Source organism: Bacillus yapensis (assembly GCF_005280205.1).
GTDB lineage: Bacteria > Bacillota > Bacilli > Bacillales > Cytobacillaceae > Robertmurraya > Robertmurraya yapensis.
In genome coordinates, this window is sequence record NZ_SUND01000002.1 from 230,687 (window position 1) to 343,960 (window position 113,274).

Sequence of the window (113,274 nt, forward strand, 5' to 3'; positions counted from 1 at the left end):
ATGCACAAAATGGTTATTTCTATGTTAAAATCGGCCGCTGGCCAACGGTAGTAGGATTTTAACACAGAATATCCGAAAACAGTAAATGGGTAACATCAAAGGAAGTGTCGGTAAAGGATGAAAAGATATTTTACAATTGGAATGGCCGGTCATATTGATCATGGAAAGACTACGTTAACAAAAGCGTTAACCAATGTAGATACAGACCGATTAAAGGAAGAGAAAGAACGGCAAATCTCGATAGAATTAGGATTTGCTCCATTATATGAGGATGAAGAGATACAAATATCAGTTGTTGATGTACCAGGTCATGAACGCTTTATTCGGCAAATGATCGCTGGGGTGGCGGGAATAGATCTAGTCGTTCTAGTTGTAGCTGCAGACGAAGGTGTGATGCCACAGACGAGAGAGCATCTAGATATTCTCGGATTCCTTGGAATTAAGAGTGGAATCGTCGCCATCTCTAAAATCGATCGGGTTGAGGAAGAATTCATGGGTCTTGTAAAGGAAGATATACGTGAGGAACTTACAGGAACTGTATTTGAAGATGCTCCACTTGTCGTAGTGGATAGTCTTTCTCACAAAGGGATCGAAGACCTGAAGGAATTGATCATACATACATTAAAAGAACAGGAAACGCGTGATGTGAAAGGTGCTTTTCGACTTCCGATTGACCAAGTGTTTACGGTAAAAGGACAAGGAACGGTAGTGAGAGGGACAGTATATGAAGGCAGGGTTGAAGAGGGACAAACTTTAACAATTATGCCTAAGGGACTTGAAGTAAAAGCAAGACAGATCCAAGTTCACCACAAGCCTGCAAAAGAAGCCTTTGCTGGACAGAGAGCAGCAATCAACTTAGCTGGAATTGCAAAAGAAGAGCTTGAGCGCGGGGATGTGCTTGTGTCCTCAGAGCATTTCAATGTAACAAATACAATTGATGTAGCCATTCGCGTTGTTGAAGATTTGGATTATATGGTAAAACAACGGATGCCGATTAAGTGCCATCTCGGAACGGCTGAAGTAATGGGGAGAATTGTTTTCTTCGATCGGAATGAATTAAAGGAAGAAAACGGAGAAATTCTTTGTCAAATTCGCTTAGATGAGGAAATTGTAGCAAAGCGAGGAGACCGATTCATTTTAAGAAGACCAAGTCCGCAGGAGACAATAGGTGGCGGCTGGGTGATTGATCCAAAAGGGCAAAAGTATCGTTTTGGTGATAAAACGATTGCGGAGTTGGAAATGAAGAAGGTCGGAACGCCAGGGGAACAAATTGTAGCGGCATTAATGGAAGCAAAAAGTTTGTCATTGGATGACTTGATTACTCGAACTTCACTCGATAGAGATGTTTTGATAGAGGAGTTAAACAGTGAAGACTTCGTTTTAATTAATGGGAAGGAATACACATTAAGAGCACTTATTGAGATGAATGAAGAGGATTTGTATAACCGTTTACGTGATTACCATACGGAATTTCCGATGAAGCAAGGATTAAATAAAGGTGAACTCATTCAAGAACAAGCAAAGCTTTATCCTAAATTGCTTCTTGATTTCGTGATAGAGGAAGCAATTCAGAAGGGGACATTCAAAAGAAAAGCACAATTTATCACAATTGGAGAATTCGAACCTCATGTTCCGAAAAATTGGAAAACCCGGACTGAGAATATGCTGGAAAAATTAAAGTCTGATGAGATGATGGTCCAGTATTTTCAAGATTATTTAGCTGCATCAGGAATTCCTGACGCTGTTGTCATCGATTTGAAGAAGTTTTTAGAAGAAGATGGCCAGATTGTATCTCTCGATTCTCAATATTATTGGCACGGGGATATTTTCCGAGGGGCAGTGGCAAAACTGCAAGCTGGTACAGGAACGGAGTTTGAAGTAGGAGATGCCAAGGAAATTCTCGGTCTTTCCCGAAAACTCATGATTCCATTCTTAGAGACGCTTGATGCTAAAGGATATACAACTAGAGTTGAAAATAAGAGAGTTTGGAAATAGAGTTTGTAGAGAGAGTAGCCGTAATGGCTGCTCTTTTCTAGTTATATCGGACCATAACCAATAAGAAAGGAAGTCATTTTTTCGAAAGATAATTAACAATATTTATGAAAAAAGTCTTTCGCTATGTTCTAAAAATTTTCATTAAAGTGTTGCAATGTGAGAATGATTTGCATATAATTTAGTTAAACGTTTACACATCTTGATAAATCTGAATATCCTTTTATTTTTTGTTTAAACAGTAAACGTTTACACAAGTTGAGGCATTTTATTTTTTTTATAACAAGTAAACGTATACACAAAAGTGAATATCCTAAAAGTAAATTTCTGAGCATTAGTTAAGCGTTTTCAGTAACGATTTAAGGTATAATTTGTATAAGTTGAAAAAAGTACTTTAGGATGTGATTTTTTGTCTAACGCAACAATTAAGGATATTGCTAGGGAAACCGGACTTTCTATAGCAACTGTATCAAGGGTTATTAATAATAGTGGCTATGCAAGTCAAGAGGTAAAGGAAAAAGTTTTAAGAGTAGCTAAGCAATTAAACTATCAACCGAATGCGGTAGCCAGAAGCTTGAAAATTCATCGAACAAATACCATTGGTGTAATCATACCCGATATATCGAACTCATATTTTATGAAGATATGTAGAGGTATTGAAGATACAATTCATGAAAGTGGATACAATCTGATATTTGTAAGCAGTGATGAAAAGGTTAGCAAAGAAAAGGAAATGCTTCAGGTTTTATTTGAAAAGAGAGTAGATGCGATTGTATTAGCAACTACAGAAGAGAATGAGGAGATGATAAAGAAGATAAGTGAAGCGGGAATACCTATTATTCTCATTGACAGAAAGCTGAGAAATTCTGCTATTGAGCTTGATCTTGTGGATGAAGATAATACTTGTGCTGCTTATCAACTTACAAAACATTTAATCGAACAGGGTCACACAAAAATAGGTGTTATCAATGGTTCTATTAAAGTAAGTACAGGTATTGAGAGATATGAGGGCTTTAAGCTTGCGATGGAAGAGCATTGCATAGAAGAAAACCCAGAATATATTTATTATGGTAACTTTACTGAAGAAGATGGGATAAAGGCAGTTAACCATTTTATGAAGTTAGAGGATCGACCAACTGCAATCATATCTTTTAATAACATGATGACTTTTGGAGCAATACTGCAATTGATCAAGAATGGTTTTAAAATTCCGGATGATGTCGTGATAGCATCGTACGGTGAAGTAGAAGCAGCGCAATTCTTAAGATCCTCTGGAATCATAAGTGTTTTCCAATCTCCTTATGAAATGGGAGTTAAAACTGGTGAAATTATACTTGGACGCTTACAAAATAACATTAAGGCCCCAGTACATGAACAATTTAAACCACAATTGTTCACAGGTAATAAGAAATAATTTTTAGAGTGTTAAAAAGCTGATTCATTCAAAAGTTATTTAACGAATGAATCAGCAAGTTCTAGGTGGAAAATAGAGGCGCAGCTATAAGAAAAATCAAAATAGAAGGAAGTAGATGTCAGTGGATATTTTAGTAATTGGCAGTTTTATGATGGATTTAGTAGTACGCACACCTCGAGCACCGGAAAATGGGGAAACAATTATCGGAAATAGCTTTTCAAGATTTCCTGGTGGTAAGGGAGCCAATCAGGCAGTTGCCGCAGCAAGACTTGGTGGGAAGGTCACGATGGTTGGAAAAGTTGGTTCGGACAACTTTGGAGATGAATTCCTCCATACATTAAAAAAAGAGAATATTGATACAAAGCATATTGAACGTGATTTAACGCATCCAACAGGGGTAGGTTCAATTACATTAGAAGAAAATGGGAACAATCGCATCGTTGTAGTTCCTGGTGCAAATAGACAATATCTTGTCAATGATTTAGATAGAATTCAAGATTTGATTAAACAGTCTAGTATTTTAGTAGTTCAGTTGGAAATGGATTTTGGTATGACAAAGCAGGCTGTAGCTTATGCTGACATGTATGATGTGCCAGTCATTTTAAATCCTGCACCAGCTCAAAAGCTAGATGATGAATTACTTGAAAAGGTTACTTATTTAACACCAAATGAAACTGAGGCAGAAATCTTAACAGGTATTAAGGTAGATTCATTAGAATCTGCAGAAGCTGCTGCAAAGGTGCTTTTGGCAAAAGGTGTAAAAAATGTAATCGTCACGTTAGCTGATAAAGGGGCACTCATTGTCAATGCAACTGGAACACAGCATATTCCTGGATATACTGTAAAACCAATTGATACTGTTGCTGCAGGTGATTCTTTTAATGGAGCACTCGCTGTTGGAGTAACAATCGGAAAACCACTTGATGAAGTCGTTCAATTTGCCAATGCTGTTGGAGCAATCGCGGTAACTCGAGAAGGTGCGATTCCATCATTGCCTTATATTAATGAAGTGTTGGAATTTATGAATAACCAACTATCACATACAAATAGCTGAAAACTGTAGAAATGGTTCATATTCAACAGTTGATGTAAACGTTTCCCTAAATAAGCTCCTAAAACGTGTGCCAACACTGACACCTAAAGGGGCTTTTTTCTATCCAAATTTCCTTCAAGAAAGGAGAACATTTTCATGCAAGTAGGAATTATTCATTTTGGCTATCTTTCATTTGGTAGCAAAGTTATCATGCAAAAATTAGTTGCAAACTGTATAAGAAGAGACATTAAGATCGCAAACGTTCATTTTGACCAAGAATCAAAAAAGTATGGTGTATCTGAGTTTAAAAAAGACGCAATAGGAGAATGGGAACATATTAGAATTGGGATTTTACCTGATGCTTTGAATGAAGACATTCATGCGACTTTGCAACAGTTTGATTCCATCATCGTTTTAGGTGGTAGTAGACAACAAGTAAATTATTTGGAGGAACACTCGAAGGGTAGTGTTCTGTCAGTTCCCATTTCGATCTTAAATGATTTTGAAGGATCTCATTACACACTGGGCTATGACACTGCTTTAAACGTAGTTGTAAATAATATACTTAAAATCAGAGATACAATTGATTCCTTAAAGTATGGGAAATTAAGAGTATTTTGTGCCCAAATTCCAGGAAACACTTCGAATTCCTTATTAAAGGATGTAGCGACGGCGATAGATGGAGATTCAATCTATCAACCAGATGAGAAGTTTTGGGATGAACTTACCAATCGTCTAGATGAAAAATATAAGGCTGGCACAACCTATTCCATTTTGGTCATAAATGAAGCACTTGATCCAGAGGAAGTTCAGGAGAAGCTAGCGCAAAAACTCGATATCGATTTTAAATGGAACCATTTTGATGAATCACAATGCTTAGGTCCTTATCCGACAGCTTTAGACAGAGTATTAGCGATGAAGCTGGCTCAACAAGTGATTCGTTGGATGGAAGAAGAGAGACAATCGGCTTGCTTAGTAGTTAAAGATCATCAAGTTGAGATTGAAAATATCTGAAGTTAAGAGAAGGAGAATGATTATGAATCCAACAGAAATAAGAACTGCAATTGAACAACTATCAATTAATACCATTCGCACACTGTCCATTGATGCTATTGAAAAGGCTAATTCAGGTCATCCAGGCATGCCGATGGGTGCTGCGCCAATGGCTTACACATTATGGAGTCAATTTATGAATCATAATCCAGCAAATCCAAAATGGGCGAACCGTGACCGTTTTGTGCTATCAGCAGGACATGGTTCGATGCTATTGTACAGCCTACTGCATCTTTTCGGATACGATGTAAAAATAGAAGATTTGAAGAATTTCCGTCAGTGGGGAAGTAGAACACCAGGTCATCCAGAGTTCGGGCATACACCGGGTGTTGAAGCAACTACAGGTCCTCTTGGTCAAGGTGTAGCAATGGCAGTAGGAATGGCGATGGCAGAGCGTCACTTAGCTGCTACTTATAATCGTGACAAGTATGATGTAGTGGATCATTTTACCTACAGTATTTGTGGTGATGGGGACTTAATGGAGGGTGTATCTGCTGAAGCAGCTTCATTAGCAGGACACTTGAATTTAGGTAGATTAATCGTGTTATATGATTCAAATGATATTTCATTAGATGGAGAACTAAATCTATCATTCTCTGAAAGTGTAGAAAATCGCTATAAGGCGTACGGCTGGGAAGTCATTCGTGTAGAGAATGGGAACGATATTGTAGAGTTAGCAAATGCTTTAGAAAAAGCAAAACAAAATCTCGAGCAGCCTACTCTGATTGAGGTGAAGACAACAATTGGCTTTGGTTCTCCAAATAAGAGCGGGAAATCGGCATCTCACGGAGCTCCACTTGGTAAAAGTGAAGCAGAGCAAACGAAAGCAAATTATGGTTGGAACTATGAAGAGGAGTTTTATGTTCCTGGAGAAGTTGCTAATCATTTTAGTCAGTTAAAAGCAGAAGGTGCAGAAAAGGAACAAGAATGGAATGCACTTTTTGCCGAATACAAAAAGTCATATCCAGATTTAGCCGAGCAATTTGAAAAGGGATTGAATGGAGAATTACCAAGCGATTGGAAGAAGGCTATCCCGGTTTACGCTGGTGATGCAAAAATCGCTACACGTTCAGCTTCTGGGGAAGTATTAAATACTATTGTCAACAATCTTCCTACCGTCTTTGGAGGGTCTGCTGACCTAGCTTCATCAAATAAGACTTATATGAAGGACCAAGGCGATTTTTCTGCAAGCAATTATTCTGGTAAAAATATCTGGTTTGGTGTTCGGGAATTCGCGATGGGTGCGGCAATGAACGGGATAGCACTTCATGGCGGACTACAAGTATTTGGAGCAACCTTCTTTGTATTCTCTGATTATGTTCGACCAGCTATTCGTTTAGCTGCTCTGATGAAGCTTCCTGTAACGTACGTATTTACCCATGATAGCATTGCGGTTGGAGAAGATGGCCCAACTCATGAACCAATTGAACAATTGGCTTCCCTTCGCACAATGCCTAATCTTTCTGTTATTCGTCCAGCAGACGCGAACGAAACAGCAGCAGCATGGCGACTTTCGATTGAAAGCAAAGACGAGCCAACAGCACTTGTTTTAACACGTCAAGACTTACCGATTATTAATCTGGATTCGGAAACGATCTATGATGGTGTTAAAAAAGGTGCCTATGTCGTCTCTGAAGCTAGCAATGATGCAGAATGCTTGATTCTCGCATCTGGTTCTGAAGTTTCTCTAGCAATTGAGGCGCAAAAAGAATTAGAAAAAGAAAATATCTTTGTTAATGTCGTATCTATGCCTAGCTGGAATCTCTTTGAAAAACAATCCAGAGAATATAAGGAAGCAGTTCTCCCACCTTCTCTTACAAAGAGATTAGCAGTTGAAATGGGCTCTTCTACCGGATGGCATAAGTATACTGGTCTTGAAGGGGATATCATTGCCATTGATCAATTTGGAGCTTCTGCACCAGGGGACCAACTAATGAAGGAATATGGATTCACAGTAGAAAATGTCGTTTCGACAATGAAGACTATATTAAATAAATAATACATTGATGAAAAGCATTAATCCTTTGGTTAAGGATTAGTGCTTTATTTTTTGTGAAAAATTAACTAAAAGTTTAAAAAATAAAAGTATTCAAAATATTTGATAGATATAATAAAATAAGGGTAGATTTAGTAAACGTTTTCACCAATAGAAAGAGAGGAACTGAGGATGAAGCATCTATATTTGCAGGATGAGCATGAAATTTTTCGAAAAGCATTAAGGAAGTTCCTTGAAAAAGAAGCATACCCTTATTATGAAAAGTGGGAAGAAGACCGAATTATTCCTCGAGCATTCTGGGAAAAGATGGGGGCACAAGGTTATTTATGTCCGGATGTGGATGAGCAATATGGTGGTAGTGGTGTTGATTGGGGCTTCTCAGTGGTTATTAACGAGGAGCTTGAACGGGTTGGTTCCGGACTTGTTGGAATTGGTCTTCACAGCGACATCGTAATTCCGTATATTACTGCATTTGGGACAGAGGAGCAAAAGAATCGCTGGCTTCCGAAATGTGTTACGGGAGAAACGATTACTGCCATTGCAATGACTGAACCAGGTGCAGGATCTGACCTTGCCAACATTCAGACGACAGCGATTCTAGATGGGGATCATTATGTGCTGAATGGGCAGAAAACATTTATCACCAATGGCATTCATGCAGACCTAGTGATTGTTGCTTGTAAAACAGACCCAAAAGCGACACCGAAGCATAAAGGTGTAAGCCTTCTAGTTGTCGAGAGGGAGACAGCTGGCTTTACTCGTGGGCGAAAATTAAACAAGGTAGGTCTCCATTGCCAGGATACCGCTGAGCTCATTTTTGAAGATGCAAAGGTTCCAAAGGAAAATTTACTCGGAGAAGAGGGCAAAGGATTCCAGTATTTAATGGAAAAGCTTCAACAAGAACGATTGCTCGTCGCGATTGCGGCTCAAGCTGCTGCTGAAAAAATGTTCGAAATGACTATGAGCTATGTGAAAAGCAGGGAAGCGTTTGGGAACCCGATTAGTAAATTCCAAAATACACAATTTAAGATGGCTGAAATGGCAACGGAAATCGAGATGGGACGGGCATTTCTTGACCAATTGATTGCTGAACATATGAATAAAGAAGAGGTCGTAACAAAGGTTTCGATGGCAAAGTGGAAGCTTACAGAAACTGCTAGAAAAATCGCAACAGAATGCATGCAGCTTCATGGGGGCTACGGTTACATGGAAGAGTATGAGATTGCAAGACGTTATCGAGATATACCTGTGGCCAGTATATATGCAGGAACGAATGAAATCATGAAGACGATTATTGCGAAAAATCTCGGATTATAGTAGGAAACACAACTATTTATACTGCCGGTCAGTCAGAGGAACTTCTAATTGAGGAGGAAATGAAATGACGACGACGCTTGGGAAAATTTTTGATTTAACTGTGGCAAAGTATCCGAATAAAGAAGCTCTTTATGATGTTCGAAAAAATCTTCGTTATACGTATAAGGAGTGGAGTATTGAAGTTGAGAAGCTGGCCAATGCTCTTTTGCAAGAAGGGGTCCAAAAAGGAGACCGAGTGTCTACGTATTTGTTTAATACAGAAGAGCTCGCAACAACCTTTTTTGCTTGTGCAAAAATCGGAGCCGTTTTTAATCCAATTAACTTTCGTTTGATGTCAGAAGAGGTCGCCTTTATTTTAGCAGATGCGGAGCCAAAGGTCGTACTCTTTGAAAATCTTCTATCCTCAGCGATTGAGCCTCTTCATAATCGCTTTGAGGGAACGGCTTTCTGGTGTATCGATGACAAGACGCCAGCCTATGCAGCTAGCTATAAAGAAAAGGTAGCCGCAGCACCCAATGCTGAAATTAATGCTGAAATTGACGAAAATGATACTTATGCCATTATGTACACAAGCGGGACAACAGGTAGGCCGAAAGGGGTCATCCACCGTCATCGAGATATGGCTGAGCAAAGCTTAATTGTCGTTGCGGCAACAAAGGTTGAACCAGAAGAAGTGGGACTTGTCATGGCGCCAATGTTCCACTGCGCAGAATTGCATTGTGCCTTTTTACCAAGGGTTCATGTTGGAGCTAAAAGTGTTATTCTTCATCACTTTGATCCAAAAGAAGTATTACGTTTAATTGAGCAAGAAAAAATCACAAAGTTTTTTGGTGCACCGACAATGTGGAACATGATTTTACAAGAGGACTTAAGTGCCTATAATATTGAAAGCCTGAAATATGGTCTCTATGGGGCAGCGCCGATGGCACCAGCATTAGTCTTTTCCTGCCAAAATAAGCTCGGGGTACAACTTGTGCAAGCCTACGGCATGACTGAGATGGGTCCAGCAATAACATTCTTATCTGAAAATGATCAAATCCGTAAAGCTGGCTCAGTTGGGCAACCATGCTTGAATCATGAAATACGTGTTGTTCGACCAAATGAAAATGGTCCGTCTGATCCAGATGATATCGTTCCTATAGGAGAAACAGGGGAGATCATCGTTAAAGGACCGTGTATGATGAGTGGCTATTTCAACCGTGAGGAAGCGACAGCAAATGCGATGTATAAAGGCTGGTACCATTCTGGAGATATTGGCAGTCTTGATGATGAGGGCTATCTGTGGGTGAAGGACCGTGTCGACGATATGATTATTTCTGGTGGTGAAAACATCTATCCTCGTGAGGTAGAGGATGTACTATATGCTCATGGCGGGGTGTTAGATGTTGCTGTCATTGGCCAGCCAGATGATAAATGGGGCGAAACGGTTACAGCCTTTGTTGTGAAGAAGGATCCAGCTGTTACCGCTGAAGAGCTTGATGAGTACTGCAAAAACAGCGACGAACTAGCAAATTATAAACGGCCAAGAAATTATATTTTTTGTGATGTCCTTCCAAGAAACGCAAGCGGGAAACTACAAAAATTCATACTCCGTCAGCAACTTGAGGATACTCTTGCATAGTTCTATTCTACTGTAGGTACCTGGTACCGTCCGTGGACATATCGCTTGTTTTGTCCATGTGGAGTGAACATTACAAGGGCCTAAACGATCAATTCGTTTAGGCCCTCATGTTTATAATTTGAATGAACTTTTTAATGATACGATTAGGTTAAACACTGGTTTTTCAGGTGTTGTGTATTTTGGATCAACGTTGAAATAGCCATGGCGGAAGAATTGGAACTTTTCCTGTGGCTTAACATCTTTCATGTTTGGCTCCACAAAACCTTGAACAATCTCTAAAGAATTAGGATTGATGTTATCAAGGAATGTTTTTTCTTCACCGTCTGCCGCTTCTTCTTCATTATCTAAAATAAGAGGTTCATATAAACGGAACTCTGCAGGTACAGCGTGTTTCGCATCTACCCAGTGAAGTGTACCTTTTACTTTACGGCCAGTAAAACCAGTGCCGCTCTTTGTCTCAGGGTCATACGTGCAATGGATCTCAACTACGTTTCCGTTCTCGTCCTTGATGACGTCCTCACACTTAATAAAATAAGCATGTTTCAAACGAACCTCATTACCAGGGAATAAGCGGAAATATTTCTTCGGAGGATCCTCCATGAAGTCATCCTGCTCAATATAGATTTCACGAGAGAATGGAATTTGACGAACACCCATCTCTTCATTTTCGGGATTGTTTTCAGCATCAAGCATTTCCACTTGATCTTCAGGATAGTTCGTGATAACAACCTTTAAAGGACGTAAAATTCCCATCGTACGAGGTGCCTTTAGCTTTAAATCTTCACGAACGAAATGTTCTACCATTGCTGAATCTACTACACCAGAGCCTTTTGATACACCAGTTGCTTTAACAAATTCACGAATTGCTTCAGGTGTAAATCCTCTACGGCGTAGTCCGGAAATTGTTGGCATGCGTGGGTCGTCCCAGCCATCAACGAACTTCTCATCGACTAGTTGCTTTAATTTACGCTTACTTGTGACGGCGTTTTCCACATTTAAACGACCAAATTCAATTTGGCGTGGCTTGCTTTCAGTTTCACATTCTGCAATTACCCAGTCGTAAAATGGACGTTGATCTTCAAATTCGACTGTACATAGTGAATGGGTTACATCCTCAATTGCATCCTCTAATGGGTGAGCGAATGCGTACATTGGGTAGATACACCATTTGTCACCTGTATTATGATGAGTTGCGTGTGAAATTCGATAAATTACAGGATCACGCAAGTTAATGTTAGGGGAGGACATATCTATTTTTGCACGAAGAACTTTCTCTCCGTTAGCAAATTCCCCATTACGCATACGCTCAAATAATTCGAGATTCTCTTCAACAGAACGGTTACGGTATGGACTTTCTTTTCCTGGCTCAGTCAAAGTTCCACGGTATTCGCGAATTTGCTCGGCTGTAAGATCGTCAACATAGGCTTTTCCCTTTTTAATTAATAGAACTGCCTTTTCGTACATAACTTCGAAATAATCGGAGGCAAAACGAAGCTCGTCCCAATCATATCCAAGCCACTTAACGTCTTCTTTAATTGCGTCAACATATTCTTGGTCTTCTTTTAAAGGGTTTGTATCATCAAAACGTAAATTTGTTAATCCGTTAAAGTCATCTGCTAAACCAAAGTTGATTACAATTGATTTGGCGTGACCAATATGTAAATAGCCATTTGGCTCTGGAGGGAATCGAGTAACGATTTTATCGTGTTTACCAGCTTCTAAATCCTCCTTCATAATACTTCTAATGAAATTTGAAGAATTTTCCAATCTTTATCAGCCTTTCCACTTATCTATAGTTATTGTCCTATTATACAATAGGAAAAGGAAATTTCACAATCATTGATAAGTACCTGGAGAAGAGACTTATCAACATTCTCTTTTTGGTTTAAGATACAAACTTTTTCGAAAATAGGAACGTATAATGAGATGGAAATAATATTTCTTTTCTAGGAAACTAAAATGCACGAAGAAAGTGTCAATCTGTGATATGATGTTGTTGATATTTCTGTAGTTTTAGCATTTATTTTTTGTGATGAAGGAGTATACGTATGAAATATAGATCGGCTTTTGATATTATTGGTCCGGTAATGATTGGACCATCTAGTTCTCATACTGCTGGAGCAGCTAGAATCGGCCGCGTAGCAAGAACATTATTTGGACATCAGCCAAAAAAGGCGATAGTACACTTATATGGATCTTTCGCAGAAACCTATAAAGGGCATGGCACTGACTTAGCCATTGCAGGGGGACTGCTTGATTTTGATACATTTGATCAACGAATTCCGCAAGCCTTACAATTAGCAAAAGAGGCTAATATGGAAGTGGAGTTTGTGATTGAGAGCACTGTAACAGAGCATCCAAATACAGTCCGTCTTCAGTTATTAGATGATGAGAAGGAGCTTGAGGTCGTAGGGGTTTCAATTGGGGGAGGAACCATTGAAATTACAGAGCTTAACTCATTTAAATTGAAGCTATCTGGTGAGAATGCAGCAATCTTAGTTGTTCACAATGATCAATTTGGTGTTGTGTCAGCTGTAACAACCGTAATGGCAAATAATGAGATAAATATTAGTCATATGGAAGTTTCTCGTAAAGAAAAAGGGAAAATGGCGATGATGGTCATCGAAGTTGATCAAAAATTAGACGATGCTGTTTTAAAAGAAATCGAAGGACTTCCAAATGTGACGCAAATTATCAAGATGGTGGAATAAGGTTTGAAGGGATTGAAGATAGATGGTATTTCGTAGTGTAGCTGAACTTGTTGAGCTTGCTGAAAGCAAACAGGTGAAGATTGCAGAAGTTATGATCCAACAGGAGATCGAAGTAACAGGTTTAACACGAGAAGAAATTATTGCTAAAATGGATCGCAATTTAACAGTCATGGAGCAAGCGGTAGAACGTGGCTTAAAGGGAGTTGTCTCCGTATCTGGTCTAACAGGTGGAGATGCTGTCCTGTTGCAAAATTATATAAAAAGCGGAAAATCTCTTGGGGGAAATTTACTGCTTGATGCTGTTAGTAAAGCGATGGCGACAAATGAAGTAAATGCTGCAATGGGAATAATTTGTGCAACACCAACGGCTGGTTCTGCCGGTGTAGTACCAGGGACGTTATTTGCAGTAAAAGAGAAACTGAATCCAACACGTATGGAAATGATTGAATTCTTATTTACGTCAGCAGCGTTTGGCTTTGTAGTCGCTAATAATGCTTCTATTTCAGGAGCAGCTGGTGGATGTCAGGCAGAGGTTGGCTCTGCTAGTGGGATGGCTGCAGCTGCAATTGTCGAGTTGGCAGGTGGGACTCCAAGTCAATGTGCGGAAGCAATGGCCATCACATTAAAGAACATGCTAGGGCTAGTATGTGACCCAGTTGCTGGTCTTGTTGAGGTACCTTGTGTAAAGAGAAATGCAATGGGGGCATCGAATGCGATTACAGCGGCAGATATGGCACTTGCTGGAATTAAGAGCCGAATTCCATGTGATGAAGTCATTCATTCGATGTATTTGATCGGACAAACAATGCCAACAGCACTGCGCGAAACCGCGAAGGGTGGCTTAGCGGCAACTCCAACTGGGAAAAGATTAGAAGCTGAAATTTTCGGTCGTCAAAAACAAACACAAAATTAACAGATTCAAAGCTTGGGAGAAGACTCTCAGGCTTTTTTCTTTTGTCTCTGTTATTGTTAATTGTTGTTTTTTGATTTTCGCTGGGTTGTACCCACTTAACCGGAGAAAATTCGTTTATTATGGAAAATTAATGGATATTAAGTGAAATAGGCGGAGATGATCCGCTAAATGAACTAATATAGCCTTAAAATAATGGAACTATATAGCTTAACCGGACAAATTCCTCTTATTTATAGGGATATAGGTGAATTTCTTTATATAGCCGGAAATTTTCCTCCTACTTGTCAATTTAATAAAAATAAATACAACACCCACCTTTATCAGACCTTTCGCATTAATTAGTTGTCGACGACGGTTATCGTGTTACACTGTTTTTATCAGAACTTTCTGGAGGTGGTATCAAATGGATTCTAAACTGAACTACGCCATCGAATTACGCGACCAAGGTAAAAATGAGGAATGGAATCAGTTAATGGTCGAACTGGTGAAGGAGTTTCCGCATGAGCCCCAAATTCAATACCTATGTGCATGGAGCTTTGATCGATTAGGAAAAGAGTTAGAAGCAGTTCCTTACTATGAATCTGCTATTGCTCAAGGGTTGACTGGGGAAGATTTAGAGGGGGCATATTTAGGTCTAGGGAGCACTTATCGTACTATTGGGAAATATCTGGATTCTAAAGCGGTATTTGAGAAAGGGATGGAAGTGTTCCCTGGCAATCATGCATTAAAAGTCTTTTATGCTATGACATTGTATAATCTAAATGAACATGAGAAGGCAATGGAATTACTTTTAACAAGTTTAGTAGAAACGACGAACAATGAAGATGTATTACTTTATAAAAGGGCAATTCAATTTTATTCAGACAAGCTCAATCAAACTTGGAGTTGACAGTATAAAGGATAAACAACATGACGGGCTCAAAAGGCGAAAAATTAGCACAACACGAATAAATAAGCAGAAGCATTTTTAAAGAGATTCAGCGCGGTAGAGAGATGGAGTGCAAAAAGGGTTTTACCGTGAAAGTCAGCAAATCAAAAACCAAATAAAAGCTTGAAAGGGGAATTTAGGATGAAGGATATCATTACTACGGAAGAGGAACTACATGAATTAATGGGTTATCCTAGTGAGTTGGTAAAAAGAAAGGTCATTTCAGCCTTAGATGAACATTGCCAAAAATTTATTGCTAAATCTCCATTTCTCGTAATCTCTTCTTCGGATGATTTCGGAAATTGTGACGTCTCACCGAGAGGTGATGAGCCTGGATTTATTTATATTGAAAATGAACACCGTTTAGTCATACCTGAAAGACCAGGGAACAAAAGAATGGACACACTACGGAATATCCTTAAAAATCCAAGGGTTGGACTTATATTTTTCATACCGGGGCTTGGTGAAACTTTAAGGGTCAATGGGAAAGCTTCTATTACTAAAAATGCGAATATTCTAGAAAAGATGGCAGCTAGAGGAAAAGCTCCAATCGTTGGAATTCGTGTAGAAGTAGAGGAGTGTTTCATTCATTGTGCGAAAGCATTTAAACGCTCGAAGCTTTGGGAGCCGCAAATGTGGTTGGAAAAAGATGATTTACCAACAGCTTCCGAAATTCTTTTTGCCCATTCAAAGTTCACATCAGCTACAGAGATTGAGGAACGTCTTCAGGAGAGCTACACAAAGAGACTCTAATAGGAAATCTGTTTTATGTAGTGATTCAAAACTCGAATTTGCGAAGCAGTAGTACTACATAGACTTGTGTATAGCACTTGCTGCTAGATTCTCCATCTCTTTTTTAACATAAATATCATATTGCATTTTATCAAGATTGCGGTCCATGCGACTATCAAACCCGCGAAAAGGGGTTTCAACTTTGAATTTGACTCCCTGACTTTTTAAACGAGAAAGGATTTGGAAATATTCTTCGGCACCAAAGGCTGTATGAATCAACACCCAGTTCCTTTTGAAATACATACGGAATAATTCTCTTGCTATCAATATGGAAACAATAATAATGACAAAAGGTATCATAAGAGAACTCCTTTCATTTTTAATGATCCGATACTTATATATACGATATGCAATCGGAAAATACCTGTTTTATTCCTGAACGGAAACAAATCTCTCATATAATTAATGGTAGATGGAAATATAAAGAAGATTGGAAATAGAAGAAAGGTGCTATTTTATGATTAATATCATCGGGATTACGAAGGACGATAAGATCGAAAAAGATCTTTCCATCCAAAACGTAAATTTTTCAAATTACAAATGGTTTTGGGTTGATTTTAATCAGCCGACTGAAGAAGAAATAAAACATTTGGATGAAACATTTCATTTTCATCCTCTTGCAATTGAAGATTGCATTCATCGCCTACAACGGCCAAAACTGGATTATTATGAGGACCACACTTTTTTTGTCACACATATCGTACGTGAAGAAGAAAGGGAATTGATTAAGGAAGAGTTGAATTTTTTCGTAGGGGAAAATTATATTGTTACTTTTCATCTGCTCCCAGCACTAGAAGTCCATCAAGTTTGGGAAAAGTTAAGTGCTCAAACAAAGGGGGGCAAATGGGATCCAAGCTATGTCTTTCATCAGCTCTTAGATAATGTCGTGGATAATTACTTCCCGGTTATTTATAAAATTGAAGATCAGCTTGATAAAATTGAAGATAATCCAGGTAACGAATCAATGAATAAGCTGATGGATGAGCTATTTTACATTCGTCATTTATTACTTCAGTTTGGACATACGGTTAATCCAATGCGGGATTTGCTATATCGCATGTTAAGTTCCCGCCATTTGCAGGGGATTACAAAAAGAAGTGCGTATTTTTCCGATATTTATGATCATCTATTGAAACTCTCAGATATGGTCTCGTCCAATCGAGAAGTGACCGCTGATATAAGAGATAATTATTTATCGCTTAACGCATATCAAACGAATAATGTAATGAAGGTATTAACGATTATGACGTCCATCTTTGCTCCACTTACGTTTATCGCTGGTATCTATGGAATGAACTTTGAATATATGCCTGAACTGGGCTGGAAGTATGGTTATTTCTTTGCGACTGGCTTGATGGCGGTAATCGGCGTCTCCATGTTCCTTTGGATTAAAAGCAAGGGCTGGTTTCGATAAATAACACAAACTTTCAAAATGGTCTCATTTTTCTATGGATGTTTTTGGCGAAAAAGCGTATTTTAGTACTATACGAAAATTACAAAAAGGGGCTGTGAAGAAATGGGATTGGGATATGTAAATGGGAAATTTGTAAGCTTAGATGAGCTTGTGATTCCAATAGAGGAAAGAGGGCATCAGTTCGGAGATGGGGTATACGAAGTCATACATTGCTATAACGGAAAGCCCTTTATGCTCGATGAGCACATTGAAAGATTGATTCGTAGCTGTGAGGCTATTAAATTACCAATCACACAAACATTTACAGATTTTCAAGAGCTGATTCTAACAGGTGTTGAAAAAGCTCAATTGGTTTTTGGAAAAGTGTATTTGCAAATTACGAGAGGAATCGCACCAAGAAATCATCCATTTCCTAATGTGCCTGTGTCGATTACGATGACATTAAATGAATCGGAGCCAACGCCTGTGGAAATTCGAGAACAAGGGGTCTCAGCGATCACGCATGAGGATGAAAGATGGGCGAAATGCTACATAAAGTCACTTAACCTTTTACCCAATATCTTGGCGAAACAAGTGGCTCAGGATCAAGGGTCCTTTGAAGCGATTCTCGTGAGGGATGGATATATTACTGAAGGAACGAGTTCGAATGTGTATATCGTGAAAAATGGTGAGATTATCACAACACCTCTAAGTAATCATATCCTTGCAGGGATCACGAGAATTGCAGTGAAACAAGCTGCTGAGGAACTGAATATCCCGTTTGTCGAAAAAAATTATTCGCCTGAGGAACTTTTACAGGCAGACGAAGTATTTATGTCGAATACTTCAATTGAGATTCTCCCGATCGTTAAAGTAGACAGTCAAAAGATTGGCAATGGAGTACCTGGAGAAATTACGAACAAGCTCTATTCTCAATACCAGGTATATAAGCAAAATCAAGCGTAGTATTGGAGTGAGCCTGTGAATATTATTGATATGCACTGTGACGCCTTATTGAAGCTATGGGAGTCTAAGGGAAAGGCATCATTTGTAGATGCGCCAGTAATTGATACAAACAAGGTTCGAATGAAAAAGGGGAAGGTGAAAGTACAGGCTTTCGCCGTCTGGGTCGATCCATCCATCAACACATTACATCAATTTGATGTCGCTCTTGAGCATGTGAAGCTCTTTCACGAAGAGATTGTACAAAAAAACGAAGAGATCAAGCATATTAAGGATTGGTCTGAACTCGATAAGTTAAAAGAAGATGAGATTGGAGCGATTCTCACATTAGAAGGAGTCGAGCCAATCGGCAATGACATTTCTAAACTTCATATTTTATATGAATTAGGCGTTCGGTTGGTGGGATTAACGTGGAATAGTGCGAATCTTGCTGCTGATGGGGCACTAGAGGCAAGAGGTGCAGGTTTGACGAGTTTTGGAAAAGAAATCGTCCGTTTCAATAATGACAGGCAAATTATAACAGATGTGTCTCATTTGAGTGAAAGGGCCTTCTGGGATGTGATGGAGCTAGCTCGCTATCCAATGGCTAGTCATTCTAATACAAAACATCATTGTGACCATCCGCGTAATCTATCAGACTCTCAGGCAAGAGCGATGTTTGAACGTGGAGGTATGGTTCATGTTGTCTATCATCCACCTTTTGTGAAAAAGGATGGGAATGCAACAATCCAGGATCTTATAAGGCATATCGATCATCTATGTGCATTAGGTGGAGTTAAGCAGATTGGTCTCGGTTCAGACTTTGATGGGATTGATGCAAAAATTCCTGGTCTTGCCCATGCAGGGGAAACACAAAACCTAATCAATGAGTTGCTTAAACACTTTAGCGAGGAAGAGGTTCGCGGGTTTGCTTCTGAAAACTTCTTGCGTCATCGTCCGAAATGATTTAAAAAAAATGGCGTGCAAACGAGTAAATGTTTGCGCGCCATTTCTATTTTAATTATAAAAACATTTCCGAAAGTACATAATGATGTAAAAGCTTCGCTGTATTTGTAATTGAAGATTCATGCGTCCGTTCGAAAGCATGAGAAGAATCGATACCAGGTCCGATTAGTCCGTGAACGATATCATGTCCAGAGCGAATAGCAGCCGATGCATCAGAACCGTAGTACGGATAAATATCGAGCTTATACTCAATTCCATTTTCCTCAGCTAACTGGACAAGATGTTTTCTTAGCCCGTAATGATATGGGCCGCTCGCATCCTTCACGCAAATGGAAACTGTGTATTCATCGGTAGATTGACCATCTCCCATTGCGCCCATATCGACAGCTAAATATTCGATCGTTTCAGGTGTGATATTGGAATTTCCACCGTAGCCGATTTCTTCATTATTTGAAATCAAGAAATGAGTTGTGTAAGGCAAAGTAATGTTTTCTGTCTTCAGTTGCTTAATCAATTGAAGCAGGATCGCAACACTTGCTTTGTCATCAAGATGTCTAGATTTAATAAAACCGCTTGGCGTGATTTCCACTCGTGGTGCAAAGGAGACAAAATCGCCCACTTCGATACCGAGTGTACGTACATCTTCAGCATTTTTAACAACCTCATCCAAACGAACTTCCATATTATCCTGGTTTCGTTCTGCTTTTCCAGCATCCTTATAGACATGGACAGACGTTTGGTGCATTAAGATGGTTCCGGTGTATTTATTGCCTGAACTTGTTTCAATCTGGCAGTATTCCCCTTCAATGGAGTTAAATTTGAAACCACCTATAAGATCCAGTTTTAGACGTCCGCTTGGTTTAATTTCTTTGACGATTGCACCTAATGTATCGACGTGAGCTGTAAGCATCCGGTGCTTAGAAGTATCAGTACCTTGAAGTGTAGCAATGAGACCACCTTTTCGGTTCCGATAGGTATCCACCTGTAATTCTTTTAAAAAGTTCTCAACGTATGTAATGACTTCATTGGTGTTTCCTGTAGGGCTTGGAATCGATACAAGCTCTTTTAACAGGTCCATCGTTTGCTTTGTATTTGGGTATGTCATGGGTTGACTCCTTTCATATCTGTATGTTCCTATATATAATACCACTTCATTAGGGCGAATTTTAAGAAAAAACGTATAATTGCTTCATCTTTTGCAAATCGCTAAAATGAGAGTAAGGAGGTTTTGTTCATGAGCGAATGTAAGATTGACCACACCATCGAAGATGTGAAAAATAAATATGAGTCTCAAGCGGACTTTTTACCGGAAGATGTGAAGGCATCGTTCTCCGATTTTTTCGATGCGGAACATACGCAAGAAATTCTGAATGATGTCTTTCACTTATTGAAAAAATATGATTTAGCAACGGAAGATGAAAGAGAAACTCGAAATAAACGCTTAACTCTGGTCCTGAATAATTTATAAGGTATAAAAAAAGGAAGAAAACAATATCTTCCTTTTTAATTTGTCCTTATCATTTTAAAAAAATTTGCCGAATACTCTTTATTACGGGGAAGATCTTCTAAAAGAGGAGAGGGTATAGTTGGCAAAGTTATACAGCATGATTATTGATGCACCGATTAATTGGGTTTGGGATTTCTTACAGGATTTCAGCCATTGGGCGCCAATTGTGCCTGGTTATGTAAGCCATGAAGTGATTAGTAGTAAAAAATCAAACTGGGTATATACGACCGATTTAGGAATTATAAAGAAGAAGTTTGAATTTGAATTGGAGATTCTGAGTTTGACCCCGCCAAGAAGCATGACCTTTCAAGTCAATGGGTTAAATGAAGGTTTTACGGGTCATGGAAGTATAGAAGCGAAAAAATTGAAAAGCGATCGAACCTTTGTTAACGCTACGCTTGATCTTCAGCCGACAGGAAATCTGGCAAAAATAATCAAGCCTCTGATTAAATCCAATCCTCCAAAAATCACTCAAGAGTTTAAGGAAGCGGTAACAGCTAGAATTTATGAATATAAACAAGGTTAACGAACACAAGCCCCTCGAGATAATTGTGTAAAAAGAGAAATCTCTCCTGAAACAATGAAAAAACCATCTTGCATTTCTAGCTACAGGGTGCTAGAATGAAAGATGGTCTGAAAGTTTAAGTTTAGTTAAATATAAATATCCTATAATAACATTAACATAAATAAATAATTATGTCAAGGGAATAGGATTTAAAAAAATGATTTTTCGGACCATAAATAAAAAGGGGTGTGATTTCATGAGTGAGGAACAATTAGAAAAGAATCTCGAACAAGAACGGGTACAGGATATAGCTCAAGAAATTCAAATAACGATCGATAAACTTTCCCAACAAGCAGTTAAAGTTAGTTCAGATGCTCATGAAATACGAAAAACATTTTGGAATGATGTGACGGTGAACATCGACGAGCCAGATGACTTCGAAGAAACATTTTGGAGCATTAGACAGCAAGTTGAACTTTTATCGGAAAGAGAAAGAAATGAAAAACAACTCGATAAGCAAATCCGCACACTTTTTAGATTGAAAGGTTCTCCCTACTTTGGTCGTGTTGATTTTACTGAAGAAGGAGAAATGAATGAATCGATATACATTGGAATCGCCTCTTTCATGGACCAAAATGAAGAAAATTTTCTAATCTATGATTGGCGTGCGCCGATATCTAGTCTTTATTATGATTATCCACCTGGTCCTGCTAAATATGAAACACCGAGCGGAATGATCGATGGGGAAATGACGCTTAAACGTCAATTTATTATTCGTAATGGTACAATCGAGGGTATGTTTGATACAGGTGTGACGATTGGTGACGAGCTCTTGCAGAAAGTACTCGGAAAAAATGCCGATGCACAAATGAAAACCATTGTGGCGACGATTCAAAAAGAGCAAAACCAAATCATTCGAAATGAGAAAAGCAAATATTTAATCGTTCAAGGTGTTGCAGGTAGTGGCAAAACTTCGGCTGCCCTACAGCGCGTGGCGTATTTACTGTACAGACACCGGAAAACTCTATCTTCGCAAAATATTATGCTGTTCTCGCCGAATCCATTGTTCAATAGTTATGTTTCTACCGTACTTCCTGAACTGGGCGAAGAAAATATGGCACAAACCACTTTTCTTGAGTACTTAAGTAATCGGATAGGTCGGGGACTGGAACTTGAGGATTCCTTTACACAGCTTGAGTATTTATTGAATAGCCAAGATACTGAGGAATATAAAACAAGAGTGGACAGTATTCGCTTAAAATCGAGCCTGGATTTTAAAAAGATTATGGACCAATATATTGAGGATTTAGGTCATGATGGGCTTGAGTTTAAGAGCATTACATTGAGAAGTGAAATCCTTCTTTCATCTGAGACCATTAAGGAACAATTTTATTCCTTTGATAAGGACATCTCTATTCGTAATCGAATTGAGGATTTAAAGGATTGGGTCGTTAAGGAATTAAGAAAAAAGAAGAAGATGGAGCGGAGAAAAGATTGGGTTAAAGAAGAAGCACAGTTTTTAGACAAAGAAGATTTCTTAGAAGCTTTCCAAAAGCTCGAGTCTAAGCGTAAAGGTGATGAAGAATCCTTTGATGATTTTGTCTATGAGGAAAAGCTTTTAGCAGAAATCGTCGTTAGCCGCTATTTTAAACCGATTATGAAACAAGTGAAGAGGTTAGCGTTTATTGATTATCCAACTATCTATAAAAATCTGTTTCATACGCTTGGGACCGAATGGTCTAGTGTGGGTGAACATACAATAAGCAGAATTGAGAACGAAGAAATCTCATATGAGGATGCAACTCCGTTTGTTTATTTAAAGGATAAGATTGAAGGATCTATTACTCGTTCCTCTATACGACATTTGTTTATCGATGAGGCGCAGGATTACACACCTTTTCAAATTACCTATTTGCAGGAGCTTTTTCCTTATAGCAAAATGACCCTATTGGGGGATATTAATCAAGGAATCTACTCTCATTCTGATGAAGCTGAATCATTTTTACCAGCGGAAATGCAGGATGACGAGGAGCGGATTATCCTTACAAGAAGTTATCGTTCAACAAAACCGATAGTGGAATTCACAAAGTCTATTTTGAAGGATGGAGGTATGATCGAAGCGTTTAATCGTGACGGACAAATGCCGACCATTACCACGATTTCTTCTGGTCGAGAGGCCTTATTACGAAAAATTGTTGAAACGATTAAAGAACAATCATCCACTTACCAAACGGTGGCAATTATTTGTAAGACTGCAAAAGAAAGTGCAGAAGTATATGCGCACTTGAAATCAGAGGTTCCCGTTCGATTAATCGAAAAAGGGACGATAGCTTTTGAGACTGGCATTTTAGTGATACCCAGCTATCTCGCAAAGGGAATCGAATTTGATTCAGTGCTATTGTATAATGTCGATAAGTATCAAAGAGAAAGTGAAAGAAGACTTTTATATACGGCTTGTACCAGAGCGATGCATGAGCTCCATCTCTTTTCGATGGGAGAGGGAAGTCTGTTATTGAAGGATAGCCTGGATTATATTGAAACTAAATAGATTTTATGGATGGAATCCTTTGTGGTTTCATCCTTTTTTTGGAGGGGGAAGAAGTATTAGTGGTTTCGGTTTATAATGCCGGTGCGCTGTTGATAATCATGGTGGCGGTAACTATGAAGGCTTCATAATGCCTGATCGTTGATGATTTTCAGTGTGAGGGTAACTATGAAGCGTTCATAATGCCCATAAGTAGTCCATTTTCGGAAGGATGGTAATTATAAAGCGTTTATAGTGACCAAGTGGTTTGAGTTTTCATTTCAGCGGGAACTATGAATCTTTTACACCACTCGACCTTAGTCCTATTGGTATCAGAGAAATAAAATAGACTTCGTTAAAAGAAAATTTTCCCAAAATATATTGAAATTTCTCCTTAATGGTGTAAAATTACACTAAAAATACAAAGAGAAGGTAGGGGGATTTCTTGCAGCCGCTATCAAGAGATGAGAGAAAACGCATTGTTCAACAAGAATTAGTACAACTTGAAAGAGCAAACTATATTACCTCAAGTGTGTACGAAGGGGTTACAAAAGCACACCATCAGTACTATGATGACTTAGAAGAAAAGGAACAACAAAATCGGGCGACGGCTGAACTAGTACAGGCACCAACAGAAAAGAAGCTGAAACCACAGCTTAAAATACCTGAAAAAGTCAAAAAAACGGAAGAACAAATCAGAGAGAGAAACATTACTTGGCTCCTAAACCTAGGGGTTATTCTCCTGTTAATTGGTGGACTCTATGTGGCCACGAGCAATTGGGCGACAATGTCGAGTCTGACGAAGGCTGGTGCAATAGGATTAATCTCCATTTTGTTTTACGGCATTGCCTTTGTATCGAAAAGAATCCTCAAAATTGATAAGACAGCTTTTGCTTTTATCGTTCTGGCAAGCTTGTTTTTACCTATTTTCTTATTGTCAATTGGCTGGTTCGAACTAGCTGGGACTTACTTGTCCATTTATGGAGAAGGACGTTATCTCTTTGGGTTCATTAGCAGCATTTTGATCCTACCGGTCTATGCTCTTTTGGCGAACAAATTAAAGTCCAGATTATTCGTCTGGTTTTCTTACATAACACTTACAATCGCAATGGGATTTCTGCTTGCGTCATTCAAATTAGGAGAGGATAGCTTCTTTCTTGGAATGATGCTGTTCCAAGCGGTTTTAATTTTCTTGTATCACCGCGTAAAAGGATTTGAGAAACAGAGGATTTTCACAAATGAATTTGTTTATTATGCTCAGTTTAATTTAATCCTAACAACTTTACTCATGCTTGTTCTTTTCAATTCTCATGCGTACTTAGGATTCAATATGATATTAACGGCTGTTATCTATTTATCGATGGTTTATGTAAGTGGAAGAAAAGAATTTCACTTTGTTTTCAGCGCTATGCTTGTGTATGGTGCCTACCAGCTTATTGAAAATACGGTACCCAATGATTTAAGTCCTTTGTTATTCGCGTGCATTGGATTCATTTTTCTCATTGTACCGAGGGCACTTGATGACGATTATCCGTGGAAAAAGATTTTCACCTATACAAGCAGTGTCGTCTCTGGATGTGCTTTTCTTTTTATTACACTTCAGGCCATCACGATAAATTGGGGAGAAGCATCTATTGTTTTAATGATCGCCTATGTTGTGATTGCGGGGAACTTTTTATATTTGAGCAATACGACGAAAAAAATTCTATTTCGTTATCTAACTGCTGTCTTTTTATCAGTAGCTTTATTTGAAGGGATGCTTCTCATCAATCAAGAAATAGAACTACGGCCAATTGTGCTATATGTGTTCTTGATCGGGTTCATTCTTTTTGCTGGAATTGGTGTATACGCGAAGGGGAGACTCCTTGAGGGCATTAAGCAGCCTGCGAGAGACGTTGGTTGGGCCTATATGTTCTTATCGATATTTATTGCTTTCACCATGTACGATTGGTGGGAACTTGCTGTTATGCTGCTACTTATCAGTGTTTGTGCGTATTTGAGTCTTGAAAAAGAAACACGTGCTGATTTTATACCGTTCGCAGAATGGCTTCTCCCTATATCACTTGGTTTGGCAGTTACTTCGTTTGCTGAGGAGTTGAGAGGGCTCTGGCCCTTTTACGAGAATGAGCTAGGAGTTGCGACTCATTGTATTCTAGCGAGTATTGCTCTGATTGTTGCGTATGTTGCTTTTAAAAAACAACAATTAAAAAGAAACAGCTTTTATGTTGCTCAAGGACTCTATACTTTAGGACTAATAGCTGCCATATTCCTCTCGATCAATGGGGAGTGGGTACGTCCACTGATCTTCATCGGAGGCATCCTAATATATAGTTGGCTTTATCGGATTATAAAAATAAAGTACGTAACGTATGTAGTAAGCGGCATATCCTTGATGGCTTATTTTACGATTTTAAGCTCAGGAGGGGAGCTTGGTCGACTGCATCTTATCGGCGGAGCTATTATACTATTGGCAGTAGCGTTCTTTATGAGAAATCGTGAAAAGCATTATTATCAGGCGTTTGCTTTTGTTGGCCATGTCTACATGCCGATTGCTTTATTGCTAACACTGTTTATTTTCGGAAAGGAATCAGTATGGAGCTTTCTTATCGGTCTAATTCTCTATTCCTTAAGTACGAAGCTGGTCGAAAAAGAATGGATACGAAAGGTATTCCTCTATAGTGCCTTTACGATGGTTTTTGCCATATTTGCAACGGCGATTGAATATGTCGAAAATCTTGATGGAGAGTATGCATTTCTTTTAACAAGTGTTGTTATAACAGGATTTTGGCTGTTTGCAAATGCTTCTTATAAAAAGCGAACTATTTACTACCTTGTGGCATTTTCTTTATTAGGGATGCTTGCCTTTTTAAATATGTATCCATACAAAATAATCCCGTTCGTAGTAACTGTGGTGTATTCAATCGGATTATTGCTGATTCTACACCGAAGTAAGTGGGATTTCCTAGCGATACTACCAAACCTATTTATTTATATGGGTGCCATACAATATTTAATCTATGAGCCATTTTCATCAATTCATGAACTATGGATTCTAGCGGGACTAGGAATTGCCTTTCTCATTGCAGGAAAATGGTGTTACCGTCAGTTGTTCGAGCAACATGAAGGAGAAGTGTCGTTCTCGGTTGATTCCTATACGTTGATAGCCGTTTTCTTCTTTGGGACGATGTATGGGTTCGATCAACCAACGATATGGTCAAAGTTACTTCCAGGCTTGTTAATTGTACTAACATTATGGCTCCAAAGAAGAAGAGTATCTGTGGAACTCCAATGGATACCGACATTTTTAGCAGGTGCGTACTTACTGCAGCCTTATTACGCTTTGCTTGGCGAGCTTTCAATACATCCACTTTTAGTAAAAGAGGCTTATGTTTTACCATTTATCATGCTTTTGATTTATTTACAATTTTGTCTAAAAGGAAAATACGAAGAGATTATAACTTATTTGCAGTGGGGCATTTTGCTTGTGGTATCAGGAGTGCTCGTTTTTGATGGCCTGGAAACGTCAACCATTTACGATGCATTAATTGTCGGAGGCTTGTCCTTAGTTTCTTTACTTGCAGGTGTTTTCCTAAAAATAAAATCGTATTTCTTCGTCGGTTCAGCGGTCCTATTGCTAAATGTATTCCTGCAAACCAGACCATACTGGGGAAACCTTCCATGGTGGGCATACTTACTCATTGCCGGTTCAATCTTGATAGGAGTAGCCAGTTCTAACGAATGGAATAAACAAAAAGCAGCAAGAGGAGAAAAAACACTCATATCCACATTAAAAGATAACGCCATAAAAATGTGGAAGCAGTGGAGATGAAATTATAATTAAGGAAGCTAGAAACAGTAGTAATAAATGCCTTGTTGTTTGCTTTTTCAATTAAGGGGGTAGAAAATATGTGGGAGACTCTTCCTGATTGGTTTTGGGCATTATATTATTTGTTTTTCTTGTCCACGTTAGGAACTGCAATAATCAGTGTTGTAAAAAATAGGCATAGGAGATTGTCCGTTTTAGCCATTGTTTTTACTTTTACGGTTCCAATAATTAGCCTGATAAACAGCATTGGTAGAGTAGAAGGAATGAATGAATTAGAACACTTATTTAGTCAACTGCAACGTGGTGCAGTTTGGTCTATCTTTACTGTTATGGGTTATTTGTTCTTATTAGTATGGTGGGTATTAACCCTGTTCAAAAGTAAGTCCAAAAACCAAGTGATAGAATCGAATTAAAATAACGGAGACCTCAATATTTGGGGTCTTTTTATTCAATAAACGATTATTATGAAAAACAAAACTGCTTAAGTTGAGCCGAACTAGTTGATTGGAGCGGAGGGTGCTTGACTCCTGGGGGAGTAGCGTGATAGGCGAGACTTACTGGCGCTAGCGCCTTACAGCTCGGCTCACGCCCCCCGGAAAGCAGGTGCCCGGAACGTAAAGCAACGGAATCTATACGCAATTCCATCCAAAAATCACAAAAGGCACCGAGAGGAGTGAACTCTCAATACCTTTTGTCAACATAGGGCTATCCAGGCCGTTTTTGAGTGTAAATTGATTCTGAAATCAATTAATATTAGTAAAGTGATGTTTGATGTTTTCTCCAAGGTAAGTTACCTTTTTACTATTACTGACAACTTTATTCGTTTCTTATGAGAAAAAGAATATCCCCATTAAAGAATAAATAATCACCGTTGAAAATAAAACGGTCATGTGGACAAGAGAATAAATAAACATCGACTTTGCCCATTTACTTGGCTCCATTTTTTTCGAGCCGTATATATTTAAAACAAGCCAACCGATGCTCAAAATCAGAGCCACTAGCATAAGGCCGATACTCAATGTCCCGAACAGAAAGCTCATCAAAATCATGATGACAAGATAGACGTTCGTCTGGATATATGTTCTTTTGACCCCTTTAACGACGGGAAGCATTGGAACTTTAGCAGCTTCATAGTCTTCGTGACTGCGAATCGCAATCGCATAAAAGTGAGGCATTTGCCAAATAACTGTGACAAAAAATAATCCAATAATTGCAGGGTGAGTAATATCCGGTTGAATGGCAGCCCAACCGATTAGTGGTGGCATAGCTCCAGAAATACTGCCTATTTCAGTATTCCAAATGGTTCTTCGTTTTGACCACATTGTATAAGGTACGACATAAAAAAACACGCCGAGAAAACCTAGTAAGCCAGCAAGAGGAGTGGCTAAGGCGAGAATTCCAACTCCAACAACCGTCATAAGAATGCTTAAAATAAGTACGGTCTTCGCTGAAATTTCTCCCGTTACGGTTGGGCGATTCTTCGTTCTCTTCATAACCGAGTCAATATCCCGATCGTATAGATTATTAAAGGCTCCTGCAGCAGCAATCACTAGCGTCGAACCAAGTAGAGCATAGACGATATTGGGGTAACTTTCCACTAAATCTTTTTGATAGGTGTATAGAGCGAGAGTTAATCCAGCAAACATCGGGATTAAGTTAGATTTAATGATACCTGTTTTAACCGTTGCTCCAATAATTTTGGATAACGGACGTTTGGGAAGTTCGTTTGAACTTAAATTTTCATTCATGACGTTGAAAGGTCCTTTTCGTTAAAATTTCTCTGCAGTCTGCATTTATAGCACTAATATAACATTCGATAGCGTTACTTATTGTGATTAAAATCACCAATACTATTTTACCATCATTCTTTCAAGAAATTAAGTAGTAGGTTAAAATTGAGAATATATTTCATTCTAAAGAAGAGGGGTAAAATGGAGTTAGGGTGAAAACACAATTCCACTTGGCAGATATGGAGAGCCAGTGGAGTTTGCCAAAACCATGGTGTTCCTGGCATCAGAAGCCTATACTTACAAAACAGGTCAGTCTATTCTTGTCGATGGCGGTTCGACTGGATCGATTTAAATGGGCTAAATTTTAGACATTTTTCATCATGATTTTACAATAATATAATTATGTAAACTAATAATAATCGAAAGCTTGGAGAGAATCCTCCAAGCTTTTTTTAGATCATATTGGTATGGAATGATTTAAATTATGTGAAAAAAATCTAGTAAAGATATTTGAGTAGGAAATAGAAGTAATCAGTGAAACCCGAATGTTGAATGATTAGAATCTCATTATCATCTCTGTCTGAGTCTTTCGTACATTCCAAATAAGCTTCGGTTTCTTGAAATAAATCACAATGCGAGCAGTGTTTAGATTGGGGAGGGGATTCATTTGCAGCAACTACGTGACTTGAAACATGGCTTGTACTGACTATCATAATAGTCAAAAAGACGATGCACAAAGATAAGAAATATCGAAACAACAGGACTCCTCCTTCCATGTCGTTTCAATATTTTATGAAATATTGGAAGGAGGGGAATAGACAATTGGTGTGGAAAAATTTAACAAGATTAATCTTTAATTGTGAGGCCAAGCATCATCGCAAATCCAATTGCTTGTTCAGAGTTCACAATGCAGCCAGGTAGATCGTTTAATTCAACTTGAATGGTTTGAAAAGTAGAACTACTAATGTCAGTTCCTTTTAATGCAGTGCGAGAGAAATTCGCATCATTCAAATCACATTCCTGAAAGTCTATTTTATTGAATTTACATTCATAGAAGTCTGCATTTCTGAGAATGCTGTTATTGAAAACCCCTTGTTTGAAGCTGCTATAGCCAAACGAACTTAGATTCAAATTACAATTTTCGAATAAGACATTCGCGAAGGTTGCCTCCGCTAAATTCACTCCTAATAATTTGCAGTTCTTAAATTCTGTCCGGTGAATTACTGCCTCCATGAGGTCAGCGTTTGATAAATCACAATGGTCAAAAATAACATCAGTTAAATCGATTTTTCTAGAAGAGACGTTGTTAAAGGTTACGTTTTGAAAGATGACTTGCGAAAACCTAATCTTATCCAAATTTTCTAGTTCAATTGTACAATTCGAGATAAGACAGTCTTCAATATATGGATCATCTGGATTGAAAATTTCCTCAAAGTTTACTGGAGCTAAATGAGCAGGGATTTTTGGTACATCGATTTTTTTGGCCATATGTATCATCCTTATTTTAAAATAAATTCTTCAATAACATTATAACTGAACGCAATGGAATTTGAATTTATTATGTTGATATATTTTAAGGAACGGAAATATGTTATGAAAATGTTAGGAAATTACAGCTATATTACAGTTTTATTAAAAAGAACATAAAGAGAATACAACCTCTCGAAAGTTATAGACGTATAGAAATGGGGTATGGTAGTCTATAAAAGTTGTTGGGAGGTTGAATCATGGAAAAACGAGAAGCTTACTATGATAACGCGAAATTTTTTCTGATTTTTTTCGTTGTATTTGGCCATTTAATCCAATCGTACATTCAAGAGGATAAATTTATCTACACCATATACACAACAATTTATACATTTCATATGCCTGCATTTATCTTAATCTCAGGATTTTTTGCAAAAGGCATTCACAAAAAAGGGTATGTCAAGAAGATCACGAAGAAATTAATCATTCCGTATTTAATTTTTCAAGGGATATACGCAGTTTACTACAATTTTATCCAGGAAAATGATGGGATTGTATTAGACCCATTTGTACCGCAATGGTCCCTATGGTTCCTGATAAGCTTATTTTGTTGGAATCTCATGCTGTTTGTTTTCACGAAATGGAAAGCTGGCATTTCACTGATCATCACTGTAGCCTTAGGTGTCATTGTTGGGTATTTTGATGAGATTAACAGTTTCTTAAGCTTATCACGTACGTTCGTCTTCTTTCCTTTCTTCTTAATCGGATACTACTTGAAGAAGGAACATTTTGAAAAAGTGAAGGCAGTAAAGTTTAAGTATTTGTCGTTGTTCGCATTGTTATCAATATTTGCTGCTGTTTATCTACTTCCGGACTTCGAATACAAATGGCTGTTTGGTTCAAAGCCATATGGGGAATTGGATGAAGCCGGACTTAATGCTGGAACAATTCGTTTAGGCGTTTACGCCGTTACATCCCTTGCGACGCTTAGTTTCTTAGCATTAGTTCCGAGAAAACACTATTTCTTTACAAAATGGGGTACAAGTTCGCTTTACGTCTATCTTCTACACGGTTTCTTTGTAAAATACTTTAGAAACAGTGGATTAGAAAATGTTCTAAGTGAATCAGAACAAATCATTGTGCTGCTACTCTTATCAATCTTACTGATTGCGTTTTTATCGAGTAAATTTATTCGAAAAATTGCCCAGCCGTTGATTGAATTAAGGCTCTCTTTACCGAAAAAGTATGTGGCGAATTTCGGACAAAAGGAATAAAACATACATTGAATTAGTTACAAATGGGAACACTCCTAACTAGCAAAGGTTAGGAGTTTTTTCTATGAAAAATTATTTCTTTTTTATCATTCTTATAACAATTGTGTTTGGGACATATTCATGGTCTATGTCAGCTTCTCGAGAGATCAATGTAGTCGCTTTAGGGGATTCGATTACATACGGGACGGGCGATTCAAAGAAAATGGGCTATGTTGAAAGAGTGAAAAACCAGCTTGAGGAAAAAGAGGGCTTGCCTGTATTTGTGAAAAACTATGGAGTGCCACGGCTGACAAGTGAAAATATATTAGAAAAGCTTGAGGATACGAAAATACAAGACGATGTTAGGAAGGCTAATTATATTTTTCTCTATATCGGAACAAATGATTTTAGAAAATGGATAAAGCCTGCGGGAGATAAGCTTCTTACTAACAATATGATGAAAGGGAAAACGATCTTTTTCGATAATTTACAGAAAATACTAGGTGAGCTGCGAAGTGAAAATTCGCTTGCGCAAATTTATGTTTTTGGGTTGTATCATCCATACACAGAATTTGAGAACCAACATGAAATATTGGATATTATTGAACTGTGGAATCATGAGATGGTCAATGCGACGAACTTATTTAAAGATACTTACTTCGTACCAACATTAGATTTGTTTCAAAATAAGCCGAAGATGGAATATTTCCAAGATAAGCTCCATCTGAATGCAGATGGCTACAAAGCGATTGCGGATCGCGCGATGGAGAGGATTATTGAGATAGAAAAGAATAAACATTCTAGTTAAGAAAGCTGTCCTGGTGGCAGCTTTTTTTCGTATTGTCAAACAATGGTTTAATTGAATGGAAAATTCTAATATAATCGGACTGTAAGCGTTAAAAGGAAGTGTTAGCTAATATGGAAAAAAATCTATTAGAGTCTGATTGTGAAAAGTGTTTTGGGTTATGCTGTGTAGCACTTCCCTTTGGAAAATCAGCTGATTTTGCTATGGAAAAAGAGGGAGGAACACCCTGTCACCACTTACAGTCAAATTATAGCTGTAGCATCCATAAAGAATTACGGAACAATGGTTTTAAAGGGTGCACCGTCTTCGAATGTTTTGGTGCGGGGCAAAAGGTTTCACAGATAACATATCGTGGTCAAGATTGGAGAGAGGATCCAACAGTAGCAAAGGAAATGTTTGCTGTCTTTCCGATAATGCAACAGTTGCATGAAATGCTTTTGTATTTAGATGAAGCCCGTAATCATGGGGCAACCAAATCGATACATAAAGACTTACAAAAAGCATTGGATGAGACAGAGCTAATGTCGAATTTAAGTCCAAAATCGCTTCTAGATTTAGATATACATATTCATAGAACAAGAATAAACGAATTATTATTACAAGTAAGTGGTCTAGTTCGTGATAAAGTTAAAAACAAAAATTCCAAAAAGGATCTAATAGGTGCAAAATTAAGAGGAGCAAATCTTAAAGGTACTGATTTTAGAGGTGCATGGTTAATTGCAGCCGATCTTCGGGAAGCTGACATGTCTATGTGTGATTTCATTGGTGCTGATTTGAGAGATGCTGATTTAAGAGGAGCTAATCTTACAGGGAGTATTTTTCTAACACAAGTGCAAGTTAACTCCGCTATCGGGGACATCCATACGAAACTACCGGACTCATTAAAATTACCGCCACATTGGCTCGAATAAATTGAACGTTTAGCTCTATTGTTACGCCGAATTTATCGTTACGCCAATAAAGCTAAACTCAATAGAGAGTAAAAGTTCCTCTCCAAGATTAGGATAAAATATGAAACGCGTTTCAGAGCAAGAGTTTTTTTCAAAAAGGTGAGTACATGACGAATATTAAAGACTTAGCGAAACTAGCTGGTGTATCGGTAACCACAGTCTCCCGCGTTTTAAATGAGCATCCCTATGTGAGTGAAACGAAAAGGGTTGCTGTATTAGAAGCGATTAAAGCTACAAATTATCATAAAAACATAAATGCAGTTCACCTAAGCAAGGGAAAGACTTTGCTAATGGGGGTGGTACTCCCTTTCACAAGTCATCCTTATTTTGCTTCATTATTAAAGGGAATTGCTAGAAAAGCATTAGAGCATAATTATAAATTGGTGTTGTTTCAAACGGATTATTTAGAAAGTCGAGAGCTCGATGCACTGAAGATGTTGAATGAAAAGCAGATTGATAGCTTAATCATATGTTCAAGAGCATGTAGTATCGCAACGATCGAAGAGCATCTACAATTTGGACCAATTGTGTTATGTGAGAATTTAAAGAGAGGACAAGTGTCTACCACATTTGTTAACCACTATTCTGTCTTTTTTGAGGCGCTTGAATACTTGTATCGAAAAGGTCATCAAAAAATTGGTTATTGTGTTGGCAGACGGTCAGGGAGTAGCAGTGCGAAAAGAGAGCAAGCTTACAAGGATTTTCTTGAGAAATACGATTTACCTTTTAAATCGGAATATATTATGGATAACTGTCTCTATGTTGAGGACGGAGAAAAGGTCATCAAGCATATGAAGCAAATGGAGGAACCTCCGACGGCATTATTAGTAACGAATGATCAAATAGCAGCAGGTATTGTGACGTGTGCTCATAATGAAGGGATTACGATTCCTGATGATCTAGCCATTATTGGTTTTGATAACCAACCGATTGCAAAGATGATGAATATTACTACGATTGATATTCCACACGAACAAATGGGAGAGAATCTTTTTTTACAAGCGATCGGAGAAGAAATTACTCATAAAGAAAATAGGAGTGAAGCTAATCGAACGCGGGACTGTTTGAGGGGAGGAATGAAAATGTCAGTTATAACAACTGAAAGATTGAATTTACGGAAGATGGAGAAAGAGGATGCAAACTTTTTGCAGGAAATCTTCTCAGACCCTGTAGCAATGAAGTATTATCCTTCTACAAAAGACGAAAAGCAGACGATGGATTGGATTGAATGGACGTTAAAGAATTATGAGGACTATGGTGTTGGGCTTTGGATTGTGGAGGATAAAGAAACAGGAGAATTTCTTGGTCAATGTGGAATCGTACCTCAAGAAGTGGATAACGAGATTGTGATGGAAATTGGGTATCTTTTTGCCAGAAGAGCTTGGGGCAATGGCTATGCCACTGAAGCGGCTTCTGCATGTAAACACTATGGTTTTGAACAATTGAATTTAAGCAAGATCGTTTCCTTGCCTGATGTAAACAATATTCCATCAACAAGAGTGGCAGAACGTATTGGCATGAAAGTTGAAAAGACAATTTATAAGTGGGGAAAAGATGTTTTTGTGTATTCTGTCTCTAGGGAAGGAGAAATCAAATGAAACCAAGGATTACAGTAATCACACTCGGAGTAGATGATTTAGAAAGAGCTGTAGCTTTCTATCGTGACGGACTTGGGTTTCCAACAGAAGGAATCATTGGTCAAGAATTCGAACATGGGGCTGTGGCATTCTTCGACCTCCAAGCAGGTTTAAAATTGGCGATTTGGAATCGCAAGGATATCGCCCATGAGGCTAAAGTAAAACTTGGAACAAGGAGTTCTACTGAATTGACAATTGGTCACAATGTTGGGAGCAAAGAAGAAGTGGATAGGGTAATGGAACAAGCGTTAATGGCTGGTGCAGTCATTTCTGACCCTGCTCACGAAACCTTTTGGGGTGGATACTCTGGTCATTTTCAGGACCCTGATGGACATTTGTGGGAAGTCGTCTGGAATCCACAGTGGGATTTACAGGATTAGGAGGTATTCATGATATGAAACTTGATCGGGACACTCAATATATCAGGGAAGTTCGTTTGAAAAGGGAACAGATTTTTTCCTATGATCATTTTCCACTAAATCTTCCAGTCATTCGCTATTTAGATGAAATTGTCTTTCATCCAAATATCACGTACATAGTAGGAGAAAATGGAACCGGAAAGTCCACTTTACTTGAAGGAATTGCGCTTAGTCTCGGATTTAATGCGGAAGGCGGTACTTTGAATTTTAATTTTTCAAGCTATGATTCTCACTCTGATTTGGACGAATATCTTCGAGTGGTAAAAGGGGTTGAAAGAGCAAGTGACGGCTTTTTCTTTCGAGCAGAAACCTTTTATAATGTTGCAACGAATATTGAGGAAATGGATAGGGAGCCAGGAGGAAGGAAGATTATTGATTCCTTTGGCGGAAAATCTCTCCACGAACAATCTCATGGAGAATCATTCTTTGCTGCCTTTATGGAGCGGTTTGGAGAAAATGGACTGTACATATTAGATGAACCAGAAGCTGCTTTGTCGCCTTTAAGACAACTGTCGATGCTAGCTAGAATCCATGAATTGATCAACGCAGGTTCCCAATTTATAATTTCAACCCACTCTCCAATCATCATGGCATATCCTCATGCGAAAATCATCCAATTAACAGGGGAAGGGATCCAAGAAATAAGATTAGAAGAGACATCCCATTATTCAATCATGAAGCAATTTTTTGAAGACCGAGAGCGTTTGTTACACCATTTGTTTCAATAGGCAGATGGATTAAATTGTATTCATTTCTCAAAAAAAATTACATAAAACTGGACTAGCACCTTACCACTTTTCTATTTTTGCCATATAGATATGGTAGATAGAAGGAAAGGAGGCTAATCAGATGATATTAACAATCATTAGAAATTTTGTTGACAGTAACATTCAAACAGCAGATCAATTATTAACAAATCTTTTAGAACTGTTTAGATCACTATTAGAGCCAGGCAGCGGTGACTAGTAACCTGCGTAGAGGAATCGGCAATGTTTATAACAATTTTAAGAGTTGGATTCCTAAAAATCGAACCTAATATTAACAATGGTGATTTACAGTCATCATTGTTGTCTTTTACATTCCAAATACTCCTAATAATGTAACTAAGAATAAGCTAACCTACCTTTTGTCTCTCATAGACCATGCGCGTGCATGGTCTATTTTAACGAAAGATAGTAAAATAGTCTGATTATTTAAAAATAGACAACTTTCACCTCATGTAATAAAATGGAAATACAGAAGCTATTTTTATATAAGGAGTCCTTGAAATGCTAAATGTAATATGCGTTTTACTATGGCTATTCGCATTATGGAAATGGGGAGATTGGAAGAATTGGGAGAAATATTACGGGACCATTCTTTTCTTTATGCTAGGTGACTTCCTATATTTATACTTATTGTCAGATCATTATCCAATGTGGAAATATACTCCACCCGATTTATTTGGGAAATATGATTTAACAAACACACATATTGCATTAGCTATTATTCTAGTCAAATATCCTGCCACGATACTCATCTTTTTATCGAAATTTCCCACACAAAACATTTTCAAACAGATTCTTTATTTCGCTTTTTGGATAGCCCTTTATGGTGTAAATGAATTAGTAGATTTACAATTCAATAATATTACATATGACAATGGGTGGACTTTTTGGTGGTCCGTATTCTTTAACGGGGTTATGTTTTTCATTTTATGGGTTCATTCTAAAAAACCATTAGTTGCATGGTTTTTATCGATTATTTTTATCGTGTATTTATGGCAAACTTTCGATGTTCCAGGAATTGTTTTTCGTTAACTTGTAGTCGACGCAAATTTTTGTGTCATTTTTTTTTGAAAAAATTTGATGGAGGTCTAAGATGATCATAATGGTTAATGGAGCCTTTGGCGTTGGAAAAACAACAGTTGCAAAGGAGCTGCATAAAACGATAAAAGAATCGATGCTGTATGATCCAGAAGAAGTTGGCTTTATGCTGAGAAGCATCATAACAGAAGATATCAAACTCCCGGAAGAACGAACAGATAATTTTCAGGATTTGAAACTTTGGAAGGTACTTGTCGTCCAAGTAGCTGAACAATTAAGAAGGCAATATAACAAGAATTTAATTGTTCCGATGACGATTTCTGACAAAGAATATTTTCACTATATTTATAAAGGATTTAAAGGTATAGATAAAGAAACCTATCATTTTTGCTTGATAGCAGAAGAACCAACCATTCATGAACGACTTAGGCTCCGGGGAGAAACGGAAGGGAACTGGTGTTATCAGCAAACAAGTAAATGTGTTGCAGCATTTCAAGCTGAAGAGTTCGCTCAGCAGATTAAAACAGATGGAAAGAGTATTGATGACATCGTTAAGGAAATGAAGAGAGAAATTGATGGGTTATAAGATTCGTATTATAAAAAAATTGGGGTGCTAAATGAAAGATATCATTAGAAAAGCATATAAAGAATTAACCGATGATTATGAGCATAATGTAGACACTCAAAGTGCCTATAACATATTTTACGAGAGGCCTGCTATGACAAACCTTTTCCCTAATGATTTGAACAATAAGAAGGTACTCGATGCTGGGTGTGCAGCTGGTTGGTATACAGAACAGTTCATCAAGTTAGGGGCTGATGTTGTGGCGGTTGATATGAGTCCAGAAATGGTCGAAGCTACCATTAGGCGGGTAGGAGATAAAGCCGAGGTCTTGTGCTGTGACTTAGATGGGAAATTACCTTTTGCTGATGAATCCTTTGATTTGATCATAAGCTCTTTAGTTCTCCATTATGTGCAGGATTGGAAGCAGACTTTTGCTGAATTTCAAAGAATACTAAAACCAAAAGGCTCTTTTATTTACTCTATACACCATCCTATGATGGATATTAACCTATCTAAAGAAAAAGAGTATTTTACTACCGAACTAATTATAGATACGTGGAAAAGACAAGGGAAATTGATAAAAGTACCATTTTATAGACGTCCGTTACAGACGATTTTGAATGAAACCCTTTCTAATTTTTCCATTGAGAAAATATTAGAACCACAGCCTACAGAAGAATGTAAGGAAAAAGCTCCAGAAAGTTATGAAAAACTAATGAAGAATCCTCATTTTCTAATCATAAAAGCGGAAAAACGAAAATAACTGTGATAAAAATGGGAGGAAGATAGATGAATTTTAAACTGAGTGAAGCAATTGAACTTTTGGAGCGTACACCTAGAACACTAGAATATTTTCTAACTGGATTATCTGATAGTTGGTTGCAAAATAATGAAGGAGAAGGGACATGGAATATTACCGAGGTTATCGACCATTTAATTGAAGGGGAGAAAGTAAACTGGATTCCAAGGTTAGAATTCGTTCTTCAGAACGGAGAAAGTAAACCGTTTCCCCCATTTAATCGTTATGCCCACTTAAATCAAGAATTTCCACTTTCTTCGGAACAGAAAATGATTGATTTTAAGATAATTCGAATGGAAAATATAGCTAAACTTAAGAGCCTGATAGAATCTGATTCACATCTGGAACAAACTGGGATTCATCCTGAATTCGGTGTCGTAAAGATAAGAGAATTACTTTCGACTTGGGCCGTTCATGATTTAACTCATATTCGACAAATCGTTCGAATCATGGCTGAAAGATATAGGGCGGATGTTGGACCATGGATAGAATATCTAGGAATCTTAAAAAAGCCATAAAAAATGCCATTCCAACTATCATCAAGGGAGGACAAAAAATTGCTAATAGAAGACAAAGAATATAACATCAAACATTTACATTATATTATAAGGTCAGCAAAAAAGAAGGATGCAAAGTACCTCTCTAAAATCAGGCTTCAAATCGATGGTGAAACAGAAAACCTTGATCGAGAGCAAGGGGAGGCATTTATTGACGAGTCGGGATTTAAGCAGATTATTCAGCGAGATACAGAAAGTACTAGAAACCTATTTTTAGTTGCTGAAGTTGACGGTAGAATTGTTGGATTTTCTAGATGTGAAGGTAATGAATTAAAGAGGACGATACATAAGGTAGAGTTTGGTGTTTGTGTTTTAAAGGAATTTTGGGGCTATGGAATTGGAAGGAATCTTCTAGAAGAATCGATTCAATGGGCTGATTCAAATGGCATTAAGAAAATAGCCCTTAATGTTTTAGAAACAAATGAAAAAGCCATTGAACTTTATCAACAATTTGGTTTTGAAGTAGAAGGAATTTTAAAGAAGGACAAATTCTTATCAGACGGGAAATACTATAATACGATTGTGATGGGACGTTTTAATGATTAAGCATTAGGGGGAAGTAGATGACAGCCATTGGTTTCATTAGACATGGAATTACCGAGTGGAATGTGATTGGAAGAGCACAAGGACGGACAGATATCCCATTAAATGAACAGGGTAGAGAGCAAGCTATGAAAATTGCTGAGAGGCTAACCGACGAAGATTGGAATATGCTCGTCTCTAGTAATTTAAAAAGAGCTGTTGAAACAGCATCAATAATAAGTGAGAAAATGAATCTGCCTATTAGTTTTCTAGATGAAAGAATTCAAGAAATTAGCTGCGGTAAAATTGAAGGAACAACAGAAGAGGACAGGTTAATTAAATGGGGGAGCAGCTGGCGTGACCTAGATCTTGGAATGGAATCAACAGAGGAAGTGGCAAGAAGAGGTAGTGAATTTATCGATGAACTAGTTTACCTTCATAAAGGGAAAAGGATTTTAGTTGTTAGCCACGGGGCGATGATTGGGATCCTCTTACAAACGTTATTGCCAGAAAAATTTAAGACCACCTATATGGATAATACATCTCTTACGATTTTACAAAATATTGATGGAGTTTGGGATTGCCAACTTTATAACTGTACGAATCATTTAAAAACATCTGTTTTAGATTAGTAGAGATTCGCTGCAATGTAATATATCTAGTAGTATATATTTTTTATAGGATCATAATTAAGTTGAAAAGTATAGCATTAAAAGAACATATGGAGTTTTATGATTGAGAGATAAGAATATTACTATAAAGAAACAGCTTAGGTGAATTTCACCCAAGCTGTTTTTTCAATTAGCTCCAATTTCCACATGTTCAAAGCTTGACACTTTAAACAGACCTGTATCGGTAAGCTTCAATTCCGGAATTACTGGTAGTGTTAAAAAAGATAATGTTAAGAACGGGTTGAATTCAGAACCAGCACCGATGGCTTTTAATGCCTCATTTAACTCATTTAATTTAAAATTCACCTTTTGATAAGGTTGGTCAGACATCAATCCAGCGATCGAAAGCGAAAGGGAAGCAATTACTTTTTGGTCTTTCACAACTATGAGTCCACCTTGCATATCCCTAATCATATTTGCAGCAAAAGCCATATCTGTATCATTGGTCCCTGCGACTACAACGTTGTGAGAGTCATGAGCGATAGTTGTTGCAATGGCACCAGAATGGAAGCCGAAGCCTTTGACAATCCCTAGTCCTATAAGCCCGGTCATATGATGGCGTTCAATCACAGCTAGCTTCAATTGGTCCTTTACTGTAGATGGCTGGAAAAAGCCTGTTTCACACACATCTGTCTTTTCGATTAGATGTTTCGTGACAAGGCTGTTTGGAATAATTTCGATGATATTCGATTGATTTAAAGGGTGGACAATTTGAAAATCACTTGGCAGTATTTCATGAAAATGAACGGTATTCGTCAACTCTCTTGTATCCTTCATGTTGTCTTCTTTTGAAAAAGGGAGTACCTGGCCATCTTCTACCACTAGGTAACCATCTTTATAGACCCTCGATATTTTTATCGTCTCTAAATCATCTAAAAGGATAAAATCAGCTTGATATCCGGGAGCGATTGCTCCTTTAGTACTTAGTCCAAAGCATTCAGCTGCGTTAATTGTTACCATTTGTATCGCTGTAATGGGGGCGACTCCTAACTTTATCGCCATTCTCACAATATGATCGACACTACCTTCGTCTATTAAGTCATCCAAATGTTTATCATCAGTGACTAATAAACAGCGTCTTGAATTTCGTTCATTAACAGCTGGGAGAAGCTGCTTCAAATCCTTGGCCACTGTACCTTCTCGTATCATCAGATACATTCCTCTTCTTAGGCGTTCCTTTGCCTCTTCAGCAGTTGTACTTTCATGATCCGTTCTAATGTGAGCTGACGTGTATACATTAAGGTCATGAGGTGAAAGTCCGGCACCATGCCCATCAACTCTTTTTCCATGCTTTAGTGCATCTGAAATTTTTGTAAGCATATCCGTGTCCGCTGCTAAAACTGCAGGGTAATTCATGACTTCTGCAAGCCCTAGTACTCGAGGATGTTGATAGAACGGCTGTAAATCTGAAGCTTCTAAAGTTGCTCCTGAATGTTCAAACTGAGTAGCTGGTACGCAGGATGGAAGCATAAAATAAAAATCAAATGGCAGATTTTCGGAATCATCAAGCATATATTGAATACCATTTTCACCTGAAACATTGGCGATTTCATGCGGGTCAGCTATAACCGTGGAAACACCATGGGAAAGAAGGACTTTTGCAAATTCGGTTGGAGTTAACATCGAAGACTCAATATGAACGTGTCCATCAATAAAAGTAGGGGAGATGTATCGACCAGCAGCATCGATCACATTTCTACCTTCGTATTCACCAATTCCAACAAATACTCCATCAACGATAGCGATGTCTCCCGTACTAATTTCTCCATTAAATACATCTATAATTTTCCCATTTTTGATCACTGTGTCTGCTGGTTCTTTACCAGAGGCAACCGCAATTCTTTTACTCAAATTTTCCTTCAACTGAATCACCAGTCCCTTTTCAATAAGTCTCTTTACCCATCATATCATTTCCAGAATTGAAAAAAAGAAAAATGAAATCTTTAAGAGTAATTAATAATCTAGCATTGAACTACCCCCACCTAAAATCCCAATGGATTTTTGAGGAAGGGGATTCCTAAAAAAGGCTACTAAAGTAAAGAGTTTAGTAGACCATTGCCTGTTCAACTAGGCAATGGGTTTTCTACTTTTCACCTTTGACAAACCTTTTTCCTCCAAGTCTGAAAGAGCCCCTTGAGGAAAGAGTTGATTCATTGAGTCAATCTTGTCGCAGGCGAAAAGTTCTATCTGATAGAACGTGTGTTTACGAACATCGGATAGGCATGATGAAACCCACTTCCACTGCGCCCAGTGATGTAGACCTGCTATCTTCTCTGGTAACAGGGAATGCAACACTGGTGGAAGCGTTTCTTTGAAACCCATTGCACGTCGTGCAATCACATAAGAAGCAGCTTGATGAATCGAAATTCCCAATCGCTTCATGTATTTGATTTTACCAATTTGGGAGGTGTACGCTGGATTTACATCAAACACGGCTACCCCAATTTTCTCTGCTCGGTTTTTAATAGCAGAAATCATTTTATTGTACGCAAATTGACTCATCACTTTATTGGCTTTTCTATTGCCGTATGGATGAGATACTTTTGATTGGTTGGTATTTAATTTTTCCAAAGCAATAGGTTGATTTAACTTCATCGCTAAATCAACAATAACTACTGCTTTGTTTTCAATCACTTTTGTAATTTGTTCAGACGTTTTCGTTTCCAAATTGAAAGAAAACACACCTGATTTTATCAGTTGCCCTTTTGCATTGATATTGGACCATGCGATGTGGTCTACATTTAAATCCAGACCTAATAAGCCGTCTGCACGACTATGATTCTTATGAGGATTCTCTGGCACATCAACTACACATTTGAAAATATAGTAGTCCCCATGATCTTCAATAGACCATGCAATGGGTTTTCCGTATTTCTTTTTGTTTTTGCAGTTCATCTGTGTTTCAATTGCGTGGTCAACCTGTTCTTGACCATATGGAAATACAAGGTTTTCAATCTTTATCTTAGTCCCATCCGGGGTTGTGAAATGAAGTTCTCGCGTCTCTGGAATATAACAAAACACGAAATTGCCGACTTTGGCATCTTTTCGTCCACTAATCGTCATTTGATGATAGCGAGCTTGTTCCCAATCTTTTCGCCATTGTTGATGGTCGTTTTGATAATTTTCTATTGTGTGTTGAGCCTTGAATAACTTCTTCGTGCCAAAAACTACACTTTTAGTGTTATGTTTTAAGCCTTCTAGCTCCTTTTGCAATCTATCTAATCTGAATTTCAATCGACCTAATTTATTTCTAAAATGAGCGATTTGGACATCTAAATAGTCATGTTCAAATTGATAAGCGTGATAGTAAATGTCAGATCTAAGTTTAAATTTCACCACAAAAAAATGGCCAAATTGTTGTTCTCTGGAGGTTTGATTGAATTTTGGATTTCCGTTTACAAAGGATTGTTTGATTATTAAAAGAGTCGTTAAATGGCGTTTGGTTGATTTCATTTTCTTTTTAACCGAAGTCATTTGAACTTCTTTGTTTTCGATATACATTTTTTGAAGTTCCTTTTGAGATTTGAACAAGGCGTTTGCTTCTTGAACAGCACTACCTGCATAATGATCATTCAATTGAAAACGTTCTTTTACAGTAAGATGCAGAGATTTTTTTCTCCTCGATTCATTCGAACGTTTTTCTAATACTTGTGTTTGAAATGCAAAGTGTTTAGAACGATTAAACAAAAGAAGGGTATGAGAAATAGAGTCGTTATATTTTTCAGGTAACGTATTTTTGTATACACGAGTAGAAAAATAGGTTTTCCTCATTTCTCAACCACACCACCCAAAAGAACATTTGTTCTTAATTTTATTTTACCAAAAATTCATAACCTTGTCCCTTTGTTTTCATTTAATTCCGAAATTAGACACAAAAAGCGATTCATCTCCTCCCTACGTAGTTGAGGAAGGAGTCTTCTCGCTAGTGTTGATAAGTTCAGTTTCGAGATAGGCGAAAACGTAAATTCCTACTGTTAATAATGAGTTTTAGCGGTAGATTCTTCCCACAATGCAAAAGGAAGATTGTATTGATCCAATTGAATTTGTTTCATCAATATTCTTCTTTTCTCTATCGGAAGGGCAAGCTCCTCATATATAAACTGGTCATCAAATCCAATCTTCGCAGCGTCTTCTTTCGTACTCGCATAGTATACGGCTTTCGGGCGTGCCCAATAAATGGCACCAATACACATTGGACAAGGCTCACAGCTAGTGTATATTTCACAATCATCTAGCTGGAACGAATTTAAATACTGACATGCGGCCCTGATGGCTTGAATCTCAGCGTGAGCAGTTGGATCATTTGTAGCGGTAACTTCATTTCTTCCAACCGCAATGATTTTTCCATTTTGGACAACTATTGCACCAAATGGGCCGCCATGTAAGGATGTAACATTTTCGAGCGCGACATTTATCGCTTTTTGCATTAGCTCAGTCTCACACATGTCGATTCCCCTTTCGCTGTATCGTTTTAAAAAGGTATTTCAGCTATTATTCTATATGGTGTAAGAATTTTCTATCTATTTGTTAGATAATTTAACATATTTTCTACACAAGAAGACGGGAGGTAGAATTCGATGTAAGAAAATCTTAAACATGTAATTAGGAAAAAATGTTCCGAATAATAGAATGAATATTAGAAAAAATACCAGCTATTTTGTGAAATTATGAAACAATTTCCATTTTCAATCGTCTGTATAGAATGAGGTTATATACTTATGTCCTTTGTACCATTTTTTAGGGGTGAGGAAACATGAAGCAGAGAACATATATGATGTTGTTAGTATGGATTGCGATAGTGATGGTACTGCAAGGATGCGGCACTACAAAGGCAGAAACTGCTTCAAGCAAGTTAATCCACGCAGAAAAGACTTTGCCGTTAGATTATTTTGAACTAGCAGAGCAAGGTGTTCTCGTATATAAAGCATCAAACCAGGATGAATACAAAGAATTATGGGAGAAGTTTAGACTTAAAGAGGAATTACAAAATGAAATGGACTGGGAGCAAAACGTAGCTATTTTTCTAGGTATTGTTGAATCAGGCTCGTGCCCACTTCAATTTAAATCTGCTGAGTTAGCGGAACAAAATACCGAAATACTGGTACACTTAGAAGGAAGTTCCGAGATGTCTTGTACAGATGATGCTACACCTCGGACAATTGTGATTGAGATGAATCAAAATGAATTAGCTGGTGTAGGATTTGTGAAAATAGATAATTATTTTGGGATCAATCCAAGAGTCGAATTTCACCAGTTGGAGGAAAGTAATTGAAAAAAGGAGAGGTAGAAAAACTACCAACTCCTAATTGTTATCTAAAATATTCCTTCAATGCTTGTTGTAACGTTCCTAATGTTATTGTGTTTTGATCAAAAGTGAAACCAAGAGACACTATTTTTCTTACTACATCAGGTCTTAGCCCTGTTATGACTGTGTCGCATCCCATCATGGTACCACCATCAATTACCTTCATCAATTGGTCGATTACATCTGGTTCCATATCTGCAATGCCTGATAAATCCATAATCAAAGTTTGGATCCGTGATAAGCCAATTCCTGTTAGTACTTTCTCTTGTAGAACATTCATTCTTAATGAATCCATTGATCCAATTAAAGGTAATATCGATACGGAAGGATTGATTGGAATAATAGGGACTGACAATTTCTCCACCAATTCTCGATGTGCCTTAATTAAAGTATCCTTATAGGTCGAATATTTGATAAAGAACGTGTTCAAAAATCGATCCACCTGATTATTAATTTGTCGTTCTAAATCAAAAAAATCTTTGATGTCAGAGGCAATTTTGTATTCTTGGAATACTTGGATAAAACTCCACAATGTTCTCCGAATTGCTTGGATCCATTCCAGTTTGAAGGTCAAGTCGATCGAATGAGTTGCCCATGCTATTCCTTCTTGCTTCGCAAATATGGAAAGCTCTTCTTCTTTTCCCTCAATGATGTAAGAAGCAAGTGTATGAGCATTATTAACTAAGTCGATATTCCCGATTGCGAGAATTTCATCGATCTTATCCTTAACGTTTACTGCTTCTGATAAGAGTTTTCTTTCGAATTCCAAATGATTCGCTTCAATGAATTCTCTAAGGTTAAATGTATCTTTATAAGTATATTCCATCACGTACCTCCATTTGAAAGACTACTAAACTATTACCCATTATTTTATAGTATAAACCTTTTTGACTAGAATTTTTTACCTATTTTTCTTCATAAGTTCAATAATTCGAATTAATAGAATGACCATATTACAAAAATTAAAAGCAACGAATTACTCCTTCTTGTTTTAAAATAGGGGCTTCCTAAATCGATTGAGGTGTGCGATGATAGCAATTTGTCCAGTGTGGTACGCTTCATGTGTAAAAATATGATGAAAGAGCCACTGTATAGTTGGTTCAGAAGGTGGGACCCAACCATCTGAAAATGTTGGGACCTCAATGGCATTGTTGAATTTGTCTAGTTCAAGGGATTGCAAAAGGATATCCGTATGATTTCTTATTTGTACGTAACTATTTAAAAGCTCAGAAGGTGTATTATTTTCATCTATTTGAAGAAAAGTCTCTTTTTTTAAGTAAATGCTATTAATCCAGTAATCTTCACTCGTGGCAATATGTGAAACAATCCAAGCGATTGATTTTGGATAAGCACTTGATTTCTTATACCAGTCACTTGGATCCAGTTCTGTTAGATACGGAATTAGGGTTTTACGTATATCATTTCGAAAGGGGAAGAGCATTTAGAAACCACCTTTTATATGTATTTTCTTTTTAGAATTCACTGATATTGGAACTAAACATATGAGGATAAAACATTAGAGAGAAAGGAAATTGATTATTTCTCTTTATTACTGTCTTCCAAATGTGATTTATAAACACTGTTTCCATGCGTGTTCTTAATAATTTCAAGTAATTGTTCGGCCATATAGTTTGAGCTATAGCTAAATCCTTGATTGACCCATTCAATAATCATGCCAAAAATGGCATAAGCATAGAAGCTAGCCTGAATCTCTCGATTGATTTTTTGCCCTGTTACATTGTCGTATAGATCCTGTAATGCTAAATTCTTAATCACTTCACAAATTTTATATTGAAAACCAGATAAGCTAGTAGACTTTACGATTAATGTGTAGAAGCTCCCATACTTGCTGACATGGTCAAAGATCTTGATTGCTGAAGATGAAAGATTTCTTACATCAAAAGTATCGATGCTTTTATATGGTTCACGATATGAGTTCGTTAAATCGGTTATGACATCATCGATAATTTCCTCTAAGATATCATCTTTGTATTGATAGTGCTTATAAAAGGTACCCCGATTTAAGTCAGCTAATTTAACAATATCCGTGATTGTAATTTCTTTGAAGTCCTTTTCTTGCATTAAGGAGAGTAGAGATTCTTTTAATGCTTGCTTGGATTTTATGATTCTACGGTCGATGTTCATAGCCATTTTGTCCCCTCTATTGTTCAATAAAATGAATTAATGTACAAATAACAGATGAACTGTTGCTAAATAGACAAATCCAATCTTGTTTGCTGATTGAAACTGTTATGTACAATGATTATACTATAAGTGAACTTAGATAATGAACAAATGTTCACTAAAATCTAAGGGAAGCGTTTACAAAAGGATGGAGGGTATTTTAATGAAACTTCAAAACAAAGTTGCTGTTGTAACAGGGGCTGCATCAGGTATGGGGAAAGCCATTGCAGAATTGTATGGAAAAGAAGGGGCAAAAGTTATTGTTGCCGACTTAAATCTAGAAGGTGCTTCAGCGGTGGCAGAAGGCATTAATAGTAACGGTGGGGTAGCGAAAGCGATCCAAGTCAATGTGGCAAAATTAGAAGATGTTGAAAACATGATCGACACTGCTGTAAATGAATTTGGTACTCTAGATGTTCTTGTGAACAATGCAGGTATTATGGATGGATTTGAGCCTGTTGGTGACATTACTGACGAGCGTTGGGAATTAATTTTTGATATTAATACAAAAGGTGTTATGCGTGCAATGCGTAAAGCAATCCCAATCTTCTTAGAAAAAGAAAAAGGGAACATCATTAACATCGCTTCAACTGGTGGATTAAATGGTGCCCATGCAGGTGCTGCATACGTTGCTTCTAAGCATGCGGTTGTTGGTCTAACTAAGAATACTGGTTTCATGTATGCACAAAAAGGTATTCGCTGTAATGGTATCGCACCAGGTGCGGTCATGACGAATATTGCAGCTTCTATGAAAAATGTCAATGAGTTTGGTGCTAGTCGTGCACAAGTAACACAAGGTGTTATTCCGCGTGCTGGACAAGCAGAAGAAATCGCACAAGTTGCCCTTTTCTTAGCTTCTGATGAATCTAGCTTTGTAAATGGAACAATCGTTACTGCTGACGCTGGTTGGACTGCAGCATTCTAATAAAAAATGCTCTACTTCGTTATGAAGTAGGGCATTTTCTTTTTAGCTGTTTTCTATAACTGAAATTGGCTTTCCACAACGCACAAATATCTTGAATCACTTCAATTGTGAATAAAATTACCAAATATATCAAAAAATAACCTTAACAAATAAAAAGTTAAGGAAACCCTCATGAGAAATTTTAACCCAACAAATCCACTTGAACCATCCAAAAAAAATCGTAAGTATAAAGCATATGTAGGTATTTTTGGTACAACCCAACTTCATCTGAGGAATCCTTATGTTATCGCATGGTGGTCAGCTGCTTTTCCTGGTTTTGGTCACCTCCTTTTGTCAAAATATCTGAGAGGTTATGCCTTATTTATATGGGAAATCTTTTTGAATAATATGTCACATTTAAATCAAGCAATGGTATTTACTTTTACCGGAAATATTGGAATGGCCAAGGAGGTCCTAGATCATAGATGGACGATCATGTATATACCTGTCTATCTTTTTGCAATTTGGGATAGTTATCGAACGACTGTTGATATTAACCGAATGTTTCTTTTGGCTGAACGGGAAAATGCCGATTTTAACTCGTATGTGATTGCTGGCTTAGAAATTAACTATTTGGATAAAAGAAGACCACTTAATGCTGTTATTTGGTCACTGTTTTTACCGGGATTGGGCCAGTTATACATCCATCGAGTTGTGACTGCTATTTTTACCATGGTATTTATGGTGGCGTTTGTTTATTATTCTAAATTTCTTATAGCGATTCATTATCTTTTTATGGGGGATATCAGTCAGGCGACAGAAGTGCTTGAAGTACAATGGCTATTATTTATACCGTCACATTATGGGTTTGCAGTATATGATTCTTACGTCAATACAGTAGAAAATAATAAGTTGTTCGAGAGTGAACAACGCAAATACCTTATTGAAAACTATCAATTAAATCGAGTTAAAATACTTGTGGGGGAAATGAAGTAAATGCAAATTTTCTACATTTGAGCATTCATCCTATTTGGAATTAGCAATCACTTCTATAGAGCAACTGGGCATTACTAGAGAAAGTATTCTTGCCGTTCCTCTAAACAATAGAGTAGAGGAAAGACGACTTTTTGATACACTTCATCGTGCCGATGGAATTAGTCTTTTTGATAAAGGGGCTGCAATTGGAACGGCATTTTCTGTTGTTGGAGCAAGCATAGGGTTTGTACTTGAGTGGGGTCCGATATATTGGGGTCTTATTGGGGCTGTAGCAGGATTTATATTGGGATTCCTTATTGATGTTTTTATTTTCAAAGTGGTTCATAAAAGGGAAAGAACGCTTAGAGGTAAAAAGTCAGAAGTCGTTTTAGTTGTTGAATGTAACAAAGAATTTGGAGATAAAGTAGAACAATTGCTTTGGGAGAACCTAGCTTTAGGAGTTTCGAAAGTCGACTAAGGGATTATCGGATGAACTTACGAATGAACCAAGAATGCCAATATAAAAAGATACAGACAACAGCATAATATATGACTGAATAGGTAATATTCCAGCCTTTATAGTGTACATATTCAAAATACCTTGCAAGCTGTTCATAAGATGTAGAGAAGATGATGATAAATATGCAATACCAAATGCTCTTCTTTATTTTAATTGGCATGAAATTTAGAAATATAATCCCAAAAAAGGCTGGTAAGGTAATTTCGATCATCAAATCTATTAGTTGGGGTCCTGGCTTATCCAAGAGATCATAGAAATCAAAAATTTCCCCTATAGCTAAGTCTGAAACAAGGACAATAAATGATATTACAATCCATGAAAAGTATATTTCTGGGAACGACAATTTTTTAGGCATGAAAATGATTATAGTTGCTAGTATTATGTAGGATGCAACGATAAAAGAAATAGTCATTTCTTTTCCCCTTTACCCAAAGATAGTAACTCCTATTATCCCACAATCGTCTTCCAATATCCCAAATTTAGAGGCACAGATTGCCTTTATCTAGTCACCCTTTCTTTATAATTGCCGTCCTGCCATTTGAAATATCCGTAAATAAGAACTGCTTGTGTCACGAAGATAAAAAATCTGCCCCATGTTGTAATATTCTTAAGAGTGTAAATGCCCAGTACATCTTGTAAAAAGTAGTGAGCTGGAAAGACGGCGAACATGAAATCTAAAATGATGTTCGTCATCAAATAAATCCAAAACTTTTCATATGTAAAGTAAAAAATCCACATGGTGATGACTGGAAAAGCTCCAAGTATTCCTGAAGTAAATAAAGGGCGTAAAGAAGGAAAAAGAACTGTGTGTAATTCCCAGTGCTCTTTGTTAAAAGAGTATACGTTGTAAAGCAACATTAAGAGAGTCGCAAAAAGCCCGGCTGGCATATAGCGTTTTATCGATTCTTTTTTCATGAAAAATAAGGTTAACCATGGTCCGATGAAGATTGCCCATAATATAATTTTGTTCAGCATCCTATTCTCACCCTTGAGTCAATTATTTAATTAGTATTTTCTCCCAACATACAACATATACGAAATTTTTCTGTAATGTTAAAATAAGGAAAAGGGGGATTTGTATGTTTATGTTTGAGGATTTTATGTTTCAGACTATACCAATCATTGTTGGAATCATTTTTATTATTGTAATAGGTGGTATTCTTTTTACAGCTATTAGAGGAATTTCGCGTTGGAGTAAGAATAATAATTCTCCAGAGCTTACTGTACGTGCTAAAGTTGTCGCTAAAAGGGCAGCGGTTCGGGGCGGAGGAGAGACAAGGGCTTATAATGATTACTTTGTCACCTTCGAAGTCGACAGTGGTGACCGTATCGAATTAGAAGTAAAGGATATAGACTACGGCATGCTGGTTGAAGGGGATGTGGGTGAACTGAGTTTTCAGGGTTCTAGGTATCTTGCATTTAGTAGAACTGGCAAAAAGAACTGGAATGAAATTGTTTAATACATGAACATAGCATTTAATAGTGGTCGAGCTCTTTAAATGTGAGGAAATGAGGGGTTATTTTGTTGTCGTTAAAGCCTAAAGCCAGAAGTCCTCTTAGAATTTTTCTTGGTAAAAAGTATTATCGTTTAAAAAGGTATTATGAATGGTTTAATGGCTCAAAGAAGTATGCTGAATCCAAAGAATCCAATTTGTTAAAAGAAGTTATTTTTACGCACAAATCCTTACTTTTACGCGAATTGAAAGATGTTGATCTATGGTTACAGTATAACAAGGTGAAAAACTTGAAAATCGCCACAAATAGATTAAACAAAGTGGTGATTAGACCTGGAGAAACCTTTTCGTACTGGAGATTACTAGGCAATACAACAAAGCGAAAAGGGTATGTCGATGGCATGATCTTGTTCTACGGTAAGTTCATACACGGAACTGGTGGTGGATTATGCCAGTTATCGAATCTGATCTATTGGATGACTTTACATTCTCCTTTAAAGGTTACTGAAAGACACCGACATAGCTATGACGTTTTTCCAGACTCAAACCGAACTCAACCATTCGGGAGCGGAGCAACTTGCGCTTACAATTACATGGATTTGCAAATCAAAAATGAAACAAATAGTACATATCAATTAGTTCTATATTTGACCGACACTCATTTGGTTGGAGAGTGGAGATGTGAGGTTCCAACTGTAAAAACCTATGAGGTTTATGAAAAGGAGCATATGATTACCCAAGAGTTTTGGGGAGGATATGTGAGGCATAATCTCATTTATCGCAAGGTTTTTAATCGTGAAAAGGTCCTCCTTGATGATGAATATGTAACGGAAAATCATGCGATTATGATGTACGAGCCATTTTTAGAAGAACCAAAGGCAAGTGTTTAGTAGAGGAAGTGGTCAGATGTCGAAACGAGAAAAAGTGAAGGTTTATGGGAGTCGATTTTGCTATCTATATTTAATCACAATACTGGTGCTTTACGGTGTCGGCCCCAATTCTCTCTTTCCATTTGAGATATCAGGTAGAGTATTAGCAGTTTCACTTATAGTGTCATTTTTTATTTCACTTATATTAGGGAGAAATCAACCAAAAGTAAAAGATAAATCCCAACAAATATCTAGTAAAATATTTGAATCGTTATTAGTCATTTACACTGTGGGAGCGTTGTTCATCTTTTCTTATTATGGTGGGTCTGAATTTTCAATAGATGAGCAACCTCTTATTTACGTCGTATCAATTTTCTATTTAACGCTTATTTCTATTAAACTATTCATTCTATATAGAAAGAATAATAATGAAAAAGAATGAGTCATCCTTTTGGGTGGCTCTATTAATTTAGGTGAAAATTTCAAACAAATCCAGTCTCATCATATCTCCATTCGCCCATTCATAAGATCGATTAGAAGGGAGTGATGGCGATGAGTAGTGTCCCGACTGAATATTCAAGTCCTAATTATCCAGATGAAATGTTAGCCATTATTCGAAATGGATTAAATAAAGGAGCTTCTCCGAAAAAGATCCTCATTGCTGGAGCGGGAATGGCAGGGTTAGTTGCCGCATCCATATTAAAACAGGCAGGTCATCAAGTGACGATTATTGAAGGGAACAATCGAATAGGTGGGCGAGTGTATACCATCAGACAGCCTTTCACTTATGGAAATTATCTAGATGTGGGGGCAATGCGGATACCAGATAATCATCTTCTCGTTATGGAATATATCCGCCGTTTTAAGCTACAGACAAACAGGTTCATCAACTCTACCCCCAATGACTTAATTTTCGTCAATAATGTTTTAACTACCAGTTCTCAATATGAACAGAATCCTGATATATTACGCTTCCCGGTTGATGATTCAGAAAAAGGAAAAACAGCAAATGAACTTTTTCTGTCTGCGGTAAGACCATTTCTTGAACGTTATCAAAATAGTACACCTGAGGAGCAGGAGCAATTATTAAATCGATTCGATAACTATTCAATGGAAGATTATTTACGAAACAACCCTTATGGTCCATCTTTATCTCTGAATGCGATACGGATGATTAGTGTATTACTTGGCATGGAGGGATTTAGAGAGCTTTCCTTTACTGGGATTATTACGGATATTATTTTTCCGATATTTAATGAAGAAACCGAGTTTTATGAGATAAGAGGAGGGAATGACCGTCTTCCTGCAGCGTTTTTAGACGAACTTCGAAATCAGTTCTACATGAATGAAAAAATTATAAAAATTAGACAAAATGCTAGAGGCGTCATTTTTCAAACGGTTAATCAAGAAACAGGGGAACAACATACATTCTCCGGTGATTATGCGGTCATCACCATTCCATTTACTACTTTTCAGTTTATCGACGTAGAACCGTATGATTCAATCGATTTTAAGAAATGGCAAGCAATACGAGAACTACAAGTTTTAGAATCTGTCAAAATTGGGATTGAATTCAAACATCCTTTTTGGGAGAAATACAAAGTTGGCAATGCTATATCTGATCGCCCAACGAGGTTTAGTTATATTCCTAGTCATAAAAGTACAAAAGGTGGGCCAGCTGTCATGCTTGCCAGCTATAGTTGGGGTCATGATGCTAGTTTGTGGAATAGTTTATCAGACCAGCAAATTCTCTTTTATGCTTTGAAGGACTTAGCGAAGGTCTATGGGAATGTTGTCTATGAGGAATTTCTCCAAGGAATTTCATTTAATTGGAGTAGAAATCCATATTCTGCCGGATGCTTTACCCTTTTTGCACCCGGACAGAAAACAGACTTTGGTGATATCATATATCAACCTGAGGGCAGACTACACTTTGCTGGTGAGCATACTTCTTCCTTTCATGGTTGGATAGAGGGAGCGGTTGAATCAGGAATCAGAGCTGCTTTTGAAGTGAATTCAAGGTAAAAATGTCTTTCTTCACCCTAACATGACAAAAATGTCACATTAGATGTTGTTATATCGATGGTTAGTGGATAGATTAGTCGATATAGTATAGTGGTGAAGGAGGACGATACAATGACAACTATCATACAAACAAAAAATTTATCGAAGTCTTATGGGAAAACACAAGTGTTAAAAAATATTGATTTAACGATTGAACAAGGGGAATTCACGGCGATTATGGGACCATCAGGTTCTGGGAAAACAACCTTAATGAATACTCTCTCAACTATCGATAGCTTTAATGGTGGTGAGGTGTGGATTGAAGGTAAATCTCTACTCGATTTGAAAAAGAGAGCATTGCGTGAGTTTCGTCAAAGGCGAATGGGCTTTATTTTTCAAGATTACAATCTACTTGATACTCTAACAGTGAAGGAGAATATTTTGCTACCACTCTCTCTGCAAAAAACTCCTGTAACTGAAATGGAAGAGCGGTTAGCAAAGATCGTTGAAGCATTAAATATTGAGTCGATTTTGAATCAGTACCCTGCAGAAATTTCAGGTGGGCAAAAGCAGAGAACAGCTGCCGCGAGGGCGATTATCACCAATCCCGCAATTGTATTTGCTGATGAGCCGACAGGTGCACTAGATTCTCGTTCAGCTACTCAACTTCTTGAACAAATGCAATTACTTAATAACCTATTCAAAACGACAGTATTGATGATCACTCATGACCCATATGCAGCGAGTTACTGCCAGCGAGTTATTTTCTTACGTGATGGAAAAATCGTCAATGAAATGTTTAAAGGAGAACAAACGGAAAAGGAATTCTTTGACCGCATCCTAACGATTCAAAGCGTCTTAGGGGGCGAAAGACGATGAGCATTATTGATTTATCTTGGCGAAATATGAAGCGGAACTTCAGGTTATATACGATCTATTTTATTTCTATGCTTGTCGGGGTCGTTATCTTTTTTACTTTTTCTGGCTTAATGTTTAATAAAGACGTCGTTGAAGCCATACAGAATAAGGATAACTACAAATTTGCTATTTCGATTGCTTCCATTGTCGTCTTTTTGTTTATTGTATTCTTTATTTTGTATGCGAACTCATTTTTTATGAAGCAACGGAAAAAAGAGTTTGGTATGTATTTACTGTACGGCATGAAGGAAAGACAAGTGGCCACAATGGTCTTTTTTGAAACATTATTCCTTAGTGCGATTTCTGTTTTTGGAGGAATATTAATTGGTGGATTGCTTTCGAAGTTCTTCGGTATGGTGTTAATGAATTTAATGCACTACAAGGAAGACATTTCTTTTTCATTTCCACTTGAGGCTATTCTTTTAACGATACTGCTTTTTGCGCTTTTAATCATAATAATCACGATTCAAAGCTATTTTAATGTCCGTCGCGTGCAGTTAGTTGAATTGTTCCATGCGAAAGAAAAACTAGACAAACCGTTCAAGTTTTCTTTTCTGTTAGCGATTGTATCAATTCTATTAATTACAGGTTCTTATTATACGATTACTCTATCTGGACATTCTGACGTATGGAAAGACCATTTTAATGAAACCTTAATTGCGACAACAGTAGCCCTGATCGTTGGAACATATTTATTTTTCCGCCAGTTTTCAGGATGGATTTTGCAAAAAATGAGTCAAAGTAAGAATTACTTTCATGGGAACAAAATGTTATGGATTTCATCCCTGCGTTTTTCAATTCGGGGGAATACGATAAACTTTACGTTTAATGCTTTGATTAGTGCAGTTGTCATCTATGCTGTTGGTTTTATCGCAGTAGATTACGCGATTAAAGGTCAGGTTGTGAAAAAAGAATTTCCAAACCATATTGCCTTCTCAACGCCAGATGAAGAATCACTAAGGAAAATTGAACAAATTATCAATGATTCACATCCAATTATTGCACATGAAACCATTACGGGAGTTGAAACAGAAAAGATCCAAGATAGACAATCTTTCTTTTCCAGCCCTGAATATTACACAGAAGAGTTTTACGTTTTCCCTGAATCACAATTAAATGCGATTGTGGATTTACGTGAAGACGGGGATAAAGTCAATGTAAAAGGGGACGAAGCAATTCTCTTAACTAGAGGAGTAGATGACCCGAAAAAATATAAGACTTCTCAGCCTGAAATTACTGTTTTAGAAAACCATAGTTTTAATATAGTAGAGAAAATAAGATACCCGCTTTTAAGCATCCCGACGAGTCCTGGTGGAGATACTGCACAACAACCATCAGTACTGGTAATTTCAGATGAAGCTTTTACAAGTTTAAAAGTGGATCAGACTCTTTCTACCTACGAAATATACAAAATTGAAGAACCAAAAACAGCGAATGACGTATCTCGGGACGTATACGATATCGTGATGAAAACAGAAGGAGCCTATTATTCATCATATATCGATCAGTATTCCTCGAATATTGAGTCATCATCTTTAATATTGTTCTCAGTGGCATTTTTTGCAGTCATTGCCTTGTTTGCTTTGGGAAGTGTCATCTACTTTAAGCAACTTCGCGAAGCGACAGAAGAGAAGGAACATTACGAAGTATTACGAAAAATTGGTGTTGACGACAAAGAATTGAAAAGGATTATTCGGAAGCAATTGTTGTTCGTATTTTTACCTCCATTAATCCTTGGACTTGTACACAGCTGGTTTATTTTATATTACTCAGTCATTTCGGCTATAAAAGATCTTCCTTCATTAACGACGATCATTTTCTCTGTAATGGGATTTTACGTGTTAACGTATTTTATCTTCTATATATCATCAACATCGATTTACTATAAAATTATCAACGAAAAAAGCACACGGTAACTTTGTTTGAATTTTGTCCCCCTTGTGGGGGCAAAATTCTTACTCACCGTGTGCTTTTTGTCGTATTAAATACGGGTCATGATTTTTCGGAAAATGAATGATAAATTGGGTAAAAGCTCCGACTTCTGATGTGCAGGTAATATAATGTCCGAGTTTATTCGATAGTGCTTGTGCCAAATATAGGCCCATTCCCGTTGACTTCGTATAGATGCGACCAGTTTCTCCAGTAAAACCTCTATTAAAAATCCGTGGGAGGTCTTTTTGACTGATACCAATTCCACTATCACGAATTAAAAGCTGCTTTTCTTTGGCAGTCTCTATAGTTGAAATCGTAATCTCTCCACCATTTTCAGTATATTTTAAGGCATTTGTCATAAGTTGATTGATGATAAAATGGAGCCATTTCGGATCGCTTTGTACCTCAAGTGATTCGGCCTTTAAGTTCATCCGAATCTTTTTTGAAAAAAAGGTCTTGGAATGTGTTTTAATGACATCTTTTGAAATTTGAATCACATCACTATTTTGGATGTCATAGTCCTGATTGAAGCTATCAAGCTTAGCATAGTAGAGCGCTTGATCGACATAGTTTTCAATTTTTCCGATTTCCTCCCTTAAACTATCAGCGTCCATATCAGTTTGCTGTAGTAGTCGAAGGACGGCAATAGGTGTTTTGACTTCGTGAAACCAAGAGACGATAAAATCATAATGTTCCTTTTGCCGATTTTGTATTTCATTCATTTCACGGATATGCTCACGTGCTAGCTCATCAATATACTGCTTTGCAAGTTCACCTTCAAGTGTAAGGCTGTCAACATCTTCAATTTTCGTTTGCCGGTACTGGTGGTAGCGAAATAATAAAAATCCAATAAGCACAAAGCTTGAAAGGGTAAGGGCATAGAAAAATGTTCCCCACGCCCAACCGCTATCGCTAGCCGTAGTGAATACTAAAGTAGGTATTACTCCTCCTATTAGGTACAAGTAAATATAAGGCTTTTCATAGGAAAGGAAACGTAATATGCTCATTCGATTAAATACCCCAGTCCTTTTCGAGTAACAATGAAGTCTTCTAATCCGAGGGCTGCAATTTTTCTGCGCAACCGATTCACGTTTACGGTCAAGGTGTTATCATCGACGAACTGTTCTTCATTCCATAGAGCCTGCATCATATCCTCACGTGAAACAATTTTTCCGATATTTCGCATCATTAATTGCAAAAGGATGAATTCATTGCGGCTTAGTTCAGTGCTTTGGCTCTCAAATTCGATCGTTGATTTTGTGACATTCAGTTTTAAGCTACGATGAGTGAAACTTAAATTGTCATCTTCCTGATAGGTGTATTTACGTCGAAGTAGTGCACTGATTTTTGCAACAAGAATCCCCAAATCAAAGGGTTTTTGGATAAAATCATCACCACCCATATTGATCGCCATGATGATGTCCATATTTTGCGTCCGAGAAGAAAGGAAGATTATTGGTACCTTGGAAACGGAACGTATTTGTTGGCACCAGTAATAGCCATCGAATACAGGAAGATTTATATCTAGGAGGACAAGATCAGGTTGTGCTTGTTCAAATTCTGTTAATATTTCATCAAATTGGCTAACCTCAATTACTTCATACTGCCACTTTTTCAATGTTTCAGCGACAATCTTTCTAATTTTTTCATCATCTTCAATCAGCATGATTTTATACATGTAATCCCTCATCTGTAAACTTAGTCATTAATCTTATTTTAACACAGCAGCTAAGACATTTTCATGTCTACCAATTGGTATCGATGGACAAGTTTATGCATATTGATAGAGTAAAAGTAAAAGAGCTATTTAAATGAAGTGATAATAGTCACATTTCTGACACAATTTGAAAGCTCTTATGATTGCATGCAATATGTTAGGGTGTTAGAATTTGTTTGGAATTGTTAAAGTTTGTTAATTATAGATTATAAAAGAGGGCAGGTGAACTCATTTGCTAGCGAGTGAAAGACAGAAAAAGATAAAAGAACTAGTTACAATACGCCATTCTCTTAAAATTTCAGAGTTAAGTGAGATGTTTCAGGTATCGGAAATGACCATACATCGAGATATCAAACCAATGGTAGAGTCGGGTATTATTGAGAAATCATTCGGTGGAATTAGTCTTGTGAGTCGTGAAACCAAAGGGCAGAATTCGAATGAATGTGTACTATGTCATAGAAGCTTGAATCAACGATTGGCATTTCGTTTGATTTTAACGGAGAACAGGGTGGAAACAGCTTGTTGTAGCCATTGTGGCATCCTCCGACATCAAATGTTAGGAGATGAAGTCCTTGAGACTTTGTGTAGTGACTTTTTTACAGATACAACAATCAGTGCTACGACCGCTTCTTTTGTAATGGATGCAACCATTGATTTAGGGTGTTGTCAGCCTCAAGTAATCCCATTTAAACATAGGGAACATGCTGAAGGTTTTGTAAAAGGATTTTCTGGTACTGTAGTGTCCTACACAGAAGCGATGGGAAAAGTGACAGGGCAAATGGGTAAAAGCAAAGGGTGCTGTCATCATGGGTAAACTATTTATAAGAAACATTATGATTCTATTCGTTTTCGTATTGATGATGCCTCATGGAGTGTTTGCCCATGCATCTCTTGAAAAGGCAAATCCTGCTCCAGATAGCCAACTAGACAAAGCCCCAAAAGAAATTCTTTTACAATTCAATGAGCGACTGGAAAAAGAATTGTATTCGATTAAGGTGTTTGATGAAAAGGGTGATTTGATTAGCGACGACAAGACCAAGATAAGCAAAGATCAAAAATCATTATCGCTAGACTTGCCGACATTATCAGATGGACTTTATACGGTATCTTATAAAGTCATTTCAGCAGATGGTCATCCAGTAGATGGTTCGTATGTCGTTTCTATTGGAGAAGAGAATGTTCTCAATACTAACGCTTTTGATATACATACAGAGGAAGACAAAACTGGCTTTTACAATACGATCTATTCGCTTGTTCGAATTCTCTATTATGTTTCCCTACTATTAACAACAGGTTGGGTATTATGGAGAACTCTTAACAAAGTAGAAGGGAATGGAACGTTTCGTAAATGGGCAAAAGTTTTACAAACAGCACTTCTAATTGCCACTATTGTGATGGGAGCTATGCAATTTACTGAATTAATGGAAGGTTGGTCAGTTAAAGGGTTATTCTCTATTTTAACTGGCACATCAGTGGGCATTAGCTGGCTTGTTTCAATGGTTCTATCTATTCTAGGCTTTGTGCTTTTACTGCGGTTCCGTTGGCTAGATAGCCTTTGGGTATTGCTACTATTATCCGCCAAAAGTATAAATGGACATGCTATGGGATTTGATCCACAGATCTTCACGATTCTTTTAGACATCGTTCATTTACTTGCTGCAGCCATTTGGGCAGGAGGACTTTTGTACATCTTAGTCAATTGGAAAAATCAGAGGGAACATATTCGCGAGTTTTTACCAAGGTTTTCTCAATTTGCTTTACTCAGTTTATTGGTGCTCATAGTGACGGGTACAGCATCCACCTTACTCTTTTTACCAAAGGTTTCATATGTGCTCCATACGAAATGGGGGATATTGCTCCTCGTAAAAATCGCTATGGTATTAATGGTCGTGGTAATCGGTGGCATTATACGATACCAAATGAAAAAGAAAACGGATGCGATTGGAACATGGTTAAAAGTTGATTTCGGTATGATGGTGCTAATCTTAGTGATTGTCGGGATTATGACGCATTTAAATCCACTACCACAAAACAAGCCATTAGAATGGCATGAGCAGAAGGATAATATTGAATTCACTTTTTCTATTACACCTAATGCACCTGGTACGAATCATTTCATGATTTTTGCCAAGTCCTATGAAGAAGGTGTAAAAATTAAACGGGTAAATTTATATCTGACATCTATCGATAATCCCGAACTTGCACCAATTGAAGTTCCTTTTACAGGTGGAAGTATGCTTGACGGGAACTATCTGCCGTTTCCAGGAAAATGGTCGGCAGAACTTCGAATCTTAGACACTGAAGATAATGAAGTGGTGTTTTATAAAGATTTCATGATCTATTAATTTGAACAGGAGAAATTCAAATGAAAAAATGGGTAAGATTAAGCGTATTATTCTTAATGGCATTTTCTCTTTTTGCAGGTGTGGCAAGTGCACATGTAACGGTTCAGCCAAAAGAGACATCTCAGGGAACTTATGAAGTATTCACCGTTCGCGTACCTTCAGAAAGTGAAGATTCTTCAACGACTAAGGTAGAAGTGAGATTTCCAGAAGAAGTAAACATTTCACGCTTCGAACCAAAGCCAGGTTGGACGTATGAATTGCAAATGGATGAGTCAGGAAAAATTACAAGTGTGACATGGACAGCGGATGGAGAAGGATTATCTCCAACTGAATTTATCCAATTTAACTTGCAAGGTAAAGTTGCAGATGATGCCACAGAAATCGTTTGGAAGGCATATCAAACGTATGCAGATGGAAGTGTAGTAGAATGGGTAGGTGCAGAAGGCGCTGATGCGCCAGCTTCTGTGACAACAGTTAAGCCCGCAGATCCATCGGCTTCGCATGAACATGGGGCTGGAGTACAGGAAGAGGTAAGTGAAGATGAAGAAACAACGTCTAGCAATGTTCCACTTTATCTTGCGATTGCAGCATTAGTTGTAGCTTTACTTTCATTGGTACTTGCTCTTAGAAAAAGAGGATAATGATTGCGGGACGGTTTGGCTTTATGAAGCTGGACCGTCCCTTTGTTTTCGTAGTGACTTATGATAAAATTTTCTTATGAAAAAATTTCCAATTTAAAAGGAGGAAACAATGTCTTATAAAAATACCTTTATTAAAGTTTCGGAAGATTCTCCCATTACTTCTGCAGTTGTTCCTCTCCCTAGAAACGGCAAATCTACGATAGCTTCAATAGAATATGATTTAGTCAGTAAAAGCCCCTATAAATACACCCAAGATGATGTGCAATTTCAAACGTATTTAATTAAAAATCAAATAGAATCCACGAATGAACTAAGGGAGCAATTTTTCAGCAAACCAAAGGCATGCTTTCGTGCTTCTCCACTAGTAAAGAAATATGGTTGGGGCATTCATTATGATGCAGATGGAAAAATTGCTTTGTTTGAAGTGGAGAGTGAGAACTATAACGAATTTCTTCATATGGATGGGGTTACAGTGCTGAAGGGGATGCGGTCGAAAAGGAACTAGGGGGCTTTCGATGTCTAGAAAACAACTTATTATTACGAATCTCATATTATTTGTGATCATTGGATTTCTATTTTCATGTGCAGTACAAATAAATAGTGAAAGATCCTTTATTCCATTGGGAATGGTATTTATATTACTAGGCTTGTCAAACTTTTTATTGTTCCTCACTTATCAACGAACACGAAAACTAGTGGCCATTATTTATATGATCATTGCCGCTTCTTTTTGGGTGCTATCAGGTACCGTCTTAATTCAAGGAGTATGAGATTCTATGAAATTAGAGAAGAATAATCAAAAACAACGGAAAATTCAAGGGAAATACAGAAAGATGAAAAATGGCCCCGAGAAGCAAGAAAGTAACAGTAAACTGGAATTGCTTTTTGTCGGAGTTTTTTTATTCTTTATTATTCTCCTGGATGCCATGGACAAGATTTAAAACTTCCAAAATAAGATGAGGGGAATGCCATGTGGATAATCAATCACTAGAAAATCATTATACAAAGGATCTATTGCCAATTGATGAGCAAATTTGTGTTCTTTTAAAAAAGAGAAAAGTTTTTATGATGAATAACACCGAGTACCCAACGGAAGAAATGATTATAAATTGGGCCAAGAATTACGATTTTTTTGAGGATTATTTAAAGGCCATATTTGGAACAATTCGAATGGAAAAATATTTTAAACCGCGTATCGAGCCAACGGTGTTTCGAAAGTATTTGCCTGTACAAAAATTCGTTGAAAATAAAGGTCTTCTTTACTCAGTAACAACGATAAGACAATATGAGAATGCAAGCCTTGTTCAACTAAATATTGACGGGTTTGATATGAATGAAAGTCTAAGTAGATCTGCGCGTAACTATACTTTTGGTTTGTTTATAGGAGAACAATATGACTGTCAGTTGCAGGGTGGAGGTGGCTCGACTGGTCATTACACCATCAATTTTGTAGTTTCTCCACCATTACCAGACGAGTGTTCAGGAACGGAGCTAGTATTTAAGGAATATACTGACACATTCGCTGAAAAACCAACCGGACTGGAAATCATCATACAGATAGATTAGCAACATCTGAATATAATATTACTATTCTTTAATTTTAGAGACTAGCAATCTTAATTGTATATGAATGACTATAGAGAGAAGTGAATTCAAATGGAGTATTATAAATATCTTAGGCAATACGTGGGGCATAGGCCGATTATTTTACCTGGGTCAGTTGTTATGATTATAAATCATCTAAATGAAGTGTTATTACAAAAGAGACATGATGGAACTTGGGGACTACCGGGTGGATTAATGGATTTAGGCGAGAGTTTTGAAGAAGTGGCAAAAAGAGAAGTTTTTGAAGAAACAGGACTTTTAGTCGATAAATTAAGATTACTGAATGTATACTCTGGCTCGAAATATTACTTAAAGGTTCAAAATGGTGATGAATTATATTCTATAACTGCAGTGTATTATACAAAAGAAATAAGTGGAGAATTGAAGATTGATTATAGTGAATCAGAGGAAATGAAGTATTTTTCTTTTCAGAACTTGCCGGAAGGATTAACGGTTGAATATAGAGGATTCACTGAGGAATATAAAAAGTTAGGTTCTAAGACTTGAGGGGATGAAATTTTGAATATCATTGACACATACGAGTCTTTTCCAAAACAACCAACACTTGAACGGTTAAGAGAATACCATATAAACTATGGCAACATATTTGAATTCTATTTTTTGTATCACTGTACAAATACGGAGGAAAGACTAAATAAGGCAATAGAAAGATATTCTTATGATTGGCACTCTATACAAAAAGTCTATCAAAATATCGGAATTATAATCGAAAATACTGCTCAGATTTATCATGAGAAGTATCAGTTGGAATTTCCAATAGACATTAATCTTATCATCGGAGCATATGGTTCCAATGCATATGCAAATAGAAAAATAATTCCGGATATAACTTTTGCGATGGAGCGATTAACCTTTGAAGCAGAGCCTTTACAGGTGATTGTCGCTCATGAATTTGGTCATGTTGCCCATAATCTTATCACCAATCAGGAGGGAATGGATTGGAAAAAAGTTCGCTGGGAACACCCGTATACCTGGTTATTGCAAGAGGGGGCTGCCACACATTTTTCGAAACAAATTTATCCCAATTTAAGCGAGTCTATTTATTTTTCGTATAGTCTCGAGGGAGATGAGTGGTTTACATTTGCGAAAAAACATAAACAAGACATCATTAGTAGCTTTGCGAATGAGTTACGAAGTGGAAAAGAATTCACCCATATATATAAAGAATGGTTCTCTATCAACGGTGGCGAGACTTTTGGATATTCTCGCTTGGCCTATTTTATCGCAGATTGCTTGTTTCAAGATTTATCATTTATAACTGATGAATTACATACATTGCTCTTATGGAAAAATGAAGACTATTTTCAAATTGTTGATGAGTGGCTAAATCAATGGTAATGATGCGTTTCTAGATTTAATAGAATCGCATTTTTTTAGCAGGAATATCGTAAACTATGAAGAAATTAAGGGAGGAAGTCGTTTGTTCTTAGTGAATGTTGAGGGTGCGATAAGGAAAAATGACAAATGGCTTATTATTGAAAGAAGCAAAAAAGAAAAACATGCTGGTGGGCTGCTCTCTCTAGTTGGAGGAACGGTAGAAATCGAGGGTAATAGTTCTGAGATATTAGAACGAACTTTAAAACGGGAAATTTTTGAAGAGGTCGGAGTGAATGTGAATAAATTAAAGTATGTACATAGCACATCTTTTAATACAGAGGTAGGCGAACCTGTGATTAATATTGTCTTTTTGTGTAGCTATGAATCTGGGGATGCATGCGTAAAGAGTCCCGATGAGGTTGAGGAAGTACTGTGGTTAACGACTGAAGAGATTTATAATCATTCAAATTCTCCGATATATTTAAAAGAGAGTATCCAAAATGCGGAGTCCATGTTTGATATTGGAGTGATTGAATGAAGTACATTTATCTAATAAGACATTGTGAAGCTGACGGGCAAGCCTTTGAAGCAACGCTTACTGAAACAGGAATCAAACAAGCTAATGATTTAGATAACTTTTTCGTAGAAAAGAGGGTTGAAAGGATTATTTCGAGCCCATATAAGCGAGCAGTACAGTCGATACAGCCACTGGCTGAGAGATTAAAACTGGATATAGAACTCGAGGACAGGTTAACGGAGCGTGTGTTAAGTTCTAAGAATCTCCCAGATTGGTATGAAAAACTACAAGAAACATTTGAGGATTTTGATTTGAAATTCGATGGTGGAGAATCAAGTCACGAAGCGATGAATCGTATAGTCGAAGTGATAGAAGAAGTTGTTCAAAGTACTCCGGACAATGTTGCTATTGTTACCCATGGTAATTTGATGGCCTTACTTTTAAAACATTTTCATCAAGAATTCAGTTTTAATGATTGGAAAAAGCTCAGCAATCCAGATGTTTATCTCTTAAAATATCAAAATTATCAAACTACATTTAAACGAATATGGAAATAAGGGAGAGTCGAATAATGAAAAATATTCTTGTGCTTGGTGGGACACGTTTTTTTGGACGAAAATTGGTAGATTTGCTGCTTGAAGAGGGACATAACGTAACGATATTAACACGTGGTCAATCTGGAAATCCATTCGGTGATAAAGTCGAACATATCATTGCAGATCGTTCCGATCAAACGGATTTTGCTAGGAAGGTAGAAGGACGTACATTTGATATTGTTTATGATAACATTTGCTTTTCTCCAAATGAAGCATATGATTTTTGTGAACTTTTTAATGGGAAAATTGGCAAGCTTGTATTAACCTCCACATTATCAGTTTATGGAGCGGATGGAAAAGAGAAATATGAGACTGATTTTGACCCATATCATTATGAAATTCGCCTGGGAAACAAAGAAGATTTTACATATGGGGAAGGAAAGCGGCAAGCGGAGGCTGTGTACTTTAAGTATGCCCAATTCCCAGTCGTAGCTGTTCGAATTCCGATTGTATTAGGAGAGGATGATTATTCGCGCCGGTTACATCTTCATGTGGAACGAATCGCAAAGGGAGAACCAATTGGTTTTGTAAATATGGATGCCGAAATGTCCTTTATCCAAGCAACAGAAGTAGCACAATTTTTGAAATGGGCTGGTATAACAGAAATAGAAGGACCTTTTAATGCCACAGCAAATGGGAGAATCTCATTAGCCAATTTAATAAAAATGATTGAAGAAGCAACGGGTAAAACTGCAAGAATTGCGCTTGTGGGAAATGATGAAATTATTTCACCTTATGCTGTTCCAACCTCATGGTATATGTCAAACGAAAACGCAGCTAATAAAGGATTTCAATTTACGAATTTGGATGACTGGTTGAAGCCTCTTGTTGAAACGATTGCCAAAGAATCATGAGACTTGGGGATTGTTTTTTGAAAAAAGTAATCCTAGTCATTCTATTATTTGCTTTCCTTATTGGATGTACAAACGAACAGGAAACTGAAAAAAATAATCTTTTCGATTTGAACAGCGAAACGATTGCTACCTTAAAAAATGGCACGTTAATTGGAACCCCATTAATCTTAGACAAAACGCTTATTTTAGATGAAGTAAAAGAAGTATGGGGAGAGCCAGATGAGCATTATGACCATGAAGATATTCAAACATATGTTTATACGGTGGAGAATCAACGTTTTACCTTATCAGAGGATGAACTGGGTTCGATTTATATTGTTGGAGTGGAGCTAACAACGACTAAAGATGAGATTGTAAAGTCCATGGGCAAGCCAAATGAGCAGTCTGGGAAGGTCTTATCTTATCGAGAGGTAGATTATTTAATAACTTTTGAAAAAGTAAGGGACGGAGTTTGGAAACTGAATTTAATGAGAAATTAGTGCGTTGTTAGGGGTGTAAATAATGATTTATAGAAATAAGACTATCGAAACGGATAGATTGCTACTCCGTTTATTTAGTGAATCGGATGCAGAAAATGTAACCGCTATGTGTAATAACTATAACATTTTCAAAAGTACTTTGACTCTACCATATCCATATACTCTAGATTGTGCGCTGTCGTGGATTGCTAACCACGAGCAAAACTTTGACCTAGATCGTATGTATGAGCTTGCTATAACAGATAAGAATAGTGGACAGTTATATGGTGCCGTTGCGATTTCAAATCATAAGCAGCATAAAAATGGAGAACTGGCATATTGGATTGGAGAAAAGTATTGGGGGAATGGCTACGGGACAGAGGCAGCGCAAGCGATGATAGAATTTGTTTTTAAAGAAAAGAATTTTCATCGTGTCTATGCACGACATTTCAAATCAAATCCTGCATCTGGAAAGATTATGGAGAAGTGTGGAATGACATATGAAGGCATGTTAAAAGAACATGTCTTCAAAATCGATCGTTTTGAAGATATTGTTTATTTTGGAGTTATCAATCCGGTGGGAAACAACAGAGTTGGTTGAGAAGGGCTTATCTTATGGAGAGCTGTTGCTGATAAAGAAGTCCTCTAAGTATCTCGAGAAGCATTAATGCTTCTCGAGATTATTTATTACTATGAATGAAGGAATAACAGCAAAAACTAGCGAAGTTATTACTACTTTCAATTTTCGGAGGTTCAAATGGAGATTTATAGATTTGCCAAGGATAGTGGAAAAAAGATTAGTCAATACAATTCGGATTTTGTCATGTCTCGTGTGATTCGCACTGAAAGTGGTGTTCACATTGGAGCTATGTATCTAGAGAAAGATGGGATTATCGGCTATCATCAAGCAACCACGCCACAGCTTCTTCTAATTATTTCTGGTGAAGGATTTGTTCGTGGAGAAAGCGAAGAGTACATAATGGTTGAGCCAGGGGATGCTGTGTTTTGGACAAAGGGTGAATGGCATGAAACGAAAACAGATACAGCTTTAACCGCCATTGTGATAGAAAGCGAGAATTTAGAGCCGTCCTCATTCATGCCAAACAAAAGTGAGATTATTTAGTAGCAGCAAGGAATAAAAATAATGGTATTCTTAATCGTCTTAAGTATGTCTCTTCCTTTTCAAAATGCTCTCTCTTAGGTAGTGATTCTCTTAAAGATTCAATCTTAAACCCAGCAGATTTGAGTGCTTGAAAATAATCTTCAATCGTTTTGTGGTATTTATAGACTGTAGAACCAAGCCACTCCTGTTCCCGAATCCCAGAAACGAAGTAATTATCAACGAGCCAATTTGTTCTTTGCCCATTTGTTTGCAAAGTGGAAGTAATAACGGGATGTTCAATAGAAAAGATGAATCTTCCACCATCAGTTAAAGTGTCATATATATTTCTAAATAAGGCTTCAATGTCCTGAATATAATGAATTACTAGTCTTGAAATGACCATGTCAAAGTGATTTTTAGGAAACTCCCAATTCTCAATAGTTGAATGTACTAAGTTTATATTTTTATATGTTTGTAGATTTTTAACTGCTGTATGATGCATATTAATTGAACCTTCAATGCCAGAATAGCTTTTACATCCAGCATTCATCAGATCGATTCCAAACTTTCCGTCACCGCTCCCTATATCAAGAATGTTTAAATGTGATACATCTCCAACAAGGTCAATGAAAATTGGTTTTTCAATTGTGTCATTTGGGTTTTCTTTTGATGCTCTCTTTAAAGTGAAATTATGAAAGAATTCTTCTTTGTCGTAGTATTGCGAACCGTTTCTTTGCAAAATCGGCAAACCTCCTCTAAAACATCATTGGAAAAATTATACACAATTTCATCTGTGTGATGTACATATTTTTTTATTGCATCCTAAAAAAATTCAAATAGGGGAGCGTCGGTTATTGGGTAAAAAACTAATTTTCATAATCGTTGTGGTCATACTTTTGTCGGGATGTACTAAGACATTTGAAGGAGTGGTATATGAGGTTGAAGGAGACTACTTTTTGGTTGACTGTACGGATGAAGCAACGATTAAGAGTAAAGCTATTGAGGATATTGGCTACGGATGTAAGGTTAAATTGTCCGATAAGACAAGCTTTAGGAGTGAAACAGGGGAAAGTTTGGTATTAGACGAAATTAAAGAGGAGGCAACGGTCAGAGTTCTACTGATGCATTCAAAAAACATTACTCATAGTAAGGACTCTAGAGTCGTTGAAGCTAAGGAAGTAATTGTACTCGATGAATAGAATAATCTTGCATACTAAAAGCCAGACTATAGTTGCCTGGCTCATAGTTTAATAGTGTTAGAGGGTTGTTAAAACAGCCGTTTTTTAAGCGCTTTCATTTCGATGAATCTTATTTTCTAACTAACCCATGGGGGTCAATTACGAACTTCTTAGAAGCTCCCTGATCAAATTCAGCATAAGCAGCAGGGGCTTGATCTAATGGAATGAGTGTAGCATTTACAGCTTTGGCAATTTGTGCTTTTCCGCTTAAAATGGCTTTCATTAGGTCGCGATGATATTGCATAACTGGTGTTTGACCAGTGACAAAAGTATGCGCTTTTGCCCATCCTAGACCTAGGCGAACCTTCAAGGTTCCAATTTTTGCATCCTCATCAACAGCACCTGGGTCACCAGTAACGTAAAGACCAGGAATGCCTAGACGACCACCGGCGCGAGTGACTTCCATAATCGAGTTCAATACAGTGGCAGGAGCTTCTCCAGCGCTAGCACCATGTCCATGGGCTTCGAATCCTACACAATCAACTGCGCAGTCAACTTCAGGTACGCCTAAAATTTGTTCAATCTGCTCACCAAGATTTGTATGTTCCCTTAGATTTACTGTCTCGCAGCCGAAACTCTTCGCTTGCGCAAGACGCTCGCTATTTAAATCACCGACAATAACAACGGAAGCACCTAAAAGTTGAGCAGAATGAGCAGCCGCTAAACCAACAGGTCCAGCACCCGCAACATATACTGTTGCACCAGGCTTTACTCCTGCACTTACAGCACCATGGTAACCAGTTGGGAAAATATCAGAAAGCATAGTTAAATCAAGAATTTTTTCAAGTGCTTGATCTTTATCAGGAAATTTAAGTAATTGAAAATCTGCATAGGGGACCATAACGTATTCGGATTGTCCACCGACCCAACCGCCCATGTCGACATAACCATAAGCTGAGCCAGGACGATCTGGATTTACATTTTCGCAAATATGAGTATTGCGTTCTTTACAGCTACGACAACGTCCACATGCAATGTTAAACGGTACAGATACGAGATCACCCTTCTTAATAAACTCAACGTCACGTCCAACTTCGATGACTTCACCAGTGATTTCGTGACCGAGAACGAGACCTTCCGGGGCAGTTGTACGCCCGCGCACCATGTGTTGGTCGCTACCGCAAATATTTGTAGTGACAACTTTGAGAATGACACCGTGGTCGCATTTACGACCGACATTTAATGGGTTTACACCAGGTCCGTCTCGTAAAATCAAGTCGGGATAGCTGATATCTTCAATTGCCACACGACCAGTACCTTTGTAAACGACTGCTCTGTTTCCTGACATTTTGCTTTCCTCCAATCTACATATTAATATCAGATAAGTGAATTATTTATAATTCAGAATTATCTGTACAATCTTATTCTATAAAACAATTCTTTTTTCTGGAAGAACGCACTTTTTTGTGAGAAGGTTACTTTAAGGATACTTTTGAGATATTTTGGGAAGGAGACAATTCGAATGGGAGATTTAAGGAAAGAAATAAAAAAGAAAATCGAGAATGGTGAATTTAATTGTGAAAAGGAGTTCACCTTATCTCTTATAAACGGGAAATGGAAAATCACGATCATCTATTATTTAGGTAGAGATGGAACATTAAGATTCAGTGAGATTAAAAGATTATTTCCGAAAATCACTCATAAAGTTCTAACAGCACAAATACGAGAATTAGAGGAAGATGGAATTGTCAGTCGAAAAGTTTATCCAGAAGTCCCCTCAAGAGTTGAATATTCGCTAACTGAGTTAGGTGAAAGTCTAATGCCGATCGTCCTTTTGATGTACGAGTGGGGAAAGAAAAATATTGCTACTTTTGTAAGAAGTAATTGAGTCAAAAATCATACTATTTAATCAATTGAAGGAGAATGAAATTTTTATGAATCGATGCGGATGGGTAAATCAAGATGAGCTGTATATTAACTACCATGATCACGAATGGGGAGTACCAGTGTATGACGACCGTCTCCTCTTTGAATATCTAAATTTAGAGGGGGCTCAAGCGGGATTAAGCTGGTACACAATTCTTAAAAAACGGGAGAATTATCGCAAAGCCTTTGATGGATTTATTCCTGAGAAAATTGTTAAGTATGACGAGAAAAAGATAGCAGAACTTCTACAAAATGAAGGCATCGTTCGAAATAAGCTAAAGGTGAATGCTGTTGTTACAAATGCAAACGCCTTTTTTAAAGTGGTCGAGGAATTCGGCTCATTCAGTGCCTACATATGGTCCTTTGTAGATGGAAAGCCAATACAAAACAACTTTCAGGAGTTAAAAGAGGTACCTGCATCAACTGAGATAAGCGATAAAATGAGTAAGGACTTAAAAAAGAGAGGATTTAAGTTTGTCGGTTCGACGATTTGCTATGCCTTTATGCAGGCGACGGGAATGGTCAATGATCACGTAGCAACTTGTTTCTGTCACGATACTGTACAAAAATTAGGTTGAATAAGAATTGAATCTTCTAGCTTTTTTTCATACTAAGTGAACGTAAAATGATACATTTAAAAATAATTAATGGAGAATTAAGATGGAGAAAAACCAAAGTGTTAATACCGTTACATTAGATTTTTATTCGGGAAAATATGAGTCGATATTAAGTGATTATGATTTGGCTGAGGAGCAGATAAGGTTTACGTCGTTGCCATCACAAGCTATTTTGGCATGTGAAATAGATAAAACGAGGTACCCAATTGTCATTTTATCAAATGGAAAACCAGCGGGATTTTTTGTATTGCATGGTTGGGAAGGTGTCAAGGCATATAGTGACAATAGGGATGCGATATTGTTAAGAGCCTATTCCATTAATTCTAAATTCCAAGGAAAAGGTATTGCCAAGAGATCTTTATCAATTTTAGATTCCTTTATAAAGAGCCATTTTCCTACTAGTAATGAAATCATTTTAGCAGTCAATCACCAAAATACTGTTGCGCAGCATCTCTATAAAGTAAGTGGTTTTGTCGATAAGGGAATAAGAGTCATGGGTAGGATAGGAGAGCAATATATTCTACATAAAGTGGTGTAAAGACAATGCTATTCTTCAAAGTGAAGGATAGTTTTTTTATACGGAAAAATTCAAGTGTGTAATTAGTTGCTGAGAGCATTAACCATAAAAGGTCTAATGCTTTTTTCATTTTCTTTGTAGAAAGGTATTTCTGTAGAATTTGTCGAAATAGATAAATAGGACAAAATTTAGGAGTGGAAGTTTGTGGAGTTCTGGGTGAAGAGAGATTGTTTTTACAAGGCAATTTCAGATGTTAGTAGGGCAATTAGCTTGAAAACAACGATACCAATTTTGACAGGCATTCAATTAATCGCAAGTGAAGAGAATTTAACTCTGGTAGGAAGTAATTCAGATATTTTCATTGAAACGAATATTCCTATGATGATTAATAATGAAAAAGTACTCGAAATCTTTGAGACAGGAAGTGTAGTTGTTTCAGCAAGATTTTTGATCGAAATTGTGAAAAAGTTACCGGATGATGTTCATGTGAAAATCAATGATAAGAAACTAGTTACGATAAAGTCGGATGGTATTGTGACCACGTTAAATGGGTTTTATGCTGATGAATATCCTAAACTTCCAAGAATGGATGAAGTTGCTTCTGCAAAGATCCCGAGCTCTGAACTTATAGAATTAATTAAACAAACTACTTTCGCTGTCTCTAGAAATGAAACTAAGCCTGTCCTTACAGGACTAAATCTGTTGTTCCAAGAAAAACAATTAACGTGTGCCGGAACCAATTCTCATCGATTAGCGATAAGGAAACTTCCTATTGAAGCGACTCTAGAAGGCTCGTATATAGTTCCAGGTACGAGTTTGAACGAGCTCTCTAAAATCATGCAAAATGAGTCAGGTCACATACATATTTATATAACTGAATGTTATATCATTTTTAAAACAAACAGTCTCATTCTTTACTCGAGATTAATTGAAGGAATTTATCCAAATGTTATAGGATTGATACCGAAAGATACAAAAACAGTTATTACAATCGGAACTGCCCAACTCTTAAAAGGGGTCGATCGGGCAAGTTTATTTGCAACAGAAGGGAAAAATAATCGGGTAAATATCAAAATTGAAGAGGGAAAGAAATTGAGAATCTCTTCAAATTCAACTGAAGTCGGAAAAATAGAAGAACTACAAAATCTCAAAGTAGTCAGTGGTCAACAGGACTTAAGTATTTCATTTGATGGAAGATTTTTAATCGATGCCTTAAAAGCAATAAAGGAAGAAGAGATTCAATTAAGCTTCGGTGGTTCGATGAGACCAGTAATAATTGAACCTATTGGGAATCCAAATTTTCTTCAACTTATTTCACCGGTGCGAACTTATTAAGAGAATAGGAGCTGTCATAAATGGCCAATGGAGTACAAGATTTCTATTGTGACGAAGTTTTAAGTGGGAACACGAAAGTAGAGAAAGTACTTGAAACAGAACATGCACTTGCTTTTTATCATACACGTCCTTTTTATGATGTACATGTTGTCGTAATACCTAAAAAGCACATTCCATCCATGCTAGATATCAATCCAGATAATCAGCATGTAATGATAGATGTGTTTTCAGTCATTCAACAGGTTGCTAATCAGATGAATGAAAAATATGGTGCATGCACTGTATCTACTAATATAGGAGAATATCAAAGTAATAAGCATATGCATTGGCATATTCATTTTGGGGATAGAATTAGACTTGTAGACGGCACTTGGTGCTAATTACATATAACCTAAGTCCGAGCGTTAATCGAATAGGATTAATGCTCTTTTTATGTTTCAAAGTTATTACAAATAGAGATCCTTTCATTTAAAATATAAATAGGAGATGATCAGATGAATTTTGAGGATAATCGATCCTTATCAAAGGTTCAGAAGCGAAAGCTTGTAGATGAAGTGTTAGAACAATTAAAGCAGTATTTGTTTTCAGGAAAATTTCAAGTGGACGATAAAATTCCAACAGAGTCAAAGTTGATGGAAGAATTAGGCGTTGGCAGGTCAACCTTGCGAGAAGTCATTAAAATTTTGGTCTATGCTGGGGTACTTGAAGTAAGACAAGGGGACGGTACATACCTTCGTTCAAACCATCTGTCTTCCAAAAGTAATTTTGAGCAAAAAATGAATGAAGCGAAAATAGAAGATATATATGAAGTAAGAAGAATGCTTGACTTGGAAGTTGTACGACTGGCTGTTCAGAGGCGAACAAACGAAGATCTTTTCGAAATGAAAGGATACTTGGACAAAAGAAATCGAGAGCTACAAGAAGGAAATTACTCTGAATATATTGATGCCGATATTCAATTTCACTTAGCGATTGCCAAAGCAAGTAAAAATGCCGTGCTATTTGAACTGTATCAAACCATCACACCGAAGTTGAGAAACATTTTGAGTGAGTTAATTCTCAAAACACATGATTATCGTGACAATACAAATATACACATATTGCTATATGATTCAATCCTAAATCAGAATGTAATAGATGCTATCAAGTATGCAGGAGAAAATCTAGAATTGAAATAATCTAGAGATAAAAGGTCTGATGATATGTTGAAAAAGGGGAGTGGTAGTAATGAGGTATCAAGTTAAGTCTCTTAATGTCGGGAAGATCGAAACGCTCACGTATGGTAAAAGAACATTCGAATCTGCGATTAGAAAGCAATCTGTCGCCAAACCTATTTTCTTGAGTAAAACCGGCCTAATGAGCGACGAACAAGCATATGAACATCATGGTGGTGAAGATAAAGCCTTATGCTTATATCCGTATGATTATTATCCTTATTGGCAAGAGATTGTCCATCCATTTAGTGAGACAGCTTTATTTGGTGAGAATTTAACCGTAGAAGGACTCAAAGAAGATAATGCTCACATTGGAGATATTTTTTCTTTTGGGGAAGCAATTATTCAAGTGTCCGAACCTCGAAATCCTTGCTATAAGCTTGCAGCAAAATATGAAGTACCAGACATGGTTGTTCGTATGAGAGACACTGGCTATACTGGATTTCTTTTCAGAGTGTTGAAAGAGGGGATGGTTTCCTCGAATGATGATTTAGTTCTACTTGAATCAGATCCACACCAAGTGTCTGTCGCCTTAGTAAATGAAGTGAAATTCTTCGAGCGATTCAATAAAGCAAAGCTAGAAAAAGTATTAGCAATTGAGGCTTTATCAGAAAGTTTACGTGCTCCATTGTTGAAACAATATCAATCGGATAAAACAAATGAATGGTCTTAATTACACAAAGAGCCCACAATAATATATGAGGGTTCTTTGTCTTTTTTAGTTTAAAACATGTTGATTCTGATAAGGTGGAATCCATTATATCTTGAATTGTATTCATCTGTTTGAAAGTAAATTGTTTCTGGTACAAGTACTCTATGTCAAGAAGCCTCCCATCAGAAACTCCACATAATACACCTGAATTACCTGTGCCGTCCATAAATGAAAACAAAGCGATTGACCTAATAAGTATCTAATTCTTTGTTGCAACGGAATATGATCCCTCCTATAAAGACAAAATAAGAATAGCGAGTTTGTCGAGTAATTGATTGAAATGAAATCAAACTTAGCACTTAATGTGAATAATTTCACAAAATGTTCAAGAATAGGTCAAGAAACCTACAGCTTGATCATGTATATTATCACTATATACATCGTGTTAACTTCACCAAGGGGGATTCAAGATGAAAAAGTTTTATCAACTATTATTAATTTTAGGACTTGTAATGACGCCATTTTTAACGCAAGCTCATGTAAAGTGGTTCACGACAGTAACACCTCAAAAAGAGACAATCGAACATATTTTATCACCAGAATTTATGGGTCTTGCTCTGCTTGCGGCGATTGTACTAGCAGCCTTAACACTAATTATTCCTAGAATGACTGAATGGGGTCCGGTTAAAAAAATGGAGGACCGTCTTTCCAGTTTACGAAAGTACTCTCGCCATTTACTAAAATACGGTACAGCTGTTGCATTGATGATACAAATTACAAATGGAACACTTTTTGCACCTGAGTTCCATATTCACAATACATTAGTTGTCGTATTAACTTGGGTTGTTATTGGATTATTACTGATTCCACATCATATAGCAACGAAATTAGGCTCTGCTATTTTACTTGGATTATTTATTTACGTAACGATTGATCAAGGCGTATTTCATATGTTAGATTACGGATTTTATGTAGCAATTATCGGGGTTTTATTAGTTGGACATACTAGATTAGAGCATATTGGATTCCCATTCCTATATTTAGGAACAGGTCTATCACTTTGCTGGGTAGCTGTTGAAAAATGGGTGTATCCGGGCATGGCATTAGATATCATTGCGAACCATCATGTCCCTACCTTCGGTTTTGAACCAGCCCTATTTCTAGTTATGGCCGCATTCATTGAGTTTGTAGTCGGGTACTTACTCGTCGTTGGAATTCTAAATCGTGTACTAGGATTTGTTGTTACGTGTATTTTTATATTAACAACAATGCTTTTTGGAATGACAGAAGTAGTCGGCCATTTCATGATTCATATTGTACTCATAATCTTCATTATTGAAGGGGTTTCTTTTTACAACCCACCTATTAAAATGCACAAAACAAAGCTGGATCAATTCATTTTTGTATTCTTAAACTTCATCTTTGTTCTAGCAACATTTTTGTTAATATATTATCGTTTTGCATAAGTCATCATTTTTCTGGACGCGATTCTTATATGATATCGCGTCCATTTTTATGAAGCCAATAAATATATTGCCAACCTTTTTATAATACTATGAAAAAAGGATTGGTTACTTTGGAAAATGATAAGAAAATTAAAATCGTTGGTGATATATACGAAAAAGTGCATCATGCCAATAACGAATATCTGGATTATTGGATTGAAAATACGTTTTTGCATTGGGATTTTTGGCTTTCATTGGCGCTTACTTTGCTCCCATGGATATTATTCATCCAATTTAGGAAAAAAGAAAGTACTAATCGACTATTATTTGTAGGTTTATTCGTCATTATCTTTGCGTCTTGGTTGGATTTTTTAGGGGTTGTATGTGGATTATGGTACTATACTGGGAAAGTTGTTCCGACTATTCCCTCCTATATGCCATGGGATTTTTGTATTTTACCTGTGTTTGTTATGTTTTTAATACAATACAAGCCAGACATGAAAGCTTATTGGAAGGGATTGTTTTTTGCCAGCGTAGGGAGTTTCATTGGAGAACCTTTGTTTAAATGGTTAGGTTTCTATGTGGCGATTCATTGGAATAAATTCTACTCATTCCCGATCTACTTTTTGTTATTTATGGTTTGCCATCGTTTAAGTAAAGTAAAGCATTTTGAACCTATAAAATGAGCTATTTTGAATTTAAAGAGAAGTATGTGTGTTTCAGGAATATATGAAAATTGACTGTGAAAGAAAGTACTTTGAATATTTGTACGTAAGCAAATCTATAGGGTTTGTTCACGTTTTTTTCGTGTGTATTTAATTCCATTAAAAGGAAATGATAGCCATAAGTAATTATTATAGGAAGTGAAACTGTGCATACGCTCTTATTGCTTGGATATCTGTTAGCAGGTTGGAAATGGGGAGATTGGAGGAATTGGCAGAAGTATTACTCAACGATTCTTTTCTTCATTGTAGGGGACTTACTGTATAATTTCTTGTTATACAATTATTCAATGTGGCAGTTTCATACATCATTTGACAAAGCCATTTTGCCAAACCATACCTTGATATCCATTGCCATTGAGTTTGTCAGTTTCCCTGTAAAAGTGTTAATTTTCTTAGGTCATTATCCTGAAGATAAAAATAAACTCATCCAAGCATTATATATATTATCATGGGTTTTCGTCTTCTCTATTTTTGAGCTTCTTGCGTTAAATGTCTGGGAAGGACTCTCCCATCATAATGGATGGAATATGCCATGGACGGTCCTTTTTTATATTGTTACTTTTGTTTCACTTAGAATTCATCAAACTCGGCCATTATGGGCATGGCTGATTTCTTTTGTAGTGATTATATCCCTATTGCTTATCTTTGACGTACCGATTAGGAAGTTGAAGTAGCCTGCTTACGTTCGTTTGAAACGTCATAAGTAATACTTATTTAGTTTTATAATTACTTTAATATTTTCTTATTAAACTAATGGATTTAAAATTATAGGAGAAGTGAAGCTGATAATTGTGAAACGAGGGATGTAATGTGGGGATGGATTTTCACAATTTGAAAAATAGCCATACTTATACTACGAGAAATGCAGATACTTCATGGATTAATACGATTAAGAAACTGGTCCCAATCAAGCAGCTTACCTCTGCATTAGATATAGGATGCGGTGGTGGGATATATTCAAAGGCTCTAGCGGATTTGGGGGTAACTTCTGTTACGGCTGTTGATTACTCTGAGGCAATTCTGGCAGGTGCAAGAGAAAACTGCAAGGATTATCATAATATTTCTTTTAAGAAGGGCAATGCCCTACAGACTGGATTAGAGAGTAACCATTTTGATTTTTTGCTTGAAAGAGCTTTGATCCATCATTTAGATGATTTATCAGGGTGCTTTGAAGAAGCATATCGATTATTAAAGAATAATGGTTATCTAATTATCCAAGATCGTACTCCTGAAGACTGTTTGTTAAAAGGGGATGCCAGTCATATTCGTGGCTATTTTTTTGAACAGTTTCCTAAGTTAATAGAAAAGGAGACTAACCGCAGGCATCAAATCAAAAAAGTCAGGGAGATGTTAAGGGACAGTGGTTTTCGAGAAATTCAAGAATTTAAATTGTGGGAAACAAGGAAAGTTTATGCTCATAAAACGAAATTGCTTGAAGATTTAAGGGATAGAACAGGGCGAAGCATTTTACATGAATTAAATGATATCGAATTAGAGAGCTTGATCAATTTTATCGATGGACAAATCCCGAATGAAAATACTATTGTAGAAAAAGATAGATGGACAATTTGGAAAGCTGTCAAATGATTAGGAGAGTGAAAAGTTGTTGAAGTATCGTAAAGCCAGTATAGATGACATTGTACAATTAATGGATTTAAGGAAAAGGCAATTGTTGGACGAGGGAATAGAACCAACAATAGACATTGATATGGAGCTTCGTGAATTTTTTCGTCATAAATTGAGTGATGGATCGCTCATTCAGTGGCTGGTTGAGGACGAGCAAAATATCGTAGCGTGTGGGGCAATAGTATTTTATGACTTTCCACCTTCTTATACGAACAGAAGTGGAAAAAAGGGCTATATTTGTAATATGTACAAGAATGAAAACTATCGTGGACAAGGAATTGCCACGCAATTATTAGACAAACTAGTTGAGGAAGCAAAACAATTAGGGGTAACAAGAATATGGCTTGGAGCTTCAAAGATGGGCAAGCCTGTATATAAGAAGTTTGGCTTTATTGAATCAAATGAATGGTTAGAGTTGAATATGTAATGAAAGGGACAGTCTTGAGCATATTTCCTAGTTAAACTAAGGAAAACCAGGATTGTCCTTTTCGTTTTTTTAAAATTTTTCTCAAAGAACATATTCCACTCTGTCGACCTCATCACTCCGAATCATCTAAGGAATGACGTGAAAAACATCTGTGGGAAATATGTAGCAGTTGCTTCTAAAAAATATTTAAATTGTTTCAAAGAAGGAACTTTTCCTATAAAAATCGAACTAATGTAGAACACAAAATCTAGCATGACGAGGAGTGGGCATATGAAATTTGTTTTAATATTTGGACCTCAGGCAGTTGGCAAAATGACAGTCGGACAGGAATTAGCGAAGCTGACAGAATTGAAGCTTTTTCATAATCATATGACGATCGATTTGGTTAATCATTTTTTTGATTACAGTACTAAAGAGGGGAAAAGGTTAGTCTCTCTTTTTCGCGAGGAGATCTTTGAAGAGGTGTCAAAAAGCAATTTAGATGGTTTAATCTTCACGTTTGTATGGGCCTTTGATTTGCAATCTGACTGGGAGTATGTTGAGAAAATTAGCCGTATTTTTGAAGCAAAAGGTGGGATTGTGTATTACGTTGAATTAGAAGCTGAGTTCGAAAATAGGATGGAGCGGAACAAAACAGCTAATCGCCTTGAGCATAAACCTTCAAAACGGAATATTGAAAGATCCGAGGCAGATCTAATAGAAACATTAAAAAATCATCGATTAAATTCCATTGAAGGGGAAATTCAAAAGGAAAACTACATAAAAATAAATAATAATCAGCTAAGTGCAGCTGAAACCGCGACAATCATTAAAGAAAAATTTCAATTGTGATAGAGGAGAGATGACCGTGGAAATTCGAAAAGCAAATATACATGATATACCAGCATTAGCTTCGTTGATGGAACAGCTTGGATACCCAACCACCATCGAAAGTATGAATCTACGATTTCGACATATCGAATTAAATCCAGATTATCACACCTTCGTAGCTTCGATAAATGGAGAAGTTGTAGGCATGATCGGATTAATTAAAAGTTTCTACTATCAATTAGATGGGGTCTATGTCCGGATTGTTGCTCTTGTTGTGGATTCGCGTTATCGTAATGAAGGGATAGGAAAAAGTCTGGTTGAGCAAGCAGAGAATTGGGCCAAAAGCCTAGGTGCTATTGGAATGAGCGTTAATAGTGGGAACCGACCGGAAAGAGTGAATGCGCATCGATTTTATAAGAATATGGGATACGTGGACAAGAGCACAGGTTTTGCTAAAAGTCTTTAAAGAATAACTTGTAGTAGCAAGATGCCTTTTTACTATTTTCATTTTTTAGCGGAATAGTAGGAAGTTACGCTATTGAATTTACGAAGAGTCCTTCTGTTTTGGATAAGTTAATTTACTCCTTCAGTTCGTCCTCTTATCCATACTATGCTTGTGCATTCTTACTTTGGAGTATTATTGTTATAATCGTTCTGTATCGGAAAAGAAGAAAGACTACCTAATTAGATAGTCTATAACAATTCTATAAGAGTTCCACCCAGGGCACCTGCAATAACAATGACCCATGGGGGTAGCTTCCAGTATACTAGCATACTAAACAAAATGGCTGCAAAAGCAAAATGAATGGGTTCTAGAATGGAACTAGTCCATATTGGCTGGTAAAAGGCTGAAATCAATATCCCGACTACTGCTGCGTTCACACCCATTAATGCACCCTTTACTTTTCGATTTCGTCGTAGGGAATCCCAAAAGGGCAAAGTCCCAAAGATGAGTAAGAATGCAGGTAAAAATATTGCGATTGTCGCGACGACGCCACCATGCCAACCATTCATAACAGTGCCCAAATAAGCGGCAAATGTAAACAAAGGACCAGGTACTGCTTGTGTTACACCATATCCGGCCAAAAATGCGTCCTTGCTAAGCCATCCAGTTGGAACAAATTCACGTTCTAGCAGTGGTAAAACAACATGACCTCCACCAAAAACTAATGAACCTGAGCGATAAAAACTGTCAAACATTGCAATCCAGCCTATTGCGGTGACCTCACGTAAAATAGGCAATAGAAATAATAAACCGAAAAATAATACCAAGCATGTGATTGCAAATCTTTTTGAAACGGGGAAATGAATGTTTTCTTCCTGTGTTTCTATTGGTTGACGATATAGAAATAATCCAATAATAGCTGATAAAAGGATCACTCCGACTTGAGTAAAAGCTGTTTGCCACAAAAGGGTGGCTACCAAAGCAAATAGTGCGAGGGCCCTGCGCTTTAAATCGGGTGTCAGATTTTTAGCCATACCTAATATGGCATGTGCTACCACCGCAACTGCCACTATTTTTAGCCCATGAATCCAACCGTCACTACCCAGTTCTAACCCTTGAAAAACCAAGGCAAAGATGATGAGTGCTAGAACAGATGGGAGGGTAAAACCGATAAAAGAAACAATCCCTCCTAAAACACCGGCTCTCATTGCACCGATTCCAATTCCAACCTGGCTGCTTGCGGGACCAGGTAAAAACTGACACAAAGCTACTAAATCAGCATAGCCTTTTTCGTCCATCCATTTTCTTTTTCGAATGTATTCATGATGGAAGTACCCTAGATGGGCAACTGGTCCTCCAAATGATGTGAGCCCCAATTTAGTGGAGACAATCAATATTTCTAATAGAGAACTCCAATTCAACCTATTATTTGTTTTCATCTTGTTCACCTTCAATTTCTTTAAAAAGTTCATACGCTTTTTTCCTTGCCTCATCTAATATGAAGTTTCCTTTTTTGGTAGCAGTATAATATTTTCTTATTTTACCATCGACGTTTCGCTCTTCTTTTATAAGTAGGCCATCGTTCTCCATCGAATGGAGAATGGGGTAGAGTGTTCCTGCACTAATTTGATATCCATGTTCTGTCAGTTCTTCGAGCATCCATACACCATAAATCGGATGTACCTTTGCATGGTGTAAAATATGTATTTGGATAAAACCAAGGAATAGTTTCCGTAGTATTTTCTCTTCCATCCTTTTCCCCCAGAAAATCAAATTAATATAGGAAGCCAATATCGAGTTTCGATATTGGCAATATATCATGAGCGTGAATGGAATGCGATAGGATGGATTAAAAGTTTACAAAAAATTTACATAGAAAAGACATGGAGGGTCCATGTCAAAAGGAGAATTATTATGAAGTGAGTGGCGAGAAGTTAGTAGCGTGTGGAGAATGGTCTGGGTAATCAGAGCGATTTCGTTTATGACAATCTTTGTAGGGTCCAATATAGGTAGAAGGCTGAACGGGCCGCGTTGCCTTTTTCCAGAGATTTTCATCAATACAATAAGTATGAGCAATGATGTTTGAGGGAGTAAATTTTAAAATGTCAGATCCTAAAATGACTTCTGGAGTAGGCGCATCAAAAATGGCCAATAAATGGGTGTTATCAACAGTTGCGATTTCATAGTGCCACCATGCTCGGGGAATGTTGACGACCTGGCCAGGGGTGATGGAATAACTAAGTACCTTTTTTGTAAAAGGATTAAGTAATGAAACGTTGGCAGCGCCAGAGATACAATAGACGAGCTCAGCGGCATTTTGATGATAATGTGGTTCGACAATGTTATCGTTACTTAAGAAAATATCGAGCAATGACACGTTTTCCAGAGTATTCAATTGTTGCACACCTAGAATGTTAATGAGGTTGCGATTATCCTTTTTAAAAAAAGGACTATAATTCACATCAAAGGCAAATTGCGTTGTTGGAGATGTGTAATCTAAGCTGGTAGACATAATTCGATTCACCCCGATTTTGAAATTTCATAGGCATGTTATGCATAGGTGAATCATTTGGTGTAAAAGAAAAAGGTGGAAGAGGGGTACTCTTCAACCTTTGATCGTCTTATCTCTTGTTTTGACAAAAAAGTAAGCAGAAATCCAAGCTGTTATTGGAATAACAAGCGTGACACCGATGCCAGCAAAAAAGATCGTAATCATTTCGGAGCTAAATATTTTTGAATTGATGATTTCTCCAAAATAATAGGATAAATCTTTAAACCATATCAATAAGGCTAAATAGCTTCCGAAGAAGGCAAAAAATAATGTATTTGTACTCGTTCCTAAAATATCCTTGCCGATGCTAATCCCAAATGCGAAAAGATCTTTTCGACTTATTGATGGGTGATGTGTGAACATTTCTTGCATTGGTGAAGAGATGGCCATGGCGGCATCTGCGATCGCACCGATTGTACTGACAATAATGACTGAAGCGGCAATTTTAACAAAATCAACGCCGATAAAAAGAGAGAATACTCCCAGTTCTTCTATCTCTTCTTCACCAAACCCTTGTATCATTGCCTTATCTGTTACCACAATAATCATTAAAAGTAATACAACTGTTGTAATAATTGTAGAGAGGAAAGCTGTTTTCGTTTTGCTATTGATATCATTTATAAAAAAGAGATTGATACAGCTAATTAATGCACATGCAATAACGGTAATAATAATCGGATTGAAGTCTGGATTCGTCATAAAAAAGAGAATAAAAATGAGCACACCAAAGTTGAAAAATAGTGCGATAAAAGACTTTGCCCCTTTTTTACCACCAATAATCGTCATCAATATGAATAAAATTGCTCCGAATAAAACTAACACATTCATAATCTTGCCTTCTTTCGTTTAACAAAAAAGATCGTTGTGTATAAAGCGATTGGAATGGTTATCACGATTCCAATTCCTCCAGCTAATGCCCGCGCCAATTCAAGAGAAAGATTCATATTCAGGGTGAAGCCTAGTGAAGAAGCGTTCTTTAAATATAGTATAAGCATCGGAATTTTCCCGCTTATGTAAACGAAAAACAAAATATTGGTCATCGTCCCCATAATGTCTTTACCAATTTCTAATCCTGATTTCTTCAACGCTTTTATCGATATGTCATGGTCCTTTTCATACAATCCAAAAATGGAAGAGGAAAGGGTAATGGCTACATCCATGACAGCACCTAATGAACCGATAAATAAACCAGCCATAAATACCATTTTATAAGGGCGAGTAATAAATTGAATCTCTTCATATCGAAGTCCTTGCTCTTTTGTCACCCACATTACAAGATAGGCGATAAGTAAGGAAACAAAGGTCCCCAATAGAGTCGCAATAATGGCTGCGTATGTTTTTTCATTAAAACCGTTTACGAGTAACAACGAAATAACGGTAAATAAAATGACACTGATGCTACAGATGATTAATAGACTGCTACCAGATGAATTCAGATAAATGTCCAAAGCGTAGGATAATATAATCGCATTTACGGCTAGACTTATAATGGAAAATAACCCTTGCTTTTGGCCAAACGATAAGGAGAATGAAGATAAATATCCATCCGATTATTAACAAATATTGATCACGCTTTAAATCTTTAATGGTTCCGACGAATTCGCCATTTTCTGTTGCTTTATCGATGTAAACAAATAGTTCATTACCAACATGATATTCTTGGTCGTATGCGCCAGACTTAGAATATTCATTGGTCAAATGGATCCGCTTGCCTTTTTCATCGCCATTCTTAATCTCAGCAACGAGTTCTTGAGTATATAGATGATCTTCATTTTCGTTTACATCAACCATTTTTTCTGAGTCGATCAGTTTTGTATTGATTACTTCCGCTATCGGGCTTTTATAAAATGATTCATTGTTATAGACAAATATTATAGAAATGAGAAAGCAAAGTGCTAAGATGCTGTATAAAATGATTTGTTTCTTATTTATTTTTTTTAATAAAGTACGCAATTAAACTACCTCCAACTATACTCGGGACCATTAACTCACAATTAAAGAATGACAATGATATTCCTTAACAATGGACTTAGAATAACATGTACATTTTCAGTCTTCAAGAAAATCCTCCCAATTGCTAGTGGTCGAGAGGATTATTTAAAAATTAAGAGAATATATCTTTTTAATAGGCAATTTTGAGGGGGGGTTCCGGATAAAAAAGGAGAAAATAGTATTACTTGGATTATGTATCTTTACGATGTTGCTGTTTTGGCTCGGTAATCTTATGAATCCAAAACCGGGTAGTTCATCTGGAAATGGAAACCCAGCTATTTTAATCATGTGGATTCTTGTTCCGCTATTTTGCTATATTGTTTATCTTTGGTTCAGAATCTTTCGTTCATATGCCATTAAAAAGATGATAATGGGCGTGGGCTCAGTATTGATTTTCGTTCATTTAATCGTGGGTTTTTTCTATCAAAGAAGTGCCTTTTTGAAATACCGTGATATTATAGCTGAAGCCTATAAAGCAAATTTTGGGTTCGTAGATTGGGAGTATATTAATCAAATAACTACGTTTTCGTCGATCCATGTCAATAATCAATATTTTAATCCAAATACATATTTGATGTTTTTAACAGCTTCAATATTAGTAGCATTATTTATCGCCTATATTAGTCAAAAAAAATGGAGGAAACAGAATGACAATTATACCTGATCTTTCAAAGAGACCTTTTCATCTTACAATAGAAAGGAAAATGGATTGTTCACCTTCTGTGATTTTCGAAGCGTGGACAAAGAAAATAGACCATTGGTTTGCTGCACCTGGGAGTGCCATCATGAAAGGGGAAGTTAACACAGCTTTCTTTTTTGAAACGGTTTATAAATTGGAGGAACCGGGAATTGCCCAACGACATCCCCATTACGGACGTTTTCTACGACTTGAGCAAGACCGTTTAATTGAGATTACCTGGTTAACGGGTGAAGGGGGAACAAGGGGAGCAGAAACAGTTGTCACGGTTGAGCTTGAACCTAATGGTACTGGTACGCTTCTTAGACTTTCGCATGCAGGATTTCCAGATGAGGAATCGAAAAGACAGCATGAGGAAGCTTGGCCGTTCGTACTGGAACAGCTGGATGAAAAAATGGGTAAGGCCAACAATTGATAAACTTGTTGGCCCGTATCTTGGTTTGAATGAAGGTTTAAATAAAGCCGCCGTTGACACGAATAGTCTGTCCTGTAATCCATTCGGATTTTTCACTTATCAAAAAGTCAATGACATTGGCAATATCTTCTGGTTCTCCGATACGACCAAATGCGATTGATTTCTTCATCCCTTCGATTTGCTGCTCTGTTTTTCCAACATTGAAAAGTTCCGTATTAACAGGACCAGGTGCGATAGTATTAATTGTGATTTCCTTTACAGCGAATTCTTTTGCCAATTGGCGTGTAAATTGTTCAACGGCCCCTTTCGTTCCTGCATAAACACTGTATCCAGGGAACATTTGTCCAAGTACAGATGTAGAGAAATTAATGATTCTTCCTTTAGGTTCCATTAGTTTGAGTGCCTGTTGGCAGGCAAAAAATGTCCCTTTTACATTTAAATTGAATTGCCTATCGAAATCTTCTTCTGTTATGTCTAACAGTGATTGAGTTTTCATGAGTCCTGCGTTGTTTATCAAAATATCAATCTTGCCGTATGTAGCCAATGTGTCAGTAAATAAGGACTCTACGCCAGAGAATGTACTTAGGTCAGCTTGAATGGGGGTAGCTTCTCCACCTTGTTGTTTTATACTATCGACAACCTCCTGTGCTTTCTCCACGCCGGTTGAATAATTGACGATTACCTTTATACCTTGTTGTGCTAGCTGTTGAGCGATCGTACGACCAATACCGCGAGAAGAACCAGTGACAATGGCAACTTTTCCATTTAGATTTTGCATATTAATGGCTCCTTTTTAAATATTTAGTAATGAAGCTGATTCATTCTTTACCCTTAATGCAGTTGGGATTTTGCAAAACGATCTCTTTCATACTTAACGATATCAACTATCCATTCGATAGTAAAATTTGAAGCCCAACTCAAACCGTTGTCAGTAAAAATACCGATACAAATCATGGGGGTGGTTCTGATTAGAAATTTTAGTGTTCTTATCATAATATTGTTTTTATGTGGCTGCTCAGGCAGTACTAGTAAACTGACAGATACAGAAACAAGTGCTGAGATTCAATTCGTTGAAAAAATAGGAGCAGATACCATTACGATAGAGTATACGCTAGATAATATGGATCGAGGAGAACGTGACTATTATGAGCAACCGGTTGTCATCGAGCAGAATATAGAGACAAACAACCTTACAAGAGGGTCTGTTGTTTGGTTTGAGGACGTGAGCGGAGAACAGAAGATTTCTAGAGTCATTGGCTTGCCCAATGAAGCTATTAATATAAAGGACGGTCAAATATTCATAGATGGTCAGCAACTTGATGCATTTTATGGCAAGGCACATAGAGCAGGGCTTGCAAAACAAGAATATCTCGACGCAATGAAAGATGCTAAATCGACTTATGACGAAAAAGCTGCGAATGCAACTTTCGAAAAGGAACTCAAGGAACAGAAACTTGGTGACAAGGAATATTTTCTTGTTTCAGATGACTGGTTCCGTGGGGAGATGAGTGTAGTAATGGAACAACAAATAACTGGAATCGTTTTAGGTTACGAAAAGTGAAATGAAAATCGCCTCAGAGAGTCAAGTACGTATTATCTTCTAATCATTTTATACCTTTTGATATAGGAATAGGCAAAATAGCCAAAAACAAATCCCACCGAATTTAGTATCAGATCATCGACATCAAATTGTCGATAGGAAAAACCTAATATGAAAGAAATCAACAATTGTAAAGTTTCGATGAATAGAGAACTGGCAAGACCAATTAGCCACAAGCTATTAATTTGTATATCTCTTTTTAGAAAGTACAAATATAAACCAAATGGGGATAACAAAATCAAATTCCCACCTAGATATGTGATTTGAAGAAGATAAATATTGTAAATAAACGCATCTGAAATACCTTGAATAATGGTAGAGAATGGGATGAAGTTATAAATAAAAAGCTGTTCGGTTTCTAATTTGTTAATTGAATCTTGTATCGCTGCAGTTTGAAAGGGAATCGGAAATATAGTCAGTCTCAACAGACCTAGGATGTACAACAAGAAAAGAAAATCGACAAAGACACGGCTTACAGATTTATTTCTTTTCCATAATTCGATTCCGTTATAGATTAAAAATCCGATTAAACTAGCAAGTGCGAAAAATGTAATTTCCAACATTTTGATCCCTCCTAATCCAATATACTAAATTTTTGGAATTGGATCACATGTGGAGAATATTAATCGTAGGTGTGGTGAATACAATGACAGTCCATGTTCCTGAGTACATTGAAAGACTCGTTGGACAAATCTATGAAATTAATAAACTATCAGAACAAGGCTGCACATCAGAGGTACGAAAGATCCTAGCTGCAAGTGGCACCTATTTATTGAAAAGCTCTTTCGATAATAGATACCGAGAATGGTTAAAAATGGAGGCACTTGTTTTAGAGAAACTAAGCAACCAACATGCTATTCCAGTTCCACGATATTATGGTTTTTTCGAGGACGATAAGAGTAGTCACTTAATCATGTCCTTTGAAAAAGGAATGACATTAACTAAAGCCTTAAAAAATGCAAAGAACCGAGACGAAAAGCTAACCCTAATTCGAAGTTTTGGTCAATTTTTACATCAACTTCATGAAACAGAATTACCAGAGTCGCTAAATCGAGAGAATGATTGGCTGGAAGAGCAACTAATAAGAGCTGAAAAGTATGTGCGAAGAGGACAAACAGAAGGGAGTCAGCAATTACTAGAACAGCTTCAATCTAATAAGCCACTTCCGGTTAGACAAACGCTCATTCATGGTGATTGTACAACTGATAACGTTCTTGTCGTAGACGGAAAAGTTAGCTTGTTCATTGATGTTTCTGGAATGGCTGTTGGCGATCCGCGATATGACGAATCGCTGGCGATTGGGTGTTTTGTGAATGAACCTAAGTGTGTAGAGGTTTTTTATCAAGGTTACCAACGTTATCGTATAAAAAAAGAAGAATACCAATACTTTAATGAGGGTCTATATGAATTTTTCTAAAGTCATTCTTAGCGGATGGCTTTTTCTGATCGGAGTAAATTATTTCTTCACATTCTTATCCTCTGTATTTCTTCTGATAAAAGGAATCTTCTTTTCGCTCATCAAGTACCAAATGAGGATAGGAGCAATGATATTAAGAAGAAAAACCGCCACTACAATGGTCCAGATAAACCAACCTGTATTAAGTACATGCTGATACAACCAAGAATGATACAAGTCCATAGGGGCAGACCTCCAAATGTCGTTTATGTTTCATGATGACCATTATGTGTGTAAGCAATACCTCGTTGAATAAATTTTGGTAATGAAGCGAATAATTAACAAAGAGTTTAATGACAAAGGAGTTTCTCTATGCCTGATGAGCTAGAACTTAAGTTGACTTCCACTTTTACATTCGATATAGAGAGTAATATTTCATTGATTAGAGAAATCTTAGGTCATAGTGTCGACCTCGTCCAACGAGATTTTATTTTTCATCAGGAAAAACAAATACGAGGTGTGCTCTTTTATACAGACGGTTTAATTGATAAAGAGGAAATTAATAAAGCTTTAAAAACGTTAATTAATTGCTCTGACGAAATCTTGAGTTCTTGTATTGGTGACCGAATGGGCGATGAGCTGACGAAGAATATTAAGACATATCTTTTAAACAATGTTTCGGTTAATCAGTCGAATAAAGTGCAGGATGCAATTGATGGAATTTTATCTGGGGATACGGCTATCATCATTGACCGCACTGAGCAGGTTATTATTTTGTCATCTAGGGGAGCAGATGCTAGGTCAATTGAGGAGCCACAAACAGAGCAAGTTGTAAGAGGACCTCGGGATGGATTTACCGAAAATATCCGAACGAATACTGCTCTTGTAAGAAGACGAATTCGTGATCCACAATTTCGAGTGGAATCTATGAAAATAGGGAAGAAATCAAAAACGGATGTTAATATCGCCTATTTGAAAGGGACTGTCAAAGAAGGACTTGTAGAAGAAGTAAAAAAGCGCTTAGCGCGGATCGAAATTGATGCTGTTATTGATAGTGGATATATTGAAGAACTAATTGAAGATGCGCCATTTTCTCCGTTTACTACCGTTCAAAGTACAGAGAGACCGGATAAAGTGGCTTCTTACATTTTTGAAGGAAGAGTCGCCATTTTTGTCGATAATTCTCCTTTTGTATTAACTGCACCAGCATATTTCTGGCAGTTTCTACAGGCGAGTGATGATTATTACTCACGGTATATGTCAGGTACTTTTTTTCGATTAATGCGTTATATTGCATTCATTATTAGCTTGACTCTTCCTTCCCTGTATGTCCTTTTGATTAGCTTTCATCAAGAGATGATTCCGACTCCATTGGCATTAACGATCGCTTCTGGAAGAGAAGTGATTCCATTTCCTGTCCTTTTGGAAGCACTAATTATGGAGATTTCCTTTGAGTTAATGAGAGAAGCTGGTTTAAGGATGCCAAAACCGGTGGGACAAGCAGTTAGTATTGTCGGTTCTCTTGTCATTGGACAGGCGGCAGTTCAAGCAGGTGTGGTTTCTCCTTTTATGGTCATCATTGTGGCTCTTACAGGGATTGCTTCCTTTGCCATTCCCAACTACGGAGCATCATTTTCCATTCGTTTGATCCGTTTTCCCTTATTAATTGCATCAGGGACATTGGGCCTACTAGGGTTTGCCTCAATGTTCACGATTATAGCTATTCATGCTTTGTCACTGCGTTCCTTCGGGGAATCTTACCTAGCTCCAGCAACACCTTTCAAACCTTCGGATCAAAAAGATTTTCTGATTCGGATGCCATGGTGGAGAATGGACACAAATGCTCAATTGGCTGAAGGGGAGCAGTATCGTCTTGGAGAACATCAAGTACCGTCCCCGCCGCCAAAAGGGGTTGACAAGGAGGGTGATAAAGGTCAGAAACCTCCGGAAAAAAAGAAATCTGATAATGAAAATAATCCTCCATCCTCTAAACAATCCTTAGTGAAAATCAGAAGAAAGAAACGGAAGTGGGGGAAAAAGGATGAAACATAAAGGAATTGTCTTTTTACTGTTTACGTTGTCTCTGCTACTAACAGGATGTGCAGGAAAAAGAGAGTTAAATGAATTGGCTATTGTGATGGCAGTAGGAATTGATAAAGGGGAGGAGGGAAATGTAAGAGTCACAGCTCAAATCCCTCGCCCATCCGACGCAAGGGGACAAACAGGTGCTCCTTCGGGCCAAACAGGAGATGCGATCTGGTCTGTTTCAGCTGAAGGAAAGACGCTCTTCGAAGCGATTCGTAATCTTGGTAGGTTCTCACCAAGAAGAATTTTTTGGGCCCATAATTTTATAATCGTTATTAATGAAGAATTTGCGAAAACGGGCATTCAAGATGTCATTGATTTTTTCACAAGAAATCCAGAGCTCCGAATGAATACTTGGGTAGCAGTAACGCCAGATAAAGCGGTTGAAGTGGTGACAACCATTACGGGATTGGAGGTCATTCCAGGGGAGGCGGTGGATAAATTGTTACGTTATAGCGCCATTACTTCACAGGCACCACGAACAACGATGCGAAACCTCTACAGCTCGTATTTAAGCGAAGGGTCAGACCCTGTTTTAACTCGAGTTAGGCTTGTGGAAAAAGGAGTTTCGAATGAAGATCCTGGAAAAATGAACGTAAAGCAAGTTGAACTCGCAGGTGCTGGAGTTTTTAAAAAGGATAAATTAATCGGAATTTTGGAAGGAGATGAAGTACGTGGACTTATTCCGTTCATCGAGAGGCTCGAATCCGTGATCTTAAGTGTTTCGTGTCCTAACGATAAGAGTGAGAATGTATCCTTGGAGCTCCGCCATCAAAACTTCAAGATCATTCCCGGCTATGAAGATGGAAAGCCAACATTTCATGTGAAATTAGTTACATATAGCAGTATTGCAGAAGCAGACTGCCCTATTTCTTTGAAGGATAAAAAACAAGTAGATGAAATGGAAAAGGAATTGGAAGAACTTTTGTACAATGACATTAAGAAAATCGTTGATAAAGTGAAGAAAGACTATCATGCGGATATTCTACGTTTGGGTGAGGAGTTTAATAACAAATATCCAAGCGAATGGAAGCAATTAAAGGCTGATTGGAAAGAAAGGCTCCAAGACGCGAAAATCGATATCGTGGTTGATGCGAAAATTAAAAATTCAGTATTACTATATAACCCTACAAAATCCAACTAGGAGCTATCAATGAGAGTTCAAATTTCGAATGGTATGTTTATGGCAATTATTATTAATATGGTGTATGCGAAAGCAATCGGCATCACGCAAGGTTCACTCGCGAGAGAAGTAGGCAATGATATGTGGATATCTACTATTTTTTCTACTCTTCAGGGAATTATGATGATTGTGTTTGTGACTTATGTGATTAAACGAACCCCTAAAATGGATATATTTGAACAGAGTGAACTGCTGCTTGGGAAGATATTCTCTAAAATAATCGCTTTGTTCTTTTTTATCTTTTTTCTATTTGCTTTCGGGGGAGTTAGTGCAACCTTTGTCTATCATTTAAAAGATTTCTTTCTCCCAGATGCTCCTTTAGTTTTATTTATCATTGCAGCTTTCATCATGGGAGTTTACGGTATTTTCTTTGGTTTAGAAGTTATCGGTAGAATGGCACTCATTGGGGTGTTTTCAATCATTGCCTTAAATGTTCTGATCATTCTAGGCTCACTTTCCGAATTTCGAGTAGAGGAACTGGAACCGATTTTTGAGTCAGGTTTCCTTAGTACTTTATGGGCTAGTCGGCACAATGATACGGATTGGCTTATGGCAACGATGATGGCAGCTATCATCCTTCCGCATGTTGGGAAACAAGAATCTTGGGGGAAATCGGGGATAGTTGGAATAGGACTAGGTGGTCTATTTGTGGTTCTGTGGCCGATTTTACAAACTGGAGTTTTAACATCTGAAGTTACCGCTCAATATTTCGTGGCTTGTATGCAGATGGCAAGAAGTGCTCATATTGGCTTGTTTCTACATCGCTATGAGCTAATCATGGTTGCATTCTTTGCTATATCCGCGTTAATTCAAATTATGATGACCTTCTTATGTGCTTCGATTGCGGTTCAAAGGCTCTTTGGATTGAAGGATTATCGGCCTGTTATTGTACCAGTTGCCTTAATCCTGTGTGGAGGTGGGTATTGCCTTGTTTTTGACCACCAGATTGCAATGGACTTTTTAGAAAAAACCTGGATATACGTTGCTTTATCAATTGGATTTGGAGTGCCTCTCTTATTATGGCTAATCGGTTTCCTATTGAAAAAGAAATTTAAAAATACAAATATGGAGGCCTCTTCATAATGACGTATTCACAGCCATGAAAGTGGCTGTGTTTTCAATTTTTTAGGTTTCAAAATTTTGGGTATTATGAGAAAATAGGAAGAAAATCACAATAGGAGAATACATATGGGGAATCAGCTTCGTTTGGTTAAGCCAGTAATCGATTTGGAAAAAGAGTATTTCTCATTTTATCAGGAATGGATAAATAGTGGGGAAAAGATGGTACCGTGGGTGATTCAAAAGGACCCAACTAATTTTCCTGAGATGGTGCAGTTTTTGCATAATAGCGCGAAGGGGATTGGGATTAAAGAAGGATGGGTGCCAGATTCAACGTATTGGCTTGTAAACGAAGATAATCGGATTCTTGGAGTTGTGAATATCCGTCATCAACTAACTGAACTTCTCCTGAATAGTGGGGGACATATTGGTTATGGCATTCGTCCTTCGGAAAGAAGGAAGGGTTATGCAACGAAGTTACTTGCTTTGTCTCTTGAAATAACGAAGGAATTAGGGATTCGAAAAGCTCTTGTGGTATGTGATGAAATCAATATTGCTTCCGCAAAAACAATTTTGAAAAATGGGGGTATTCCTGATTCCGATTATATAGAAGAAGATGGCAATGTGATCAAAAGGTTTTGGATTGAATGATGGAGGGATGAACAAGGATGGAATATATTTTGGGGTTCTTATTAGGTTTTCTACAATTGTTTTATCCTTTATTGCTCGCGTCAATCTTTACATTTATTTACGCATTGATTAAACGGTCTTGGAAATGGATGCTCGTTAGTGGTATTTTACTATTTCCAGATGCGTGGTATTTCAGTTGGTACCCACCATTTCCGTGGGCGAAATTTATCCCATTGATCCAAGTTATTATCGCCTATATTTTGTATCGCACGAAGGGGAAGGAGAAGTCAAAATGACAAAGATTGCTATTATTTCAGATATTCATGGAAATAAAACGGCATTGGAAGCTGTGCTCGAAGATATCAAACAAAGAGAGATTGATAGAATCTTTTGTTTAGGGGATTTAATTGGAAAGGGACCTCAGGGATCTGCTTGTATCGAATTAATTCAAAAGAATTGTGAGAAAGTCATCCGAGGAAATTGGGATGTATTTATCCAAACTCCGAGCGAGAGCGAATTCATTCAGTGGTTTCAAGAACGTTTATCAGTGGAAGATTATCAGTACTTGGCATCTCTACCATTTCATATTGACATTGAATTGAACGGACAATTGATTCGCTTTTTCCATGCTTCCCCTAGAAGTGAGTTTGAACGGATATTACCATCGCCGATTCACCCAATTGAGAAACGTTTATCGATGTTTGAACACAGTGAAGAAACTGGTTTTCACGAGAACACTCCAGATATCGTTTTCTATGGTGATATTCATGCAACGTTTTTAGAAACTTTTGATAACGGGATCCTATGTAATGTTGGGAGTGTCGGGAATTCTCTTGATTTAACAGCTGCTTCATATGCCATTCTTGACGGAACACAACCGAATAATGCGATTCAATTTGTGCGAGTAGATTATGACCGGGAATTAGAACTCCAGATTGCTAAAGAAATGGGTTTACCTGCTCTAGATAAATATTATGATGAAATCATGTTGGCAAAATATCGGGGTGCTCCTAAAAATAGGGAGGAAGATAAATGAGTCTTCTTGATTTAATGCCACTTGGCATTGCTGGGGCTATTGTGATATTGGTGTTGATTGGTTTTTACAAGGTATTTGTCAAGAAGAAAAATGTTACGCCTTTTTATACGCCTTTTGATGAGATTACCGGCCAGAGTCCAATAGAATTTCACGAAGAGCAGGTGATTCTTGCCGAGGATGAAGACCAAGGCGATGACAAGGATAAAAATAGACCACTTCACGAAGGATGAAGTGGCCTCATTATAAGAGAATTACTTTCCGAGAATGGCCATGACGGCCTTAAAGATTAGATATAAAGAGAATACTACGATTGCTAAAACACCAATGACATTTGTGACAGGAGTAATACTTGCTAAGAAAGAAGTTTGAACAGCTGAACTTAATAACGCGAAGCCGGCCAAAATTCCAGCAAGCAATAAAAGGATAAAACGGTCCATTTTTCATTCCTCCTTTCATTACATCTTATGTCCAAGTGCTTTGAAAGGTGATAGATTACAGTGTAAGGAAATATTTTCTAATTTAATAAACTGTCTTTTTCCGAAAATAAAAAGTATTATAGGAATATACTAACGTGCATGGAGGTGAACATGAATGGAAGAAAAACCATTGCATTACGATGGAAGTGTTCAAAATGTACAAAGTGTGAATGAGGAAGTAAATGAATCCGTCAAGATTACGGATGAAATGAGAGCGAACATTAGCGGCAATCCATTTACTTTTGAACAAAGCAAATAATTTTTTTAAACTAAAAGAAAGCGCTTTCTATAAATTCTGAAATGCTTGGGTCCGAAAAGGGATCTGAGCATTTCTGTTTTGAGTTTTGGTACTGTCAATTGGAAGAGAAAGTACTTACATATAGTCTATTAGTATCAAAATGAGATCAACCAATACCGTTTAATTGAACGCCTTATTTTTTCTTGTTATACTTTGCATTCAATTGGCTAAAGTAGTCAAAAATAGAATGTACACACTCATCTAAGAAAGGTAAGGTAGAAAAATGACTAAAGTATTGTACATAACTGCTCATCCTCATGATGACGCTCAATCTTATAGTATGGCGGTAGGAAAAACTTTTATCGACTCATACAAAGAAGCAAATCCAAACGACGAGGTAACACATCTTGATCTTTATAAGGAAAACATTCCTGAATTAGATGTGGATGTTTTTAGTGGCTGGGGTAAACTACGCTCTGGAAGCGAATTTGACGCTCTTTCAGCAGATGAAAAAGCAAAAGTAGGAAGACTTGCGGAGTTATGTGATCAATTTATCTCTTATGATAAATATGTGTTCGTAACACCGTTATGGAACTTCTCTTTCCCACCTGTTATGAAAGCTTATTTAGATGCAGTTTCAGTGGCTGGAAAAACATTTAAATACACAGAGCAAGGTCCGGTTGGACTTTTATCTGATAAAAAAGCTCTTCATATTCAAGCTAGAGGTGGAATCTATTCTGAGGGTCCAGCGGCAGCACTTGAAATGGGGCACCGTTACCTTGATATCGTGATGAAGTTTTACGGCATCAACACTCTTGAAGGACTTTTCGTAGAAGGGCACAACGCCTTCCCTGATAGAGCAGAAGAAATCAAACAAGATGCAATTGCTCGTGCAAAAGATTTAGCACAAAAGTTTTAATAGAAGATGATGGCCTCCACCATAATTGTGGAGGCTATTTTTATTGATTTCTAGTTCTTGATCCAATAGGCGGACCCATCATTGCTTCGGTCCATAAAGCCATATTCAATGAAGTAACGTCGGAGCGTAACAAAATCGTGAAAGACTTGTTTGAGGACTTCGTTCACTTCCTTTTCTGTATATTGTTTACTTGAATCGAATTTCGTTAAAATATGCTGCAAGACGATGAGCTTCCGCTTTTCTTTACTAGGAAAAGTGTCAAGTGGTCCATCCAAACCTTGCTTAAAATAATTACTTAAAACTTTTTCCTTCTCTTCTTGTGTAACCGCATAACGTTCATCCACCATTTTTGCCCCCTTATGAAAAGGCACGAAATCTGTTGCCTTCTCTTTCTCTAATAGATTCATAATTGTTAAAAAGACTTTAGCTTGTTTTTCTTTTTCCTTTAATTTGAATCGGTGATTACGGACTGTAGAGGTGCTTCCTCCAATGTTATTCGCGATCTCTTTGTCAGCGAGCCCTTGCTTAAAATAGAGGAGGAGGTCACGCTGATGCTCAGAAATACCAGAATACTTCTTGTCCATCCCAACTAAATATTCAAACATGGAATGATGTTGCACCTTTATATGATGAATCATCGCTTTCCTCGCATCATAAAAAAGTTCACGATTTTCATGTGGGTACATAACACCATTTTCAAAAGTTTGATTACAAATCAGGCATATGTATTCATCCGTTTCTTCGATAAAAATGTACCCGTTTGAGATCTCTTCAATGGACGCAGACCAAAATAGCTCTTCTTTATTCATTTTGTAGACACAACCTTAATTTGTTTTTATATTTATAGACATAATACAACAACATCTAATTATTTTCAATTAGTTTTGTTATTTTTCTGAAATGTTTAAGCATATAAGAAAGACCTCATCGTTTTTATATTCTTTTTCCTAAATTATACAGAGAAAAATGCTATAATTAATCTAATTAGACATGTAAGAGAGGACTGAATTTTTTGGGAGAATTGTTAGACATACTTGATGAAAATTATTATGTGATAGGACAGGATACAAGGGAAAATGTACATGAACAGGAACTGCTACATGCTGGGTTTCAATGTTGGTTTTACAAAATCTATGATGGTAAGCCGTATATTCTGTTTCAAATGAGAAATGGCAGAGTGAACTACCCAAATCTTCTTGATACAACAGCTGCAGGTCATTTATCTGCAGGTGAGGGGCCAGAGCAAGGAGCCCGTGAAATTGAGGAAGAACTCGGGCTAACCATTCCTTTTGAACATTTAACTTCCTTAGGGAAAATTCGTGATACACTTCCATGGAGAATGGACAAAATCGATAATGAATTATGTCACTTATATGCCTACCAATATGACAAACCTCTACAATCTTTAACTCTGCAAAAGAGTGAAGTAGAGGGGATTGTGTGTATTTCAATGGATGATTTCTCAAACCTTCTTGATTCCGACGACAAACGCGATATTGAGGTTATCGTCTATGACGGTCAATCTGTTGAGACAAAAAGAATAAGCTTGTCACTAGCGGACTTTGTCCCTCATGAACTTGCGTATTATCGCTATAACCTTGAGCAATTGTTAGCACTAGTTAAAGAATAAAATTGACTTAGCAAGGATTTATCAAATTCAACTGACGAGGAAGATGATAAATGATTGAGCTTGTGGGGAATTGTTTTCGATGTAATAAGAATGTCTATTGCACAGATGGTTTTCTGAATGGAATTACATTAGGTGGCGGAAGGATTCTTTGTTTTTCTTGTAAAGAACATGATCCGTTAACTGAAATATTAAACCGACTCCTAAAAGTGGACTCTGAATTAAAAGACTTGATTATACATGAAGGTGGAGAAGTCAAGGTTGTTGCCAATAAATCTGTGAAAAGCAAAGAAGATTACGAATGGGTCTTAGAAGAACTTGATAGAGCAGCAGAATTTGGCATGGATATAAGCACTAAAGAACGTTTGAATGAAATCAAGAATCAGTACGTCAAGCTGTTGAACAAATCATGATGAATGAAAAAATAACCTCAATGAATTTTTGAGGTTATTTTTTGTTGACCTGACGGCCGCTCTTTTTCTGACTTTGTGAGCTAGGATTTCCAATCTGAAAGTCATTTCCTAATTCTACATCGTTGTGTTTATCATGCTTTTCAACTTGTTCTCTTGTTTGATCCTTATTTTGCTTCCCTTGACTAGACATGAACTCAACTCACTTTCCAGTAATATCATTAGTTAATATTTGCAAAATGTTAGATTAAATACTAAATTTTTAAGTGTGCTAAAGAGGATATTTTTTTATATTTGGTCTATGATTAATGCATATTATCTATTTTTGAAAGGAAAGCCGTATGTACATTTTACTATTTGTCATTATAGTTCTGATTTTCATTTATATTCCTTTACAAAAAAGACTTGGAGGAAATCCGAGTAAAGAAGAGAGAAGTAAGTTTAGTCAATTGGAGAACTATGCAAATGGAAAGTTCGTCAATGCAAAACCTACGAAGATGAATATGAATATCTCTTCTATGTACGCTTTAATGAAAGAATCACAAAAGACGAAACATGAGAGTAAACCGAAAGAAATCGTTCCAATTCAGCCTTTAAACTGGGAACGAATCAATGGAGAGGAAGATAGCTTTACTTGGTTTGGGCATTCAACATTCTTACTTTCAATCGATGGTAAAAAAATTCTCTTAGACCCAATGTTTGGGTCCGCAGCATCACCAGTCACCATGTTTGGTAGTAAACGTTTCAGCAAGGATATATTAACATTAATTGATGAATTTCCATTTATTGATGCTGTACTACTCACTCATGATCACTATGATCACCTGGATTATCCATCTATTTTAAGATTGAAAGATAAAGTCGGTCATTTCATTGTACCCTTAGGTGTTGGAAATCACTTGGTCAAATGGGGAATTGAGAGAAGACGAATCACCGAGCTTAATTGGTGGGATGAGATTCATTGGGAAGGAATTACTCTTGCGTCAGTACCTTCACAGCATTTTTCCGGAAGAGGTCCCTTGAATCGCGACAGTACTTTATGGACTGGGTGGGTGCTGTACGGGAAAAATACGAGATTGTACACAAGTGGTGACGGTGGATATGGTCCCCACTTTAAAGAGATTGGTGAAAAATATGGACCATTTGACCTTACTCTAATGGAAGGCGGACAATATGCTTCGCTTTGGTCACCAATACATATGGTTCCTGAAGAATCGATTCAGGCTCACCTTGATGTAAGAGGAGAGAAAATGATGTTAATTCATTGGGGAGCATTCACTCTTGCACCTCATCCTTGGAAAGACCCAGTTGAAAGAGCTTTGCGTGAAGCTGAGAAGAAAGGAATAACACTGCTTACTCCGCCGATTGGAGCAACAGTGCGTATGAGGGAAGAGCAATTAGAAGAACACCATTGGTGGAATGAAATTTAGAAAATGGACCTTAGTAGGGTCCTTTTTTTATGCATTCTTAAATAATATTGTGTCTTTGTTGGGAAACCTAAAAAGAAATATTCCGAGAAGTTTTAGGAGGAAATATGAAATACATAGGTAGAATTAGTTCAATTATTCCTATATTAGTGATCAATATTTGGCTCTTAAAACTTACAATGAAATATGATGGCGTACTGTATTTTTTATTCAGTCTTCTTCTGACCGTATTGGCGAGTATAATTACTTGGGTATTAGGTGGACAGTTCGATAAAGCGAAATTTTACTATCATGAACTTCAAAAGGAGAAGGAGAATCTTCAACAAATATTTGATAGTGTTGATGCGACAATATGGTCGAATAATATTGTAGAGCAGAGGCTCTATGTTTCTAAGGGTGTTGAAAAAATATCGGGATATTCTGTTCAACAATTTTTTGAAGACTATAATTTCTGGTTGTCCATATTTCTTCCAGAAGATCGACCAAACTTAGATCAGTTTTATGAGCGAGTTTTAACAGGGAAATCAGACTATGTAGAGGCAAGATTCATTCATGCAAATGGGAAAATACATTGGGCTTACGTGTCGGGAGCACCGATTAAAGGGAAAGATAATGAAGTAATTAAAATAAATGGCGTTGTTGTTGATATAACCTCTAAGAAAGAAACGATGGAAAGACTTAGAGAGAGTGAGAGTCGTTATCGTAGTGTGGTTGAGCTTTCACCAAATCTGCTTTTTATCTATCAGGATAAATCGCTCGTGTATGCAAATCCGGCTACGACAAAACTATTAGGTATGGAAATTTCAGAACTGATCGGTAGGACCCCATTTGAATTTATCCATCCAACTTTTTTAGAGATGGCGATTTCCAGAACGAAAGAAATTTTACAGCAAAAGAGAACAACTGATTCTAAAGAGTATAAAATTGTTAAGCCAAATGGGGAGATAGCTTATCTAGAATTGCTTGGCAAGGAAATACCTTATAATGGACAATCAGCAATTATGGTCGTAGGAACAGATGTGACAGCAAAGAAACAACAGCAGGAAAAAATCGAATTTATGGCTTTTCACGATGCCCTCACAGGTTTGCCGAACCGTTACATGTATAATGAATCATTAGAGAAAGCGCTGGAACGCTGTAAGCAGGACCATCTTGGGCTTGCGGTTATGTTCATTGATGTCGATCATTTTAAATTTGTGAATGATACGATGGGGCATGAGGCAGGGGATAAGCTTTTAAAAAAAATATCGGAACGATTACTTAAAAATGTTCGTGATGGTGATTTGGTGGCTCGACCAGGTGGTGATGAATTTACCATTCTACTTGAGAATGTTGAAGAAAGACTAGTACGGAACATAGCTCAAAGAATTATTCATGCTTTTGCAGCGCCATTTACAATCAATAATAAAGGGATTTACACTTCCATTAGTATTGGCGTTAGTTTATTCCCTATCGATGGGGATGATAAGGAAACTTTGAATTCGAAGGCCGATATCGCGATGTATTTTGCGAAGAAAAGTGGAAAAAACAAATATCAATTGTTTAATGAACATGGGGATGTGCTTGCTCGAAAGCTTCAATTGGAACAGGATTTTAGAAGTGCGATTGAATTGAATGAGTTTTACCTTGAGTACCAGCCTTGCGTTGAATTAAAAACAGGAACTGTGTATTGTGTTGAAGCATTAGTTCGGTGGAAACATCCGATTCTAGGGATTATTCCTCCAAATGAATTTATTCCGATCATGGAGGAAACAGGGTGGATTGTCAATCTAGGGACATGGGTTTTAAATGAAGCCTGCCGCCAGAATATAGAGTGGCAAAAGCTGGGGATTAATGTGAAGGTTGCAGTTAACGTGTCCTCCATGCAGTTTGAAGCTGAAAATTTTGTGGCTGGTGTAAAACAAGCATTGTTGGAACACAAGATGCAGGCTGACTTTCTAGAAATCGAAATCACAGAAAGCGTCATGCAAAATGTTGAAAAGTCAACGCGGATTATCCAAGAACTAAAGGAATTGGGTGTTAAAATATCGATTGATGATTTTGGAACTGGATATTCTTCACTCAGCTTGTTAAGTAGTTTATCCATTGATCATGTGAAAATTGATAAATCTTTTATAGACGGGATTATCAGCAATTCCAATATTGCATCTGTTGTCAAAAAGATGATTGAGATGGGTGAAAGTCTTAATTTTGATTTAATAGCAGAGGGCATTGAAGTGGAGGAACAGGCTGATTTTTTAATAGAAAATGGCTGTCGATATGGACAAGGCTATTACTTCAGTCGTCCTGTATCACCAGATGAAATAAAGAAGTTATTTATGCAAATGTGGTGAAAAAAGTATCACGCCAATTTCAAGGTGGGTGATACTTTTTTTGTGGAATGACGTTTGAAAATTTCATGCGAAAAAGGAAAATCGCATGCTTTATAGAATAATAATGTATCTAATGTAATTGGAGAGTTATATAAATGAAGATTCGTATAATAGGTTCAGTTGCTAGTGGAAAAACAACACTAGCGAGGAGACTTTCCGCTAAATTAAATATTCCTTACTATGAATTGGATAATGTGGTTTGGAAGCGACACGAAACAGGTGATATTAGAAGAACAGACAAAGAAATGAAAGATTATTTAAATGAAATTGTCCAAGCAGAAGATTGGATTACTGAAGGTGTACATGGGGAGGAATGGGTTGCTTCTACCTTTACTAAGGCGGATGAAATCATCTTTTTGGACCCAAGCTATTCGGCTCGTACCTTTCGTATCATCAAGCGCTTTGTTCGTCAGAAGTTAAGACTTGAAAAAGCTCATTATCAGTCAACGTTCAAAATTTTCCTAAAAATGTTCAAGTGGAATCGACATTTTGAAGAGATAGGAAAACCAGCTTTTTATGAGAAATATGAGGGAACTTTAGATAAGACCGTTGTGCTCAAGAAGAATGCTGATATAAAAAACTACTTAAGCTTAGAGGTGAATCATAATGGAAACAGATTTGAAAATAATTGAATTAAGGTCAATAAAGGAATATGTCGATGAATTGTCTCAGCTTTTAAAAGAAGTCGTCGATTTGGGAGCGTCAATTGGATTCCTGCCACCACTTAGTCTAGTGGATGCCCGTCAATACTGGGAGGATGTTTTAGAGCCTGGTGTCATTTTGTATGTGGCGTTCAAAGATGAGCAAATCGCTGGAACGATTCAATTGCATTTATCTCAAAAACAAAATGGTCTCCATCGCGCTGAAATTGCCAAATTATTGACACATCCGCAGTATCGAAGAAATGGAGTTGCACGTGCCTTGCTTCAGGAAGTGGAGAATAGAGCAAAGGCTGAAGGGCGCTCCTTATTGGTGTTAGATACGAGAGAAGGAGATCCATCTAATCACCTCTATCGTTCTTCCGGTTACGTTGAGGCTGGAAAAATTCCATTTTACTGCATCTCGGAAAATGGACAGTTGGACCCAACGGTTATTTACTATAAGTATTTTTAGAAGGAGACACACGTTGTGTTGAATATTGAAATTAGAAGACCAAGGAATGAAGATATGGATGAACTGTATGAGTTTTTTCAAATCATGGTCAAAGACACTTATACAAAAGAAGGCATTGGCGACAAACTTGAGGATTTGGAAAATGAAATATTAGTGAAGAAGATTTATCTGATGGATGATTTGACGACGCAAGGTGAAAAAAGATTTTTTTTGCTCGCGATCTACAAGGACAAAATCATCGGCTCAATTGCCTATGGCCCAGCAAATGAAATTATTGTCGGCTGTTTGCATAAATCCACAAGCGAAGTTTTGGAATTAGGTACCGTATTTGTACACCCTGATTATCAATATCAGGGAATCGGAAATCTTTTATTAGCATCAATGTTTCAAACAATGAACAAGAAAGGGATCAAAGAATTTTGGTTAGATAGTGGCTATAAGGGTGCTCAGAAAATTTGGCAAAAGAAATTTGGAGAACCGGAAATATTTCTAAAGGATTATTGGGAAAAAGATGCCCATCATATGATTTGGAAAGTTACTGTTCCTGATGCGTAGTTTTGGCCTGATAATTCATTATGAATATGAAAAAATAATAGGTAATCGTTAGTACCACAATATAAACGGGTAAGGAATAGACATGTTTCCACCCTGTTAATACAAATACATGAATTTTCGTAAGAGTTATTTCGAAGACGACGGAAAACAATGTCCATATCAATAGGTAAGCCACTAATTTTAACCTTTTCCATTGTAGAATATCAAGAATATATACATATAGATAGCCGAAGGCAGGATACACAAGGTAGAAAATGAGATCAAAAATTTCGTAATCCTTTCGATCATTTAAATTGTATAGATTATGTGGATTTACAGCAAGGGAATGATCGAGAATGCTTGGAAAAGAAATGCTAATTAACACAATTAACGGCGTAATCGGCTTTTGAAATCGATTTGGTACCAATACGAAAACAAGTAAAGAACAAATAAGTGCAGCTAAGATAAACCATTCATTTATATCGAATTTCTCAGGAAAATTAAGTGCCATATTTATTCCCTCATTAGTCGTTTTTTTCTATACCAAATCCAGAGCGTGAAAGTTGTCAGAACCGTAAATGCCCACTCTGATAAAGAATATAAAAGGAAATGGTTCGTTGTGGAATGGATGACGCCAATCTTGATAAAGATGTATTCGGTTAGTGACATGCTGATGATACTGAAGAGAATGATCAAAAATTTCCAAGACCGTTTTTTCATTCTTGCGTATAGGTCAAAGAACACAACGATAATTAATGGATGTAGAAATAATCTTTTAAGAAAATATATGATAAAATAGCTCATCCGTTCTGACAAAGCAATCACGTGTAAATTAAAGAGAAGGATGGACGAAACGGAGTGGAGGATGATCCACACAGTCATCCAAATGAAGAAAATTTCAAAAAGATGCAGTCTTTTCTTATAGTTGAGAAAAATGAACATAAGGAACATAAGGGTAGTAAGGTACAATGATATGACCATGAGATGAGTTCACACCTATAGATTTAATATATTTAGTATGAATTAATCATTCTTTCTATATACAATGGCTAAGGTGAATTTGAAAAATTATTTCATATACCTGTATAACTTCCTTACTCTTGAAACCATGATAAGGAGAAACCGATATGACCGTTTCAAAAGTAAGGAGGAGAATACATGCCGAAAAAGTCTGAGGTAGAAAAAGAGCAATCTTTTGCAGATATAAATGAACTGAACCGAATGTTGGCAGCAGTTTTAACTTATCTATCCGATGACGCTATCGAAGAAATCGATATTGAATACCTTCTGGACCATACGGATGGTCTTCGGGAATGGTGGGAACACTATCGGGAACAAAATCGAAAACAAATTGAAGAGGAAATTACGCAGTCGTTAGAGGAGTTATCATTAGAAGAGTTAGAACGCCTCCGCCAACAAATTAAAGAAAAAAAGAGCTCATCGTAAAGCATTCCTCAAAATAAGTGGAATGCTTTTTAGATGAATCTTTGTTAAAGGTAGATCGTATTTTACATAGAGTTCTAAATAGAGAGAGGGTTCTTCATGAAGACGAATCGATTTGTACGGATGGGTAAAATATTGAGGCTTGCTTTCGGCATCATTTTTCAAATATACCGGTTTAAAATTACGAAGAAACCCCCATCCGAATGGGACAGGCTTTGGAGTGAAATCGGAGAACGATTTCGAAAAACACTGTTTGAATTAGAGGGGTTATTGATTAAAATTGGGCAAATCCTAAGTACTCGAGCAGATTTGCTTCCCGAGAGTTTCATCAAGCAGATCGAAGACCTTGCGGATCACGTTCCTCCGTCTACATGGGATGAAATTGAACAAGTTCTTGAGTCTGAATGGGGCGGGCCTGTACAAGAGTTTCTTCAATCGATTGAACAAGAGGCGATCGCTTCTGCTTCAATCGGCGAAGTGTATAAGGGAGTTTTAAAAAGTGGAAAGCAAGTTGCCATTAAAGTACAGCGACCTAATATTCAATCAATCATTCAAACAGATTTTCATACATTGAAAATCATCATTTGGATATTGGACCATCTCGTTCCTGTTCCAAAAGGATTCATCAATTTTAAAGTGTTATATCGGGAGTTAAAGCAAGTGATTGGAAGGGAGCTTGATTTTAACGTAGAACTACAAACGCAGTTGTACTTTAGAGAGCGATTTAAAGATAAGGCATATGTTGTGATACCTAACGTTTATCCTGAACTCAGCACTTCAAAGGTGCTCGTCATGGATTGGATAATAGGCGAGCGTATTACAAATGAGAATGCGCTTTTGGAGATGGGAGTAAATCGCAATGAATTGGTCAAACACCTAATAGAGCTCTTCCTGCCTCAGTGGCTAGAGCCAGGTACTTTTCATGCCGATCCTCATCCTGGTAATATACTCGTGACAAAACAAGGGAAAATTATTTTACTCGATTATGGTATGGTCGGAGATATTAGCAAACAGGATGCTAACTGTTTTCAGGAGTTAATCGAAAATATACTTTCAAAAAATTACGCGAAAGCAGTTGAATGTCTAAGGCATTTAGGGTTCTTGTTGCCTGAGGCAGATGCTCGTGTGATAGAAAAGTTTCTAGCAGAAATGGCCTCATTTCAGTTGAATCAATTAAAAGCTATTGATATTTTTGCGTTGAAAAAGGAATTGTATGAAATGGTTCATGTTTTGCCAATCCAGGTTCCTACTCGTTTTGTATTTTTGGGACGAGCTTTTGTTACAGTTGAAGGGATCATACAGCATCTTGTGCCAGAAGGCGACCTAGTGGAAATGGCTAAGCCTATCTTTTTAAGATGGCTTAATCAACAAGGAAATGCAAAATGGGCCTTTGCTTGGCGTTGGTTTCAATCACAGCCTCTATTTAAGATCTTTCATACAATCACGGATTTTATAAACATGCCTCGAAAGTTAGAGGCTTTGAAAGAGGTAGAACAAAGACGACATTTTCAATTTCAGATCTATGAAAGTCGGAAAAAGCAGTTATTCCAATTTGTATTTCTTGGTATAGTTGGAATTGGAGTAGGGATCTATTTAGAGCATTCTCTTATTACACAGATTTTTGGTGGAATATTAGTGGTATCAGGGATTGGTTACATCATCTCTCATATCAAGCTAAAGAAATGGATGAAGTATATGCCGAATAAACATAGATAGTTAAATGGTTCGGAGGGGAAACAATTGAATATCCAAGCGGTTTTTATAGATAGAGATGGAACAATTGGTGGGAATGAAACGGTTATCTATCCTGGTGAATTTGAGTTATTCCCTGGGGTTGAGGAGTCCATTCGCGTACTAAAAGATGCTGGTGTTTTAACCTGTTCTTTCACCAATCAACCAGGAATTGCTCGAGGCGAAGCTGTGATTGGGGATTTTGAAAAAGAATTAAGTCGTTTTGGAGTAGATAAATTTTATATTTGTCCTCATCAGCATACAGAAGGGTGTGAATGCAGAAAACCATCCCCAGGGATGCTTTTAAAAGCGGCAGAGGAGAATCATCTCGACCTGAAGAAATGCATCGTTATAGGTGATCGATGGACAGATTTGATTGCTGCTGATGAAGTAGGGTGTATGAAAATATTAGTCAAAACCGGAAGTGGAACAAGTGCTTATGAGCAATACATAAACAGTGAATATACTGGTCGTTGGGGCGAAATACAGCCAGATTTTGTCACTAGTGATTTTAATGCAGCGGTGCAATGGATCATGATAAAAAAGGCTGCACTTGGCAGCCTTTAAGGTTAAGGGTTATTAGGGTTACTTGGTTCTTGAATCGGGACCCGTTTACTTGGTGGCTTAGGATAATTTTCACCAGCAGGGGCCGTCAAGGTATTTCTTTTGTCCAAAACCTTTCCTGTATATTCGATTGGATTACTGTCCTTCATTGTCGTCACCTCCATTAATAGGATGATTCAACAATTGAATTCCAATCACAGGTAAATGTTCCAAACTAAAAGGTCAGCTTGATTTCTTGAGAATTAAAGATCTTCATTTCACTTTTATTAAAAATATCGCTCGTATTAAGTAAGATCCACTCGAGAGTGCCAGGGGTATGGACAATGAATCCGATATTTCCTTGTTTGACTTCTTTCCCTAGAAGTTCGCCGTTCAGCTCTTCAAGATAAATATCCTCGTGCCAATCGAATTCCTCTCCTAGGTTGGTTTTCATTTTGGCTACGGGGGCAAAATGTACTGGCTCAGTTGAGGTATTTTCGACCTGTACGAATACTTTCACGAAATCAAATTCCTCTTCGTGTGTCAGGACATGAAAATAGTCGATTAAACTATAATCAGGTCGTAAATGAATTTGTTTCATCTCTTTGATAGTGAGACGAATTGGGCCGAACTCAAATGTATCACCAATTTCTGAGATAGCTTCTAAAGTGGCTTCACCTTTTTTATCAGAAACTGTTTGCCCGATTTCCATTAAGGAACGGTCATCTGGTACCTGTGGATTGGGACTGTATTCAGTTGAAAAAGTTGATTCGGCTTCTACTACACGTGCCTCAGCTAAGTTATTATCGTCTGAGCATCCTACTAACAAAAGTGCACTTAGAAACACAAGATTAAATTCTCTTTTCACACGAACACCCTCCAAGCGTAACGTATTTCTATCTGTCCTTGATCGAAATTCTATATTTTAGTATTTCAAAGATATTTTTGGCGATGTCGGTATTGTCAATTTGTCCAGCAAATTTGTCAGAGGAAGGGCCATATGCAAAAACCGGAACATCTTCTCCAGTGTGACCACCAGTCGTCCAACCTGTGTTAGAGCGAGTATCAAAGATTTCTTCAATCGCATTATCGATTTCCACGATTTGCTTTGTGGCAGCAGCTGTTTTCACAGATTGAATTTCTTCTTTAGTTAATTCAAGATCAATGTATTGCTTCAATGTCTCTTCTACACTAGCACCAGCAACAATTTTCTCTGCCATAAAATCAGGCGTACGTTTCGCTGCTTTTAGTGCTTCTGGATACCAGTTATAGATACCATTTGCACCGATAGAGAATCCACCTGTAGAATGGTCCGCTGTTGCAACTACTAAAGTGTGCTTGTCTTTTTTTGCAAAATTTATGGCTGCTTCGAACGCTTTTTCGAAGTCTTCCATTTCACTCATCGCACCAACAATGTCATTGTCATGGCCAGCCCAGTCGATTTGACTTCCTTCTACCATTAAAAAGAAGCCATCCTTGTCCTTGCTTAGCCGTTGGATTGCAGAGTTTGTCATGTCTTCCAATGAAGGAGTATCCTCAGTGCGGTCAATCATTTTCGCCATGCCTCTTGGGGCAAATAGACCAAGTACCTGATCATTTCTGTCTTTTAATAAATCCTTCTTATTTGTTACATAACTAAATCCATCTTCTTTAAACTCATCCACAAGATTTCGGTCATTTCGGATAAAAAGGTCTGTTCCACCACCAAGTAGAACGTCAATTTTATGCTTTCCTTTGACTAAGTCATCGAAATAATCATCAGCGATAGCGTTCATATTTTGACGACTATGATCGTGTGAACCAAAGGATGCAGGCGTAGCATGTGTGATTTCAGAAGTTGCCACGAGTCCAGTCGCTTTCCCTTGTTCTTTAGCAGCTTCAAGCACTGTTTTCACGTTAGTTCCATCATTATCAACTGCGATGGCATTGTTATATGTTTTGATTCCCGCAGACATGGCGGTTGCTGCGGAAGCAGAATCGGTAATATTTTGAGCAGGGTCTTCTGGGTAAGTTATTTGCTGACCAATGAGATAGGGATCGAATCCTGTTGTATCAACAAATTTTGATTTTGCCGTATCTTTTAAATAACGATGGGCTGACGTGTAAGAGACTCCCATACCGTCTCCGATTAGAACAATGACATTCTTGATTTTTGCGTTTGAATGTTCCTGCTTTGCATCTACCGGCAGGATGCTCCCCATTAGACTTCCAGTTGCTACAGCAGATACTACTACCAATGGGACGAGTTTCTTTTTCCACTTTTTTGACAACATGATTTTCCCTCCTTAAATTAACTTCATTGCCTATTATATTTTTGGTAGTTTAATAGTCTATTAATAATATATTTGAATTTTGTAAATATTTTTAGGTCAAAAGTTGGTCGGCTTTTCGAACTAGTTACCTAGAATTTTTAGGAATTAGAAGGAGGTCTAGGTTTTTTGGCGAAACCAATATTAGGGGAGGATGAGACAATGAAAAGTCCAATTAAAAACAAAATCAATCTCGTGTTTATACCTGTCACAGATATACAAAAGGCAAAAGAATGGTACACTATGATTCTAGGCTTGGAGGATGGCGAGGATTTTTTTGAGCATTTGTTTGTTGCTAAAATGGAAGGTGCAGGACTTATCCTTGATACAATGCCAATGTGGAAAGATGAAATGGGAAAAGTGCCAAGAATAAATGTACCAGTGATTCAGTTTGGAACAGATGACATCCATGCATCTTATGAATTTATGAAGGAGCATGGAGTGGAGCTTGTTACAGAGATAGAGCATGAACAATTCTTCGTTTTCAAGGATCTAGATGGCAACTTACTGATGGTATGTCAGGGCTGAAGAATTAACTACGGAGGATTCGTTAATGAAAAAGAAATTAAAAATCGTAGGGGCACTCGTATTGTTGCTAATGGTCTTTATTTTTTTGAACAATACATCCTTATTTGTAAAAACGGGAAATCCTACACTGCTTGCGCATCGTGGGATGGCGCAAACCTTTCCGATGGAGGGAATTGAATGGGATACGTGTACGGCTGAAATTATAAATGAACCAGAGCATTCCTATCTTGAAAACACAATCCCTTCCATGGAAGCGGCTTTTGCAGCTGGAGCCGATGTGGTCGAATTTGATATAAAAAGAACAAAAGATAATCAATTAGCTGTTTTTCATGATTTTGAATTGTCTTGCCGAACCGATGGCAAGGGTTCGGTTTCTGATTATACGATGGAAGAATTGAAACAATTGGATGTCGGATACGGCTACACTGCTGATGGAGGTAAAACCTTTCCTTTTCGCGGAAAAGGGTTAGGGTTAATGCCTTCTTTAACTGAAGTGTTGACACAATTTCCGGAACGGTCATTTCTTATTCATATTAAGAGTAGTGAGCAAGAGGATGGTGAACTCTTGGCACAGTATTTAAAAGATCTAGCGCCGGAGCAACGGAAGTTAATTACGGTTTATGGCGATGATGTACCAATGGCGGCATTAAAGAAGCAAATACCGGAAATCCCGGTTATGTCGATGGCGACCTTGAAAAGGTGTATGCTACCATACATAGCAGTTGGATGGACAGGCTATATCCCGAATGCTTGTGAAAATACACAACTACATCTACCTGAGAGGTATGCTCGTTGGATGTGGGGATGGCCTAACAAATTTGTGGAGCGAATGGAGTCAGTTGGTACGAACGTAGCCATTGTAGCAGGCGACGGAGCTTGGTCTGAAGGATTTGATACTTTAGAAGATTTAGAGCGATTACCTTCTGATTTTGGTGGACAAATTTGGACAAATCGGATTGAGTTAATTGCCCCTAAAATAAAGAACGGAAAATAAACAAATGAAAGCTGTCCTATCGGTCTATTTGGCTTCGGTTGGACGGCTTCTTTTTGTCTTAATTTCAAATGTATAGGACGACTTGTTCTCCAACCTCAACGCATTTTTCGAACTTCTTAAGAATAATACAAGATCCATAGTACATAGGGATGAGAATAGAAATGTCATAAAAAAGCTTCTGTGAGGAGCTGAAACCAA

The 113,274-nt window shown here is 37.3% G+C and carries 129 protein-coding genes and 2 pseudogenes (1 of these 131 running past the window's edge); 98 read left to right on the forward strand and 33 right to left on the reverse strand.

Annotated elements, in window-relative coordinates:
* Nucleotides 1–117: 117 nt before the first annotated feature.
* From selB to FAR12_RS03530, 7 genes are all read left to right on the forward strand, one after another.
* Nucleotides 118–1,995, forward strand: coding sequence for a selenocysteine-specific translation elongation factor (gene selB / locus FAR12_RS03500; protein ID WP_126406290.1), 1,878 nt, complete (start codon nt 118–120; stop codon nt 1,993–1,995).
* A gap of 406 nt (nt 1,996–2,401) precedes the next feature.
* Nucleotides 2,402–3,406, forward strand: a complete 1,005-nt coding sequence (locus FAR12_RS03505) for a LacI family DNA-binding transcriptional regulator (RefSeq protein WP_126406293.1) — start codon at nt 2,402–2,404, stop codon at nt 3,404–3,406.
* A gap of 115 nt (nt 3,407–3,521) precedes the next feature.
* Nucleotides 3,522–4,460 carry a ribokinase gene (rbsK, locus tag FAR12_RS03510; protein ID WP_126406296.1) on the forward strand — a complete coding sequence of 313 codons (939 nt, stop codon included), beginning with the start codon at nt 3,522–3,524 and terminating at the stop codon, nt 4,458–4,460.
* A 135-nt stretch (nt 4,461–4,595) separates the two neighbouring features.
* Nucleotides 4,596–5,453, forward strand: a complete 858-nt coding sequence (locus FAR12_RS03515; RefSeq protein ID WP_126406298.1) for a 6-phosphofructokinase — start codon at nt 4,596–4,598, stop codon at nt 5,451–5,453.
* A 22-nt stretch (nt 5,454–5,475) separates the two neighbouring features.
* Complete coding sequence (tkt, locus tag FAR12_RS03520; protein WP_170972073.1) at nt 5,476–7,491, forward strand: transketolase; 2,016 nt, start codon at nt 5,476–5,478, stop codon at nt 7,489–7,491.
* Between the two features lie 168 nt (nt 7,492–7,659).
* Nucleotides 7,660–8,805: an acyl-CoA dehydrogenase family protein gene (locus tag FAR12_RS03525; protein ID WP_126406301.1), complete on the forward strand. Its 1,146-nt coding sequence runs from the start codon at nt 7,660–7,662 to the stop codon at nt 8,803–8,805.
* Between the two features lie 64 nt (nt 8,806–8,869).
* Nucleotides 8,870–10,426: a fatty acid--CoA ligase gene (locus tag FAR12_RS03530; RefSeq protein WP_126406304.1), complete on the forward strand. Its 1,557-nt coding sequence runs from the start codon at nt 8,870–8,872 to the stop codon at nt 10,424–10,426.
* A gap of 111 nt (nt 10,427–10,537) precedes the next feature.
* Here the strand turns inward: FAR12_RS03530 and FAR12_RS03535 are convergent, their stop codons facing one another.
* A complete protein-coding gene (locus tag FAR12_RS03535; protein WP_126406307.1) occupies nt 10,538–12,193 on the reverse strand; it encodes a glutamine--tRNA ligase/YqeY domain fusion protein in 1,656 nt (551 codons plus the stop codon).
* Between the two features lie 281 nt (nt 12,194–12,474).
* On the opposite strand from FAR12_RS03535, the gene sdaAB reads away from it, so the two are divergent.
* The 4 genes from sdaAB (at nt 12,475) to FAR12_RS03555 (ending at nt 15,731) form a co-directional block, all read left to right on the forward strand.
* Nucleotides 12,475–13,137 carry an L-serine ammonia-lyase, iron-sulfur-dependent subunit beta gene (gene sdaAB, locus FAR12_RS03540; RefSeq protein WP_126406312.1) on the forward strand — a complete coding sequence of 221 codons (663 nt, stop codon included), beginning with the start codon at nt 12,475–12,477 and terminating at the stop codon, nt 13,135–13,137.
* A gap of 22 nt (nt 13,138–13,159) precedes the next feature.
* The gene (gene sdaAA / locus FAR12_RS03545) at nt 13,160–14,050 is read left to right on the forward strand and encodes an L-serine ammonia-lyase, iron-sulfur-dependent, subunit alpha (RefSeq protein ID WP_126406315.1); all 891 of its coding nucleotides are present in this window, start codon (nt 13,160–13,162) and stop codon (nt 14,048–14,050) included.
* A 403-nt stretch (nt 14,051–14,453) separates the two neighbouring features.
* Nucleotides 14,454–14,939 (forward strand): tetratricopeptide repeat protein, encoded by a 486-nt coding sequence (locus FAR12_RS03550; RefSeq protein WP_126406318.1) that lies wholly within the window; start codon nt 14,454–14,456, stop codon nt 14,937–14,939.
* A 180-nt stretch (nt 14,940–15,119) separates the two neighbouring features.
* The gene (locus tag FAR12_RS03555; protein WP_126406320.1) at nt 15,120–15,731 is read left to right on the forward strand and encodes a pyridoxamine 5'-phosphate oxidase family protein; all 612 of its coding nucleotides are present in this window, start codon (nt 15,120–15,122) and stop codon (nt 15,729–15,731) included.
* Nucleotides 15,732–15,785: 54 nt separating this feature from the next.
* On the opposite strand, the gene FAR12_RS03560 is transcribed toward FAR12_RS03555, so the two are convergent.
* Nucleotides 15,786–16,070: a hypothetical protein gene (locus FAR12_RS03560; protein ID WP_126406323.1), complete on the reverse strand. Its 285-nt coding sequence runs from the start codon at nt 16,068–16,070 to the stop codon at nt 15,786–15,788.
* A gap of 157 nt (nt 16,071–16,227) precedes the next feature.
* On the opposite strand from FAR12_RS03560, the gene corA reads away from it, so the two are divergent.
* From corA to FAR12_RS03575, 3 genes are all read left to right on the forward strand, one after another.
* Nucleotides 16,228–17,184, forward strand: a complete 957-nt coding sequence (corA, locus tag FAR12_RS03565) for a magnesium/cobalt transporter CorA (RefSeq protein WP_126406326.1) — start codon at nt 16,228–16,230, stop codon at nt 17,182–17,184.
* Between the two features lie 102 nt (nt 17,185–17,286).
* Nucleotides 17,287–18,129, forward strand: coding sequence for a D-amino-acid transaminase (gene dat / locus FAR12_RS03570; protein WP_126406330.1), 843 nt, complete (start codon nt 17,287–17,289; stop codon nt 18,127–18,129).
* Between the two features lie 15 nt (nt 18,130–18,144).
* Nucleotides 18,145–19,071 carry a dipeptidase gene (locus FAR12_RS03575; RefSeq protein ID WP_126406333.1) on the forward strand — a complete coding sequence of 309 codons (927 nt, stop codon included), beginning with the start codon at nt 18,145–18,147 and terminating at the stop codon, nt 19,069–19,071.
* 55 nt (nt 19,072–19,126) lie between these two features.
* On the opposite strand, the gene FAR12_RS03580 is transcribed toward FAR12_RS03575, so the two are convergent.
* Nucleotides 19,127–20,176 (reverse strand): M42 family metallopeptidase, encoded by a 1,050-nt coding sequence (locus tag FAR12_RS03580; protein ID WP_126406336.1) that lies wholly within the window; start codon nt 20,174–20,176, stop codon nt 19,127–19,129.
* 129 nt (nt 20,177–20,305) lie between these two features.
* On the opposite strand from FAR12_RS03580, the gene FAR12_RS03585 reads away from it, so the two are divergent.
* From FAR12_RS03585 to FAR12_RS03605, 5 genes are all read left to right on the forward strand, one after another.
* The gene (locus FAR12_RS03585) at nt 20,306–20,539 is read left to right on the forward strand and encodes a group-specific protein (protein WP_126406339.1); all 234 of its coding nucleotides are present in this window, start codon (nt 20,306–20,308) and stop codon (nt 20,537–20,539) included.
* A 118-nt stretch (nt 20,540–20,657) separates the two neighbouring features.
* Nucleotides 20,658–21,104, forward strand: coding sequence for an SRPBCC family protein (locus FAR12_RS03590; RefSeq protein ID WP_126406342.1), 447 nt, complete (start codon nt 20,658–20,660; stop codon nt 21,102–21,104).
* A 235-nt stretch (nt 21,105–21,339) separates the two neighbouring features.
* Nucleotides 21,340–23,631, forward strand: coding sequence for an RNA polymerase recycling motor HelD (gene helD, locus FAR12_RS03595; RefSeq protein ID WP_126406345.1), 2,292 nt, complete (start codon nt 21,340–21,342; stop codon nt 23,629–23,631).
* Between the two features lie 421 nt (nt 23,632–24,052).
* Nucleotides 24,053–27,436, forward strand: coding sequence for a hypothetical protein (locus tag FAR12_RS03600; RefSeq protein WP_126406350.1), 3,384 nt, complete (start codon nt 24,053–24,055; stop codon nt 27,434–27,436).
* A 77-nt stretch (nt 27,437–27,513) separates the two neighbouring features.
* On the forward strand, nt 27,514–27,846 hold the full coding sequence (locus tag FAR12_RS03605) for a hypothetical protein (protein WP_126406354.1): 333 nt from the start codon (nt 27,514–27,516) through the stop codon (nt 27,844–27,846).
* A 414-nt stretch (nt 27,847–28,260) separates the two neighbouring features.
* On the opposite strand, the gene cyoE is transcribed toward FAR12_RS03605, so the two are convergent.
* Nucleotides 28,261–29,181 (reverse strand): heme o synthase, encoded by a 921-nt coding sequence (gene cyoE, locus FAR12_RS03610; protein ID WP_126406357.1) that lies wholly within the window; start codon nt 29,179–29,181, stop codon nt 28,261–28,263.
* 196 nt (nt 29,182–29,377) lie between these two features.
* Here cyoE and FAR12_RS03615 point away from each other — a divergent pair.
* Nucleotides 29,378–29,515 (forward strand): annotated as a pseudogene (locus FAR12_RS03615) (SDR family oxidoreductase); the annotation flags it as partial.
* A 494-nt stretch (nt 29,516–30,009) separates the two neighbouring features.
* Here the strand turns inward: FAR12_RS03615 and FAR12_RS03620 are convergent.
* A complete protein-coding gene (locus FAR12_RS03620) occupies nt 30,010–30,651 on the reverse strand; it encodes a pentapeptide repeat-containing protein (RefSeq protein WP_126406360.1) in 642 nt (213 codons plus the stop codon).
* Nucleotides 30,652–30,890: 239 nt separating this feature from the next.
* Here FAR12_RS03620 and FAR12_RS03625 point away from each other — a divergent pair, with 239 nt between their 5' ends.
* From FAR12_RS03625 to FAR12_RS03680, 12 genes are all read left to right on the forward strand, one after another.
* Complete coding sequence (locus FAR12_RS03625) at nt 30,891–31,904, forward strand: acyltransferase family protein (RefSeq protein WP_126406362.1); 1,014 nt, start codon at nt 30,891–30,893, stop codon at nt 31,902–31,904.
* Between the two features lie 64 nt (nt 31,905–31,968).
* Entirely contained in the window at nt 31,969–32,691 is a 723-nt protein-coding gene (locus FAR12_RS03630; protein ID WP_126406365.1) for a GDSL-type esterase/lipase family protein, read from the forward strand.
* A gap of 110 nt (nt 32,692–32,801) precedes the next feature.
* The gene (locus FAR12_RS03635; protein WP_126406368.1) at nt 32,802–33,599 is read left to right on the forward strand and encodes a pentapeptide repeat-containing protein; all 798 of its coding nucleotides are present in this window, start codon (nt 32,802–32,804) and stop codon (nt 33,597–33,599) included.
* A gap of 146 nt (nt 33,600–33,745) precedes the next feature.
* Nucleotides 33,746–35,236: a GNAT family N-acetyltransferase gene (locus FAR12_RS23640; RefSeq protein WP_185819428.1), complete on the forward strand. Its 1,491-nt coding sequence runs from the start codon at nt 33,746–33,748 to the stop codon at nt 35,234–35,236.
* Nucleotides 35,233–35,655 carry a VOC family protein gene (locus FAR12_RS03645; protein ID WP_126406371.1) on the forward strand — a complete coding sequence of 141 codons (423 nt, stop codon included), beginning with the start codon at nt 35,233–35,235 and terminating at the stop codon, nt 35,653–35,655. Before FAR12_RS23640 ends, FAR12_RS03645 begins: the two co-directional genes overlap by 4 nt.
* 14 nt (nt 35,656–35,669) lie before the next feature.
* Nucleotides 35,670–36,422, forward strand: coding sequence for an AAA family ATPase (locus FAR12_RS03650; RefSeq protein ID WP_126406374.1), 753 nt, complete (start codon nt 35,670–35,672; stop codon nt 36,420–36,422).
* Nucleotides 36,423–36,962: 540 nt separating this feature from the next.
* Nucleotides 36,963–37,493: a CBO0543 family protein gene (locus FAR12_RS03655; RefSeq protein WP_126406377.1), complete on the forward strand. Its 531-nt coding sequence runs from the start codon at nt 36,963–36,965 to the stop codon at nt 37,491–37,493.
* Between the two features lie 61 nt (nt 37,494–37,554).
* Nucleotides 37,555–38,085: an AAA family ATPase gene (locus FAR12_RS03660; RefSeq protein ID WP_126406380.1), complete on the forward strand. Its 531-nt coding sequence runs from the start codon at nt 37,555–37,557 to the stop codon at nt 38,083–38,085.
* A gap of 31 nt (nt 38,086–38,116) precedes the next feature.
* The gene (locus FAR12_RS03665; RefSeq protein WP_126406383.1) at nt 38,117–38,827 is read left to right on the forward strand and encodes a class I SAM-dependent methyltransferase; all 711 of its coding nucleotides are present in this window, start codon (nt 38,117–38,119) and stop codon (nt 38,825–38,827) included.
* 26 nt (nt 38,828–38,853) lie between these two features.
* Nucleotides 38,854–39,381, forward strand: coding sequence for a DinB family protein (locus FAR12_RS03670; protein ID WP_126406386.1), 528 nt, complete (start codon nt 38,854–38,856; stop codon nt 39,379–39,381).
* 39 nt (nt 39,382–39,420) lie between these two features.
* Nucleotides 39,421–39,966, forward strand: a complete 546-nt coding sequence (locus FAR12_RS03675; RefSeq protein WP_126406388.1) for a GNAT family N-acetyltransferase — start codon at nt 39,421–39,423, stop codon at nt 39,964–39,966.
* A gap of 17 nt (nt 39,967–39,983) precedes the next feature.
* Nucleotides 39,984–40,574 carry a histidine phosphatase family protein gene (locus FAR12_RS03680; protein WP_126406391.1) on the forward strand — a complete coding sequence of 197 codons (591 nt, stop codon included), beginning with the start codon at nt 39,984–39,986 and terminating at the stop codon, nt 40,572–40,574.
* Between the two features lie 165 nt (nt 40,575–40,739).
* On the opposite strand, the gene ade is transcribed toward FAR12_RS03680, so the two are convergent.
* The 3 genes from ade to FAR12_RS03695 form a co-directional block, all read right to left on the reverse strand.
* A complete protein-coding gene (gene ade, locus FAR12_RS03685; RefSeq protein ID WP_246010285.1) occupies nt 40,740–42,485 on the reverse strand; it encodes an adenine deaminase in 1,746 nt (581 codons plus the stop codon).
* Nucleotides 42,486–42,680: 195 nt separating this feature from the next.
* Nucleotides 42,681–44,384 carry an IS200/IS605 family accessory protein TnpB-related protein gene (locus FAR12_RS03690; protein ID WP_126406394.1) on the reverse strand — a complete coding sequence of 568 codons (1,704 nt, stop codon included), beginning with the start codon at nt 44,382–44,384 and terminating at the stop codon, nt 42,681–42,683.
* A 203-nt stretch (nt 44,385–44,587) separates the two neighbouring features.
* Complete coding sequence (locus FAR12_RS03695; protein WP_126406397.1) at nt 44,588–45,058, reverse strand: nucleoside deaminase; 471 nt, start codon at nt 45,056–45,058, stop codon at nt 44,588–44,590.
* A 308-nt stretch (nt 45,059–45,366) separates the two neighbouring features.
* Between FAR12_RS03695 and FAR12_RS03700 the strand changes: the two genes are divergently transcribed.
* Complete coding sequence (locus tag FAR12_RS03700; protein ID WP_126406400.1) at nt 45,367–45,885, forward strand: hypothetical protein; 519 nt, start codon at nt 45,367–45,369, stop codon at nt 45,883–45,885.
* 37 nt (nt 45,886–45,922) lie between these two features.
* Here the strand turns inward: FAR12_RS03700 and FAR12_RS03705 are convergent, their stop codons facing one another.
* From FAR12_RS03705 to FAR12_RS03715, 3 genes are all read right to left on the reverse strand, one after another.
* Nucleotides 45,923–46,744, reverse strand: a complete 822-nt coding sequence (locus tag FAR12_RS03705; protein ID WP_126406403.1) for an STAS domain-containing protein — start codon at nt 46,742–46,744, stop codon at nt 45,923–45,925.
* 165 nt (nt 46,745–46,909) lie between these two features.
* The gene (locus FAR12_RS03710) at nt 46,910–47,359 is read right to left on the reverse strand and encodes a DinB family protein (RefSeq protein ID WP_126406406.1); all 450 of its coding nucleotides are present in this window, start codon (nt 47,357–47,359) and stop codon (nt 46,910–46,912) included.
* A gap of 95 nt (nt 47,360–47,454) precedes the next feature.
* Entirely contained in the window at nt 47,455–48,069 is a 615-nt protein-coding gene (locus FAR12_RS03715) for a TetR/AcrR family transcriptional regulator (protein WP_126406409.1), read from the reverse strand.
* Between the two features lie 196 nt (nt 48,070–48,265).
* Between FAR12_RS03715 and FAR12_RS03720 the strand changes: the two genes are divergently transcribed.
* From FAR12_RS03720 to FAR12_RS03730, 3 genes are all read left to right on the forward strand, one after another.
* The gene (locus tag FAR12_RS03720) at nt 48,266–49,027 is read left to right on the forward strand and encodes an SDR family oxidoreductase (RefSeq protein ID WP_126406412.1); all 762 of its coding nucleotides are present in this window, start codon (nt 48,266–48,268) and stop codon (nt 49,025–49,027) included.
* Nucleotides 49,028–49,198: 171 nt separating this feature from the next.
* Nucleotides 49,199–50,002, forward strand: coding sequence for a hypothetical protein (locus FAR12_RS03725; protein WP_126406415.1), 804 nt, complete (start codon nt 49,199–49,201; stop codon nt 50,000–50,002).
* A gap of 34 nt (nt 50,003–50,036) precedes the next feature.
* Nucleotides 50,037–50,459 carry a hypothetical protein gene (locus FAR12_RS03730; RefSeq protein ID WP_126406418.1) on the forward strand — a complete coding sequence of 141 codons (423 nt, stop codon included), beginning with the start codon at nt 50,037–50,039 and terminating at the stop codon, nt 50,457–50,459.
* Between the two features lie 4 nt (nt 50,460–50,463).
* Here the strand turns inward: FAR12_RS03730 and FAR12_RS03735 are convergent, their stop codons facing one another.
* Both FAR12_RS03735 and FAR12_RS03740 read right to left on the reverse strand, forming a co-directional pair.
* Nucleotides 50,464–50,913 (reverse strand): hypothetical protein, encoded by a 450-nt coding sequence (locus tag FAR12_RS03735; RefSeq protein ID WP_126406421.1) that lies wholly within the window; start codon nt 50,911–50,913, stop codon nt 50,464–50,466.
* A gap of 86 nt (nt 50,914–50,999) precedes the next feature.
* On the reverse strand, nt 51,000–51,476 hold the full coding sequence (locus FAR12_RS03740; RefSeq protein ID WP_126406424.1) for a hypothetical protein: 477 nt from the start codon (nt 51,474–51,476) through the stop codon (nt 51,000–51,002).
* Between the two features lie 104 nt (nt 51,477–51,580).
* On the opposite strand from FAR12_RS03740, the gene FAR12_RS03745 reads away from it, so the two are divergent.
* From FAR12_RS03745 to FAR12_RS03770, 6 genes are all read left to right on the forward strand, one after another.
* The gene (locus FAR12_RS03745) at nt 51,581–51,961 is read left to right on the forward strand and encodes a DUF2500 domain-containing protein (protein ID WP_212734375.1); all 381 of its coding nucleotides are present in this window, start codon (nt 51,581–51,583) and stop codon (nt 51,959–51,961) included.
* 62 nt (nt 51,962–52,023) lie between these two features.
* Nucleotides 52,024–52,845 (forward strand): VanW family protein, encoded by an 822-nt coding sequence (locus tag FAR12_RS03750; protein WP_126406427.1) that lies wholly within the window; start codon nt 52,024–52,026, stop codon nt 52,843–52,845.
* A 16-nt stretch (nt 52,846–52,861) separates the two neighbouring features.
* Nucleotides 52,862–53,266 carry a hypothetical protein gene (locus tag FAR12_RS03755; protein WP_126406429.1) on the forward strand — a complete coding sequence of 135 codons (405 nt, stop codon included), beginning with the start codon at nt 52,862–52,864 and terminating at the stop codon, nt 53,264–53,266.
* A gap of 110 nt (nt 53,267–53,376) precedes the next feature.
* A complete protein-coding gene (locus FAR12_RS03760) occupies nt 53,377–54,849 on the forward strand; it encodes a flavin monoamine oxidase family protein (RefSeq protein WP_126406431.1) in 1,473 nt (490 codons plus the stop codon).
* 111 nt (nt 54,850–54,960) lie between these two features.
* Nucleotides 54,961–55,707: an ABC transporter ATP-binding protein gene (locus tag FAR12_RS03765; protein WP_126406433.1), complete on the forward strand. Its 747-nt coding sequence runs from the start codon at nt 54,961–54,963 to the stop codon at nt 55,705–55,707.
* On the forward strand, nt 55,704–57,662 hold the full coding sequence (locus FAR12_RS03770; protein ID WP_126406435.1) for an ABC transporter permease: 1,959 nt from the start codon (nt 55,704–55,706) through the stop codon (nt 57,660–57,662). Before FAR12_RS03765 ends, FAR12_RS03770 begins: the two co-directional genes overlap by 4 nt.
* A 39-nt stretch (nt 57,663–57,701) precedes the next feature.
* Here the strand turns inward: FAR12_RS03770 and FAR12_RS03775 are convergent, their stop codons facing one another.
* Both FAR12_RS03775 and FAR12_RS03780 read right to left on the reverse strand, forming a co-directional pair.
* Nucleotides 57,702–58,685 carry a sensor histidine kinase gene (locus FAR12_RS03775; protein ID WP_126406437.1) on the reverse strand — a complete coding sequence of 328 codons (984 nt, stop codon included), beginning with the start codon at nt 58,683–58,685 and terminating at the stop codon, nt 57,702–57,704.
* Nucleotides 58,682–59,356, reverse strand: a complete 675-nt coding sequence (locus FAR12_RS03780; RefSeq protein WP_126406440.1) for a response regulator transcription factor — start codon at nt 59,354–59,356, stop codon at nt 58,682–58,684. The genes FAR12_RS03775 and FAR12_RS03780 overlap by 4 nt, the downstream gene beginning before the upstream one ends.
* A gap of 271 nt (nt 59,357–59,627) precedes the next feature.
* On the opposite strand from FAR12_RS03780, the gene FAR12_RS03785 reads away from it, so the two are divergent.
* From FAR12_RS03785 to FAR12_RS03850, 15 genes are all read left to right on the forward strand, one after another.
* Nucleotides 59,628–60,209: a DeoR family transcriptional regulator gene (locus FAR12_RS03785; RefSeq protein WP_126406442.1), complete on the forward strand. Its 582-nt coding sequence runs from the start codon at nt 59,628–59,630 to the stop codon at nt 60,207–60,209.
* A complete protein-coding gene (locus FAR12_RS03790; protein WP_126406445.1) occupies nt 60,202–61,740 on the forward strand; it encodes a copper resistance CopC/CopD family protein in 1,539 nt (512 codons plus the stop codon). The genes FAR12_RS03785 and FAR12_RS03790 overlap by 8 nt, the downstream gene beginning before the upstream one ends.
* A 20-nt stretch (nt 61,741–61,760) precedes the next feature.
* Nucleotides 61,761–62,381 (forward strand): YcnI family copper-binding membrane protein, encoded by a 621-nt coding sequence (locus FAR12_RS03795; protein WP_126406448.1) that lies wholly within the window; start codon nt 61,761–61,763, stop codon nt 62,379–62,381.
* 109 nt (nt 62,382–62,490) lie between these two features.
* Nucleotides 62,491–62,886: a DUF6157 family protein gene (locus FAR12_RS03800; RefSeq protein ID WP_126406451.1), complete on the forward strand. Its 396-nt coding sequence runs from the start codon at nt 62,491–62,493 to the stop codon at nt 62,884–62,886.
* Nucleotides 62,887–62,896: 10 nt separating this feature from the next.
* Nucleotides 62,897–63,151, forward strand: coding sequence for a hypothetical protein (locus FAR12_RS03805; RefSeq protein WP_126406454.1), 255 nt, complete (start codon nt 62,897–62,899; stop codon nt 63,149–63,151).
* A 6-nt stretch (nt 63,152–63,157) separates the two neighbouring features.
* On the forward strand, nt 63,158–63,322 hold the full coding sequence (locus FAR12_RS23265) for a hypothetical protein (RefSeq protein WP_170972074.1): 165 nt from the start codon (nt 63,158–63,160) through the stop codon (nt 63,320–63,322).
* 31 nt (nt 63,323–63,353) lie between these two features.
* On the forward strand, nt 63,354–63,947 hold the full coding sequence (locus tag FAR12_RS03810; protein WP_126406456.1) for a hypothetical protein: 594 nt from the start codon (nt 63,354–63,356) through the stop codon (nt 63,945–63,947).
* A 90-nt stretch (nt 63,948–64,037) separates the two neighbouring features.
* On the forward strand, nt 64,038–64,493 hold the full coding sequence (locus tag FAR12_RS03815) for an NUDIX hydrolase (RefSeq protein ID WP_126406459.1): 456 nt from the start codon (nt 64,038–64,040) through the stop codon (nt 64,491–64,493).
* A gap of 12 nt (nt 64,494–64,505) precedes the next feature.
* Nucleotides 64,506–65,345, forward strand: coding sequence for a hypothetical protein (locus tag FAR12_RS03820; RefSeq protein WP_126406462.1), 840 nt, complete (start codon nt 64,506–64,508; stop codon nt 65,343–65,345).
* Between the two features lie 82 nt (nt 65,346–65,427).
* A complete protein-coding gene (locus tag FAR12_RS03825; RefSeq protein ID WP_126406465.1) occupies nt 65,428–65,862 on the forward strand; it encodes an NUDIX hydrolase in 435 nt (144 codons plus the stop codon).
* A complete protein-coding gene (locus FAR12_RS03830; RefSeq protein WP_126406468.1) occupies nt 65,859–66,398 on the forward strand; it encodes a histidine phosphatase family protein in 540 nt (179 codons plus the stop codon). The genes FAR12_RS03825 and FAR12_RS03830 overlap by 4 nt, the downstream gene beginning before the upstream one ends.
* A 14-nt stretch (nt 66,399–66,412) precedes the next feature.
* Nucleotides 66,413–67,291, forward strand: coding sequence for an NAD-dependent epimerase/dehydratase family protein (locus tag FAR12_RS03835; RefSeq protein WP_126406471.1), 879 nt, complete (start codon nt 66,413–66,415; stop codon nt 67,289–67,291).
* A 17-nt stretch (nt 67,292–67,308) separates the two neighbouring features.
* A complete protein-coding gene (locus FAR12_RS03840) occupies nt 67,309–67,770 on the forward strand; it encodes a hypothetical protein (RefSeq protein WP_126406473.1) in 462 nt (153 codons plus the stop codon).
* Between the two features lie 22 nt (nt 67,771–67,792).
* Nucleotides 67,793–68,350 (forward strand): GNAT family N-acetyltransferase, encoded by a 558-nt coding sequence (locus FAR12_RS03845; protein WP_126406475.1) that lies wholly within the window; start codon nt 67,793–67,795, stop codon nt 68,348–68,350.
* Between the two features lie 156 nt (nt 68,351–68,506).
* Nucleotides 68,507–68,872, forward strand: coding sequence for a cupin domain-containing protein (locus FAR12_RS03850; protein WP_126406478.1), 366 nt, complete (start codon nt 68,507–68,509; stop codon nt 68,870–68,872).
* On the opposite strand, the gene FAR12_RS03855 is transcribed toward FAR12_RS03850, so the two are convergent.
* Complete coding sequence (locus FAR12_RS03855; protein WP_126406481.1) at nt 68,865–69,590, reverse strand: class I SAM-dependent methyltransferase; 726 nt, start codon at nt 69,588–69,590, stop codon at nt 68,865–68,867. The genes FAR12_RS03850 and FAR12_RS03855 overlap by 8 nt on opposite strands.
* 217 nt (nt 69,591–69,807) lie before the next feature.
* On the opposite strand from FAR12_RS03855, the gene FAR12_RS03860 reads away from it, so the two are divergent.
* A complete protein-coding gene (locus FAR12_RS03860; RefSeq protein WP_126406484.1) occupies nt 69,808–70,050 on the forward strand; it encodes a hypothetical protein in 243 nt (80 codons plus the stop codon).
* 109 nt (nt 70,051–70,159) lie between these two features.
* Here the strand turns inward: FAR12_RS03860 and fdhA are convergent, their stop codons facing one another.
* Entirely contained in the window at nt 70,160–71,377 is a 1,218-nt protein-coding gene (gene fdhA, locus FAR12_RS03865; RefSeq protein WP_126406487.1) for a formaldehyde dehydrogenase, glutathione-independent, read from the reverse strand.
* 174 nt (nt 71,378–71,551) lie between these two features.
* Here fdhA and FAR12_RS03870 point away from each other — a divergent pair, with 174 nt between their 5' ends.
* The 14 genes from FAR12_RS03870 (at nt 71,552) to FAR12_RS03935 (ending at nt 81,789) form a co-directional block, all read left to right on the forward strand.
* A complete protein-coding gene (locus FAR12_RS03870) occupies nt 71,552–71,917 on the forward strand; it encodes a winged helix-turn-helix transcriptional regulator (RefSeq protein WP_126406489.1) in 366 nt (121 codons plus the stop codon).
* Between the two features lie 46 nt (nt 71,918–71,963).
* Nucleotides 71,964–72,533, forward strand: a complete 570-nt coding sequence (locus FAR12_RS03875; protein WP_126406492.1) for a DNA-3-methyladenine glycosylase I — start codon at nt 71,964–71,966, stop codon at nt 72,531–72,533.
* An 82-nt stretch (nt 72,534–72,615) separates the two neighbouring features.
* A complete protein-coding gene (locus tag FAR12_RS03880; RefSeq protein WP_126406495.1) occupies nt 72,616–73,110 on the forward strand; it encodes a GNAT family N-acetyltransferase in 495 nt (164 codons plus the stop codon).
* A gap of 183 nt (nt 73,111–73,293) precedes the next feature.
* Nucleotides 73,294–74,424, forward strand: coding sequence for a DNA polymerase III subunit beta (gene dnaN, locus FAR12_RS03885; RefSeq protein ID WP_126406498.1), 1,131 nt, complete (start codon nt 73,294–73,296; stop codon nt 74,422–74,424).
* A gap of 20 nt (nt 74,425–74,444) precedes the next feature.
* Nucleotides 74,445–74,804 carry an HIT family protein gene (locus tag FAR12_RS03890; RefSeq protein WP_126406501.1) on the forward strand — a complete coding sequence of 120 codons (360 nt, stop codon included), beginning with the start codon at nt 74,445–74,447 and terminating at the stop codon, nt 74,802–74,804.
* Between the two features lie 114 nt (nt 74,805–74,918).
* Nucleotides 74,919–75,602: a FadR/GntR family transcriptional regulator gene (locus FAR12_RS03895; RefSeq protein WP_126406503.1), complete on the forward strand. Its 684-nt coding sequence runs from the start codon at nt 74,919–74,921 to the stop codon at nt 75,600–75,602.
* A 49-nt stretch (nt 75,603–75,651) separates the two neighbouring features.
* Nucleotides 75,652–76,311 carry an MOSC domain-containing protein gene (locus FAR12_RS03900; RefSeq protein ID WP_126406506.1) on the forward strand — a complete coding sequence of 220 codons (660 nt, stop codon included), beginning with the start codon at nt 75,652–75,654 and terminating at the stop codon, nt 76,309–76,311.
* Between the two features lie 449 nt (nt 76,312–76,760).
* Nucleotides 76,761–77,756: a hypothetical protein gene (locus FAR12_RS03905; protein WP_126406509.1), complete on the forward strand. Its 996-nt coding sequence runs from the start codon at nt 76,761–76,763 to the stop codon at nt 77,754–77,756.
* A gap of 89 nt (nt 77,757–77,845) precedes the next feature.
* A complete protein-coding gene (locus tag FAR12_RS03910) occupies nt 77,846–78,421 on the forward strand; it encodes a CBO0543 family protein (RefSeq protein ID WP_170972075.1) in 576 nt (191 codons plus the stop codon).
* A gap of 185 nt (nt 78,422–78,606) precedes the next feature.
* Complete coding sequence (locus FAR12_RS03915) at nt 78,607–79,134, forward strand: CBO0543 family protein (RefSeq protein WP_246010286.1); 528 nt, start codon at nt 78,607–78,609, stop codon at nt 79,132–79,134.
* A gap of 136 nt (nt 79,135–79,270) precedes the next feature.
* Nucleotides 79,271–80,047 (forward strand): class I SAM-dependent methyltransferase, encoded by a 777-nt coding sequence (locus FAR12_RS03920; protein ID WP_126406517.1) that lies wholly within the window; start codon nt 79,271–79,273, stop codon nt 80,045–80,047.
* A 19-nt stretch (nt 80,048–80,066) separates the two neighbouring features.
* Entirely contained in the window at nt 80,067–80,513 is a 447-nt protein-coding gene (locus FAR12_RS03925) for a GNAT family N-acetyltransferase (protein ID WP_126406520.1), read from the forward strand.
* Between the two features lie 270 nt (nt 80,514–80,783).
* A complete protein-coding gene (locus tag FAR12_RS03930) occupies nt 80,784–81,344 on the forward strand; it encodes an AAA family ATPase (protein ID WP_126406523.1) in 561 nt (186 codons plus the stop codon).
* A gap of 10 nt (nt 81,345–81,354) precedes the next feature.
* Nucleotides 81,355–81,789 (forward strand): GNAT family N-acetyltransferase, encoded by a 435-nt coding sequence (locus tag FAR12_RS03935; protein ID WP_246010287.1) that lies wholly within the window; start codon nt 81,355–81,357, stop codon nt 81,787–81,789.
* Nucleotides 81,790–82,016: 227 nt separating this feature from the next.
* On the opposite strand, the gene chrA is transcribed toward FAR12_RS03935, so the two are convergent.
* The 5 genes and pseudogenes from chrA to FAR12_RS03960 all read right to left on the reverse strand — a co-directional run bounded on the left by chrA (nt 82,017) and on the right by FAR12_RS03960 (nt 86,272).
* A complete protein-coding gene (chrA, locus tag FAR12_RS03940) occupies nt 82,017–83,207 on the reverse strand; it encodes a chromate efflux transporter (RefSeq protein WP_126406525.1) in 1,191 nt (396 codons plus the stop codon).
* Complete coding sequence (locus tag FAR12_RS03945) at nt 83,194–83,520, reverse strand: PadR family transcriptional regulator (RefSeq protein WP_126406528.1); 327 nt, start codon at nt 83,518–83,520, stop codon at nt 83,194–83,196. Before FAR12_RS03945 ends, chrA begins: the two co-directional genes overlap by 14 nt.
* A 160-nt stretch (nt 83,521–83,680) precedes the next feature.
* Complete coding sequence (locus FAR12_RS03950) at nt 83,681–84,280, reverse strand: cupin domain-containing protein (RefSeq protein WP_126406531.1); 600 nt, start codon at nt 84,278–84,280, stop codon at nt 83,681–83,683.
* Between the two features lie 93 nt (nt 84,281–84,373).
* Nucleotides 84,374–85,147, reverse strand: a complete 774-nt coding sequence (locus FAR12_RS03955; RefSeq protein ID WP_126406534.1) for a YibE/F family protein — start codon at nt 85,145–85,147, stop codon at nt 84,374–84,376.
* Nucleotides 85,144–86,272 (reverse strand): annotated as a pseudogene (locus tag FAR12_RS03960) (YibE/F family protein). Before FAR12_RS03960 ends, FAR12_RS03955 begins: the two are co-directional and overlap by 4 nt.
* Nucleotides 86,273–86,543: 271 nt before the next feature.
* On the opposite strand from FAR12_RS03960, the gene FAR12_RS03965 reads away from it, so the two are divergent.
* Together FAR12_RS03965 and FAR12_RS03970 are read left to right on the forward strand one after the other, a co-directional pair.
* Nucleotides 86,544–86,975, forward strand: a complete 432-nt coding sequence (locus tag FAR12_RS03965) for a hypothetical protein (protein ID WP_126406537.1) — start codon at nt 86,544–86,546, stop codon at nt 86,973–86,975.
* A complete protein-coding gene (locus FAR12_RS03970; RefSeq protein WP_126406540.1) occupies nt 86,959–87,423 on the forward strand; it encodes an SRPBCC family protein in 465 nt (154 codons plus the stop codon). The genes FAR12_RS03965 and FAR12_RS03970 overlap by 17 nt, the downstream gene beginning before the upstream one ends.
* Nucleotides 87,424–87,460: 37 nt before the next feature.
* On the opposite strand, the gene FAR12_RS03975 is transcribed toward FAR12_RS03970, so the two are convergent.
* A complete protein-coding gene (locus tag FAR12_RS03975; protein WP_126406543.1) occupies nt 87,461–88,201 on the reverse strand; it encodes an SDR family oxidoreductase in 741 nt (246 codons plus the stop codon).
* A 174-nt stretch (nt 88,202–88,375) separates the two neighbouring features.
* On the opposite strand from FAR12_RS03975, the gene FAR12_RS03980 reads away from it, so the two are divergent.
* Complete coding sequence (locus FAR12_RS03980) at nt 88,376–88,984, forward strand: S26 family signal peptidase (RefSeq protein WP_170972076.1); 609 nt, start codon at nt 88,376–88,378, stop codon at nt 88,982–88,984.
* Nucleotides 88,985–89,016: 32 nt separating this feature from the next.
* Here FAR12_RS03980 and FAR12_RS03985 read toward each other — a convergent pair whose 3' ends face one another.
* A complete protein-coding gene (locus FAR12_RS03985; protein ID WP_126406549.1) occupies nt 89,017–89,586 on the reverse strand; it encodes a VanZ family protein in 570 nt (189 codons plus the stop codon).
* Between the two features lie 47 nt (nt 89,587–89,633).
* Between FAR12_RS03985 and FAR12_RS03990 the strand changes: the two genes are divergently transcribed.
* Nucleotides 89,634–90,440: a phosphotransferase family protein gene (locus FAR12_RS03990; RefSeq protein ID WP_246010288.1), complete on the forward strand. Its 807-nt coding sequence runs from the start codon at nt 89,634–89,636 to the stop codon at nt 90,438–90,440.
* A gap of 39 nt (nt 90,441–90,479) precedes the next feature.
* On the opposite strand, the gene FAR12_RS03995 is transcribed toward FAR12_RS03990, so the two are convergent.
* Nucleotides 90,480–90,662: a hypothetical protein gene (locus tag FAR12_RS03995; RefSeq protein ID WP_126406552.1), complete on the reverse strand. Its 183-nt coding sequence runs from the start codon at nt 90,660–90,662 to the stop codon at nt 90,480–90,482.
* A gap of 129 nt (nt 90,663–90,791) precedes the next feature.
* On the opposite strand from FAR12_RS03995, the gene FAR12_RS04000 reads away from it, so the two are divergent.
* From FAR12_RS04000 to FAR12_RS04030, 7 genes are all read left to right on the forward strand, one after another.
* Nucleotides 90,792–92,471 carry a spore germination protein gene (locus FAR12_RS04000; protein WP_126406555.1) on the forward strand — a complete coding sequence of 560 codons (1,680 nt, stop codon included), beginning with the start codon at nt 90,792–90,794 and terminating at the stop codon, nt 92,469–92,471.
* The gene (locus tag FAR12_RS04005) at nt 92,461–93,648 is read left to right on the forward strand and encodes a Ger(x)C family spore germination protein (protein ID WP_126406558.1); all 1,188 of its coding nucleotides are present in this window, start codon (nt 92,461–92,463) and stop codon (nt 93,646–93,648) included. The genes FAR12_RS04000 and FAR12_RS04005 overlap by 11 nt, the downstream gene beginning before the upstream one ends.
* Before the next feature lie 9 nt (nt 93,649–93,657).
* Nucleotides 93,658–94,770, forward strand: coding sequence for a GerAB/ArcD/ProY family transporter (locus tag FAR12_RS04010; protein ID WP_126406561.1), 1,113 nt, complete (start codon nt 93,658–93,660; stop codon nt 94,768–94,770).
* 105 nt (nt 94,771–94,875) lie between these two features.
* Nucleotides 94,876–95,397: a GNAT family N-acetyltransferase gene (locus tag FAR12_RS04015; RefSeq protein ID WP_126406564.1), complete on the forward strand. Its 522-nt coding sequence runs from the start codon at nt 94,876–94,878 to the stop codon at nt 95,395–95,397.
* Between the two features lie 17 nt (nt 95,398–95,414).
* Nucleotides 95,415–95,672: a hypothetical protein gene (locus FAR12_RS04020; protein WP_126406567.1), complete on the forward strand. Its 258-nt coding sequence runs from the start codon at nt 95,415–95,417 to the stop codon at nt 95,670–95,672.
* Nucleotides 95,669–96,412 (forward strand): metallophosphoesterase family protein, encoded by a 744-nt coding sequence (locus FAR12_RS04025; RefSeq protein ID WP_126406570.1) that lies wholly within the window; start codon nt 95,669–95,671, stop codon nt 96,410–96,412. Before FAR12_RS04020 ends, FAR12_RS04025 begins: the two co-directional genes overlap by 4 nt.
* Nucleotides 96,409–96,642 (forward strand): DUF3951 domain-containing protein, encoded by a 234-nt coding sequence (locus tag FAR12_RS04030; RefSeq protein ID WP_126406573.1) that lies wholly within the window; start codon nt 96,409–96,411, stop codon nt 96,640–96,642. The genes FAR12_RS04025 and FAR12_RS04030 overlap by 4 nt, the downstream gene beginning before the upstream one ends.
* Before the next feature lie 21 nt (nt 96,643–96,663).
* Here FAR12_RS04030 and FAR12_RS04035 read toward each other — a convergent pair whose 3' ends face one another.
* On the reverse strand, nt 96,664–96,849 hold the full coding sequence (locus FAR12_RS04035) for a hypothetical protein (RefSeq protein WP_126406576.1): 186 nt from the start codon (nt 96,847–96,849) through the stop codon (nt 96,664–96,666).
* A 154-nt stretch (nt 96,850–97,003) separates the two neighbouring features.
* On the opposite strand from FAR12_RS04035, the gene FAR12_RS23270 reads away from it, so the two are divergent.
* Together FAR12_RS23270 and FAR12_RS04040 are read left to right on the forward strand one after the other, a co-directional pair.
* Entirely contained in the window at nt 97,004–97,147 is a 144-nt protein-coding gene (locus FAR12_RS23270) for a hypothetical protein (RefSeq protein ID WP_170972077.1), read from the forward strand.
* Between the two features lie 262 nt (nt 97,148–97,409).
* Complete coding sequence (locus tag FAR12_RS04040; RefSeq protein WP_126406579.1) at nt 97,410–98,045, forward strand: FMN-dependent NADH-azoreductase; 636 nt, start codon at nt 97,410–97,412, stop codon at nt 98,043–98,045.
* Between the two features lie 50 nt (nt 98,046–98,095).
* On the opposite strand, the gene FAR12_RS04045 is transcribed toward FAR12_RS04040, so the two are convergent.
* Nucleotides 98,096–98,854: a DUF2087 domain-containing protein gene (locus FAR12_RS04045; protein ID WP_126406581.1), complete on the reverse strand. Its 759-nt coding sequence runs from the start codon at nt 98,852–98,854 to the stop codon at nt 98,096–98,098.
* Between the two features lie 212 nt (nt 98,855–99,066).
* Here FAR12_RS04045 and FAR12_RS04050 point away from each other — a divergent pair, with 212 nt between their 5' ends.
* Nucleotides 99,067–99,675 (forward strand): NUDIX hydrolase, encoded by a 609-nt coding sequence (locus FAR12_RS04050; RefSeq protein ID WP_170972078.1) that lies wholly within the window; start codon nt 99,067–99,069, stop codon nt 99,673–99,675.
* 50 nt (nt 99,676–99,725) lie between these two features.
* Nucleotides 99,726–100,085, forward strand: a complete 360-nt coding sequence (locus tag FAR12_RS04055) for a hypothetical protein (protein ID WP_126406587.1) — start codon at nt 99,726–99,728, stop codon at nt 100,083–100,085.
* 34 nt (nt 100,086–100,119) lie between these two features.
* On the opposite strand, the gene FAR12_RS23275 is transcribed toward FAR12_RS04055, so the two are convergent.
* Entirely contained in the window at nt 100,120–100,275 is a 156-nt protein-coding gene (locus FAR12_RS23275; protein WP_170972079.1) for a hypothetical protein, read from the reverse strand.
* A 148-nt stretch (nt 100,276–100,423) separates the two neighbouring features.
* Here FAR12_RS23275 and FAR12_RS04060 point away from each other — a divergent pair, with 148 nt between their 5' ends.
* The 5 genes from FAR12_RS04060 (at nt 100,424) to FAR12_RS04080 (ending at nt 105,549) form a co-directional block, all read left to right on the forward strand.
* Entirely contained in the window at nt 100,424–101,512 is a 1,089-nt protein-coding gene (locus tag FAR12_RS04060; protein WP_126406590.1) for an MBL fold metallo-hydrolase, read from the forward strand.
* A gap of 104 nt (nt 101,513–101,616) precedes the next feature.
* Nucleotides 101,617–103,842, forward strand: a complete 2,226-nt coding sequence (locus FAR12_RS04065) for a bifunctional diguanylate cyclase/phosphodiesterase (protein WP_126406593.1) — start codon at nt 101,617–101,619, stop codon at nt 103,840–103,842.
* A gap of 134 nt (nt 103,843–103,976) precedes the next feature.
* Entirely contained in the window at nt 103,977–104,513 is a 537-nt protein-coding gene (locus FAR12_RS04070; protein WP_126406596.1) for a P-loop NTPase family protein, read from the forward strand.
* The gene (locus FAR12_RS04075; protein WP_126406599.1) at nt 104,488–104,994 is read left to right on the forward strand and encodes a GNAT family N-acetyltransferase; all 507 of its coding nucleotides are present in this window, start codon (nt 104,488–104,490) and stop codon (nt 104,992–104,994) included. The genes FAR12_RS04070 and FAR12_RS04075 overlap by 26 nt, the downstream gene beginning before the upstream one ends.
* A gap of 15 nt (nt 104,995–105,009) precedes the next feature.
* The gene (locus tag FAR12_RS04080) at nt 105,010–105,549 is read left to right on the forward strand and encodes a GNAT family N-acetyltransferase (RefSeq protein ID WP_126406602.1); all 540 of its coding nucleotides are present in this window, start codon (nt 105,010–105,012) and stop codon (nt 105,547–105,549) included.
* Here the strand turns inward: FAR12_RS04080 and FAR12_RS04085 are convergent.
* Nucleotides 105,530–106,039: a hypothetical protein gene (locus tag FAR12_RS04085; RefSeq protein WP_126406605.1), complete on the reverse strand. Its 510-nt coding sequence runs from the start codon at nt 106,037–106,039 to the stop codon at nt 105,530–105,532. The genes FAR12_RS04080 and FAR12_RS04085 overlap by 20 nt on opposite strands.
* Nucleotides 106,040–106,041: 2 nt before the next feature.
* Nucleotides 106,042–106,410 (reverse strand): hypothetical protein, encoded by a 369-nt coding sequence (locus tag FAR12_RS23280; RefSeq protein WP_170972080.1) that lies wholly within the window; start codon nt 106,408–106,410, stop codon nt 106,042–106,044.
* Between the two features lie 276 nt (nt 106,411–106,686).
* Here FAR12_RS23280 and FAR12_RS04090 point away from each other — a divergent pair, with 276 nt between their 5' ends.
* The 3 genes from FAR12_RS04090 to FAR12_RS04100 all read left to right on the forward strand — a co-directional run bounded on the left by FAR12_RS04090 (nt 106,687) and on the right by FAR12_RS04100 (nt 109,269).
* Nucleotides 106,687–106,974 carry a hypothetical protein gene (locus tag FAR12_RS04090; protein WP_126406608.1) on the forward strand — a complete coding sequence of 96 codons (288 nt, stop codon included), beginning with the start codon at nt 106,687–106,689 and terminating at the stop codon, nt 106,972–106,974.
* A gap of 96 nt (nt 106,975–107,070) precedes the next feature.
* Nucleotides 107,071–108,687, forward strand: a complete 1,617-nt coding sequence (locus FAR12_RS04095) for an ABC1 kinase family protein (protein WP_126406611.1) — start codon at nt 107,071–107,073, stop codon at nt 108,685–108,687.
* A 24-nt stretch (nt 108,688–108,711) separates the two neighbouring features.
* Nucleotides 108,712–109,269, forward strand: a complete 558-nt coding sequence (locus FAR12_RS04100) for an HAD-IIIA family hydrolase (RefSeq protein WP_126406614.1) — start codon at nt 108,712–108,714, stop codon at nt 109,267–109,269.
* A gap of 2 nt (nt 109,270–109,271) precedes the next feature.
* Here the strand turns inward: FAR12_RS04100 and FAR12_RS23285 are convergent, their stop codons facing one another.
* The 3 genes from FAR12_RS23285 to FAR12_RS04110 all read right to left on the reverse strand — a co-directional run bounded on the left by FAR12_RS23285 (nt 109,272) and on the right by FAR12_RS04110 (nt 111,518).
* Nucleotides 109,272–109,415 carry a hypothetical protein gene (locus FAR12_RS23285; protein ID WP_170972081.1) on the reverse strand — a complete coding sequence of 48 codons (144 nt, stop codon included), beginning with the start codon at nt 109,413–109,415 and terminating at the stop codon, nt 109,272–109,274.
* A gap of 65 nt (nt 109,416–109,480) precedes the next feature.
* The gene (locus FAR12_RS04105) at nt 109,481–110,113 is read right to left on the reverse strand and encodes a hypothetical protein (protein WP_126406617.1); all 633 of its coding nucleotides are present in this window, start codon (nt 110,111–110,113) and stop codon (nt 109,481–109,483) included.
* Between the two features lie 28 nt (nt 110,114–110,141).
* The gene (locus FAR12_RS04110; protein WP_126406620.1) at nt 110,142–111,518 is read right to left on the reverse strand and encodes an alkaline phosphatase; all 1,377 of its coding nucleotides are present in this window, start codon (nt 111,516–111,518) and stop codon (nt 110,142–110,144) included.
* A gap of 198 nt (nt 111,519–111,716) precedes the next feature.
* Between FAR12_RS04110 and FAR12_RS04115 the strand changes: the two genes are divergently transcribed.
* The 3 genes from FAR12_RS04115 to FAR12_RS04125 form a co-directional block, all read left to right on the forward strand.
* A complete protein-coding gene (locus tag FAR12_RS04115; RefSeq protein WP_126406730.1) occupies nt 111,717–112,082 on the forward strand; it encodes a VOC family protein in 366 nt (121 codons plus the stop codon).
* Nucleotides 112,083–112,107: 25 nt separating this feature from the next.
* Nucleotides 112,108–113,076 (forward strand): glycerophosphodiester phosphodiesterase family protein, encoded by a 969-nt coding sequence (locus FAR12_RS04120; protein WP_126406623.1) that lies wholly within the window; start codon nt 112,108–112,110, stop codon nt 113,074–113,076.
* Between the two features lie 197 nt (nt 113,077–113,273).
* Nucleotide 113,274, forward strand: a 1-nt sliver of a protein-coding gene (locus tag FAR12_RS04125; RefSeq protein WP_126406626.1) for a hypothetical protein. 182 nt of this gene lie beyond the right edge of the window; just 1 of its 183 coding nucleotides falls inside the window; the start codon is cut by the window's right edge — 1 of its three bases falls inside, at nt 113,274; its stop codon lies beyond the right edge, outside the window.

What these genes read in the sequence shown, in the direction of transcription:
- selB (WP_126406290.1), top strand. Translation starts at nt 118, where the DNA reads ATGAAAAGATATTTTACAATTGGAATGGCCGGTCATATTGATCATGGA.
- rbsK (WP_126406296.1), top strand. Translation starts at nt 3,522, where the DNA reads ATGTCAGTGGATATTTTAGTAATTGGCAGTTTTATGATGGATTTAGTA.
- FAR12_RS03515 (WP_126406298.1), top strand. Translation starts at nt 4,596, where the DNA reads ATGCAAGTAGGAATTATTCATTTTGGCTATCTTTCATTTGGTAGCAAA.
- tkt (WP_170972073.1), top strand. Translation starts at nt 5,476, where the DNA reads ATGAATCCAACAGAAATAAGAACTGCAATTGAACAACTATCAATTAAT.
- FAR12_RS03525 (WP_126406301.1), top strand. Translation starts at nt 7,660, where the DNA reads ATGAAGCATCTATATTTGCAGGATGAGCATGAAATTTTTCGAAAAGCA.
- FAR12_RS03530 (WP_126406304.1), top strand. Translation starts at nt 8,870, where the DNA reads ATGACGACGACGCTTGGGAAAATTTTTGATTTAACTGTGGCAAAGTAT.
- sdaAB (WP_126406312.1), top strand. Translation starts at nt 12,475, where the DNA reads ATGAAATATAGATCGGCTTTTGATATTATTGGTCCGGTAATGATTGGA.
- sdaAA (WP_126406315.1), top strand. Translation starts at nt 13,160, where the DNA reads ATGGTATTTCGTAGTGTAGCTGAACTTGTTGAGCTTGCTGAAAGCAAA.
- FAR12_RS03550 (WP_126406318.1), top strand. Translation starts at nt 14,454, where the DNA reads ATGGATTCTAAACTGAACTACGCCATCGAATTACGCGACCAAGGTAAA.
- FAR12_RS03555 (WP_126406320.1), top strand. Translation starts at nt 15,120, where the DNA reads ATGAAGGATATCATTACTACGGAAGAGGAACTACATGAATTAATGGGT.
- FAR12_RS03560 (WP_126406323.1), bottom strand. Translation starts at nt 16,070, where the DNA reads ATGATACCTTTTGTCATTATTATTGTTTCCATATTGATAGCAAGAGAA.
- corA (WP_126406326.1), top strand. Translation starts at nt 16,228, where the DNA reads ATGATTAATATCATCGGGATTACGAAGGACGATAAGATCGAAAAAGAT.
- dat (WP_126406330.1), top strand. Translation starts at nt 17,287, where the DNA reads ATGGGATTGGGATATGTAAATGGGAAATTTGTAAGCTTAGATGAGCTT.
- FAR12_RS03580 (WP_126406336.1), bottom strand. Translation starts at nt 20,176, where the DNA reads ATGACATACCCAAATACAAAGCAAACGATGGACCTGTTAAAAGAGCTT.
- FAR12_RS03585 (WP_126406339.1), top strand. Translation starts at nt 20,306, where the DNA reads ATGAGCGAATGTAAGATTGACCACACCATCGAAGATGTGAAAAATAAA.
- helD (WP_126406345.1), top strand. Translation starts at nt 21,340, where the DNA reads ATGAGTGAGGAACAATTAGAAAAGAATCTCGAACAAGAACGGGTACAG.
- FAR12_RS03605 (WP_126406354.1), top strand. Translation starts at nt 27,514, where the DNA reads ATGTGGGAGACTCTTCCTGATTGGTTTTGGGCATTATATTATTTGTTT.
- cyoE (WP_126406357.1), bottom strand. Translation starts at nt 29,181, where the DNA reads ATGAATGAAAATTTAAGTTCAAACGAACTTCCCAAACGTCCGTTATCC.
- FAR12_RS03620 (WP_126406360.1), bottom strand. Translation starts at nt 30,651, where the DNA reads ATGGCCAAAAAAATCGATGTACCAAAAATCCCTGCTCATTTAGCTCCA.
- FAR12_RS03625 (WP_126406362.1), top strand. Translation starts at nt 30,891, where the DNA reads ATGGAAAAACGAGAAGCTTACTATGATAACGCGAAATTTTTTCTGATT.
- FAR12_RS03630 (WP_126406365.1), top strand. Translation starts at nt 31,969, where the DNA reads ATGAAAAATTATTTCTTTTTTATCATTCTTATAACAATTGTGTTTGGG.
- FAR12_RS03635 (WP_126406368.1), top strand. Translation starts at nt 32,802, where the DNA reads ATGGAAAAAAATCTATTAGAGTCTGATTGTGAAAAGTGTTTTGGGTTA.
- FAR12_RS23640 (WP_185819428.1), top strand. Translation starts at nt 33,746, where the DNA reads ATGACGAATATTAAAGACTTAGCGAAACTAGCTGGTGTATCGGTAACC.
- FAR12_RS03645 (WP_126406371.1), top strand. Translation starts at nt 35,233, where the DNA reads ATGAAACCAAGGATTACAGTAATCACACTCGGAGTAGATGATTTAGAA.
- FAR12_RS03650 (WP_126406374.1), top strand. Translation starts at nt 35,670, where the DNA reads ATGAAACTTGATCGGGACACTCAATATATCAGGGAAGTTCGTTTGAAA.
- FAR12_RS03655 (WP_126406377.1), top strand. Translation starts at nt 36,963, where the DNA reads ATGCTAAATGTAATATGCGTTTTACTATGGCTATTCGCATTATGGAAA.
- FAR12_RS03660 (WP_126406380.1), top strand. Translation starts at nt 37,555, where the DNA reads ATGATCATAATGGTTAATGGAGCCTTTGGCGTTGGAAAAACAACAGTT.
- FAR12_RS03665 (WP_126406383.1), top strand. Translation starts at nt 38,117, where the DNA reads ATGAAAGATATCATTAGAAAAGCATATAAAGAATTAACCGATGATTAT.
- FAR12_RS03670 (WP_126406386.1), top strand. Translation starts at nt 38,854, where the DNA reads ATGAATTTTAAACTGAGTGAAGCAATTGAACTTTTGGAGCGTACACCT.
- FAR12_RS03680 (WP_126406391.1), top strand. Translation starts at nt 39,984, where the DNA reads ATGACAGCCATTGGTTTCATTAGACATGGAATTACCGAGTGGAATGTG.
- FAR12_RS03690 (WP_126406394.1), bottom strand. Translation starts at nt 44,384, where the DNA reads ATGAGGAAAACCTATTTTTCTACTCGTGTATACAAAAATACGTTACCT.
- FAR12_RS03695 (WP_126406397.1), bottom strand. Translation starts at nt 45,058, where the DNA reads ATGTGTGAGACTGAGCTAATGCAAAAAGCGATAAATGTCGCGCTCGAA.
- FAR12_RS03700 (WP_126406400.1), top strand. Translation starts at nt 45,367, where the DNA reads ATGAAGCAGAGAACATATATGATGTTGTTAGTATGGATTGCGATAGTG.
- FAR12_RS03705 (WP_126406403.1), bottom strand. Translation starts at nt 46,744, where the DNA reads ATGGAATATACTTATAAAGATACATTTAACCTTAGAGAATTCATTGAA.
- FAR12_RS03710 (WP_126406406.1), bottom strand. Translation starts at nt 47,359, where the DNA reads ATGCTCTTCCCCTTTCGAAATGATATACGTAAAACCCTAATTCCGTAT.
- FAR12_RS03715 (WP_126406409.1), bottom strand. Translation starts at nt 48,069, where the DNA reads ATGGCTATGAACATCGACCGTAGAATCATAAAATCCAAGCAAGCATTA.
- FAR12_RS03720 (WP_126406412.1), top strand. Translation starts at nt 48,266, where the DNA reads ATGAAACTTCAAAACAAAGTTGCTGTTGTAACAGGGGCTGCATCAGGT.
- FAR12_RS03725 (WP_126406415.1), top strand. Translation starts at nt 49,199, where the DNA reads ATGAGAAATTTTAACCCAACAAATCCACTTGAACCATCCAAAAAAAAT.
- FAR12_RS03735 (WP_126406421.1), bottom strand. Translation starts at nt 50,913, where the DNA reads ATGACTATTTCTTTTATCGTTGCATCCTACATAATACTAGCAACTATA.
- FAR12_RS03740 (WP_126406424.1), bottom strand. Translation starts at nt 51,476, where the DNA reads ATGCTGAACAAAATTATATTATGGGCAATCTTCATCGGACCATGGTTA.
- FAR12_RS03745 (WP_212734375.1), top strand. Translation starts at nt 51,581, where the DNA reads ATGTTTATGTTTGAGGATTTTATGTTTCAGACTATACCAATCATTGTT.
- FAR12_RS03755 (WP_126406429.1), top strand. Translation starts at nt 52,862, where the DNA reads ATGTCGAAACGAGAAAAAGTGAAGGTTTATGGGAGTCGATTTTGCTAT.
- FAR12_RS03760 (WP_126406431.1), top strand. Translation starts at nt 53,377, where the DNA reads ATGAGTAGTGTCCCGACTGAATATTCAAGTCCTAATTATCCAGATGAA.
- FAR12_RS03765 (WP_126406433.1), top strand. Translation starts at nt 54,961, where the DNA reads ATGACAACTATCATACAAACAAAAAATTTATCGAAGTCTTATGGGAAA.
- FAR12_RS03770 (WP_126406435.1), top strand. Translation starts at nt 55,704, where the DNA reads ATGAGCATTATTGATTTATCTTGGCGAAATATGAAGCGGAACTTCAGG.
- FAR12_RS03775 (WP_126406437.1), bottom strand. Translation starts at nt 58,685, where the DNA reads ATGAGCATATTACGTTTCCTTTCCTATGAAAAGCCTTATATTTACTTG.
- FAR12_RS03780 (WP_126406440.1), bottom strand. Translation starts at nt 59,356, where the DNA reads ATGTATAAAATCATGCTGATTGAAGATGATGAAAAAATTAGAAAGATT.
- FAR12_RS03790 (WP_126406445.1), top strand. Translation starts at nt 60,202, where the DNA reads ATGGGTAAACTATTTATAAGAAACATTATGATTCTATTCGTTTTCGTA.
- FAR12_RS03795 (WP_126406448.1), top strand. Translation starts at nt 61,761, where the DNA reads ATGAAAAAATGGGTAAGATTAAGCGTATTATTCTTAATGGCATTTTCT.
- FAR12_RS03800 (WP_126406451.1), top strand. Translation starts at nt 62,491, where the DNA reads ATGTCTTATAAAAATACCTTTATTAAAGTTTCGGAAGATTCTCCCATT.
- FAR12_RS03805 (WP_126406454.1), top strand. Translation starts at nt 62,897, where the DNA reads ATGTCTAGAAAACAACTTATTATTACGAATCTCATATTATTTGTGATC.
- FAR12_RS23265 (WP_170972074.1), top strand. Translation starts at nt 63,158, where the DNA reads ATGAAATTAGAGAAGAATAATCAAAAACAACGGAAAATTCAAGGGAAA.
- FAR12_RS03815 (WP_126406459.1), top strand. Translation starts at nt 64,038, where the DNA reads ATGGAGTATTATAAATATCTTAGGCAATACGTGGGGCATAGGCCGATT.
- FAR12_RS03830 (WP_126406468.1), top strand. Translation starts at nt 65,859, where the DNA reads ATGAAGTACATTTATCTAATAAGACATTGTGAAGCTGACGGGCAAGCC.
- FAR12_RS03835 (WP_126406471.1), top strand. Translation starts at nt 66,413, where the DNA reads ATGAAAAATATTCTTGTGCTTGGTGGGACACGTTTTTTTGGACGAAAA.
- FAR12_RS03845 (WP_126406475.1), top strand. Translation starts at nt 67,793, where the DNA reads ATGATTTATAGAAATAAGACTATCGAAACGGATAGATTGCTACTCCGT.
- FAR12_RS03850 (WP_126406478.1), top strand. Translation starts at nt 68,507, where the DNA reads ATGGAGATTTATAGATTTGCCAAGGATAGTGGAAAAAAGATTAGTCAA.
- fdhA (WP_126406487.1), bottom strand. Translation starts at nt 71,377, where the DNA reads ATGTCAGGAAACAGAGCAGTCGTTTACAAAGGTACTGGTCGTGTGGCA.
- FAR12_RS03870 (WP_126406489.1), top strand. Translation starts at nt 71,552, where the DNA reads ATGGGAGATTTAAGGAAAGAAATAAAAAAGAAAATCGAGAATGGTGAA.
- FAR12_RS03875 (WP_126406492.1), top strand. Translation starts at nt 71,964, where the DNA reads ATGAATCGATGCGGATGGGTAAATCAAGATGAGCTGTATATTAACTAC.
- FAR12_RS03880 (WP_126406495.1), top strand. Translation starts at nt 72,616, where the DNA reads ATGGAGAAAAACCAAAGTGTTAATACCGTTACATTAGATTTTTATTCG.
- FAR12_RS03890 (WP_126406501.1), top strand. Translation starts at nt 74,445, where the DNA reads ATGGCCAATGGAGTACAAGATTTCTATTGTGACGAAGTTTTAAGTGGG.
- FAR12_RS03895 (WP_126406503.1), top strand. Translation starts at nt 74,919, where the DNA reads ATGAATTTTGAGGATAATCGATCCTTATCAAAGGTTCAGAAGCGAAAG.
- FAR12_RS03900 (WP_126406506.1), top strand. Translation starts at nt 75,652, where the DNA reads ATGAGGTATCAAGTTAAGTCTCTTAATGTCGGGAAGATCGAAACGCTC.
- FAR12_RS03905 (WP_126406509.1), top strand. Translation starts at nt 76,761, where the DNA reads ATGAAAAAGTTTTATCAACTATTATTAATTTTAGGACTTGTAATGACG.
- FAR12_RS03910 (WP_170972075.1), top strand. Translation starts at nt 77,846, where the DNA reads ATGAAAAAAGGATTGGTTACTTTGGAAAATGATAAGAAAATTAAAATC.
- FAR12_RS03930 (WP_126406523.1), top strand. Translation starts at nt 80,784, where the DNA reads ATGAAATTTGTTTTAATATTTGGACCTCAGGCAGTTGGCAAAATGACA.
- FAR12_RS03935 (WP_246010287.1), top strand. Translation starts at nt 81,355, where the DNA reads ATGACCGTGGAAATTCGAAAAGCAAATATACATGATATACCAGCATTA.
- chrA (WP_126406525.1), bottom strand. Translation starts at nt 83,207, where the DNA reads ATGAAAACAAATAATAGGTTGAATTGGAGTTCTCTATTAGAAATATTG.
- FAR12_RS03945 (WP_126406528.1), bottom strand. Translation starts at nt 83,520, where the DNA reads ATGGAAGAGAAAATACTACGGAAACTATTCCTTGGTTTTATCCAAATA.
- FAR12_RS03950 (WP_126406531.1), bottom strand. Translation starts at nt 84,280, where the DNA reads ATGTCTACCAGCTTAGATTACACATCTCCAACAACGCAATTTGCCTTT.
- FAR12_RS03955 (WP_126406534.1), bottom strand. Translation starts at nt 85,147, where the DNA reads ATGAATGTGTTAGTTTTATTCGGAGCAATTTTATTCATATTGATGACG.
- FAR12_RS03965 (WP_126406537.1), top strand. Translation starts at nt 86,544, where the DNA reads ATGAATCCAAAACCGGGTAGTTCATCTGGAAATGGAAACCCAGCTATT.
- FAR12_RS03970 (WP_126406540.1), top strand. Translation starts at nt 86,959, where the DNA reads ATGACAATTATACCTGATCTTTCAAAGAGACCTTTTCATCTTACAATA.
- FAR12_RS03975 (WP_126406543.1), bottom strand. Translation starts at nt 88,201, where the DNA reads ATGCAAAATCTAAATGGAAAAGTTGCCATTGTCACTGGTTCTTCTCGC.
- FAR12_RS03980 (WP_170972076.1), top strand. Translation starts at nt 88,376, where the DNA reads ATGGGGGTGGTTCTGATTAGAAATTTTAGTGTTCTTATCATAATATTG.
- FAR12_RS03985 (WP_126406549.1), bottom strand. Translation starts at nt 89,586, where the DNA reads ATGTTGGAAATTACATTTTTCGCACTTGCTAGTTTAATCGGATTTTTA.
- FAR12_RS03990 (WP_246010288.1), top strand. Translation starts at nt 89,634, where the DNA reads ATGTGGAGAATATTAATCGTAGGTGTGGTGAATACAATGACAGTCCAT.
- FAR12_RS03995 (WP_126406552.1), bottom strand. Translation starts at nt 90,662, where the DNA reads ATGGACTTGTATCATTCTTGGTTGTATCAGCATGTACTTAATACAGGT.
- FAR12_RS04000 (WP_126406555.1), top strand. Translation starts at nt 90,792, where the DNA reads ATGCCTGATGAGCTAGAACTTAAGTTGACTTCCACTTTTACATTCGAT.
- FAR12_RS04005 (WP_126406558.1), top strand. Translation starts at nt 92,461, where the DNA reads ATGAAACATAAAGGAATTGTCTTTTTACTGTTTACGTTGTCTCTGCTA.
- FAR12_RS04010 (WP_126406561.1), top strand. Translation starts at nt 93,658, where the DNA reads ATGAGAGTTCAAATTTCGAATGGTATGTTTATGGCAATTATTATTAAT.
- FAR12_RS04015 (WP_126406564.1), top strand. Translation starts at nt 94,876, where the DNA reads ATGGGGAATCAGCTTCGTTTGGTTAAGCCAGTAATCGATTTGGAAAAA.
- FAR12_RS04020 (WP_126406567.1), top strand. Translation starts at nt 95,415, where the DNA reads ATGGAATATATTTTGGGGTTCTTATTAGGTTTTCTACAATTGTTTTAT.
- FAR12_RS04025 (WP_126406570.1), top strand. Translation starts at nt 95,669, where the DNA reads ATGACAAAGATTGCTATTATTTCAGATATTCATGGAAATAAAACGGCA.
- FAR12_RS04030 (WP_126406573.1), top strand. Translation starts at nt 96,409, where the DNA reads ATGAGTCTTCTTGATTTAATGCCACTTGGCATTGCTGGGGCTATTGTG.
- FAR12_RS04035 (WP_126406576.1), bottom strand. Translation starts at nt 96,849, where the DNA reads ATGGACCGTTTTATCCTTTTATTGCTTGCTGGAATTTTGGCCGGCTTC.
- FAR12_RS23270 (WP_170972077.1), top strand. Translation starts at nt 97,004, where the DNA reads ATGGAAGAAAAACCATTGCATTACGATGGAAGTGTTCAAAATGTACAA.
- FAR12_RS04040 (WP_126406579.1), top strand. Translation starts at nt 97,410, where the DNA reads ATGACTAAAGTATTGTACATAACTGCTCATCCTCATGATGACGCTCAA.
- FAR12_RS04045 (WP_126406581.1), bottom strand. Translation starts at nt 98,854, where the DNA reads ATGAATAAAGAAGAGCTATTTTGGTCTGCGTCCATTGAAGAGATCTCA.
- FAR12_RS04055 (WP_126406587.1), top strand. Translation starts at nt 99,726, where the DNA reads ATGATTGAGCTTGTGGGGAATTGTTTTCGATGTAATAAGAATGTCTAT.
- FAR12_RS23275 (WP_170972079.1), bottom strand. Translation starts at nt 100,275, where the DNA reads ATGTCTAGTCAAGGGAAGCAAAATAAGGATCAAACAAGAGAACAAGTT.
- FAR12_RS04060 (WP_126406590.1), top strand. Translation starts at nt 100,424, where the DNA reads ATGTACATTTTACTATTTGTCATTATAGTTCTGATTTTCATTTATATT.
- FAR12_RS04065 (WP_126406593.1), top strand. Translation starts at nt 101,617, where the DNA reads ATGAAATACATAGGTAGAATTAGTTCAATTATTCCTATATTAGTGATC.
- FAR12_RS04070 (WP_126406596.1), top strand. Translation starts at nt 103,977, where the DNA reads ATGAAGATTCGTATAATAGGTTCAGTTGCTAGTGGAAAAACAACACTA.
- FAR12_RS04075 (WP_126406599.1), top strand. Translation starts at nt 104,488, where the DNA reads ATGGAAACAGATTTGAAAATAATTGAATTAAGGTCAATAAAGGAATAT.
- FAR12_RS04085 (WP_126406605.1), bottom strand. Translation starts at nt 106,039, where the DNA reads ATGGCACTTAATTTTCCTGAGAAATTCGATATAAATGAATGGTTTATC.
- FAR12_RS23280 (WP_170972080.1), bottom strand. Translation starts at nt 106,410, where the DNA reads ATGACTGTGTGGATCATCCTCCACTCCGTTTCGTCCATCCTTCTCTTT.
- FAR12_RS04090 (WP_126406608.1), top strand. Translation starts at nt 106,687, where the DNA reads ATGCCGAAAAAGTCTGAGGTAGAAAAAGAGCAATCTTTTGCAGATATA.
- FAR12_RS04095 (WP_126406611.1), top strand. Translation starts at nt 107,071, where the DNA reads ATGAAGACGAATCGATTTGTACGGATGGGTAAAATATTGAGGCTTGCT.
- FAR12_RS23285 (WP_170972081.1), bottom strand. Translation starts at nt 109,415, where the DNA reads ATGAAGGACAGTAATCCAATCGAATATACAGGAAAGGTTTTGGACAAA.
- FAR12_RS04110 (WP_126406620.1), bottom strand. Translation starts at nt 111,518, where the DNA reads ATGTTGTCAAAAAAGTGGAAAAAGAAACTCGTCCCATTGGTAGTAGTA.
- FAR12_RS04115 (WP_126406730.1), top strand. Translation starts at nt 111,717, where the DNA reads ATGAAAAGTCCAATTAAAAACAAAATCAATCTCGTGTTTATACCTGTC.
- FAR12_RS04120 (WP_126406623.1), top strand. Translation starts at nt 112,108, where the DNA reads ATGAAAAAGAAATTAAAAATCGTAGGGGCACTCGTATTGTTGCTAATG.